The following is a 115,343-nucleotide window of genomic DNA, read 5'->3' on the forward strand; positions in this document are numbered from 1 at the left end:
AACCACATTAAAAATAAATCCAACTCCATCTTGCTTTATGCTCAAAATAGGATTATACATGGTATAACGATCAGACGGAGGGGTGAAAACGATTGGAGAAGTTGACCGATCTTGAAAGCTTAACAAAGGAATTTATATTTGCCATAAAGTCAGTGAAAAATACAGACAAGTCAGGAGAGTCGAGTTCGAAGGAGATTCAGAGGGCAATGATTATTTTTATCGACGATACCATGCTATATGTTACTGAACATCTCAAAAAGGGTTATTGGTATGATTGGGTTTCAAAAGACGGAAGATTGCTGTTTCATCACGATCCTGAAAGTACAACTCAAAACTTCTACCATCGGGATCTGTATTCAATAGTAAGGGGAATTGTTACTTTTCATCTCTTGATAGGTGAAAGCCATGAGTAGTGATTCAAATCAGTATTGGATAAATTTGGTGAACTGCACTGGTTAACCACTCTTTGAAGGTTGCATAAAAGTCTTTTCGCAAATGCTTTTTATTGAACCCTATATCTTTAGAGTCTAATTGCATAATACTTATCAGATGAACGCCTTGAACAACCCTATAGTTGCGTGCAATGCAACCATAGCGTAGGCTCGTTTCAAAATTAGAATGAGTTCACCATAACTTTATAGATGATCGGAACCCTTTGATGAACACGCAACTTACTTCCGAAGATGACATGCGTAAAACCCATAGAAGAACTTTTTGTCCCTATATATAGGTTTATTGTATTCCGAAAGTTGTTTTGCCTCATAATTGACGGCTTTCGCCTCGTCTGTTGGAATTCCAGCATTATCGATCTTCGTATGAAATATCATTTCCAAAATAAGCTATGCAAATAAAAATAAGCCTTGGGATTAACCCTCAACCTCTTCAATTGGAAGCCCAGTGATCTCAGCAACTTTATCTGGATCAAGGTCATTCAGCATTTTTTGGGCAAAATCATATGTCTGTTCTTTTTAGGCTTGCTCTTTTTCCTGTAAGTAGATCTTCTCAAGCTTTGTCATTCTTATCCGCTCCCTTACATTCTTCAAATATCCCTCTCCCAAATAGGTTCGCTAATACTTCAACCGCTTTTTCAAGAATAGCCTTTTCCCGTACAATCATAAATTGGGTTGAATAATCATCGCAAATTATTTCCGAGCTGTTCATTACTTCTAATGCTTTATCAAATGTCATCCATTCAACTATCATTCCAAACTGTGCTCCACTTTCAGTAAGCATCGCGTCACTTACGCGGCTGTGTGCTTTTGCTACAAAACAGTAGGAATGTTGCATAAAATTATTTTTTTTCTTATGCTCCTCGACGTAACCCAATTCATATATAATCTCAGCTTCATAGCCTGTCTCTTCCTTTATTTCACGTAGAAACGCATCTCTGATCTCTTCACCTTGATCAATTCCTCCGCCAGGCAACTTATAAAGGTTAATTTTTGACATGTACATCATAGCAACATGAAGCTTGTCGTCCACTAATACACCTCTTGAGGCATAACGTGATGCGGTATCCATGAATTCAAGAGCGCCACCAATGAAATCACTGTCGGTTATTCTTCTTATCAATTGCATGAATTCACTCCTGTCGTTTGCTTCACAAGCCTAATCATTTTGATTATAGTTACACAAACATTCCACGCTGAGAAGCCCTGAAACGCCTTACAAAAGCCTCTGATGTATGGATTCGAGTAAAACTCTGAATTCTCCTGCCTGCCTGAATTTCCTACCTCCTGCCCCAAAAAAAAGCCGAGCAGATTCAGAATTATTACCTGACATTTGCTCGACTCTGATATGACTTTTTATTTCTCAATACGAGTTTAGAATGCTCGTGAACAACTTTACTTGCGTCTAAATATTTAATCGATAACCCGTCCTTCACAATTATTTGCTTACCCCACTTCACTCCTGCAACCATAAAACTTGTTACTTTGTAGAAAACTAAAAATAACTGTCCCCACCTCCAAATCCCCCAATCCCTTACCCCACAAGGCTTCATCGCTATTTCCGAGATAAAAATTCGTGTCCCAAAAACGCTGAGAAAAAGCCCTCAAAACTGGAAAGAAACTGGTTCAATTGTGAACAAAAACGACTAATAATTCGTGTCCTGAAAGGATAGAGATATGCCTGAGAAAAGAAAGAATTAGCATTGAAAAAGACTGGGAAAGAACCTGGGAAATGCCTGAGTAAAACCGTCTCTGCTTTCCTCATAAACCTTGAGGAGCCTGGGTTTCTGCTTGATTACCTATTCGGGATTTGCTTGAGAAATCCCTGCTGTGATGCTTTAAGAGGAGAGAAAAAGACTGGAGAAATGGTTGGGTCAATCGTCAACCAGTCTCCAGTCTTTGGTGGTTTGGGGACAGTTAATTTTAGTTAGGGACGTTAAAAATAAAATTGGACATGAATTTTTTATTTGTTAAACATCCGCTGTCTCATCGCCTCAAACAACAGAATCGTCGCTGCCATAGCCGCATTAAGCGACTCTGCCTGTCCCTGCATCGGGATCGTAATCGCATCATCCACCAAACGTGCCGTAGCGTCTGAGATACCTTTACCTTCATTGCCAATTACGAGCCATACCGACTGCGTAAAATCATAACTATAACATGAATGCTCTGCCTGCAAAGAAGTACTTACCAGCTTCACGCCCGCAGCCTTCGCTTCGGGAAGCAAGGATTCCAACTGGCCCTCCACAATGGGCAAATGAAACAATGACCCCATCGTCGAACGAATCGTCTTTGGGTTATACACATCAGCACAGCCCGCTCCAAGTACAACCCCCGCTGCTCCAGCTGCGTCCGCACTACGGATGATCGTCCCCACATTACCCGGGTCTTGAACTCCATCCAACACAACAACAAGCCCACGCGCTCCTGCGATCAGGCTTTCCAGTGGCTCACTGCCTTTACGCACAATCGCGAATACAGGCTGTGGTGTCATCGTATCCGTACATTTGGCGATAACCGCAGGAGTTACACTAACCCACTCCACACGCTGTAGCGGATTCTCAAGCCCGGCGAGTTCGCTAGGTACGCCCTGCTCTCCGTCGTACACAATGCACTCCAGATCTGCTCCGGCACGCAGTGCTTCCTGTACCAGATGAATGCCCTCAATGATATATTTATGTTGACGGGTACGATGCTTTTTCTCCAGCAGCTGTGCCCATTCTTTTACACGTGTATTTTGCGGTGATACAATATCCATCTTTCCATCCTTCCCATCTGCATCCATCACTTCGGATACGCAAGCTCCATTTTCGTCAAATGATCCTTGTGACCCACAATGATTAGCACATCTCCAGCCTCGATCCGGTCCTCAGCGTACGGCGAAATGTTCATCGAATTCCCACTGCGGATCGCCATCACGTTACACCCAAAACGTGCCCGGATGTTTAATTCCATCAGATTCTTGCCGATCATCTGCTCGGAAGCTCTCATCTCCAGAATGCTGTAATCCTCAGACAATTCGATATAATCCAGTATATTAGGCGAGGTCAGATGATGGGCTACGCGCAGTCCCATATCCCGCTCAGGATAGATGACTTTATCCGCCCCAATCTTCTGCAATACCTTACCATGAAGCTCATTTTGGGCTTTTACGATCAGAACGGGTACACCCATATCTTTTAATATCAGGGTTGTCAGAATGCTCGCCTGAATATCTTCACCAATCGCCACAACGACAACGTCGAAATTCCGTATGCCCAGCGCACGCAGCGCTTCTTCATCTGTTGAATCTGCCGATACCGCATGGGTCACCACATTGGACATTTCCTGAGTCCGCTGCTCGTCCGCATCAATTGCCAGCACGTCAAATCCCATGCCACTCAGTGCATTGGCAACACTTGATCCGAACCGTCCCATGCCAATTACGGCATACTGTTTCTTGGCCATTAGGGTCTTAACCTCCCGCTGCTCTTCAGCATGACGCATCATTACGGATACCCATGCTAACGTAAATAATCCTTCGTAGTATACCACAAAGCCTGATAAACTTGAATGCGCTCGCGCTTCCCAGGGAACAGTATTAGAGCAGCCGAATATACGAGGAGGGAATTGCGATGCCCATTACATTAAGCCTGCGTGAAGCGATTGTTCATAAAGTTCATGACAAGAGTGATGATCAGCTCCGGGAGATGATTGAAGGTTCAGTAGATGGACCAGAAGCTGCATTACCTGGACTTGGCGCCATTTTCGAGATGATCTGGAAGAACACAGAACCTGCCAAGCAGGAAGAACTCATTCAAATCGCGCAGGAGCATCTGCACACCATTCCCGTTCAACCGCTTCGTTAATCGAAGCATTGGAGGGTAAGGTAACCATCATTACGTTTGTTCTGTCTGCAAAAGAAAGCTTTCCCTTATTCGGCTGGATCATACCCGCCTCCAGGTAAGGTGTATAGCAATAGATCCCTCCGCCAATCGGCGGAGGGATCTTATTTTTAACAAGCTCTGTCTCATCACATGAACTTGTCACGTTTAACTAACCTTTTAACAATCCCACGAAATACTTTTGTCTTTACTTAAGGCGCAGTCTCCAGGAATTGAGCTGTAGGATTTTTATCCATAGCCGTTCTCATTGCGTACTCATTTTCGAAGAGCACCACATAATTCCCTTTTTTATCTTTTACAAGTGCAGAGTTGATCCGGAATTTGCTTGGGTCCAGATTCTCGTCCACGATCCAGCGAGCGAACTGATAAGGCATACGCTGCAATTGCACATCTACCCCATACTCGCCTTTCATCCGATATTCAAATACCTCGAACTGAAGTTGACCAATTACGCCGAGGATTGTCTCGTCGAAACTTGCCGTCTGGAATACCTGAATGGTTCCTTCCTCCGTCAACTGATCAATTCCTTTTTGGTACTGTTTATGTTTCAATGCATTTTTCACGGTAACTTTGGCGAAAATCTCTGGTGAGAACGTTGGCAATTCCTCAAAAATAACTTCGCTGCCTTGGCTCAGTGAATCGCCAATCCGGAAAATACCCGGATCGAACAAACCGATAATATCGCCAGCATACGCCTCTTCTACAATATCCCGGTCTTGTGCCAGGAATTGCTGTGGCTGTGACAGCTTGATTTCTTTGCCCACACGAGTATGCTTCACACTCATTCCACGTTGGAACTTGCCTGACACAATACGCAGGAACGCAATACGATCCCGGTGTGCCGGGTTCATGTTTGCCTGAATCTTGAACACATAACCGCTGAATTTCTCATTTGTTGGCTGAATCTCTCCTGCCGTACTGCGACGTGGTTCAGGCTTCGGTGCCAGTTCCAGGAAGTTCTCCAGGAAAGTCTGTACGCCGAAATTGTTGATCGCACTACCGAAGAAAATAGGGGTCAATTCGCCGCGTTGAACTTTCTCCATGTCGAATTGGTCGCCCGCGATATCCAGCAACTCCAGATCCTGACACAATTGATCATGCAGATATTCCCCTGCCATCTCACGGATAATCGGATCTTTGTAACCATCTACCTTTTGTACTTTAATCGTCGAGTGATCGTCCCCTTGGAACAACTCCACCTGATTTTTCATCCGGTCATAGACACCGCACAGCTCGCGACCTGTACCAATAGGCCAGTTCATCGGAACCGAACGAATACCCAGTACATTTTCAAGTTCTTCCATCAGGTCAAACGGGCTTTTACCCTCACGGTCGAGTTTGTTGATAAACGTAAAGATTGGAATCCCACGCTTCGCACATACCTGGAACAACTTGATCGTTTGTGCCTCGACACCTTTTGCCACGTCAATCAACATTACCGCGCTATCGGCAGCCGTCAGTGTACGATACGTATCTTCACTGAAGTCCTGGTGACCCGGTGTATCCAGAATGTTGACACGATGATCCAGATAATCAAATTGCATTACGGAAGAGGTAACCGAGATCCCCCGTTGTTTCTCAATTTCCATCCAGTCACTTGTTGCGTGTTTGCTGGCTTTCCGAGCTTTTACCGTTCCCGCAAGGCGAATCGCGCCCCCGAACAGCAACAGTTTCTCGGTCAATGTAGTTTTACCCGCATCCGGGTGAGAGATAATGGCAAACGTCCGGCGTTTGTCCACTTCCTGTTGAAGAATTTCATTTGCAGCTTTGCTCATAGGTTTAATCCCTTTCGTCCGTTCATTCACGTTAATCCGGCATGGCCGGTCCATCATTCAATCTTTATGCAATCCGGCGAGGCCGGTTGATTGTACACTTGGTCATTTTGCATACGAGGTATTTACACACTAGATTAATTTTACACATTTACAATGGAGTTCATCCTCCTCAAATCTGTGCTTTCATGTATACCGTGAACTGCTTCTTAACCCAACTCTCCTATTGTACCATAATCTGTACCGAAAATAACCGATTACTACAGCAGATTCTTCTCTTTTCACTTGCAAAAAAAAGCACCCTTCAGCCATAATCATGGCATCCAGGCACTCCTCAATTCATTTTTATTTATCGGATTTAGAAAATCAATGCATCCAGCGCGTATTGTCCGCCACCTGTCAGGGCCAGCGCTACACCAATCACCAGAATCGCCAGATTATATTCGAATCCGTTCTGTGTGGACCAGTAACCGTTCGCACCATGGACTTTCACAATCGCAATAACCATCGTCAATGCAATCAGAATGCCACCTACCGGTGTGAGCAGACCCAGAGCCAGCAACAGTCCACCACCGAACTCAGCGAGTCCAGCCAGTAACGCCACCAATGCACCGGGCTTCATGCCCATCGACTCAAACCAGCCACCTGTACCCTTGATCCCGTAACCTCCGAACCAACCAAACAGCTTCTGAGCCCCATGCGCCATGAACGACAATCCAATCACCAAACGAATCAACAACAACCCTACATCCAACATCATTTTCTTTTTCCTCCATTCGATATATACAAAATAGTATTCTTAGATTAAAGATATTATGCACATTTTTTCTTCATGATTCTCTGTGACGCAAACCCCTTCAACTGGTTTACATTTTATCTCATGAATGATAACTTATCCGAAACGTTTGCCCGAATGAAGTTTGTCATTTGCGTAACTCTTTATCTCATGTGTTGAGTATAAGTTACATACTTACTTTTTGTCAACAACTTAATTTAAATTACTTATTTCCTTAGGATGGGTACCTGCCTTTCCCCGCCAAAAAGCCTGGGTACACCGCAAAATTTGCGATGTCCCCAGGCTCAGTCATGTTGTGTATGTTCTTATTACCATTGTTAATGCCCTTACCCTAACCATTCACTTGCCAGATCACGCTGTCCTCGTCCTGACCATTCACCGGCCACCAGTGAAATCCGTCCTGCTCCAGCAGTTTGTCTGTCGCTTCTGGCCCCCATGTTCCAGCAGGGTACGTATGAAGCTCCCCCTGATTCTGTCCCCAGGCTGCTGCAATCCGATCCACAAAGGACCAGGCTGTTGCCACTTCATCCCAACGGGTAAAGTACGTAGAATCCCCCTCTGCGGCGTCGTGCAGCAGACGTTCATACGCTTCAGGCGAGTTAATTCCAATCATGCAGCTCTGACAGAAATCCATTGCGAGTGGCTGAATCTCGGAATCCGAGCCTGGTTTCTTGGCATTGATTTTGATATATATGCCTTCCATCGGATTCACCCGAATAACTAGCAGGTTCGGTTCCAATTTATACTTTTTCCCAAGGTACACGTTGTTTGGCATCGACTTGAACTCAACTACGATCTCGGTCGTTTTCACCGGAAGACGCTTGCCTGTCCGAATGTAGAATGGAACTCCCGCCCAGCGGAAATTATCCACGAATACACGTGCTGCAAAATAAGTTTCCGTATTCGACTGCGGATCAACCTTATCTTCCTGACGATAACCGGGAAGCTGCTTGCCACGGTACTCCCCTTCGGCATACTGTCCCCGCACAACGTTGTTGCTCACTTCCTCATCCGATGTGAACGCCCGCAACGAACGCAATACCTTAACCTTTTCATCCCGAATGTCCTCCGGGAATAGGCGACTCGGCGGTTCCATCGCAATCATCGTCAGCATCTGAAGCATATGGTTTTGCCCCATATCACGGAGTGCTCCGGAGTGATCATAATAACCACCACGTTCTTCCACGCCTACCGTCTCACCCAGCGTAATCTGAACGTTGGCAATATGTTTGTTGTTCCAGAGCGGTTCAAAAAAAGCATTTCCGAAACGGATCACTTCGATATTTTGCACCATTTCCTTGCCCAGATAATGATCAATCCGATAGATTTCCTCTTCACGGAATACCTCACGAATCTGCTCATTCAGATGTTCGGCCGATTGCAGATCATAACCAAATGGTTTTTCGATCACCAAACGGTTCCACCCCTGACTTTCCAACATACCACCGTCCCGCAAACTGTAAGAGACACTGCCAAACAGCTCAGGTGCCAGTGCCAGATAGAACAGCCGATTCCCCGGCGTGTTAAACTTTGATTCCAGATGCTCCGTCTGCGCACGCAGCTCTTTGAATCCTTCCACATTATTGATATCCAGTGCTTTGTATTCAAAATGATCGACAAAAGCGTTCCACTCATCAGGTTCCCCCGCTGGATAACGGCAGAACTCTTTAATGGATTCATAGATGTCTTCCCGGAATTCTTCTGGGGACCTCGGACGACGTGCTACGCCAATAACCGCAAAGTCTTCGGCAAGTTTGCCTTCACGGTAAAGACTGTAGATAGCCGGAAACAGCTTCCGGCGGGCCAAATCACCCGTTGCTCCAAAAATGAAAAATACTGCGCCTGGTGTCTGTACTTCATCTTGCAATTGTTTTTCAACCATGGGCTCCTCTTTCTTCCGGGAAGATAACCTTCATGCTCTCCCCGAGCTATGTAATGGTGTTATATATGCACGACATACAACTGTCAATTACCAGCAAGTTCCTTCTTGGATGTGATGCCATTTTAGCATATCAACTGAATGGATGCACTATTTCAAACTCATTTTTCTGATAAAGATTCTCAATATTGGGTCCCAATTCATGAAAAATTCATCCCTTAATATTCAATCGTAATCACCGGAAACCCCACTGTAATTCGATTATCGACCTCTTCCCCAACTTGGTGAACTGCGAGTTGCATATTCAACATATGCGAGCCACTCTTGATCGACAATGGCAGCTCAGCCGCCTTATAAGAGACACTTGCAGTGCCTGCATCTGTATAACGTTCAACGGAGGCGATATCCACATTAGCAGACAAGTGTTTCTCGATCAATGCCAACTGCTGACTCGCATCACGTTTAATAGCGTTAGCTGCCGTTCCTTGTACAGACATATTCCAGGTTGCCTTCATGCCTGAATCTACAAGCAGTTGGCCGATCTGTTCATGTACTGTCATTAATGCCTTCCGATCCGTGTGGGCATCCCCTGAAAGTTGTACGATGGCGTAGTAGCCGTTATCTCCTGTCTCGACGACATTAACCAACATCCCTGCTGCTCCAGTAGCCTCATTGACAACCATCTCACTGCGATACACATCATGGCCCGTCTGGCGTACCCGCACAGGTGGTTCAAGCCCCAAGTGACTTGCCAGTAACACGGCCTGCGCTTGTGCATCTCCCTTGCCTTCTCCTTGCCATTTAATAACCAGACGATCAACATTATCAATCATGCTGTCAGCAGTATCGATTAACTGTTCCAGTTGGGCTGCTTTGGATTCGTTCTTCTCTGCGTATACCTGTGTCACACCGATAAGAATAATGATTGCTATTGCCAATATACCTGCTGTCATCCAACGATTTAACATTTGAATCCCCCGCTTCTTTCTTGCATTCTATGAATCTATCAACAGCATGCCCCTTTCCCACATTAGCTATACTTCTTCTGAACACAGCAAAAAAGCCCCACCCACCACATGCATGGCAGATCGGAGCTTTCCATTCATCCTTTTCTAGATAAATTGAACTAATCAATATCTACACTCGCACTCCGCTGACAGAACAACCTTCTGATCGCTGTTATCCCCAGATTTTTTGATTCCCTTTTTCAAGGTAAAAATCCGGGGATAAAGGCGAAGTTTATGCTTCCGAAGTAGCTTTCTTTCAGAAAGCTTTTAGCTTCGCTTCTTCAGGTTCCTTCTGTCCTCTCCGTTTTGTGTAAATCTTTAATTCAATTTATATAAATCATCTCTTATCTATAACTTCCGCACATTAATGCACGGTTCTTTGGCTTAATGATGTTATTGCATATAGTTCTTGTTATTACTCTGCAAGTCCGTTTTTATAAGCATAGATCGCAGCCTGTGTACGGTCGTCTACGCCCAATTTTGCCAGTAGGTTGGTAACATGGAATTTGACCGTCTTGATACCAATGATCAGATCATCAGCGATGTCCTGATTCGATTTACCTTTGGCGAGCAACCGGAGCACATCCATTTCACGGTCTGTCAACTCATCATGCAAAGGAGCTGCTGCCTGTGGCTGCCGGAACCGATTCATCATTTTCGAAGCCACCTGTGACTCCAGAACGGATTGTCCGCGAGCGGCTGCGCGAATCGCATCTGCCACTTCATTGGCTCTTGATGTTTTCAACAGATAACTGAATGCGCCTGCTTCAATGACAGGATACATTTTTTCATCATCCAGGTAACTGGTCAATACAATGACTTTGCACTCCGGATACATTTTAAGTACCTGACGAGTAGCCTCAATGCCATCCATGCCTTCCATAACCAGGTCCATCAGAACAACATCAGGCTTATATTCCTGTGCGAGCCGAATGCCTTCCTCTCCACTACCTGCTTCACCAACAACTTCAATTCCATCTTCGGTATCCAGTACCGCTGCAAGACCAATACGTACCATCTCATGATCATCCACGAGCAATACTTTGATCGACGTTTCCGTCTCCGTTTCGACTTCCGGTTCCATTGACATGTTCTTCCTCGCTTTCATCGTTCATCAAAGGTATCGTAATCTCAATCCGCGTTCCCTTACCAGGCGCTGTTACAAAATGTATGGCTCCGCCAATCTCCGTAACACGTTCACGCATGTTAGCCAGACCGTAGGAAGCCTGTTTATTCTCATCCAGATCGAAGCCTTGCCCATCATCACGAATCAATACCCGAATCGCGTCAGTACGGCGCTGGATCCGTATCTCCATTTTTTCCGCTTTTGCATGCCGTAACGTATTGGACATAGCCTCCTGAACGATCCGGAACAGATGATTCTCGATGCCTTTGATCAGATCAATGTCTTCGTCCATTTCGAGCACAATGTCCATGGGTACTTTTGTTTTCAGTTCCATCACCAGATCACGCAGACCTTGTTCGAGATGTTTACCCTCCAGATAGACTGGCCGCAGATGTAACAGTAACGCACGCATCTCGGACTGGGCTACCGAAGCCATCTCCTCAATCAAAGCCACCTGCCTCTGAGCACGTTCAAAATCTTTTTCCATCTTCCGTCCAACGGCTGTTGCTGTCATGGATATCGCGAACAATTGCTGCGATACCGCATCATGCAGTTCCCGTGCCAAACGCTGCCGCTCTTCCACAATAGCCGTAATTCTGGATTGTTCAGCAAGCTGTGCATTATGAGTAGACAATCGCTGGAGCGAAGATACCTGATCTTCCCACTTTTTGCCGATTCGTCCGAGTTGCTCACTTAAACGGCCCACATCATCATCGCCTAGATCAGGTACAGTGCGTGATAGAGAGCCCTTCTCCCACAGTAGAAGTGTTTCCCGAAGCAGTTCGAGCCGACGTTTAACCCGGTAACTCTGATAGAACCCAAAGACCGCACCAATCCCAATCAGAAGCAGCAATAAGGCCAGACCCGATTGAATCAGATGCCGCCAGCCTGTAAACGGAGCAAGATAACCATATGTATACAATACATACAAAATAACAGCAAGCACAATGAAAACCAGGAGGATCCCTTCACCCATACTTCGGGTTACCATGTCGGTATGTCGTTTTGTCTTCATCGGGGTCTCCTCCTTCTCTTCATCTATTTTACTACGGATTACTGATGTTTAGGTCGCCAACAATATAAGAAATGACAAATTTTGCTTTATGTTCACTGGATTCATATCCAGGCGTTCTCCATACTAATTTGTTCATCATGCCGCTATCTTGTTCTCCAAGAAGATTAATCCGGCCGAAAAGAACCGATGCTTCAATCTCCACACCATAATCTTCTGGTAGTGTGAGGCGAACATTACCCATAACTCCTTGCAGCAGCACAATTGTTTGTTTCTCCTCCGGAATCGAAAGAGATAGATCGGCGTTAACCTCACCTATGGCATGCCACAGACTCATACTACGTAACGTCCAGGATGATTGATCCCAGTAGTACCGAGCCATGAAATTCTGTTTCTTCATAACACCTTCGTCTAGATGAATCTTTTTGTTTTTCGAATAAAAGTAAGCTAAAGAAGCCAGTACAATCAAAAATACAATCATTAAATTATCCAGCAATAACAGTGCCGCACCAATGCCAAGATACCGATGACCTTTGCGGGTATCCCCATTGCGGACTTGAAGCATTCCAACCGTTAACAGAATCAGTGCGGCAGCGGTCAGGAAGTTAATATTGTCATTCAATAACATCATTGTGCCAATAATCATAATGACAACTGCAAGCCATTTACTCTTTTGATTCATCCCTGCCGCACCCCCTCTGTAAGTTAATCTCTCTTTATTCAACGGAAAAGCCATACCAGGCAATGAAGTCCTGTATGGCTTAACTTTTGTTCTACCAACCGTACATTATACACGATTTATAGAATATCATATTGTCCACTAAGCGAACAGTTATTCTTTTGAAGTTCCGTTCGCTTCATTCTTGGAACCATTGCCCATTTTATTTTTGAGGGCTTGTAATTGCTGATCCACTTTGAACTGTTTTTCCACATCTACAGGATTCGTGTACGTGGATGATGTGTTGCGATAAGGTGCACGAGCTACGTCAGCTTCAGCTTCCAGCTGCATGATTTTCTCTTCCATGCGGTGGAATCCAAGTGATGCGCCGCCACTTTCGATCGAATGCAAGCTGTTGATGGAAGACATTTGTTTTTTGGCTTTTGCCATTTGTGCACGGGATACAAGTTCATTACGTTTGTTACGCATTTTGTAGAACTCATCTTTCATATCATGCAACTGTTGCAACAGATCTTTTGCTTGTGCTTCGGACTGTGCATGCAGTTCGCTGTACTCCGTAATTTTTTGATCAAAGTAGATTTTCTCTTCCAACAATTTGCGTGCCACTTCTTCCTGACCGTTAGACAGAGCAGCTTCTGCTTGGGACTCACGTTGTACCGAAGTACGCTCCGCTTCATCCAAACGTTGTTTCATGCGACGCTCATTTGCCATTTGTTTGGCAACAGTTACCTCTGCCTCATGAATCTCAGCCTCCATATCACGCAAGTACTGGTTCAACATTACAATCGGGTCCTCAACTTTATCCAACATATCATTTACCGATGCTTTCGTCATATCCTTAATCCGTTTAAATACTCCCATTTTACTTTTCTCCCTTCTCGTAACGAGATAATTTTTGGCGAAGCTCTTCAACTTCTTTTTTCAGTGCTTTTTTCTCGATATCTTTCATCATGGAATCAAGTTCACTTTCTTGCGGTGATCCTGCTCCGTAGGCGTTGTTATCATAAGAACGGGGACCAGATTGGGGTCTGCCGTTGAATCCAGGGCCGGGACCGAAGTTACCAGGACCTTGTTGGTTGTGATTATTTTGAAAAGGACCTCTTGGTGGCTGGTGATCATAGTTGTTGTATCCTCTGCCAGGACCAGGGCCTGGGCCCGGACCGTAGCCATATGGATCATAAGGCGGATACGGTTCTTTTGGTACCACCAGTGCTGCAATAAAGTATATTAACAACGACGTGCCGCCAGTTACGAAGATACTGATAACAAAGATGATACGCAGCAGGGTGGAATCCATTCCGATGGTTTCGGATATTCCGCCGCACAAGCCGGTTAACATCCGGTCACGCGTTGAGCGGTATAATTTGCTCATGTGCTTGCTCCTTTCGTTTACTTGTATCCTCTTACGTTGGAATCATAAGCATATGGATCAACGTGGTTGGATTCCTTTGGTACCACCAATGCAGCGATGAAGTAGATCAACAATGATGTACCTCCCGTAGCGAAAATACTGATGAAGAAAATGATACGTAGCAGCGTGGTACTCAATCCGAGATTTTCAGAAATGCCACCGATCAAACCTGTTAGCATTCGATTACGCGCCGAGCGGTATAATTTACTCATTGTGACTACTCCTTTCTGTCATTGTTCAATTTTTGTCTTAAGCGTTCCAGTTCCTTATCCAACGTAGAGGATGACATGCTGCCAGTCACTCCTGAACCATCTTGATTCATCCGCCGGATATCGCGGAGACTTTGTGCTTCATATTCGAGATCAGAGACTTGATCATCCAGTCGGTTAAACATACGGGGTACATTCTGACCGTTGTGATTGCCTCTCTGGTTCATACGTTGCTGTAACTGAATCGTCTGCATACGAGCGTAGTAATATTGACGTTTGCTGTATACATTCTGATATTCAACCTTCAGCTGGTCGATCTGTTCATCCAGCTCCTGTAATGCCGCATAACTTTGTGCATACAATTCATTGTACTGTTCCATTTTTTCCTCGTGGAGGATTTTCTCCTGCAAGGCCAGCTTAGCGAGATGTTCTTCCCCTGCTTTCAGAGCCATGGAAGCCTGTTCTTCCCGTTTGTTCACCATACCTGCTGCCTGATCGGCTTGTTGTTTCATTTGTCTGGTATGGCTTGCATATTGATGACGAAGTTTCTCGGCTTCACCGATGTCTTGGCGGGTCGAGACCAGGAACTGATCAATCAGTTTGACTGGGTCCTGACTTTGCTCCAAATGTTCGTTCAGATTGGCTACGGTAATATCCCGCATTCGACGAAATACACTCATTATGTTCTGTCCTCCTTTTCATAATCGTGAAAGCTTAGTACCGACCACGACGACTGCGGTTATTGCTTAGCATTGAGATACCAAAGATGATTAACCCGATCGCGATGATCGGTCCGATCAACCATGCCAGTTTACCCATCAGTGAGATGATACCGATGATGAGAACAATCCAGCCAAGCATCACATTCCCTCGTTTAACTCCGTAATATCCCAGTGCAATCATCAGGACCGGAATCAGATAACCCATTAAGTGTCCAAGAAGTGGAGTTAACTTTCCGAAGAGGAGTAGTGCACCCAGCGCAATCAATACAATCGCCCAGCCATTTCCCTTATTCAATCTCATAATTGTTGTTCACCGCCCTTTCCATTCGTTCCTTTTAATGTGTTGAGTCATTTGTTCGTTTGTTTCTTGTTTTTTTGCTTCTGTGTTTCTTGTTTAACCTTATGTCCTTATTCTAGGGGATTCTGCGACTTTTCAAAACAGACCGTGGACGGTTTTTCATCCTAGACTCAGGTCGGGGATCTAGTTGGACCTTTGACTGTCCCTATATAAGACCAACGTTCCACCTAAGCTGAACAGCACTCCAGATACCTTCTATTCCCCGTATTCAGGCTCTACTTCACCCGATATCACCAGGTAGCAAGAATGATGTCCATGTCTCTATTTACGTTTACCCTTCACTTTCGTTTCCCCTTATTCCGTATTCCACAATCTATCGAAGTTGTATCCCAGGTTTTCATTACAAAAGGAGTACACATCAATAATCCAATGCCAATCTCTTTTGCCTCAAATAAAATTACTTATTTATCCAAATAAACAAAATTTAGATTGTTCTATATGTAAGCGTTTACTAAAATAGAAAGTGTTACTATTTCTAATGTCAGGGGTGGAACTGAAACTGTGCGACCAATCAGCTATCTCCATAAAATGATCATCTTCGGAATCCTGTTAAGCACCCTGCCCATTTTGTTAACGGGAATTGCCGCATTTATCTATTCATCAAACCAAACTGAGCTGCATCGTATGCAGGCCAACAGACAGTTGCTGGAACAAATGCAATCCAACGTAGAACACAAACTCGCTACAGTCAGTTATATGCTTGATCAGGCCGTTCGCTCTCCAGTAACCCTTCGTTCCCTGTCTGCTTCTTCTTCACTAGAAGGGAAAGGACCTTTGCTTGCCGACAAGCTGCAGAGCGAATTTCAGAATATGAGGTCATGGGAACCTTTGCTGGATATTACCCTGGTGAATCAATCTCAGAATTGGCTTATTGATCATGCCGGATTATATCGTAATACGGATTTCCCACTGGCTCTTCCCATGAAGGAATTGATTTCGGATACGCTAACCTCTGGATGGCAGCTCTCCCCTTCATCGGTGTTCAGCAATGATGAGCGTTCACCCGGTACAGGCTGTATTTATCATATTGCCCTTGCGAGATCTATTCCGAATCTGAATACGTCTTCCGATGCTGCCCTGATTGCGGGAATTCCTGCATGTTCTTTGCAAAATACACTAGGCGAAGCTTCCTTAGGCAATGCTGCCTCAGGACTGATCATTTTGAATCGGGAACAACGTATCTTGGTCCATCCCGATCCTGTATACATTGGACAACCATTGTCTGCCATTGGATTACAGGATCGGGATACGGAAGCTAACATAAACAAACTATCACCCATCACATTTTCAACAGGCTTTGAAAACCAAGAAGTTAAGATCGACGATACACATTACTCCCTGACGTATAGCCCTTCTACCTTAAAAGGATGGACTTATGTTCTAATTTCACCTACCAATATTCTGACACAAGAATATATCAATATCGGATTACACACCTTGTATATCAGTATCTTCTTACTTTTACTTTCATTACTACTCGCCTGGCTCGGTTCCAAGCGAATGCATGTCCCGATTCGTAAACTTTTAACTCAACTTGGTGACAACCACCTGTCCAAAGAAGGAAACACGGTAGCGCAGCAATCACCACCATTTTCTGATGAGTTCGAACAGATCAGAGCAGGGGTCTCACAATTATCTGCCTCTCGCTCCCAATTAGAGAACACACTTAATATGCATCTGCTGCAGATTCGCAATCATTTTATGATGAATCTGTTCCAGGTTAAGATCCCTGTTCATACTCTTCATGACACCCTGAATGAATATGGCTACACACATCAGGTTCGGGAATGGCAACAAATTGCTGTTATTACATTACAGGCCGATCTCGTTAATCATACAAAATATAGTGCTAGTGATCGTGACCTCTTATTATTTGCTATTCAAAATATATTGGAGGAAACGGTTGTGCATAACCAACAATTGCTTCCCATTGTGCTGGAACATACGGTAGTCACGGTGATTGGCACCGTGGAACAGGATCATTTTATTTTTTCACAGCAGCTATATGTATTGACAGACCAGTTACAACAACAGATTGATAAGATTCTGGCTCTTCAAGTCAGTATAGGATTCAGCCAGCCGCACAGCTCTCTAGATCACATCCCTCAAGCTTACACAGAAGCCATGGAAGCACTGAGGCATCGGATGAAGCTGGGAACAGGCATTATTTTTCAATATGAGAACATAGATCATTACGCTCCCACTTGGTCCATGACCTACCCGGAATCATTGGAGTATTCGTTGATCCAAGCTATTCAAAGTGCGGACGAAGTTCAGGCCTCTGCTCTTCTGCAACAACTGCTTGAAGTGATCTTTGGTATGGAGGTTACACCCGAGGAGTATGAGGTGGCTCTTACGAGGCTACTCACGCATATTTTGCAAATGACTCAGGAATCCGGCATACGACTCGGACAGGTCTCCCAAGGTCGTGGCTCGATGTTTCATGAACTTCATGGTTTGCAGTACGCCTCTGAGGTGGAGAATTGGTTTAAACATCAAGTCATCTTGCCCATCATCCAGGTTTTTAAAGCAAGACAGTATGCCCAGTATCAGCATATATCTGAGAAGATGATTGCCATGATTCATCAAGATTATGATAAGGATCTGACGCTTGAGGAATGTGCCTTGAAGCTTCACTACAATGCCAACTACTTAAGTAGTGTCTTCCGCAAAGAGACAGGCTGTGCATTTAGTGAATATCTGACCAAGTACCGATTTAATATCGCTAAAAAATGGCTGGACGAAAGTGATCTAACCGTTAAAGATATCGCAGCACGACTTCGGTACAACAATCCGCAAAACTTTATCCGATCATTCCGTAAATGGGAAGGAATCACCCCCGGTCAGTATCGGGAGCGTAAGCAAAAAGCAGAAGTGTCGAACAGAAATTAGAAAAAGGAGCACGATTGTAAGTCGTACTCCTTCGGCCAGCTCGGACACCTCTCCATATGGTTCCCCGAACAAGGCTCGGACCTGTGACAACTCGATTAACCGTCGAGTGCTCTACCAACTGAAATATCATGGAATATGCTTCAGAGATCATTCTCTGAAAACTAGGTCTGTGTTTTGCTTTTCGTTGTCTCGATGTTTGAATAAAGATTGGCTTTAGCCATGTGCAGTCTCATGAAGCAGCTTAACATCTTCAAGTAACCGAAGATGTTGTTTAGTATAGTCAATTAATTATTCGCTTCAAAAAAAGAGGGAGCACATATCTGCTCCCTTCACTTACAATTTCATTTCTATAATCTTAACTTCATATGTTTCACACGTGCATCTTCTTGTGGTGGCGGTGCAATGCTTGCTAGCGTTACCTCAGACGTAAGACTAAGTTGCCACGTCTCTATTCCTGATCCTCAGACCGTACGCAGCTTATACGATTTATCGTTTATCCTTAGTGCAAACTGTTTTCATATTGGGCTGCTCAAGTTGAATTAGAATTTTACCAAACCTTGCTCCGTGTGAGAAGGTCACCGTACTATCCTTGTATGTATCTCGGATATACTTCTCAGCCAATCTGAGAGAATCTTCATCCGATGGTAACTCATACGTATTAAGCCATTCTGGCAGCTTCTCTACAACATCTTCCACCGGTACTTCAAATGAGTTAACTTCTCTCGTAATGATCATGGTGTATGAATACCCCTTCAAATACAACAATTGTTGAATATAACCCATATCACCGGCCTTATATGAAGAAGTTACCCCCAGTATATCCTTAAGTTCATCCATTAGTGTGTGTTCCTTCTGTCCCGCCATAGTACTTATATACACATACTTCCGGGCACAATTGATCGCCTGCTCGATCGTTTCCCAATCCGACATCGCCGGACACATGGATGCAAATGCAAAGTCATATTTCTTCTCCCAGCCTTTATCCTGAATAGAGATTTCCTCATATCGTTCGTTTACGATTTCGATTTTGGATTCCAGAGCTGAAGGTATCGTCTCTTTCATAAGGGAGACAAGCAACTCAGAAGGCTCAACTGCGGTCACACTTGCACCCTTCTCCGCAAAAGGAATGGTAAATATGCCTGAAGCGGCTCCAATGTCCAAAATGGATAACCCTGCGAATTCCACACCCTGATTCTCAATCCAGCCCATAATGCGCTCAGAACGCTGCTTTCCTTCTTCAGTGAACGACTGTGCATGATAATCCCTGGCCCAGCGCTCAAAAACTTCTTCTGTATTAACGGGGGTACTATTCTTCTTATATTTTGAATTTCTCGGACGATTCTTCCATGCCTCTTCCCATACAGAAAGATCAAATAAGAGATCGGTATCCGATACATTTTTTCCATTAGTCACTCTACTTCACTCCTTTATATTAAAGACTTTACTTATCTACAATATACTGAATATAATCATACGTCAATCTTTATTAACGTCCAACTATCCTTACAATACAAAAAAGCAATTTATATAAAATAAAAATAGCCCTACACATTGCATAAGCAACATGTAGGGCTATTCAATATACCGGCGAGAGGACTCGAACCTCCACGGTTTCCCACTCGATTTTGAGTCGAGCGCGTCTGCCATTCCGCCACGCCGGCATATGCTGGAGGCGCCACCCAGATTCGAACTGGGGATAAAGCTTTTGCAGAGCTGTGCCTTACCACTTGGCTATGGCGCCATATTTTGGAGCGGACGACGGGAATCGAACCCGCGACCCTCGCCTTGGCAAGGCGATGCTCTACCGCTGAGCCACGTCCGCATAATGGCTGGGGATATAGGATTTGAACCTATGCATGACGGAGTCAAAGTCCGTTGCCTTACCGCTTGGCTAATCCCCAATAAAAAATAAAAAAACAAAGGGGCGATCGAGGGGAATTGAACCCCCGAATGCCGGATCCACAAACCGGTGCGTTAACCACTTCGCCACGATCGCCACAAAAGGTTATTTTCTAAAAAGTTAATTGGCAGGGGCAGCAGGAATTGAACCCACACCAACGGTTTTGGAGACCGTTGTTCTACCTTTAAACTATGCCCCTAAAAACTGGTGGAGGATGATGGATTCGAACCACCGAACCCGTACGGGAGCAGATTTACAGTCTGATGCGTTTGGCCACTTCGCTAATCCTCCAGGATTACATGGTGCCGGCGAGAGGACTTGAACCCCCAACCTACTGATTACAAGTCAGTTGCTCTACCAGTTGAGCTACACCGGCATATTAAATTGTTTTAAAAATGGTGGCTCGGGACGGAATCGAACCGCCGACACGAGGATTTTCAGTCCTCTGCTCTACCGACTGAGCTACCGAGCCATAATAAAGTCTAATCTTAATTCCTTACACTTTATATAGGGCATCAGTGCCATACAGCAGATGTAGTGAACAGTTTGCCTCATGTAAAGATTAAATGGCGGAACCGACGGGATTCGAACCCGCGATCTCCTGCGTGACAGGCAGGCATGTTAGGCCAACTACACCACGGTTCCAGATCACTTTCTCAAAGGAAAGTATAATTGCGGGGGCAGGATTTGAACCTGCGGCCTTCGGGTTATGAGCCCGACGAGCTACCGGGCTGCTCCACCCCGCGTCGTTATAAAGTTTATATGGTGGAGGCTGAGGGGATCGAACCCCCGACCCTCTGCTTGTAAGGCAGATGCTCTCCCAGCTGAGCTAAGCCTCCGAACAACACATTTATGATCATATCATAATCTTGTTGTAAAAATCAACTTCTTTTTTTGAAGTTATTATGACCCGTAGGGGATTCGAACCCCTGTTACCTCCGTGAAAGGGAGGTGTCTTAACCCCTTGACCAACGGGCCTTAATATTATGGCGGAGAGAGAGGGATTCGAACCCTCGAGACGCTTGTGACGCCTACACGATTTCCAATCGTGCTCCTTCGGCCAGCTCGGACACCTCTCCATATGGCTCCCCGAACAGGGCTCGAACCTGTGACAACTCGATTAACAGTCGAGTGCTCTACCAACTGAGCTATCAGGGAATATGCTTCAGAGATCGTTCTCTGAAAACTAGATTCGAAACGAAACATGCGAATTATCACTTGCTATTGGATAAGCCCTCGACCGATTAGTACTGGTCAGCTCCATGCATTGCTGCACTTCCACCCCCAGCCTATCTACCTCGTCGTCTTCAAGGGGTCTTACATACTGGGAAATCTCATCTTGAGGGGGGCTTCACGCTTAGATGCTTTCAGCGTTTATCCCGTCCGTACATAGCTACCCAGCGGTGCTCCTGGCGGAACAACTGGTACACCAGCGGTACGTCCATCCCGGTCCTCTCGTACTAAGGACAGCTCCTCTCAAATTTCCTACGCCCACGACAGATAGGGACCGAACTGTCTCACGACGTTCTGAACCCAGCTCGCGTACCGCTTTAATGGGCGAACAGCCCAACCCTTGGGACCTACTTCAGCCCCAGGATGCGATGAGCCGACATCGAGGTGCCAAACCTCCCCGTCGATGTGGACTCTTGGGGGAGATAAGCCTGTTATCCCCAGGGTAGCTTTTATCCGTTGAGCGATGGCCCTTCCATGCGGTACCACCGGATCACTAAGCCCGACTTTCGTCCCTGCTCGACTTGTAGGTCTCGCAGTCAAGCTCCCTTATGCCTTTGCACTCTTCGAATGATTTCCAACCATTCTGAGGGAACCTTTGGGCGCCTCCGTTACTCTTTAGGAGGCGACCGCCCCAGTCAAACTGCCCACCTGACACTGTCCCCGCACCGGATTACGGTACCAGGTTAGAACCTAGATACGATCAGGGTGGTATCCCAACGTTGCCTCCATGCAAGCTGGCGCTCACACTTCAAAGGCTCCCACCTATCCTGTACAGATCGTACCCAAATTCAATATCAAGCTGCAGTAAAGCTCCATGGGGTCTTTCCGTCTTGTCGCGGGTAACCTGCATCTTCACAGGTATTAAAATTTCACCGGATCTCTCGTTGAGACAGCGCCCAAGTCGTTACGCCATTCGTGCGGGTCAGAATTTACCTGACAAGGAATTTCGCTACCTTAGGACCGTTATAGTTACGGCCGCCGTTTACTGGGGCTTCGGTTCACAGCTTCGGGATTACTCCCTAACCACTCCCCTTAACCTTCCAGCACCGGGCAGGCGTCAGCCCGTATACTTCGCCTTACGGCTTCGCACAGACCTGTGTTTTTGCTAAACAGTCGCTTGGGCCTTTTCACTGCGGCCCCCTCGTGCTATTCACACTACCGGGGCACCCCTTCTCCCGAAGTTACGGGGTCATTTTGCCGAGTTCCTTAACGAGAGTTCTTCCGCGCGCCTTAGAATACTCTTCTCGCCTACCTGTGTCGGTTTGCGGTACGGGCACCATCACCTGGCTAGAGGCTTTTCTTGGCAGTGTGAGATCATGACCTTCGCTACTACAATTTTCGCTCCCCATCACAGCTCAGCCTTACAATGTGCGGATTTGCCTACACATCAGCCTCACTGCTTAGACGGACATCCATCAGTCCGCGTCACTACCCTACTGCGTCCCCCCATTGCTCATAACGGCTTACGGTGGTACAGGAATTTCGACCTGTTGTCCTTCGACTACGCCTTTCGGCCTCGCCTTAGGTCCCGACTTACCCTGAGCGGACGAGCCTTCCTCAGGAACCCTTAGGCTTTCGGCGGATCAGATTCTCACTGATCTTTTCGTTACTCATACCGGCATTCTCACTTGTATAATGTCCAGCGCTCCTTACGGTACACCTTCAACCCTTATACAACGCTCCCCTACCCCTGATGCAAAGCATCAAGCCATAGCTTCGGTGGTGTGTTTAGCCCCGTTACATTTTCGGCGCAGAGTCACTCGACCAGTGAGCTATTACGCACTCTTTCAATGATGGCTGCTTCTAAGCCAACATCCTGGTTGTCTGTGCAACTCCACATCCTTTCCCACTTAACACACACTTGGGGACCTTAGCTGATGGTCTGGGCTGTTTCCCTTTTGACAATGGATCTTAGCACTCACTGTCTGACTCCCGGAAGTAAGTCTATGGCATTCGGAGTTTGACTGAGCTTGGTAACCCTTGCGGGCCCCGCACCCAATCAGTGCTCTACCTCCACGACTCTGTTTTCCGAGGCTAGCCCTAAAGCTATTTCGGGGAGAACCAGCTATCTCCGAGTTCGATTGGAATTTCTCCGCTACCCCCACCTCATCCCCGCATTTTTCAACATGCGTGGGTTCGGGCCTCCAGTGCGTGTTACCGCACCTTCACCCTGGACAGGGGTAGATCACCCGGTTTCGGGTCTACGTCCACGTACTAAGTCGCCCTATTCAGACTCGCTTTCGCTGCGGCTCCGGCTCTTCACCTTAACCTTGCACGGGAACGTAACTCGCCGGTTCATTCTACAAAAGGCACGCCATCACCCCTAAAACGGGCTCTGACTTTTTGTAAGCACACGGTTTCAGGTTCTATTTCACTCCCCTTCCGGGGTGCTTTTCACCTTTCCCTCACGGTACTGCTTCACTATCGGTCGCTAGGAAGTATTTAGCCTTGGCAGATGGTCCTGCCGGATTCATACGGGGTTTCACGTGCCCCGCACTACTCGGGATCCGTCTCGGAGGGAACCAACTTTCAACTACAGGGCTTTTACCTTCTTTGGCGGGCCTTTCCAGACCTCTTCGCTTAACCGGTTCCTTTGTAACTCCATGTGAGACGTCCCACAACCCCAAAGAGCAAGCTCTCTGGTTTGGGCTTCTCCGCGTTCGCTCGCCGCTACTGACGGAATCACTATTGTTTTCTCTTCCTCAGGGTACTTAGATGTTTCAGTTCCCCTGGTATGCCTCACACTAACCTATGTATTCAGTTAGGTGTAACTGGAAATTACCCCAGCTGGGTTTCCCCATTCGGACACCCCCGGATCAAAGCTTGCTTACAGCTCCCCGAGGCAGTTTCGTTGTTCGCCACGTCCTTCATCGGCTCCTAGCGCCTAGGCATCCTCCGTGTGCTCTTAGTAGCTTAACCATTGCGCTCGTGTTCGAGCTGTCGCTCCGCTTGGTTTGGACTACGTCCAAATCCAAAAGTCGCTCCATTTCGATCACTCGCTCCAGCAATCTACCGTTTTTATTTAAACTTGTTTAACACAAGTTCAGCTAAAAAGGAATGTTCTAATTCGCGTTTGTTTCGTTTCGATATCTAGTTTTCAAAGAACAAGCTCCATGCAAAAGCAAGCTGTTTGAGAGTTTGAGCTCTCAAAACCGAACAACGAGTGAGTGTTTTGCAGCTAAGCTGCAGTTTTGAATGTTTCCGTTGCAGGAAACGATTCTCCATAGAAAGGAGGTGATCCAGCCGCACCTTCCGATACGGCTACCTTGTTACGACTTCACCCCAATCATCTATCCCACCTTCGGCGGCTGGCTCCTTGCGGTTACCCCACCGACTTCGGGTGTTATAAACTCTCGTGGTGTGACGGGCGGTGTGTACAAGACCCGGGAACGTATTCACCGCGGCATGCTGATCCGCGATTACTAGCAATTCCGACTTCATGCAGGCGAGTTGCAGCCTGCAATCCGAACTGAGACCGGCTTTGTTGGGATTGGCTCCATCTCGCGATTTCGCAGCCCGTTGTACCGGCCATTGTAGTACGTGTGTAGCCCAGGTCATAAGGGGCATGATGATTTGACGTCATCCCCACCTTCCTCCGGTTTGTCACCGGCAGTCTATCTAGAGTGCCCACCCGAAGTGCTGGCAACTAAATATAAGGGTTGCGCTCGTTGCGGGACTTAACCCAACATCTCACGACACGAGCTGACGACAACCATGCACCACCTGTCTTGAATGTTCCGAAGAAAAGGTACATCTCTGCACCGGTCATTCAGATGTCAAGACCTGGTAAGGTTCTTCGCGTTGCTTCGAATTAAACCACATACTCCACTGCTTGTGCGGGTCCCCGTCAATTCCTTTGAGTTTCAGTCTTGCGACCGTACTCCCCAGGCGGAGTGCTTAATGTGTTAACTTCGGCACCAAGGGTATCGAAACCCCTAACACCTAGCACTCATCGTTTACGGCGTGGACTACCAGGGTATCTAATCCTGTTTGCTCCCCACGCTTTCGCGCCTCAGCGTCAGTTACAGCCCAGAGAGTCGCCTTCGCCACTGGTGTTCCTCCACATATCTACGCATTTCACCGCTACACGTGGAATTCCACTCTCCTCTTCTGCACTCAAGTCACCCAGTTTCCAGTGCGATCCGGGGTTGAGCCCCGGGATTAAACACCAGACTTAAATGACCGCCTGCGCGCGCTTTACGCCCAATAATTCCGGACAACGCTTGCCCCCTACGTATTACCGCGGCTGCTGGCACGTAGTTAGCCGGGGCTTTCTTCTCAGGTACCGTCACCTTGAGAGCAGTTACTCTCCCAAGCGTTCTTCCCTGGCAACAGAGCTTTACGATCCGAAAACCTTCATCACTCACGCGGCATTGCTCCGTCAGGCTTTCGCCCATTGCGGAAGATTCCCTACTGCTGCCTCCCGTAGGAGTCTGGGCCGTGTCTCAGTCCCAGTGTGGCCGATCACCCTCTCAGGTCGGCTACGCATCGTCGCCTTGGTGAGCCGTTACCCCACCAACTAGCTAATGCGCCGCAGGCCCATCCCCAAGTGACAGATTGCTCCGTCTTTCCAGTTTCCTTCAGGCGAAGAAAACAACTATTCGGTATTAGCTACCGTTTCCGGTAGTTGTCCCAAACTTGAGGGCAGGTTGCCTACGTGTTACTCACCCGTCCGCCGCTAACCATCAGAGAAGCAAGCTTCTCATCAAGTCCGCTCGACTTGCATGTATTAGGCATGCCGCCAGCGTTCGTCCTGAGCCAGGATCAAACTCTCCAATAAAGTATTGAAAAGAGCGATAAGCTCATTTTGAATCTGACGAGATTAAAAATCTCATTTGTGCTCCAGTCGATTCAAGCCAAGGCTTGTCTCTAACTTTCGCGTTCATTCTGCAAGCAGAATGTTTACTCACTCGTTGTTCAGTTTTCAAAGATCAAACACGATTTGTTTTACTTCTTTTTCGTCTCAACCAAGTTTCGGCGGCGACTTAAATAATGTAACACATTTCGTTTGTTTTCGTCAAGAACTTTTTTTAATTTCTTTTTTTGAAGCTTTAGTTCTTCACTTTCCTCTGAAGAAATTATCATTTGTTGGCGATAATCTCGTTTGGGGAACGAAATATAATGTATCATATATCGTGAATGAGAGTCAACATCTTTTTATAAATTATTAAACAAACAAAAAAGGAAGGTTTCCCCTCCCTTATGTGATCAATATATTGTCAGGCTTCTGGAGAAGGTTATGCCTCAATCCAATACCGAATCTCCCGGCCCTCTCCTCCGATCGATGGCCATCCTGCCGATTCTTTTACAATAGAACGAAAGACCAGCTTACGTATCACCAAAGGCAGATCTTCTCGAACAAATCTTAACTGCGGATGATGAACAAGTTCATTCATGCTCCACGGCTCCTTGCGACTTCTTAACACACGCAACAGCAGTTCTGAGCATTCACTCATTTTGGACATTACCGAAAACTCACAGGCAAGCAGGACAAGCTCTACTCGCTGCTCCAGCGTCTCCGAGCTTACGGTAAGCTCTTGATATAGTTTCCATAAAGCGCGATCCAGATTCTGCACATGTGTCCAGACGGCATGATCCGGGTATATCCCCTGTTCAATCAATACAATTCTTGCCCAGTTCCCCAGAGCCTCTAATACATTGTAATAGGCGTCTACAACATGACCTTCCTGAATATGACGTTTGGCCTCCACGTACATTCTCAAGAAACTGGTGAATTCATGAAGCAACTTCTGCTCACGCAATTCTGCCCCAAAGGTAGACAGTTCTTCTCGCAAATCACTTAAGGCGCTGTCCGCTTCCCAGATAATCTCACCTTCAATCAGACACTGGGTGAGATTATTATGATTCCCGGTAACTACACTACTCTTTAATTCATGACGGCTCGCATAGATCATCTGATAACGAAGATCACCATATCTGTAATGTCCCACTGCCGACTTCAATTGATCATCATTATGAACAACAAGTACTAATAATTCGAAATCTTGAATTAGGGAGCCGTGGAATCGCTCTCCCGGGTGGGAATAAGCGATAGCCCCAACTGCCCCTGTCTCTTCCGACTGTTCGGACAAAAAAGCAAGGTTCTTTAATTCCACGATTCCCTCCATACATTTCATGGCAGATAAGCGCCAAGTCAGTTATAATGTAATTCTACATCCAGACTGAAGTTTCCTTCTTTTCCAGGTCCGATACTACTCATACGATAGGAGCATTTTTCATGATTTTTAAATCAGCAAAAATTAATGCTTTTCGCACTTGGGGATTACTACTGACCATGCTAGGTATGGGCCTAATGATACTGGGAACAGCCGGGATAGTTTTCTGGGGACATGCAGGCAAGGTCTTCGCAGCTGTAGGGCTCGTCATCGGACTGATTGCCATGATGGCCAGTCTAGCCATTTATTTCTGGGCGGGTATGCTCTCCACCAGTGCAGTACAAGTCGACTGTCCGGAATGCGGGAAGTTAACCAAAATGCTTGGCAAAACAGATCGTTGTATGTTCTGTCATACCATCCTCACCCTGGACCCTAATAAAGCCAATATGACCAGTCAACAACTGAAAGCGCCTTCTACACAAGTCCCCCCCACCGATGGTTAGCATGAAATGATCTCCAACCGCTAAATTTCTTTTCCCTTAATTTCATTGAAGAACAAAAAAAAGGCCCGGTATGTTTACCGGACCTTTTTGGACTTGGCTTATAAGTGAGTCCTTATTGCTGTTATCAATAGCTAAAATATGAAGTTAAATTATAAGTTCTACGACCAATAAAACGGTAGACTGCACGTATGATGGTACCCAAGGAGAAACTTTGAGCTTAGCGAAAATAAATTAAAGCAATCAGACACTCTGAGTTCGAGTAAATTATTTCTGGTAACCGGCCTGCTTTAATACCTCCCATGCAGAGGCATTAGCAAAACTCCGATTCCACGCAGCTACTCCGCCCAGCTTCAACGAAGCAATCAAATCCACCCGCGCCTGAAGGGACACGGCATCTTCGATCCATATTTTCTTGGTAGCTCCGTCTTCCTTATATTCCACATAGTTCTGTCCACTTGCCTGATCCAGTTCAGATTTGAGTTTCTTCTCTTGGATCAGCTCCACAATGGCATTCATGCCCACCGCTTTGGAAGACACTTTAACCTCACCCTGATCATTCGTCTCTTCCGTCCATATCCGGGTATAGAGTGGAACCGCCATGATTAACTTGTTAGAAGGGACTTCATCCTCCTCAAGTATGCGTCTCATGGAAGCCTCGGTCCAAGGCAGAGACGCTACCGAACCTGCCTTGGGACTGGCCGCCCAATGTTCATCATAAGCCATCACAATAACATAGTCTGCAAAAGAACCTAATGCACGGCGATCCAGAAAAGCGGACCACATCTCACTATTTGATTTTGGTGTTACATCGATCGATAACATCAATCCATGTATACGTGCCATCGCCTTGATCTCGCGCACAAATTGCGTAATGTTCGGCCCGTCATCGGTATACACGTTCTCAAAGTCGATGTTGATACCGTCCAGTTGATACATCTGTGCATACTCCAACATCTGCTCAATAATATGAGTGCGTGTCTCGTAAGAAGCTACAGCTTCTTTTGTAACGTCCGGATCAAAGCTGTTATCCATGAGTCCCCATACTTCCATACCCGAACGGTGAGCCCAGTTCACATAAGCTTGGTTTCCCTTGCTTTTCACAGTGCCCTGTCCATCCGTAATATGAAACCATGTGGGGCTGACCACATTCACACCTGGCATTTTACCGATAGAGCCCACATCAGGCTGACGATTGTACACGGCTTCCCAAACCAGATTTACCGGTTTATTCTGCCACTTCTTCTCTGCTGCAGTCAGCGTATACTTGGGCAAGTCCACCTTCTTTTTCTCGGTGAGGACAATATAATCATTATCTACATATCCGGCATATCCATTATCGAGTTGAACAAAACTCTGTTTATCACCCGTCTGCCATACACGTACCCTTGCATCCTTTTCCATATCGGCAATGATTGGTGAGGATTCTCCCCCACGTTTATATAACGGCACCGTCTTGTCCGCTTTGGATGATAACGTATCAATCTCTGCATACTGAATCATGTCCCCTCCACGCATCAGCAGCACAGCACCTGTTACTGAATCTTCCTGTACGGTTATGCCATATACTTCTTTCAAAGGTTTGAGCGGAATATAGGCTTCTCCGTCCTTAACCTCAGGCTTAACTGTCATGGGATAATCTTTGTGATTAAGTTCTGCTTGTGTGCTTCCATCTTTCATATGAAGGACTCGCTGAGGAGAGGCAATAATGATATCTCCCGATTCTGATTCATAACGTATGCCTGCATCAATTGCTTCTTGCAGCACATCTACAGGCAACTTGAGTTGATCTCCTGTACCCAGAGCGTCTCCATCCATCAGTTGCCCATCTACAAAAATAGGCTGGCTTCTTCCTACCCAGTCGGGGTCTTCATGGGTCTGGTTCAACCATACATTTGTTATAAGCCAGTAAGCCCCCCCTGCGATCAGACAAGCCCCGAGAAAACCGGGCCAAAATGAACGTCGCTTCTGACGTGTATATCTGCTTTTTCTACCCAAACGTCTACCTCCGTTAATTATGCTGATCATAAGGATGTGCGCATAAGTTGTTATAAAGATGAGCATTTTGCATAAATGCTAAAAAAAAAACGTGAAGAATCCATACTGAATTCTGCACGTTAATATTGTAATTCAACTCTCTTAATCCCTGCAACTTTTGCAAACGCCATATACTTCCAATCGGTGACCGTGTACTTCGAATCCTGTACTAGACTCCGCCTGAAGCTCTACACTTTTGAGTGAAGGATAGCTGAAGTCTTCAATCTTGCCGCATTGATCACAGATAACATGATAATGATCCGTCACATTGGCATCGAAGCGACTTGAATTATCTCCGTATGTCAATTCCCGGACCATGCCAGCTTCCAGAAACATCTTCAAATTATTATATACCGTTGCCACGCTCATACTGGGAAATTGGGGTTCAAGGGCTCGGTAAATTTCATCGGCTGTCGGATGCCCCATGGATTCCATCAGATAGTTCAATATGGCATGACGCTGGGGTGTAATACGGACACCGGTCGTTTTCAGATGCTCCAACGCATGTTGGACACGTGTTGCCATAAAACCCACCGCCTTACCTTTCATTCTCTGGTGAAGAGTAAGTTACTGTCTCCTCGCTCAGAGTTGATTCCCGGCCATTAAAAACGACAATCCATCTTTCATGCCGTGTAATCTTGCCAGTGTATATTTATTGTACGGCGATTACAAGTTTATTGTCAACGCGGCAGTCAAGGAACCTCTGTAGAATCCTCCTGGGAATTTGGTCCGTCCTCGGTAGTCTGTTCCAGATTCTCAGCCGTATCTTCAGAATCAGGTGTAACTGTTTCAGGCGTAGATACAGCCGGGTTACTCTGAATGGTAAGATCACTGTTGCCTTCGATTTTCACCCTGTACTCACCCTCACCGAGCTGGCCTTCTATCGTTTTATTCTGTACTTTGAAAGGCAGATCCGTACTTAGATCTCCATAACTGCTGGAACCCGCAAGACTGTAGTCTCCACGATCAGGAAGTAATACGTTAATGGCTCCCACAGCACTGTACACATCCCAGTCCCCTCCGACTTTGGTAGATACGATGTTAATACTGCCATTAAGCGATTGGGCTTTGATTCCCAGATTGGCTCCATCCAGCGTAATATTGCCGTTGCGTGTCTCTGCGGTGAATTCACCAACGGAGTCCGCAATACTGATACTTCCCACTTGTGTAGCAAGATCTACATCGCCGGAAATACCGCGAGCCTTCATGTCTCCACGGTTACTGTCCAGATCGACATTACCAATGGCATTGGCTACAATGACATCCCCATTCAACGTTTTCCCGGAGATATCTCCAACAGCATTGGTAATCCGGATACGTCCATTACCCGTTTCGGCCAGTATGGTACTAATGGCTTCCGGACGGTTTAATAATATGGCTCCATTGGAAGTTCGAATATCCAGATTAAAACGACGATCATCCGGGATCGTAATGGTAAGATTCATCCGTGGCTGCGTTTTTTCATTGTCTCCATACGTCTTGCCTGTAGCTTTGATATAAATTACTTTTGTACCATCGGTCTCTACAAAAGAGGCTGCTGCAACGGCCTTTGCCTGTACTTCCGTCGTCTGATCTACCCAGATCACCGTACGTACTTCAATCTCATCTGTATCTCCGCGTTGTACCGAGATATCTCCGTTGACACCTTCGACCACCAGATCTGACGTATCCATGCGAACAGGTACACGAATCGTGCCCTTATCCTCCATATATCCTGCCGCTTGACTGTAGTCCATGGATGCCGCTCCGAGATTTAGACTCACTCTATTCCATAAGTGCATGTAGTGATCCTGCTCGGTGACGATAAATACGGAAGCCGCCAAAATCAGTGAGGTTAGAATGCCTTTGGCATCGGGTCTGAAACGTACTTTGATTTGCTCATCAGGATTGCTCGGGTTATCCGATTGCACCTTGTTTCTTCTGCGTGTCCACAGGAACAGCGCAATATATTCAACACCTAAAACAACGAGCGAAAATGGCCACCAGTCCACCATCTCATATACATAGTCAGTTCCCCACCGTTTATCCAAAATCAACAGCACACCGACCGCTATGATTAAGGCGGCAGCCGTATAGCGGCCAACCCGGACTTTACGGTTCATCACGTTCCCTCCTCGTATCATTTCCACTACATTTTTTTCTTGTTCAACATCACCCAGAACTCACGACCAAACAGAAGCAAACCGCCTACGATCATGAGAATCGCAAATGAATATCCACCGTACATGGCGAGAATCTCTTGAAACCAACGTGGTTTGCGGAAAAACAGCACCATCAAAGACCCTCCCACAATCAGAAGTAATCCAAACGATATGCCTCTCTCCCAGACCATCATTGCATCTCCTGTAGAACGTTCATTGGTTATCGGCTTGTCCGAAGTTGCCTGGGTCACTGCTCTACGTCTGCGCATCATGACCCAATCTGCAGATTGCAACACATCATATACATTGTAAAAGTAAATAACCGGGATACACAAAGCCAGCAAGATGAGCAATGGCACATTGATCTGTATTCCAATGGATGAGAAGTACAACACTGCTGACAGATCAAGCAAAACAAGCAGCATAAAGGTCAAACCCCTCATGTACAATCTCAGATAAATATGACCCAGGCCAGGAATAATGGCACTCAGTAATCCCGCAATAAACTTGTGAGCCCGATTTCTGACCGGTTTGGTCTGAACTATACGGGTTTTTTTGTTCAATTGACGTCTCCGTTTCATAACATACTCCTCTCTTCTGATCTGACCTTCCGCTCTTCATGCATTTGGTTAGATAGTACCCTAAAGAGCAAGGAGAGTAACTGGAAGAAATATGGATATGACCAAAAACCCTCCGGCACTACTGGCCTGTGGAGGGTTGTAATTCATTTATTCGATCGACACCTTGGTAACGTGTTCCCATTGTCGTAACTTGGATACCAAGCCTACCGTTTGGAAATCATGCGGTACCTGGACATGTAATACAATCTCAATTTTACGTTCAACCGACACCATCTCTGCATATGCCAGGTCTTGTTCATTCACAGTAATTTTACGGATCTTGATCTTCTCCTGCTCCATACATGAAGACAGTTGTTCCAGAAAACCGGGTTCTGACAACGTATGAAGTGTAACGACATGCATCTTGTTCCCTCGTAAATACCTCAGCTCCAGTTTGTTAAATACCCAGAGATTAAGCAATACCAGGACAGTGGATACGATCGATGCAAAAAAGAATCCCGCACCTGCTGCGAGCCCAATGGCTGCAACAACCCAGATTGAAGCAGCTGTAGTCAGTCCGGTAATGGATTTTCCCGTAAAGAGAATTGTCCCTGCTCCCAGGAATCCGACACCAGTAATTACAGCAGTAGCCAGACGCGCTGGATCGATCCTTACATTTAATTCATTAGCAAAATCTTTAAAGCCATAAACAGACAACATCATAATCAGTGCAGAGCCAAGACATACCAGGATATGGGTACGCAAACCGGCAGCATGATTGGACCGTTCCCGCTCCAGGCCTACGAGCCCTCCAAGCAGCATAGCCAGCAATAATCGTAATAAAATGTGCCACTCATCAATGAACCAGGGATCGCCCAAAGTCGGTATTCCTCCTCAAGTTGTTAATATTATTAAAGTTTATTCTTGTGAAAAGTCGTTAATTCCACTCCAGGTGCAATCTGTGTGACTTCCACAGGATTAAAACCAAATTTGGTGTACAGATTCACTGCGGGTTGATTCAGCATTCCTGTGGAGACGATATAACGCGGAAGATCCGCATGCTGTTCCAACACATACGTCATCAAAGATGCCGCAATTCCCTTGCGAAAGTGATCCGGGTGCACCATCATTCGTGTAATGGTCAGTGTATTCTCCTCTTCCTCCGCTACAGCGACAGCCCCGATAAGCTCTCCGTCATCATGGATACAACCATAAAAACTCTCTCCACAATCCCGAAGTGTCTCCATCGTATCCATCAAAGGAGGAATCTCCTGAAATCCGATGATTTCGGCTTCCAATCGATAAGCTACATGTTGTAGTCTCCATAACTGTCCCAACGTCTCCAGATCACGCAGTGACAATGGTTGAATGTTCATATCCTTTCCCCCGTCCGAAATACATTTGTATCTATCAATACCAAAAAGAGGCTGTCACAGGGACGAGCCTCTTTCTGTCCGGCCTCACCGGAAGGATTAGCGGTTCAGTACATCTGCAAGCAGTTGGTTGGCTAGAGCGGGATTCGCCTTGCCTTTACTTTCTTTCATAACCTGACCAACAAGGAAGCCAATGGCTTTTTGTTTACCAGCTTTATAGTCTTCCACGGATTGTGGGTTATTCGCTACAACCTGCTCAACGATGGCAAGAATGGCACCTTCATCACTAATCTGCACAAGACCTTTCTCTTCAACGATCTGCTGTGGAAGCTTGCCGCTCTCCAGCATTTCCTTGAATACCGTTTTGGCGATTTTGCTGTTAATAGTGCCCTTCTCCAGCAGTCCGATCATCTCACCCAAGCCTTGACCTGTCAGTGGGACCTGAGTCACCTCAAGATTGCTCGTATTCAGGTAACCCAGCAAGTCGCCCATGATCCAGTTGGATACGGATTTGGCATCCTGAGTGAATTTCAAGCTATCTTCGAAAAGATCAGCTATAGCCTTGGATGAAGTAATAACCTCTGCATCATAGCTAGGCAATCCGTAATCAGCCGTATAACGAGCTTTACGTTCGTCTGGGAGCTCAGGTATGGTAGCCTTGATGCGCTCTTTCCAGGCTGCATCAATATGCAGCTTCACGAGATCCGGGTCCGGGAAATAACGGTAGTCATGCGCCTGTTCCTTACCACGCATCGACAGTGTTTTCCCTTGAGCTTCGTCCCAACGACGTGTCTCTTGAACCACTTCACCACCATCATCCAGAATTTCAGCTTGGCGATATTGTTCATATTCGAGACCACGCTGAACACCACGGAAGGAGTTCATGTTTTTCAGTTCGGCTCTTGTTCCCAGCTTCTCCTGTCCATGTGGACGCAAACTGATGTTGGCGTCACAACGCAGTGAACCTTCTTCCATCTTCACGTCCGATACATCACAGTACTGCATGATTGCACGCAATTTTTCAAGATACGCACGCGCTTCTTCCGGAGAAGAAATCTCAGGTTCGGATACAATCTCCACCAGTGGTGTACCGACACGGTTGAAGTCCACCAAAGACGCGTATCCGCCATCGATATGTGTAAGCTTCCCTGCATCTTCTTCCAAGTGAAGACGTGTGATGCCAATTCGTTTCGTTTCACCATTCACTTCGATATCAATCCAGCCGTTCTCACCGATTGGTTGATCAAATTGCGAGATCTGATAAGCTTTTGGTGAATCGGGATAAAAGTAGTTTTTACGGTCAAACTTGCTGACATCAGCAATCGTACAATTCAGGGCCATCGCTGCCTTCATAGCGTAGTCTACCGCCTGACGATTCAGTACAGGCAGTACGCCCGGATGTCCGAGACAGACCGGGCAGGTATGTGTATTCGGCGGAGCTCCAAAAGCTGTGGAGCAGCCGCAGAAAATTTTGGAGTTGGTATGCAACTCCACGTGGACTTCAAGTCCAACGACCGTTTCATATTTAGATGCGGACATTTCTATATTCCTCCGTTCCGGGCAGTCTACAGCTGCGGACGCTGCTTGTGGAATTCTGTATTTTGTTCAAACGCATGCGCTACACGCAATACGGTTGTTTCATCAAAGGCTTTACCGATAATTTGCAGCCCAACAGGCAATCCATCCGAGAATCCACATGGAATGCTAACAGCAGGTACACCAGCAAGGTTAACCGGAATCGTCAAAATATCGTTCAGATACATCGTAAGTGGATCATCCACCTGTGAACCCAGTTTGAACGCCGTAGTTGGCGCAGTTGGTCCGATAATCACATCATATTTGGCAAATACATTGTCGAAATCCTGTTTGATCAATGTACGTACCTTCTGTGCTTTCAGATAATAGGCATCATAGTAACCCGAGCTGAGTGCATACGTTCCGAGCATGATACGTCGTTTCACTTCCGGACCAAAGCCTTGACTGCGGGACTGATGATACAGATCCAGCAAGTTATCCGGATTGTCAGCACGTACGCCATAACGCACACCATCAAATCGTGCCAAGTTGGAAGAAGCCTCTGAAGATGCCAGCAGGTAATACGTAGCTACCGCATATTCGGTATGCGGAAGGGATACTTCTTCCCATGTTGCCCCGAGCCCTTCAAGAACTTTCAATGCAGACAAAACTGTCTCTTTCACTTGTGGATCTACGCCTTCACCGATGTATTCTTTCGGAACGGCAATGCGAAGCCCTTTAACATCACCTGTCAGTCCACTCAAATAATCCGGGATCTCTACTTTTGCAGATGTCGAATCTTTGGCGTCATAACCAGCAATGGCCTGCAATACATAAGCAGAATCTTCAACATTTTTCGTCAAAGGACCAATCTGATCCAGGGATGATGCAAATGCAACCAATCCAAAGCGGGAAACAAGTCCGTACGTTGGCTTCAATCCAACAACACCACAATACGAAGCAGGCTGTCTGATGGAGCCACCTGTATCTGATCCAAGCGTGAAGTACGCTTCTCCCGCAGCCACAGCTGCTGCTGAACCACCGCTGGAACCTCCTGGAACACGATCCAGTGCCCATGGATTACGTACAGGGGAGAAACTTGAATTCTCATTGGAGCCGCCCATGGCGAATTCGTCCATGTTAAGTTTACCAATAGTTACGGTGTCCGCAGCTTTCAATTTCTCGACAACTGTCGCGTCATACACCGGGTCGAAATTACGAAGGAATTGGCTACCACACGTCGTGCGCAGTCCGTTCGTAACGATGTTATCCTTAATACCTACAGGCAGACCAAAAAGCAAACCTTTCTCCTCGCCGCTAACCAGACGGTCGTCCAGTTGACGTGCACGAGCGCGTGCTTGTTCTTCATCCAGAGCCAAATATGCCTTAACTTTATCATCATGCGCGCCAATGTTCTGATACGCCTGATCCACCAGATCGCTGACCGACAGTTCTTTGGCATGCAGCTTGTTATGTAACTCAGGCAACGATTGTTCAAATAAACTCACAGTGTTTGTCCTCCTTCCGGTTATCCGTTATTCCATTACAGCAGGCACTTTAAACTGCCCGTCTTCTTCTTCCGGTGCATTGCGCATCACCTGTTCAATCGACAGGCTTTCTTTGGTCTCATCTTCACGCATAACATTGCTTACGTGCAGAACGTGAGTGGTGGGTTCGATGTCTTCCGTATCCAGCTCATTCAGCTTTTCTGCATATTTTAAAATCGCGTTCAGCTGACCTGTCAGGGTCTGTTCTTCTTCAGCAGTCAAGTTGAGCCGGGCCAGCTTGGCCACATGCTGAACGTCATTATTCGAAATACTCATTAGCGGATGCCTCCTTCATTCGTTCTGATTCCCGAAACGACCTGAAACGAATCGCTCGTTTAACGGGCTAAAGTCTCAAGATAACTTTTTTCATTATAGGTGAGATAGTTCGACAATTCAATGCAAATGACCTGACGGGCTTCCGGGAAGCTAAAATCAAACTTATAAAATAAAAAAGAGCCGGCATCAGCCGACTCTTAAAATTCTAGATCCATGCACGCAGATTAACCTGCTTTATAAAATCCGCCTGTGACATAACATCGTTCGCGGTTTCCTCTTCCTCTTCCACAGCTTGAAAATCTCCGTTCATCAGATGATGAAACAGCTTCTCATTGTGTGTCGCAAGGGCGTAATCTATCAACGCTTCTCGCTCGACCCGCTCAGCTTCCTGCTTCAGCAGAACCTCTTCCAGATCGACGTCGCCGGATGGAACAAAAAAGTTCCGGTTTACCTGCGGCACTCGAAGCACGTAATCGAACGCATTGTCCGGATTCCGGTCATAAGCGATGATGAAACCATATTCCCCCACAGGAAGATTCTGCTCAAACGCATCCGCGACGATGACAACCTTCTCTCCTAATCGCAGCATCGTCTAACCTCCTGGTAGTCTATCATTAATATTTATCTGTATAGTCTACTAGAAAAGAATAACGATGTCTAGGAATACTAGAATTAAACAACATATTTGTGCAAAATCTTTTTTCCATTTTTAAAATGATGTTATTTCAGATTACGTGCACCTGGCTTGCGCTGTGATCGAATCACGACAAACCAGTATATAATGAGCGGCGTGGGAAATCCGGTGATTCCCCATAATCCCCATAACCAAGGGAAACGTCCACGTCTGCGTGCGTCCTGAAAAATCCATGTGCCCTGAACCAGGAGAAAAATGCCAAGCAATGTAAGCCATAGTGGAGAAATCTCATCCAATGAATAATGCATTTTATTCATGACGAACCTCCTTCCGGCGCCGTCCAGCCCAAATCACAACCAAAATCACCGCAACAGCTGTACCAAGAGCCTGGATTCCCAGGTATAGAGCTGGAGCAGATGCAAAAAATAATGCCCCGAAGGTAATGGCAAGCAATCCAACCAACCAGAAACATATCATCTCGATCCAATTGGCTCGACGTCTAATCTGTCTCCGTTCCCTGACTTGGGCTTCAAGTGCACCCAAAGAAGGAATACTTGTCGGCTCAAATGCATCATCCAGCACTTTCATGTGTTGCTGCAATCGTTCTACAACTTCTTGTTCTTGTGCATCATCTGATCTGCCCATCCTTATTCCAGCTCCTTTCTTAACTGACGGAGACCATAAGCTGTGCGTGACTTCACCGTTCCGGCAGGAATACCCAGCATTTCCCCGATCTCGTCATACCCGTATCCATAATAATGCTTCAGTAGCACTGCAACACGATGTTCGGGTGTCAGTCTTGTCATCGCATCCATGACATCTGTCCATTCTTCATTCCGAGTCTCAAGCTGCCAGCGGAATCGACGTACAGCCTGATCCCGGATGAGAGCAAGCCAGTTCTGTTCTCTCTTCTTACGTCTTGTCTTATCGATATAGATGCGGGTCGCAATGGTGATCATCCATGATGAAAAGGCAGACGTGCCGTCATATCGATGAATATTTTCCATACAACGAATCATCGTATCCTGCACCGTCTCTTCTGCGAGGTTAGCGTCCATCGTAACTTTGACAAGATACTTATACACAAACGTGTAGTGACGTTGCAACAACGCTGCGAGTGCGCTATCGTCTCCCGATACTGCTCTGCGTACCTCTTCCAGCTCAGCTGCCTTTATCATGAAATCACCTGCTTCCCGTTCAATCTGGAGTTAATACGACAGGCTCCACAAAAACGTTCAATGAAACCAAAAAAAATTAAACCCGACAATTTCCCGGGCAATCAGACTTGATTCCGGTAATCCTGCAGCTTGTCGAACCACGGTTGGTTGCGGGCTCCGTTTCTTAAAACACGGCTTGTCCATATATTCTGCTGAGACTTCATCACTTTATTGGGCAAGCTAGGGTTATGTATTAAAGCTCGCTCAGTACCCGTTTCTCTTTTCCCACTTTCCAATATACGACGGTTTTCTTCAACGATCGGATACTCGACACGCTGTCCCAACGGAATAACTCTTGGTTTCTCCACTTTGATATTCCCCACTCTCATGATCTACTATTTCTTAAATTTATTATTTCTAAATCAATCTGTATTTGCTGCTAACTTGCTATTGGTCTCAAACTGGCTTGTGATGAATCGCATCTTGCATCTCTATGTAGCGTAAAAAAGGCTAATTCTGCGATAAAAAGGGGCTGAAAACAAAAAAAGAACGCAAACCGGGTATAGACCACAGTCTGCGTGCTTCGCGAGGTTGGGTGTTTCTTGGTAATGCTTCAGTTAGATGATGCCTTAACGCTTGTAACAACTAATTGCTATTCTAATGAAAAAGTTGTCACTTGTCCAGACTTTCTTCACATATCATGTCGGATTATCTTGCGGACACGTAAGGATTGTTCTGCTTCTCATAACCAATGGTCGTTTTGGGACCATGACCTGGATATACTTTAACCTCATCAGCAAAGGTGTAAAGCTTGTTCTGGATTGAATCAATCAGATCCCGTTCACGCCCTCCTGTCAGGTCCGTTCTGCCCACACCCATGCGGAACAGCACATCACCCGCAAACAGGTCGTTATCACAAAGCAAACTTACACTGCCTGGGGAATGTCCAGGTGTATGGAACACTTTAAACGTATGACCAATCAGATTCAGCTTCTGCCCTTCGTCCATGGCATATTCAGCAGGATCTGTCGAAAGCGGTGGTGTCGCCTGCGGCCAATTCAAAGATCCATTTAATTTCGGGGTAGTGAGCCAGTCACTCTCCAAATCATGAAGATAAACGGGACATCCCTTCAATTTACGGATCTCATCTACCCCGCCCATATGATCAAAATGAGCATGAGTGAGGAGAATGGCTTCAATCTCCAAGTCTTGGATCGCCTTAAGCAGCGGCCCTGGATTCATGCCTGGATCGATAATGACGGCTTTGCCCGGATCATCTCCTTGTAGGAGATACGCATTGGTCTGAAGCGGGCCTAGTGTAAACGTACGAATGTTAAGCATATCGGCTTAGTAACCCGAAATCAGTTCACGCAGCTCACGGATAATGGCCGCATGTGACTCCGTTCCTTCCCCATAACGTTTACCAATCTCTTGACGCGCTACTGCCAGATTTTCTTGATAATCTGCTGCTTCACGATCTGGATTAAGGCGTTTAAATTCAATCATGACTTCCTGTACATGCTGCGGACGAGGTCCCCACTGACCTAACACATGACCACCTGTATCTGCAAAAATAACGACTGGCACAGAACGGCCACCCATCGTCAGGAACTCATCCATCACTTCCGGATGGTTCTCCATAATCAGAACTTCTGTTGGGATTCCTGAGATTTCAAGCGCCTGGAACACAACCGGAATATTACGGACAACATCCCCGCACCAGTCCGCAGCCAGAATTAACACACGCAGATCATCGCGATGATTCAGACTCTCAAAAAACTCACGATCCTCTTCGTTCGACCAAGTAAAGCTATCATAATTGGCCTGGAATTCACTTTGGTTCTTGGTCATACTCTCGATAAAATCTTTCGGTGGCAGACCTTTACCGAATTTGTGAGACAAGTTGGGTTTACCCATGACTAGACACTTCCTTTCTTTTTACGAACATTCATCCATTTAATAAGTACATAAACGATCATAAGGGCGAGAGCGACAAGCAAAATAGGCATAACATATGGTGCCGCTTTCTCATCAATATGCTTCCATTGATCTCCAAGAATCATCCCTAAATATATAAACAATGCAGTCCAAGGTATAACAGCGAGTGTAGTAAGCAAGATGAATTTGCCTGTGTGCATTTTCGTGATGCCAGCCGGGATGGAGATTGCATGTCTTACCACCGGAACAAAACGCGCTGTGAAAATGACACCTGTACCATACTTGCGGAACCACTCCTCGGAATGGTCGATGTGTTTTTTCTGGATGAGTATGTATTTACCGTAGCGTTCAAGTACAGGTCTGCCGCCATAACGGCCAATCCAGTAAATAAATAACTGGGCAATCACACCGCCCACCGTACCAAAAATCATAGCACCGAAGAAGTTGATATTACCTTGTGAAACGAGAAAACCTCCATACGCCAGCACAATTTCGCTTGGGATAACTTCCAACATTAATCCAAGCATGATTCCAAAGTACCCAAGACTTTGAATCCAATCGAACAATTGGCCAACAAGGTTATGAATAAAGTCCATCTCAACCCTCTTTCTCCATCCTGATTGGCGGTGCCCCTCCGCACCATGGATGTTCGTCCCTATTTTATCACAGGGCTGTGGACGTTGCTACTTCACGAGATTGGGATAGTGTCCCGTTCGCAGCAGTGCGCATATGGTATGGGGAGAGGAGCGTGAGAAGATGTCACACAAATCAATACCCGGTTCTCCGCCGGTCAAACATACGCAATCTGGTCAAAACCTTCCTTCCGCAAGAGGAATTCGAAGAGCATGCAGCAAGGAATTGTACCGGACAGCCAAAAGGCTAAAAGTATATGTCTCTCCCGAACGGATGAAGCAGGCGGAAGAATATTATTACGGTAAGGTGATCACAAATCTGCTCTGGATTGGGGAGAATCGCGACAACCGCAAGAAATTATGTGAGTGGTGGAACACGGATGTCAGTGCAGAGATCGCCGTGATGTGGGAAGTTGAGGTTGAACCATTAAAAGATGCATTTCAGCATGCATTTGGCGGGTATCGTCTGTAGGAATGCAGCAGTGAGGCAGGTAGCTGTGTCTTCAAACCTACTGAAAGACGCAGCCAAGCTGAAGCGAATCTGAACATGCTAGGAATAGCCAAGGAGGGCACTGTGTCCTTAACGTGTGATGTTAATGCCTCCTTCCCGTACGAGCAAGCGATAGAGACAACAAAAATGCGAATTCCTCCCTTCCGATGTAAAGCTTCGCTCCAGGTGGAATTCAGGGTCGTCCTCTGGCTTGCGGATTGAGCAGAGCATGGAGCCGACCACCACAGGGAGCATGAATATAAGCTGGGAGTATGAATATGAGCTGGAAAGTATGAACATAAACACCGAGTAATTTTTCATACTCAAGCCCACGAGCGGTAACGAATCTGAGGCGTCTTATTCAAGGATTTAGGTAAACGTCAAGATCCAGCAGTGATTCAAGGGCTCCGTTTGGTCAACTCTGGAGTAAAGAGAGGAGAAGAAGCCGAAGCAAGCCTGCGCAGGTTCTCTCCATAGCCTAGAGCATGTTTTTCCATTACAAAACGACGATCATTACGAACGTCTCCTCCTTCCACTTCCTCAGCCAGCAGTTGATACCGTTCATACATCCGGACACCAGCGGCGGCAGTCTGTCGGGCTCGATCTCTATATCCTGCCTTCCATTCCCGCCGCGCTGCCTGCTCCATCCAATACAAAGCCGTGGATTGGCTAATGCCATCATACCGATTCAATGCGATCGCTTGTTCAAAATATTCTCCAGCCTGCTGTCCTTCGCCGAATTGGGCTGCCAATCGTCCCAGTTCGATGTAAATCTGAGGGTGCATCGGGAAATGGGACAGGCTGCTCATAAGGAGTGACTCTGCTTCTCGTCCCAGTAGAGATCGTGCAAAGGATATCACGATATCCGGTCGATTCGGATTCGATTGAAAAGCAGCCATAAGATGCACCTTCTGTGCTGGAGTGCAATCCGGTTCAGACATCGCCTGACGGTACTGCACTTCTGCTACAGCGTATCGGGAGGTCAGCCAGACTGTTCCAACAAGCCAAAAAAGGATGATCATCACTGTGGATACCCTTATTAGCCGAGCAGTTACTCGCTGAAGAATATGAAAGAAGGAACGCATCGGGACGGATAATGGACGGGATTGGGTTGGTAAATATCGCAAGAAAAGAGAACTGGATCTGGATTTAGATCTGATGGGAGTGTATTTCACAGTTACGCCGGATCGCTGGACCCCCTCTGTTTCCGTCTTCAATGCGACTGCCCATGCACCGAGCCAGATGAAGAGCATCCAAAATAATGTAAAGCTCCAGTCAAAGTCCATCACCCCATGCAGGCCAAAAACAAGCACGGATGGCATGAGCTGCGGTGCAAAATGAAAGATGCTTCGCAGGGTGAGGAGAAACCACCCTGCGACAAGCAGGATGCCGATCATGCCCGTGTCCAGGGCGAGATCGAGCAGGCCGTTGTGAACCTCGCCTCCGACATAAGGCGAGGATTGAATGGCGCGGAACATGTTGCGCCATGTGTCTCCACCGTGGCCGAGCCATGCGGCCTCGGTCCACAGCTGGAGGGCGTCCCGCCACATCTGTAGGCGGGACACCCCAGTGCCGACACCCGCCGCGAGGCGATCGGCGGTGGAGGCCACGGCCATCAGTGCGGCGGCGGCTCCCGCCAGCACGATGGCCGTCAGGGCAGCGGCGCGCGGAGCCTTGGCGGCGCCGCTGTGCCATAGACGGCACAGCAGCAGCGTGCCGAGCAGCGCAGCTGCCCATGCCCCGGCCAGTGCCAGCAGGCCGGGCACGGGTGCAGGCGCCAGCTGGGCAGCAGCCAGCTGGCGGTACAGCCAGGCCGCGCACGCCAGTGGCGCGGCCGTGGCCAGCAGCAGCGGCAAGCGGGCACCGCGCCGCTGCAAAGCAAAGGCGGCGACCGCGGCGCAGCCGGTCGCCAGCCAAGCGCCGCGCGACTCGCTCAGCAGGAGCGCGGCTTGCGCGGGCATGAGCGGCAGCACTGCCGGGATGAGTCGCCCGGCCGGCATAGGCCGGGCTATGACTCGCGCGGCGGCTATCAGCCGCTCCAATGCGTACATGCCAACAACGGCACCGTACGCATTTGGGTACTGCAATAATCCGCCGAGCCTTGCTCCGGCGGAGCTGATCTCGGGGTCAGCAGTCCGCATCACCCCGAAGGGCAGTGGCAATATCCCGCACACGGCAAGGATGCCGCTTAGCACAAGCAAGCCGCCTGCCATCTGCCAACCGCAGGCTAACCAACGCGCACCATCCGTGCGCGCAGCCAGTAATGCGGTGAGCAGAGTAAATAGCGCAAGCAGGCTCCACCGCAGCATCTCATCCATGCTGCCCTGTTTACTCACCGAGCCTGCCCACGCATGTACCCCAAAACATGTCATCATCCCCAGCGGCCACAATACCCACCACATCCCCGGGATTCGAATCATTCGCCAAACCATTCGTTCATTGTTCCCTAGCCAATGTACCGGTGACAGAGGTACTTGTTTTCTTCCTTGCTCCTGCTCTTGCTCTTTCTCTAGACGAATACCGACAAGAAATAGCACAATCATGATCAATATGCTTCCTGCTGCGATCAAAAGGACAGGATACAGATCAGCCGAATAGTACAGTCCCCGACTCAGACATCCTGCAAGCAGCAAGACAATGGAGAGTATGCCTAACCCAACAGTCCACCCCGATCCTGAATAACGTTTACACCTCAAACTTTGAGAAAAACTCCCTGACGCATCGGTCTGGATAGCTCCACTTGAATTATTTTTATCATCCTTTTTATACGTATCATCTTTTTTATACATATGATCTTTGTTGTATGTATCTTCCCTATTATATGTACTGTCTCTACTGCCCCTACTGTCCCCATTACATAAGTCCCTGTTATCTACATATTCTGTATTCCTTACAACTCCCTTATCCATTGTCCTATTCTTCATCTCCACCCTCCTTCCTTCCACCGCTCCGTATGCATAACAAAAAGACAGAAGATCCCGATAACGGGTCCTTCTGCCTGATATACATCTGACAGTTATGGTGTGGCTTGCTACGAAGTATGTGCATTGAATATCATTTTACATTCAGAGACCCTAGTTGCAGTATGTCCCTGGATTGTCATTGGCACACTCAGCAAAGGTCGCAATTTGCGGAATCTTGAACGGTTTCTTTGCTCGATTTTGATTTCACGCCGGCCTGCTTGCCATCGCCAGGAAGCAAATCCGCACAAGCCCGCTCCAAATATGGATCGGCATGAATGAAATCACGGAAAGCCGTATATTCATTCCACATCTCCGTCACTTCGCCGGCCTGACCGCGAACAGCACGAATCAATATGTTTTTAGGCGTATTCTCCATATCGATGAATTCAAGCAATTGTGTCTTGTATCCCATCAGATCAAGCAACTTGGCACGAATCCCATCCGTAGCCAGTGCGGAAAAACGTTCCTTGAGAATACCATGGGACAATAACGGATTCATCACGGAAGCCTCTACTTGGTCAAACAGTTCATGCTGACAGCAAGGAACAGACAGAATAACAGAAGCCCCCCAACGAACTGCCTTCTCCAAAGCAGCATCGGTGGCTGTATCACAGGCATGCAGCGTGACAACCATATCCACTTCATTCAATTCATCGTAGTCCGCGATGTCTCCAACCAGAAACTTCAGATCGCCATAATGCAATCGATTAGCCAGATCATTACAGTGTTCAATGACATCTGCCTTCAAGTCCAACCCAATAATCTTGAGTGAACGACGTTGTTGTACAGACAGATAATGATATAACGCAAATGTCAGATAAGACTTGCCGCAACCAAAGTCAACGATGGTCAGTGGACGTCCTTCCGGCAGATGTGGAATGACATCCTGCACCATTTCGAGGAAACGGTTGATCTGTCTGAACTTGTCATATTTACGGGCCAGCACACGACCTTCTTCGTTCATAATGCCAAGTTCAACGAGGAACGATACGGGTACTCCCTCTTCCAATACATATTGCTTCTTGCGATTATGCGACAGATCCACCGCAGTTTTGGAAGCAGATTTGGTCAGAATGGATACTTTATATTTTTTGCTGATCAAAATTTGATAGTCTGCCTCGGTCGTACAGAGCAGCCCTTGACGAAACGTCTCTTCACATAACAAAGTCATGCGCTCTGCCGCTTCAGCCGGAGTCAAATTCTCGTGCAGCACTTTGTTGTTATAATGGAATGCAAACTGATAATGCAGCTGATTCTTCAGTGTCACCGGCTTGACTTGCACTTTGGTATACGAGACATTGTCCCGTCTGCGCAGCTGGCTCCAGGTCGCTGTAATCAGCGAATTCTGTTCAAAGATGTCTTGTATAAGCTTTCGCAATGAATCCACGGGGTACATCTCACTTTCGGTTTGGTTTGGTCAACCGTTACCATACCACAATTACGTTCCCTCTCCAAGTAAAGGCATGTAACAGGCCTTGATCCTATCCATATTTAGGAGTTCATCTCTTGACGACTTAGTTCAGCTAACCCCTCTTCAACTTCGGTACGCGGCAAACCACCATGCTCCAGCTGTTCATCTGTGAGTTGGCTCAACCTTTCATAGAATGCCTGTACATCATCTCGGTAGCTTACCGGGAATTCATCACCAAGCTGGAGCAATCTGTACCAACTGTTCTCTGCTTGGTCGTAACGTCCTTGTTGTTCACGATAGAGGGCAAGCTGTCTTTCAGTCCGGGCAGGAAGTACATATTCTTTCGTGAGCCCCAATACACCCTCCACCCGTTCCGGTGCATTCAATAACTGGGGATTGGCGCCATGATTCAATGCATACAGGTAAAAATGAAGTGATCTCATCAATCGAATGACAGCCTCATCCTCTGCGTCCATTCTCTCCTGATCATCTATGCCTTCCACTTTGGCCTTCTCTTGATAAATGTAAGCCTCTTCTTCAATCAGCCTCGCGGCCTGCTGCAGATTGTCTACCTCAATCATTCCGCGAAAACGGAACATTTCAATAACATCCTCCGCTGGCAATGAATTCAGTAGAGATAAGTTCAACCCAAACTGCCTGCGCATCAGCTCATCCAACTCAGACAATGCCTCGGTATGCTTACGCTGCTGTTTGAGCGTGAACACTTTGCCAATTGCTTCAGTCATTTCCTCCATCATGCGGAGCAGATAATCTTTTCTGAACATGCTGTATGCCCCCTCATCCTTCGACCCTATACATCCAATCGTTCTCATATCGTTCCTTTATATTTATTTTAATTCATGCCATGACAAAAAGCCAAAAACAAGACACGCGTGTCTTTGCTCTGGCCATGAACACACTAAACCCCTGCCTATCCCAAAGGGACGTGGCAGGGGCTCGGTTGAAATGGAACTGGTTACTCCTCCTCCACAAGAGGTAGAATCATCCAGAAACCAAACTATGATTCTAGGACGTGTCTCAAAACTCGCTGAAGTGCATCTTTTACCGCCTTTTCGCCCCATGCTACGTCACTTCCCCTTGACGTGCCCCGGCACGCCTGCGGAAAACTTCCTTGCTTGGAACGAAAATTCAGTAAAATCTACTTCCTTCGGAGTTTTCAGACACGCCCTAATGATATCAACATAAATCACTTCATCAATTATTTCGATAATCCAGCCATAAATTGTTTAATGACCTGAATTAACTCTTCAGGAGCTTCATACATGCTCATATGACCCGCACCCGCAATCACGGCTTGCACGATATGTGGCTTGTCACTTGTAAATGTACGTTCTGGCGGGATAACAGCATCCTTCTCTCCTGCAACCAGCAATACAGGTAAAGGTGTAGCCGATAACACATCGCGGCGATCCGGCCGTTCCCGCATAGCAAGTGCAGCGCCGACAGCACCTTGGGGTGCAGTCTGGTAACCAATTTCCTTCACACGTGTTACTTGCGTAGATAATGTCTCCACATGTTCTGGTGCGAATAGGCCGGGAACGAGTCCATCTACAAAATTCACGATACCTTCGGTCTGAATGGTGGATACAGCGCGAAGGCGTTTCTCCTTGGCTTCTTCACTGTCCGGATAGGCTGTGGAATGAATCAGACCAAATGCATTCAGGCGTTCTGGATGGCGCTGTGCGATCGAGAGCGCAATGTATCCCCCCATCGAGTGTCCCAGAAGGACCGCTTTTTCCACATTCAACTCGTCCATCAACTGTAATACATCGTTGCCCATCTGTTCGATGGTATAACTTCCTACAGGTGCATCTGTTTTTCCGTGTCCACGCAGATCAGGTACGATACAGCGATAGCTGCGTGCCAGTTCAGGTACGACCTCATCCCAATACGATGAACTGCCACAGTATCCGTGGAGCAAAATGAGTGCTTCTCCCTTACCTTGTTCGGCATAACAAATCGTCGTTCCATCACACATCACTTTTTCCATATAAATCCCTCTCTCTGCGCGAATGATATAATTCAGGTTGTATATTATTAAGCCTACATATCATGAATGAAACGTTTGTCTCCATTTCCATGCTTCAATTGCGGCGTCTGCAATCGTTCGGGACATCCCCATGACCAAGTGAAGCGAGGTCATCTGCAAAATGGAATAGGGCCTTGGTCCATTTGCATTAACCACAGCTGCTACACTGTATTGTCCAACAGGGGGTAGCTTGCCTCCGACCGATTGGGCGGGAATGAGTGGGTTATTCGAGAGATAGTATGTACCTACCGCATGCTTTGGACCCAGACATGCATCAATCGCTATGATGGCATGGTGTGCAGGAATAATTGCCAATTTCTTTTCCAACGTATCTGCATCACAAGGGGAAGTCAGCGTGCCAATCACGTTCTCCATTCCACTCTCTTGCAGTAAACTTCCTGTCAGTGGACCCAGAGCATCCCCGGTGGAACGATCCGTACCAATGCAGACAAACGTGATTTCAGCTGGAGAATGAAGTTGAATGATGTTTTTGAAAAATAAGACCAGATTCCCTGCAGGCACGCCTTTGCGGACTTCCCTTCCTTGATGGCGAACCATTTCTCGCTTATACGCTGCCAAGCTGTATTCCCTCCAGTACACTCAAGTTTCCATGAAACCCTGTTGTTGTATCCATCATTGTAACCGATGCTTGGTTTCCCCGCAAAAGCATTAGCCTGAGCGCTTCCAATCATGATACAATAACAAGAGTTTCCGATACGGAAGGGATGAACTTAACGATGGATTTAACACAAGCAACAGCAGCCAATATGGAATATATGATTGAAGCGATCAAAACCAAACTTCGTATGGCAAGCGGTGCCGCCATGCAAGCTTCTTCATTCCCACTTGAGAAATACGAAGATCTGTTTGACCTGTATGAAATGATTCTGAGCAAGGAACATCTCAGTATCTCTGAAGTGGAAGCTGTCGCTTCAGAACTGGGTAACCTTCGTAAATCTTAGCAAAGTGTTGCTTTTGATCATTTGCGACTTCTATGAAGTCCTTTCAAAAGCAAGCCTAAAAAGGACCTGTTTCCACATCACCGTGGGAACAGGTCCTTTTTCACATATTCATATTTGAAGGCTATCTTCTACGGAATATATCTCATCCTTAGGGCAGGTCAACCAAAACAAATTCGGCAGGTTCACTGTCTGTGCTTGTGATTTGCAGATCACAGCTTTTGCGAATTCGTGCGGCATCCCCCGGCTTGAGGTTGAAGTTGCCATCTGAACAATGAATCTCTACATGTCCACTGATCAGAAAAAGATGTGTCCGTCGATCTTCGTGTTGCGGGTACATCAACTTTTTCCCGGACTCCAAATGGGACAGGTAACAGGTTACATCCTGAGAAATAGGCAATGCGCCTTCACTTCCCTCGCCCCCTTGCCCGGATACAATCGGACATAGACGATTCAAATGCTCCTGCGGCTCTATTCTCCGATTCGTATAGGAAGGTTTCAGCATACGCTCCGATGGCAAAAACCACATCTGGAGGAAACGTACCGGTTCATCCGCTGACGGATTGGTCTCGGAGTGTTCAACACCCGTACCCGCACTCATCACCTGGACCGTACCTGGTTCAAGCAATTGTTCTGTTCCCATACTATCCGTATGTTTGAGTGTACCTGATATGACATAACTGACAAGTTCAAGATCATGATGTGGATGTTTCTTAAAGCCTTCTTGCGGCATCAGCGTGTTTTCATTATGAGCCAACAGACAGCCAAAATGGGCGTTGCTTGGATCATCATAATCCGCAAAGGAAAAGCTGAATTCACTGTGTATCCAACCTCGATCCGACGTGTGCCTTTCTTCCGATGTCACCACTTTAATCATGTTCATCCACCTCCAAGGGTTTAGAGCTGCCACATTACCGCGGCAGTCCATGCGTGTATATGAATTGTATAGATGAATACCAGTTGGTATGCATCTTTACCCGGGGTCCGGCAACTCTAATCACGCCCCTTCTTAAGGTTATACGCTATCTTCAAGTGAGTGGAGAATGAACTCACTATCTGCATGACCTACAAGGGTACCCGCATCATTTCGGATGTCCGAAGGGAACACTTCAGCCAATCGTTCAATGGTTCTCTCATTGGAATAACCAATCTGTTTCAGGATGGATTGGGTAATGAACGCCCACTCTTCCTCGGAACCATCAAGCACCTTGAAGGTGATTCCCAGTCTTTCTTTTTTCAGACCAAATCCGAATACCCCCTTGAATCCACCCTTCGCTACAATGTTATCGTCTTCCAGCAGCACTGAATCTACACGCTCCGTGCCACCTACCATCAACGGATGTTCATTCATAGCTGATGTTATGGTCTCTACAGCTGTTCTTGTGGAAGGATCAGCAATAAGATCCGGACAAGCGAGCTTCAGATAAGCATTCGACAATGCCAACAACGGCAAAGAAAATACCGGAAAGCCGCAGCCATCCGTCCCAAGCTCAATCTCTTTTTCCTCAATACCTGCCAGGTCGGCAAAGGTTTCAAGAATTTCACGTTGTACCGGATGATCCGGTTCAGCGTAACTGCCCAGATCAACCTGCTTCATCTGACTGTACCCCAGAATTCCCAGATGTTTTCCGGAGCAGTTGTGCAAGATGCGCCGTTTCTCTCCTTGTGCACGTAACCATTGATTACGGCTTTCTTCATTAAGCGGATAGCTTGGTGCACAGATCAGGCATTCTTCTCCCAATCCGATCTTACCGGATAACTGCTCCAGCACCCGAATGTGTTCCGGTTCCGAACGATGCGAGGAGGACATAATGGCAATCTCCTGTGCTGATAGGCCATAGTGACTGGCAATTCCTGCCCGAATACCTGGAATGGCTTGAAAAGGTTTGGCAGATGAGCGAGTGAACGCTCTAAAATGAGGGTCACCAGCCGAGTATACGATTCGGCCATACTCATCCGTAATACTTATGTGTCCGTAATGGGCGCATTCCATAACGCCTGCACGGTATTCTTTAATTAACAAGGCACTCTCCATGCGAGTTCTCTCCTTTGTGCTCCCGATTTCATCTCTGCTTTGCGTCACGACGCCGCATGGGATATCTTAAATAGTATAGTACAAAAGCGACGTTTTTACAGTTTTTTCGACAGGCATTTCGGGTATAGCTTTATCATCTATGTTCATCTACTACCATAACTGAAGGAGAAACTCATTATGCCGCGCAAAACGTATTCATCAGCCTCATTCAGTTCAACTTCCGGTACGTTATTACGTCCACTCCTCAACTGGGGTTTGGCTGGTCTGGCCCTCAGCGCATCGGTCGTATTCATTCTGGCAGGTCTGGGTGCCTGGTTGGGTGCTGATGTTATTATTCGTCTGGATGATCAAATTCAGCAATTATTTTATCTGAATTCAGATTCACGTCTTCATCTGTTCCCTTACACTGCATTCATAACCTCACTGGGCTCATTCAAAATCTCTGCTGTGGCTGCAGGAGGTTTTGCTCTTCTTTTCTTCATACAACGCAGTCCAAGGTTTGTTATATATGGATATGCGCTCACAGGGAGTTTTGCCATGATGTGGGTTCTGAACACGTTATTGAAGGAATTTTTCAGACGAAGCAGACCGGAACTGGATCATCTGCTGGTCGTTCACGGGTACAGCTTTCCCAGCGGACATGCCATGATCTCCATGGGCTTCTACGGCATGCTCTTTGTAATCTGGGCCATTGAACGACAGCGACATAACTCTTCTAGTGTGTGGCTTCCTGTTCTATGTGGTATCAGTTTTATTTTCTTGATTGGTCTCAGCCGGATCATGTTGGGCGTTCATTATCCTACCGATGTATTTACTGGATTTACTGCTGGATTGGCATGGATCTTCTGCATGGTTAAAGGCATTAAACAAAGCCGCTAAAGAATGAATTCCTCTGATTTCCAGTTCATTCATCCTGATCTTTATTGTTTCACAGGGTTGCACGGGGTTTATATACGAAGTAAGCAAACGCGAACAGACAACATCCTACATCAAGTTTAAAGGAGGCGGTTGTTATGTGGGGCATCATTATCAGCATTGTGATGGCTGTCATCATCGGTTTGATCGGAGATGCACTTGCCGGTCACAACATGCCTGGAGGCATAATCGGTGCAATGATTGCCGGATTTGCCGGAGCCTGGCTGGGAGCACTTTTGCTTGGTAACTGGGGACCAGTTATCGGTAACTTTGCCATCATCCCTGCCATCATTGGTACAGCGCTCTTTGTTTTCTTGCTGGGGCTTGTGTCCAGACTGCTAAGACAGGCTGCCTGATTCGGGCAACAAGGTGTTCGTTGTTTCGTATTTGTTTCTTAAATTGAAGAAGGAGTGATTAGACATGAATAAAGCAGAAGAGCAATATCCTGTACAGACGGGTTCAACTTTCGCAAAAGGTATTTTCATCGGGGGTTTGCTGGGAGCTGCAGCAGCACTACTCTTTGCGCCTAAACCGGGACGTGAATTGCGTGGTGACCTTTCCGAGAAAGTGGGCATCGTTACTGACCGCACTAAAGAAGTGGCAACTGTTGTAAGTGACAAAGCAACTGAACTGGCTAAAACGGTCTCTTCCAAAACTTCCGACATTGCAAAAACGGTAAATCAAGGCCGCAATGATGTAATGGACTCTGTGAGAAAAGCGTCCGCTGATGTGGCTAACGAAGCATCCCGTGCATCTGATGAAGTGGCTGCCGCTTCCGTTGAAGCGAAGGAAGATGCACGTAAAGAACTTAACTCGACCAGCCTGTAAGGCGATACAGATCGAGAGACCAATAGCCAGCTGCACTTCAGCTGGCTATTTTTTATCCAATGCGAGTTGAGGAGGACGAATAATATGAGTAAAGTTACAATCAATGGTAATACTCCAATTGCGGGAGGAACACCGACACAGCAGTATGATACAAGCGAGCATCCTTTTGAATTGCGTCATGAGGTAAAACGATTGAACACCCGTCTGGACCAGATTGCGGACAGTCTGGAGAGAGCACAGATCAAGGATATTATTGAGAATTACAGCAGTCCCAAGAAGCGGATCATTACTAACTTTACAGCAGGAATGGCAAGAGGACTCGGCCTAACTGTAGGTACCTTTGTTGTTCTGGGTTTGCTGGCGTTCATTCTCAGTCAATTCGTCAATATGCCGATTGTTGGACAATATATTGCTGATTTACTTGGTTACATTGAAGATTACAAAAACTAAGAGGACTAGCCAATAGGCTATCCCCTACGCGTTTCAGTTGCTCCTTTTTTCTCGATCTCTTCAGCTGAAGGCTGTGAAGACTTCACTTTGAGCAGGTCTCCTGTCCATCCTTTCATCATCAGCCATACATACATGCTGATCATGCTTAAGATAATAACGACAAGGACCAGTACAACTCCCCATGATTTGTCGATAAAGGGCAGGTTCTCAAAGTTCATCCCCCATATCGCGCCAGCTGCCGTGGCAGGTATGAACACAGCGGTAACTATGGTTAGCGTCTTCATAATCTCATTCCCACGAACTCCTGAGATCGCATTATCAATGGAAATTAACGTATCGATCTCTTTCTCGTAATGATTGAACAGACGCTCCATACGTTCCACACGATATTGAAGCTGTAGAAAGAAACGATTGTCTTTCATCTCACTCAGGTAGGCTTCATGGGCAGCGGCCATGAGTTCCGAGTACGGGATAAACAGATTGCTCCAGTATAACAATTCAAATCGGGCTGCGAGAATCTGGTCCATCAAGGTACGTGCATTACGAGACTCCATCTTCCGTTCCAGATCACGCAGGTTCACCTCAAAGTGATCCATACCCACATGATAGTAATGCAGTATTGCTCGAAAAAGTACGAACATGCCATCCCTCGCCACTGTACATTGTTGCAACATATTCGCACGTTCATCTGTCTTCATAATACCTCTTGTATTTTCATCCATATTCAAGGTAACCAGGTTGGTGCGATCGACATAAAAGAACATCTGATTATCTTTTCTTTTGTCATCTCTCTCATTTTTAATCGCGTACAACAAGGAGCCAAATATGACGGGCTCAGTACCATTCACGAAACGGACGGATAGATAATTCGATTCCACTTCCGGAATTTTATGAAGCCAATACTGCATATCGGGAAATGACTCTGCCAGCTCCTCCAAGGCATTTTTCATGCTATCCGTATCAGGTGCAACCCAATCCCACCATTGCCAATGGTCTGAGCAAGATAACTTGTCGCGACGGGCTTCCAGCTTGATTTGGTTCACAATCACAATATCCACTCCTGCACATATGTTTATTGCATACAACCTTTTTAATCCCAAAAAGGACACGTATGTATTCCAATGGAATTACGTGTCCTTCTCTATGCCGTACTCAACAACATCAGGGATTCATCTTTCATAACATTGAAGCATTGGACATGATCTGTTTCAATTTCTCTGTAGCTCGCTTCTGAATCCGAGATACACTCATCTGTGAAACACCAAGCTTCTGGGCAATTGCCCGCTGAGATTGGCCATCCTGGAATGCTAGAATAAGTACCTGCTGCTCTTGTTCCTTCAATTGTCCCAATGCCTGTTGCAAGTCCATCCGTTTTTCGACCGAATCATAGTCATTAACATCTGCACTGATCAGTTCTCCCAATGTTGCTGCACTGTCATCCTGAGATAAAGGAGAATCGAGTGATACATAATGGTAACATTCCCGACCAGCCAGAACTTCAATCGTCTCTTCTGCAGTCAAATCAAGGTATTCAGCAATTTCGTTCACACCGGGTGAGCGCTCCAACTTGACGGTTAACTCATCAATGGCATGTTGCACAAGGGCTCCCTTTTCCTTAATCCTCCGGGGCACCTGAATATACCAGGATTTGTCACGCAAGTAGTTCTTCATATGACCGATCATACTCTTCATGGCATAAGGTTCAAACGGAATACCTAGGTTGATATCGTATTGCTTAAGCAATCGAATCAAGGCCATCTGCCCGGTCTGATACAAATCTTCGTATAGATCGGGGCGATTCCGAGCGATTTTACCTGCTGCCATCTTAACCATTGGTTCATATTTACGGATGAGAACTGTTGCAATTTCATTATCTTGGGTCTGCTGGTATTCCCAGATCAAACCTATAGCTTCAGACATGGACTCTGGGGGAGTCACTTTTTCATTCATACTTTCTCCTCACTTCTTGCAAGACGTTTTACGAGTACTACTTTCGTACCTTTGCCCGTCTCACTTTCCACACTGACATCGTCCATCAAGGCTTGCATCAGGTAGAACCCAAGTCCGCCAATCTGTGCTTCTGTCAGTTCTTTGTCGTGAAGACCAGCACGTGACACAGCAGGATTCATGTTCTCGAAGCTGGCACCTTCGTCCTTGACAGTAATGGACAATGTTTCGCCTTCCACTTCGAATACAACTTCAACCATGCCACCTTCGTGTGAGTAGGCATACAGTACAGAGTTATTACAGGCCTCGGATACAGCAACTTTCATATCCTCAATGTCTTCATAAGAAAATCCCATTTTGGATGCTACTCCATAAAGATTAAGTCTTACAATATCAACGTAATCAGCTGTCGCCGGTAAATTAAGGGTGACTCTTTGAACTTCTGCATTCATTCCTTTTTCGATCCTTTCCTATTGGGAATTCTTCTGTGTGACAAAGAATTTGGCGATGCCCGTCATGTCAAAAAGTTTCTGAATCTGCGCAGGAACTTCCTGTACTTCAAAGCGAGCTTCCATTCCATGTCTTGCCTTCAGAACAGATAACAGGATACCAATCCCTGTACTATCGATATACTTCAATTCTTTCATGTTAATCACAAGATCCTGTTCCTTGTTATCCACGAGCGGCTCCATCACCAAGCGGAAGTCAGGAGCAACCGACAAATCCAGTTCGCCAGTCAGATACACCGTGCACACGCCGTCCTGAGTTTCAGTTCTTGCATTGAATTTTTCATTTTTATTTGTATTCATTAGACATCTCTCTCCTGATCAATGGTTTCCTTACCTAATAACCCAACTTCAGCACAAGTGAAACAGAAAGGAGTTTGGAAAATGTTTCAATTGGCCTGATTCATGGCTGAGGGACCTGGGTCTAACATTTGTCGTTGTTTCTGAAACTGGGCTATTTTTTGTTTTACATTGCCCATTTTTACCGGTTTACTAATATAATCATCCATGCCGGCAGCAATACAGCGTTGCTGAATACCTTCCATCACGTTAGCAGTCATCGCTATAATGATTGGCTGATTGGACTGGGACAGGCTCTCTCGAATCCGTCGTGTACATTCCAAACCGTCCATAACAGGCATCTGCAGATCCATAAACACATAGTCATAGGGATAACGGCTGCCGTTTACCATATCGAGTGCGGTCTGCCCATCTTCAGCAATGTCTGAGAGCAACCCAAGTTTACCGAGCATAATCGCCATCAACTTCTGGTTAATAGGATGATCATCCACGATTAATACCGTAGGATATTTATTCTCATTTTTCACATCCGTTGGTTTCTCTTCCCCGTTCCTCTGGACCAGTTCAGTTTCTACATAACGTTTCGCCTGAATTGTGAATACAAACGTTGCTCCCCGTTGCTCTGTTGTATCCAGGTAGATCTGTCCACCCATCATTTCAACCAGAGTCTTGCATATTGCCAGTCCTAAGCCAGTTCCACCGTATTTACGTGTCATGGATGTATCCAACTGGGAAAACGGCTGGAACAGGCGATCCACTTTGTCTGAAGCGATACCTATCCCAGTGTCTTTAACGGCAAACTCCAATGCCATTTGCCCATCCTTTTCTTCCTTAACCGACACGATCAAATACACTCCACCCTGATCGGTAAATTTGATCGCATTTGCAATAAGATTCAAGAGAACCTGGCGGAGCCTTGCCATGTCTCCATAGATTAATTCAGGGACAGAATCTTCCAGGAAATAATCCAGTTCCAGGTTCTTTTTGCCTGCTTCTGCAGCAAACAATCCCAGCACTTCCCGAATACAGGAGACAATTTCAAAAGGATGCTCTTCAAGTTCCATTTTGCCGGATTCCATCTTGGTAAAATCAAGAATGTCGTTGATGACCGTGACAAGTGCATCTGCGCTGCGACGAACGATATCTGCATATTCCTTCTGGTCTTCCCTCAGTTCCGTTTCCATCAGCAGATCAACCATGCCGATAACTCCGTTCATCGGTGTACGAATCTCATGACTCATCATTGCCAGGAACTCGGTCTTTGCATTGGCTGCAATTTCTGCTTCTTCCTTGGCCTGAATGAGTTGTTGGTTCATTTTCTCCAGTTCCTGTGTCTTCTGGTGAAGAAGCATGGTCTGTGTCTTCAAACGTTTATTGGTGATAAACATCTCCACAAAGCCCTCGATTTTGGATTTCAAAATCTGAGGAATAAATGGTTTAACCATGTAATCAATGGCCCCGGCTGAATATCCGGCAAACAAGTGCTCCGCTTCTCTGCTATTGGCAGAGATGAATATAATCGGCACATCCTTGGACTTGTCCCGTGCCTTAATTAACTTTGCTGTCTCAATTCCGTCCATTCCAGGCATCTGCACATCGAGAACGATAACCGCAAATTCGTCTTTTAGCAGACAGCGGAGTGCCTCTTCTCCGGAAGTTGCCTTAACGAGTTTATATTGTTCCGATTCCAGAACTGCTTCAAGAGCAAGCAAGTTCTCAGGGCGGTCATCTACCAATAATATGTGGATTGGTTCATTGAGCCCCATGGCTAACCCTAACCCCCTATTTGATCTTCCGGTATATTTTTTCGGTCCGGTCTAACGGCTCATAGGTATCACTGAACTCTGTAAAATGTATCGATTCTTTCGACCCCAGAACCAGAATACCAAAGTGGCTCAAGCTCTCATGAAACAGCCCATGCACATGGTTCCGCAGTTCATCATTAAAATAAATCATGACATTACGGCAAAAGATAACATTGAACTCGTTAAATGACCGATCTGTTGCCAGGTTGTGCTCGGCGAAAATGATGTTCTTCCGTAGAAAAGGATGAAATATCACCGAATTGTATTTCGCTGTATAGTACTCGGAGAAGGCTCTGGTACCCCCTGCCTCCAAATAATTTGTAGTAAATAGTTTCATTTTTTCAATACCGTATACGCCTTCTTTGGCCTGTTGCAAAGAGCGATCATTCATATCCGTTGCGTAGATTCTCGCCTTGTCATACAGTCCTTCCTCATGCAACATGATGGCCATGGAATAAACTTCCTCTCCCGTAGAGCATCCCGCATGCCATATTCGGATATACGGATAGGTTCTCAGGATAGGAATAATCTGCTCCCGAAACATTCGGAAAAGCGAAGGATCTCGAAACATTTCCGTTACAGGGATGGATAAGTTCTGTACAAAACGGTCAAACGCGGAACGGTCATGAAGAACACGTTCCTGTAAGCCGGATATGCTCTTAACACCTTCAGCATGTGCATGATGCCAGATTCTTCGTTTCAGGGATGGCAGTGCATAGTTTCTAAAATCATATCCATATAAACGGTGCATGCCTTCCAGCAGCAACTCAATCTCGATCAGCTCGCGCTCTTCATCTTGCGGCATACGGACCAAATCTGCCCCCGTCTCGGTAGGTTCCCACGGTGTCATAAGTTCTCTCCACTTCTTCATTTGTTACTTGCGTATTCGTTGTATTGTCTTTCATTACCCAAACAATGAACATACGAATAATGAACTTACGAATACAGCCAAACGCGCATTAAGGATAACAATTGATCTGTCTGGATCGGTTTTTTCACATAATCAGATGCTCCGGCCTCAATACATTTGCCGCGATCCTCTTTCATGGCTTTGGCCGTAAGCGCAATAATCGGCAACTTTTCAAACTGCGGGATCTGTCTGATTCGTGTCATCGCTTCATAACCGTCCATCTCTGGCATCATCATATCCATCAGTACCAGATCAAACTCCGGATTTTTGTCCAAAATCTCCAAAGCCTCTCGTCCGTTCTCAGCAAACGTCACATCCATCCGATAGCCTTCAAGAACACTTGAAAGGGCAAATACATTACGAATATCGTCATCTACAAGCAATATTTTCTTGCCTTCAAACAACGTTTCCTTGTTGTGTAGTTTCTGCAAGATTCGACGCTTGTCTTCCGGCAAATTGGCTTCTACCCGATGCAGGAACAATGTAGTTTCATCCAGCAAACGTTCCGGTGACTTCACATCTTTGATAATGATGGATTCCGCATATTTGCGCAGCTTCATTTCTTCCTTGGAATCCAGTTCTTTGCCTGTATAAATTATAATCGGCAGATCGTTCAGATATTCATCATCGCGAATCTGGTCAAGCAACTCAAACCCGGTCATATCCGTTAACATCAGATCAAGTACCATACAGTCATAACGCTGGCTGTGTAATTCATTCAAAGCCTCACTACCTGTCGATACAGCGGTGATTGCAACATCATCATGACCAATCAATTCAATAATGGCTTTACGCTGAATTTCATCATCTTCGACGATCAACAGTCGTTTCAATTGATTCTCGGTGTATGATTTGATATGCGAGAATGCTTTATCCAGTGAATCCTTGCTCGAAGGTTTTTTCAGATACGCAATGGCGCCCATCATCAGACCTTGCTTCATATCATCAATGACTGAAATCACATGAACCGGAATGTGGCGTGTTGCCGAACTGCTCTTCAGCTCGCCCAGAATGGTCCAACCATCCATCACCGGCAATTGAATATCCAGGATAATGGCATCCGGCAGATATTGACGTGCCATTTCAAGTCCTTTATCACCTTGAAGGGCAACAAGTGCTTTGAAGCCTCTTCCTCTCGCCATATCCATCAAAATATGTGCAAAGTTCACATCATCCTCAATGATGAGGAGGATTTTGTCACTCTCCATGATATTCTCCCGATCATCTTCGATCTGTGTGACATCTGGAGTATGGGTAGGAGACAGATCTGTACCCACGCTACGCTCCGGATCAGGAGAGAGAATGGACTGATGACTTGAAAACATGGTCCGTGCTTCGATGGACTGTTCATAAAGATCCTCTGAGGAAACAGCCGCTTCTCTTGAAGCACCTTCCTCTGCCAAGGCTTCCTCTTCATGATTATCCGGCAGGTACAAGGTAAAGCAGCTACCTTCCCCTTCGGATGATTCCACCTGGATTGCGCCACCAAGCAAACGTGCCAGTTCCCTGCTAATGGACAATCCCAGGCCAGTTCCACCGTATTTCCGACTTGTGGTCCCGTCTACTTGCTGGAACGCTTCAAAGATCAGATCCGTCTTGTCCGATGGAATGCCAATGCCCGTATCTTTCACACTGAATCCGAGATATTCCTGATTGGTGTTCATATAACCCGGCAGCTCTTCCGGTTTCATCCGTCGTCCAATCAGACTAACCGAACCTCGATTGGTAAACTTAAATGCGTTTGACAACAAATTCCGTAAAATCTGTTTCACGCGATGACTGTCAGTGTATACCCATTCCGGTAGATCGCTGTCGAACTCAATATTCAAGTTCAGTTCCTTTTTATTCGCCATCGGTCCAAAGTTCTGCTGAACAAAGCTGGTCAGTTCTTCCATTCGAACTGTCTCATAATTGATATCCATCTTGCCTGCGTCCACCTTGGACAGATCCAGAATCTCATCAATCATCTTCAGCAGATCCGCGCCCGACATGTAGATGGTTTGCGCATATTCCTGCTGTTTGTCAGTCAGATTTCCACCCTTGTTCTCCGACAATAACTGGGACAAAATGAGTAGACTGTTCAATGGTGTACGGAGTTCATGTGACATATTCGCTAAAAATTCGGACTTGTACTTACTTGTCATCGACAGCTGTGTAGCTTGCTGTTCCAACTGTGTCTTCGTTTTCTCAATTTCGTCATTCTTCTCTTCAACTTCACGTACCTGCTCTTCAAGCGCCCGCGTCTTGGCAATGAGCTCCGTATTGAAATGCTCCAGTTCTTCCTGCTGACGCTGCAGCAATTCCTCGGAACGTTTAAGTGCCTCTGTCTGCTCCTCCAGATTCTCATTGGAACGACGAAGTTCTTCTTGCTGTGTCTGCAATTCTTCCGATTGAACCTGCAGTTCCTCAGTCAGTGCCTGGGATTCACGGAGCAGCTCCTCCACACGCAAACGACGTCGAACGTTGTTCAAAATTACGCCCAGGTTCATAATCAGTTGTGTGAACAACTGCTTGTGAAGTTCATTGAAACCTTCAAAGGAAGCCACTTCAACTACACCAATCAGTTCATCTTCAAACACGACAGGATAGATCATGATACCCGCAGCACGTGTTGAGCCTGAAGCTGAACCAATATGCACGTAATCTTCAGGCGTATTTTCCAGAATAATCGGTGTCATATCCAGCGCGGCTTGACCAATCAGGCCTTCACCGATGCGATACATTTCTTTACCAACATCTTCGTTCTCTTCAAATGCGTATGCACCGTAACGTCTCAATTCGTCGGGATGTTTCTCCTCATCGATCAGATAGACGACACCCAACTGAGCGCCAAGCACAGGTGTGAACTCACTGATAAACATCTGTGAAATTTGGCGAATGGAGCCAATCCCCCGAAGCAGCTCCGGGACTCTTGCGATGTTTGAACTCATCCAGTTTTGATCCTGCTGAGCCTGTACATAAGCCTTCTCGATTTCCAGTTTTTCTTCCAGATCATTGGATACATCTTTGAACACACTGGCAATCTGACCAATTTCATCCTTGGATTTGACCTGAATGCGCCGAATGGTTCGGTAACGCCCTTTACCAAAGCTGGTAATCATCATAGATACAGTGTTCAGACCCCGTGTAATACTCGGCAGCACCCACATAATGACACCCAATGCAAGCAACAACCCTGCAATCATGATACTTATCGTGATCTGTACAGCTCTCGTATACGCTGCATTAGCGTTCTTGATCTCGGCATCAATCTCTTGGTCCTGATAACGGGACAGAGCATTCAAACTATCCACAGCTTCTTTTTGCACCGCAAGTCCTGTTGAATTGCGGTAGTTATTCGCATCTTCTACCCTGCTTTGGGACATCAGGTTGATCTGTCTCGTTGCATAGGAGGTATAAGCCGTCCACGCAGTATTCACACGATCCACCAGTTGATGTTCAGGTGCACTGTCTGCTCGGTCTCTTACTTCAACGAGGTTGCGATCGCCTCGATCCTTCATCTCCTTCAGGTCAGCGTCTGCTGCTGCAGTCGAGTTGTTTGGATTCAATAACAAGTTAGCCAGCACTTTAGCGATGTCATTAACCTCTCCGCGTGCAGCAGAAGTGAATCTTACTTTGAGATAACGTTCCTGATACATCTGATCTATCTGTTGATTACTGCTGTTCAGCCGTTCATAACTCACAAACGTGAGCACGATCAAAATGGCCATCAGAGCGGTAAAACCAATCAGCAGTTTATTCCTGATCTTCATTCATCCCCCGCCCCTTTATCCAAAGTAATCCAGACCAGACATTTATCATCATCCCGCTCCTGGGGAATTTCGTCATCAAAAAACATGGCCTGCATGGCAGCTTCATTCCACTGATGTGACCCGGTCAGTTTTTCAATCAGGAATTCATGTTGTTCTTCCTGCCCGCCCTGAACAGCTTCCAATAATCCATCCGTATAGAGTGCAATATGCCCGTCACCCTCGTAATGGATCGTTTGTGGTTCAATATCCATTTTGTCAAATAAACCAACAGGACAGCAGACACTGTCAAATGTGGTGACACTGCCGTCGTTTCGGAAAAATAAAGCAGGTGGATGCCCTGCATTAACATAATCAATGCGCTTCATCCGTGTATCAACGACCAGATAAATGGCCGTGAAATAATACTGCACCAATTGTTTTTCCAGATGGAGCTGGTTAAAACGACGGTTCAACTCCTGAATGACCTTCTCTGGATCCACATAAGTGGTAACCGTATCTTTCAACACAGAAGCGATAAACATGGTAAACAGGGATGAAGATATCCCGTGTCCCATCATGTCGAGCAGCAGTACTCCGTAACGGCCTTCCCCAAGGGGGTACCAAGAATACAGATCACCCGCAAGCTCAAAGGATGGTTTATAGATGGCATGCACTTGGAACAGCGGGTCCCTAATTGCCGGACTTAAAACAGCATTTTGGACCATCGCTGCCAACTTGAGCTCATCCTGAATACGTTGATCACGCTCTTTATGCCAATCCTTCTCCTGTTTCAGACGAAGTGCGAGTCGAATTCTGGCCATCAGTTCGACTTTATTAATCGGTTTGGTCACATAGTCAGATGCACCTGCATCCAATGCTTCGGCAAGTTTCTTGGAGTCCCCGATGGCAGTCACCATAATAATCGGTATATCCTTCAGATTCTCAAATTTCTGCACAATACTGCAGGCTTCGATGCCGTCCATCTCGGGCATCATCATATCTAGCAAAATCAGGTCAATATCCGACGGTTTTGGACGAAGTTCGTTGCTTTCCTCCCCAATTCCCAACACTTCAAACATTTCCATGGCGGAACTCGCCGTTGCAATGTCACGATAGTTTTCTTTTTTCAGAATTTCTCGAATGATAATGACATTCGTCGGATTGTCGTCAACAATAAGTATTCTCATTGATATCTCCTTATCTGTGGCGTCCGGGTTTGTCGATTCTTATTAAGTTAAAACGAACGTTGATTATACAAATTTTGCATACAAAACGGCAGTAGACATAATAATTCCTAGTATAACTATAATCGTAAAAACAAAAAACTTCTATTAATACGTGTTCAAAAAGACCTGTTTTCAGTACCGAGAAGATGGGATAAAGCTAGAAATGGAGTAGCGGAGCGTAGGGAAAACTACGTGAGCAACGGACATTTCGGCTGAATTCCATATTCGATGCTGATGATGCCGATAGGCATCCTTCGTAATCAAAAGCGGACTTTATGAACATCCTTTATCAGTAAATGGCACCATCGCAGGGGAAAACCCCCGCTCGTTACCCTGTTTTTGCAGCGTCCTGATCCCGCTTCCAAACTTGCAAAAACATAGATAAGGAATGGGGAAAGCCCCATTCCTTATCTATGTTTTTGATTAAGCATTTTACATAAATGATTCAGAAGCTTGTCCATGTTCAGCAAACTTCAACTTGCAAGTATATCGGGTTAATCTTTCTTTTTAGCAATAACGAGTACTTTACCTTTGTCGAGTTCACTCTCATAGAAGTCCGCTTCGGCTTCGGTAAAGCCCATCGAAACAATTTTGGCCCGGAGTTCATCACCACGTGAGCGGAACAGATTCGCCAAGGAATCAAATACTCCTTCTTCCTTAATGCCAATTTCTTTGGCATCTGCTGTATCGGCAATTCGATCTGTACGATCCTTCTCATGGGCGAGAACAAAGATTTGATCAGGAAGGTATCCGGTAATCTGCAATTCTTTCACCGCTTCTACCGCCTGGACTCCGTTTTCTACCACTTTTGCATAAGCTTGCTCATTGGTTGAATTCATCGTTTCCACTCTCCTCTGATTTAATCTTCTGTATCGCGCTACTTAGTATATAACCATACTATATGGGGTTGAAACGATTCGGTAATAACCAATCCTAGGAAACTGTATCATCAAAAAGATCAATGCCTTCAATCTGCTGAGATCCTGACTTCATATATACTTTCAGAGCCTGGTCTCCACGGAGAAACACTTCTCCGTCCTCTGCCACATAATAAGGTTTCCCAAGAGCATGATGGAACGCTTCAATATTCATCTCAATTCTCTTTCCGTTTAACATGATGTGATTCTCAGATGCATCGATATGCACATATTGAATGACATCCGTATCTTCACACAAGCCAACCTTCACATCATGAAAGTGATATTCAGGACACCCCAGATAAGGATCTTCCTGTTTATGCCCCGGTTGGCCCTTCTTGGCCAACAAATCATCCATAGTGTCATCCAAAGAAATACCATTCAGAGTCCGAAAATGCTGGAAAGTCTCGGATCGATTAACAGCCAGAGTTACCTCTGACGCCTTCTCTTCCATTGCCGTCCATTGCATATCGTGAGCAGCGGGTACCGCTGCCGGTTGAACGGAAAAGGGAGAAATTACGCTAAACATCACAAGCAGTAGTTTCATCATGATTCTCACCCTTTCATCAGGTTCATCACCGCTCTGAAGGCTTCTTCATGGGTTACAAAGCGGTCATGTTACTTGCGCATCCGTTGCCATACATTCGCTGCAAGATCAATATACTTCATCCAGTTTTTCCCGCCCTTAGCTTCACCATTATATGTAGCTTCATAGGATTGCAGGGTACGATCCGTTGATGTAGCAGGCGGTGCAGTTACATGAACCGATTCAGCATGCTTGGTCTGTTCAGCGTTGTTACGTTTGGTCTGAAATTTCGCCATCAGTGTTGTGGAGACTTGTTTGGCTGCTGCCGTCACTTCATTCAACACTTCACCCAGATTCTCAACAGATTCCATAACAGGATCAATTTTTTTCATTTTGTGCTGTACATCCACCGTAATATCATTGGCATGTCTTACCGTCTGCTTCACTTCATAACTAAGTTCATCAATGGTTTTCTGTACCTCCTGCAATGTTTGTGAGACATTGTCCAGAGAACCCTGAGCGGATTTCAAGGTACGAATTAAAAAGAATACCAGTACTGCAAATGCCACTGCAATCAGGGCCACGCTAATTTGATAGATCATAGAAGAACCTCTCTTTCCATATGTGCATCAGTTTGTTATTGCTATAGTTACCCGGCGATTTCCCGGACGAAACAATATTATATATCCCTTCATATATGCCTTCGCTTGGAAAAAAAACCAATGTTTCAAGCGGTTAGCACTCGGTTAAAGTTAGACTACACAAGGCGGTGAGGTGAACACAACTCACTGCACAATCAAGTAACGAAAGGATGAATACTTATGTTGAAATGGTCTGTATTATTTCTAATTATTGCACTGGTAGCAGGTATTTTTGGATTCTTCGGTATTGTTGAAGCAGCTGCTTCAATCGCGAAAGTACTCTTCTTCATCTTTGTTGTACTGTTCGTAATCTCCCTGATTACGGGACGCAGCCGAATGCGATAACCTCAGGCTCTGATATGACTGAGTGTTTACTAAACGAATACATACAAAAGCCGATCGTGCTACCAAGCCGATTGGCTTTTGTGCGTTCAGGCATAGTTCAACTTTTCTATACTATGTATTGCACTCCCTTCTGCTTTATTCCAATCCGCTCTCGTATGAATCCCAAAAAAATCAGGACCTTTTTGAGATAGCCAACCCGGTTTTATCCCACCGAAGTATGATATTTACAGGCTTGCTATATACCCACATATGAGCCAGTTGACACTGGAGAATGCAAGAAAATATTGTTATAATTTGTGATTCATAAGGGTGCTTGCTTGGTTACTTGTAATCAGGACAACATTTTACATACCTACCGAGGAGGAAAAACAAAATGAAAAAAATCGTAAGTTTTGCCGCTGCTTTAACGTTGATGGGTTCGATGGCTGCTGCTGCGGGTGCTGAGGAAGCGGTTACTGGAACGGTGAATCCGGAAAAAGGAACAGAAGCTACAACAACGACAACGACCACAACAACTCCAGCTGTTGAAGTGAACAAACCTGCTGTAGAAACAGTAGAAGGTACTGCTGAGACTGTAACAGGTACAACAACAGACACTACAGGTGCAGAAGGTACTTCAACTACAACTGAAACGCCAGCTACAACTACAGATGACAAAATGTTTGAAGAGCCACTCGTCAAACCAGGCGATGAAGTACTGGCACCAACGATGTTGCTGAACCTTCTGGAGCGCACTTGGTTCTATGATGCTCCTAACGGTAAACCAATCGGTGCATTAGGCTCCCAAGTCATCGATACAACAGGTGAAGTTGTTGATGGATTCGATGGCGGCGAGTGGGTACAAGTATACACGTGGAAAGGCAAAGCGTGGATCCACGTTGCCATTCAATAACATCGTATAATCGTTCTAATGATAAGTAAAGAGGACAGCACGCACAATCGCGGCTGTCCTCTTTTGATTTTCCAAGATGTTCACTCCCTGTTCATGAGTTCCTTGTGACTTCTTCCGTCTTTGGTTCCACATGAACATGTACATGCATGATGTTATGCGATCGCTTCAACCGCTCTTCAACACGGTCACAGATCTGATGGCCTTCAATCAAGCTTAGGCCTCCGTCCACTTCAATGACTACATCCACAAGTACATGACTGCCATGCACACGTGCCTTCACATCCTTGATCATCTCAACACCGGGAACGCGTGCTACGGAGGATCTGAGATCCGTCAGTTCCTTCTGGTCAAATCCATCCGTAAGACGATGTGTAGAATCCCGGAAAATCTCCCAAGCCGTCTTGCAGATCAACAGACCTACAGCAATGGCAGCTACTTTATCCAGCCATGGAAGTCCGAACTGCGCACCTATAATTCCAATTGCAGCACCTATGCTGACCCAGGCATCCGATCGATTATCTTTCGCCGCAGCCATCAGAGCCTGACTATTAATTTGTTTAGCCAGACGGTTATTGTAACGATATACACCTAACATCACAACGGCACAGACTACAGCCACCGCTGCCGCCCACAGATTTGGAGCAACAAAGGCTCCTTCATACCAGGAGCGAACGGCTTCAACCAATACTTGCAGCCCAACCATAGCCATAATAAACGAAGCCACCAAGGCAGCAACCGTCTCCGCTCTAAAATGACCATAGGCATGATCCGAATCAGGTGGTTTCTGGGAGATCCGAAGCCCGATCAATACAGCAACGGATGCCACAATATCCGTAAGGTTATTAAAACCATCGGCCAGCAAGGCGCTGGAAGCAAATAAATATCCACAGATCAGCTTAAAAGCGGACAAGACGAGATAGGCTGCAATACTAACCCAAGCCCCTCGCTCCCCTTTTCGAATTTCTTCATAAGCGTTCAAACCGGGCGACACCCCTTTAACGTTTCGTATTACGGTTTTTCCATGTTAACAAATGTGGAGCGTGTGGGTCTACAGAAACAGTGTTGCCAAGCTGCATTGCTGTAGGCAAGCCGAAAAAAAGTTGCCAGACGGCAGGGCTGTAGTTAATGAGAAAAAATGTTGGCCCGGGTAAAACCAAAGGTTTTGAGCATTTTATCAGGTTGCCCTTGTAGGGCTTTTGTAAAACGTATAAAATAGGTACATCCCGTCCAATTTGGACGGCTCACTGTAAGACCGGGAGGGAAATAACGATGAGCGAAAATAACGAACCGAAAAAGGTCAGTTTGCAGGATGCTATACGCCAAAAGCTGGCGCAAAAGAAAGAACAAGCAAATTCCGGTAACCAATCCAGCGCCTACTTTGAAGGCGGACCTAAAGCGATGAAGAGTCAAAACAACAAGAAGCCTAACAACCAACGTCGCCGTACTGGTGGATCTTAGGTCTTAAAGCCGAAGAGAAACCCATTGAATTACAAAAAGAACCGCAAGCCTTCTTCACAGAGGCTTGCGGTTCTTTGGTGTTCCTATAATAATGTGCCGTAGATGATGCTTGGTTTAAGCTTCTACCGGATACATTTTATTGCGCAGTTCTTTGATTTCATCACTTTCCAGATATTCGTCATAGCTCATTTGGCGATCAATGATGCCATTCGGCGTAATTTCGATAATCCGGTTAGCAATGGTTTGAATGAACTGATGGTCATGGGAAGTGAACAGCATGGTGCCGTCAAAATCAATCATACCATTGTTCAGCGCTGTAATGGATTCGAGATCCAAGTGGTTCGTAGGCTCATCCAGAATCAATGCGTTAGCACCAGTCTGCATCATTTTCGCCAGCATACAACGAACTTTCTCGCCCCCGGAGAGTACACTTGCCTTTTTCAAGGATTCCTCACCTGAGAACAACATACGTCCCAAGAATCCACGCAGATACGTTTCATCCTGATCTTTGGAATATTGACGGAGCCAATCCACAAGAGTCATGTCTACACCGTCAAAATATTTGGAGTTGTCTTTCGGGAAATAAGCTTGAGTTGTAGTTACCCCCCAAGTATATTCGCCGCTATCCAACTCCGTTTCACCCATAAGAATATCAAACAAGAGTGACTTGGCATTCCCGTTCGGGCCAACAAATGCGATTTTATCCCCTTTGTTCACGACAAAGCTGATATCATTCAGCATGTTCACACCATCAATGGATTTGCTGATACGATCTACGGTCAACAATTGTTTACCAGCTTCACGCTCAGGTTTGAAGTTGATAAACGGATATTTACGGTTCGATGGACGAAGGTCATCCAGCGTGATTTTGTCGAGTTGTTTCTTCCGAGAAGTTGCCTGTTTCGATTTCGAGGCGTTCGCCGAGAAACGTTGAATAAAGGCTTGAAGCTCTTTAATCTTCTCTTCTTTTTTCTTGTTGGCATCACGTTGCAACGCAAGTGCCAATTGGCTGGATTCGTACCAGAAGTCATAGTTACCTACGTACAGCTGGATTTTACCAAAGTCGATATCCGCAATGTGTGTACATACTTTGTTCAGGAAGTGACGGTCATGGGATACCACAATAACAGTACCTTCATAGTCCATCAAGAAGTTCTCAAGCCATTGAATGGATTCGAGATCCAAGTGGTTGGTAGGCTCATCGAGCAACAGGTTGTTTGGACGACCAAACAATGCTTGTGCAAGCAGGACACGAACTTTTTCGTTACCACTTAGTTCATTCATTTTTTTATCGTGCATGTCACGGTCGATACCCAGACCGATCAGGAGTGCCGCTGCATCCGGCTCAGCATCCCAGCCATTCAACTCGGCAAATTCACCTTCAAGCTCACCTGCACGCAGGCCGTCTTCTTCCGTGAAGTCCGCTTTGGCATACAGCGTATCTTTTTCTTTCATAATGGCATAGAGACGACTATGACCCATAATTACCGTTTCAAGAACCGGATACTCATCATATTCAAAGTGGTTTTGCTTCAAAACGGCCATACGTTCGCCCGGGGTGATGTGCACCTCTCCCGAGTTTGATTCAATTTCACCGGACAAAATTTTCAAGAATGTTGATTTACCGGCTCCATTGGCACCGATGAGGCCGTAACAGTTTCCTGGTGTGAATTTGATATTTACATCTTCAAAAAGTGCACGTTTTCCGTAGCGGAGCGTGATGCCGCTTGTACTGATCATTAAGCATACCATCCTTTATTGGTTAATCTGCATACTGCATGAATAGCAAGTTGCGTAAATCATGGATTCAATATCCCGATGCCTATTCTGGCACCATATTATAACACAAAAAAGCGGCAAATTCGAAAATTGGCCGCTTTTTACTTATTAAAGATTTGGTAAATACACTGTTCATGCAGGCATATCCCTACATTAACATATTTGACTCTTTTTTGTTAGCCCTGTTTGCCTTCCTCGTGGTGAATGCGGAGTGTCTCGCCATGACCAAGCACCCGAATCCGCTCTTTGCCAATGCCTAGCCGTTCACGTTCAACTTCCAGCCGATCCAGCGCTTCCTTGGGCGTATCATCCGCCAGCTTGAATGTGCCGTAATGCATGGGCACCATGAGCTGTGAACCGGATTCAACGAACCCCTGCAGCGCTTCTTCGGGTGTCACATGTTGAGAAGTCATGAACCACTCCGGATCGTAGGCACCGATGGGCATGAGGGTAACACCAATGTCAAAGCGTTCTCCAATCGTTTTGAAACCCTGGAAGTAACCTGTATCACCCACAAAATACAACACAGGCGGACCGTCTGATGTTTTGGATGTTTCGTTCTTCCCTGATTCCGTGGATGATTCATCCTGATTGCTCGTTGTTGCAGCACTTTCCGCTGCTGAAGTCGTTGCCGGATGGTTCAATTCCAATACATAACCGCCCCAATGGGACGTATTGGTATCAAACAATGTTCGGCGCGTCCAGTGCTGTGCAGGGACAAAAGTTATTTTGACTCCGCCAAGTGTCATATGATCCCACCACTTCATCTCCTGGCATCGATGGAATCCTTTGCGAATCATCTTGCGTTTCAGACCATCGGGTACGATCAGCAATGTCTTGGCTGTAATCAGCTTACGCAAGGAAGCGAGATGCAGATGATCATAGTGGGAATGAGATATCAGAATGACATCCAACGGTGGAATATCCTGAATCGGAATGCCGGGGGCACCGAGCCTTCGTTGAAATCCCATTTTTTCGGCCCACACCGGGTCAGTCACGATGTTCAATCCATAATATTGAATGAAAAACGTGGAGTGACCAATCCAGGTAATACTTGTGTCATCCCGGTTGGCATGCAGATAATCCAGTTCAGGCGGGTGTTTGGGCACGGTGTAGGAGTAGTCCTTCACTTTGCTCCGCCGCTGCTCCCTCCATTGTTTGAATTCCTTCAGCGTTTTGTCCGTACTTACATTATCGATATTGTTATAACGGATTTTCGGCATGAAAGGGCCCTCCTCCCTTCCTCATTTCTTAACAAGAGATTACCCCAAACGGGAATGGACGTACCAATCAATCCTTTGGGTTCTTATATACGGCCAGATATACAAACAGAAAGACAATAGCAGCCGCTATGATCAGTGGAGGGGCGTACATAATGGTGAATGTCTCAAAAAAGCTCAATCCGGTTATACCGGGTATCCCCGTGACTCCCTCAGTAGATAGTGGATTCAGCAAGGGAGTCATGAGTAAGAACATGTTTGGGTGCATGGACAGACTCATCCTTTCTTTTTACCAGAATTACCGCGCACATAATTCGCATTAAACAAGAACAACTTCATAATCAGCACAAGCGAAGGAATGAGCACGAGTAGCCCCAGACTAAACGCTGTAATAAGTGCAATCCCCATCGTCCGATTCGTAAAGCTGTCGTAAATATTGATGTAAGGATACAGAATGTACGGAAGGTGGGATCGCCCGTAACCATACCAGGCAAAGGCAAACTGAAGCATGACAGCGACAAAACACCAACCCAGATATTTACTTTTCCACACCAGCGACACGGCAATGACAAAACAAATAAACGAAGCGATAAACATCCACGAAATATTCACCATCTGCTCAAAGTGTGCGGGATTCTGTTTGTTAATCTGCAGAAAAGCCAGAAAACTTGCAAAAATGGTAGGCAAACTCCATAGGAGCGCGTACTCTCGAAGCACCTCATATGCCGGCTCATCCCCTGCCCGCTTCGCATAATAAGATAGAAACATCGCCGAGATGTACAGCACACTGACCAGTGCAAGCAAAACAACCGACCAGGTATAGGGATTCGTCAAAAATTCACGCCAGCGAAAAAACACCTGATCGCCCACCTGCTCAATGATCCCGCCTTCGGATATCGCCAAAATGGTGGAAAATACCGCCGGAATCAGCAATCCCGTCGCCCCGTACAATGCCATGTAGATCCGGCTGTTCTGCCCATGGTTACCATAGGTATTGTAGGCGTAATATACGCCCCGGATTGCAAGTAGTACAATGGCCAAGGAACCCGGCACCAGCAGAGCTGTCCCGTAATAAAAGGCGCTATCCGGATAAAATCCGACCAGTCCAACCACAAAAAAGATCAAAAACACATTCGTCACTTCCCACACGGGAGACAGATAGCGCTGAATGATGTTATGAATTTTGTTCTCGTGTCCGGTCAATATGCTGTAAAAGCTGAAAAACCCGGCGCCAAAATCAATTGAAGCAACGATCAGGTAACCGAACAAAAACGTCCACAATATTGCGATGCCTGCAATTTCGAAACTCAATGCACGATCCCTCCTTCAAGCCCCAGAGACTCCAGTTCCTTCTCTGCTTCCTTGTTGCGGAACAGCTTGCTGAGTACCCGAATGCACGAGAAACACAGGATCAGATACAGCAAGATGAACAACACTAACATCCATCCAACCGAAGTTGACGTCGTGGCTGCTTCCGCCACCTTCATATATCCGCGTAAGATCCAAGGCTGCCTGCCAACTTCGGCGAACATCCACCCCAGCTCGATGGCAATCATGGCCAGAGGCCCCAGCAAGACAATGCCGAGCAGCAGCCATTTGGGATATGGCTTGCGCCCTGGTAACCACCGACGCAGTACATATAACACAGGAATCATCAGGATGATCACTCCGGTTGTGACCTTCAGGTCGAACATATAGTGAATAGACAATGGTGGCCTCAGATCCGCAGGATACTCTTCGAGACCTTTCACTTCCGTATCGGGACGATTACCTGCCAAAATGCTAAGCGCATAGGGAATCTCAATCGCATATTTCACCTCATTGTTCTCATCCAAAATCCCCCCATAGACGAGCGGTGCCTCTTTCATCGTCTTGAAATGCCATTCTGCGGCAGCCAGCTTCTCCGGCTGATATTTCGCCAGGAATTTACCGGAGGAATCACCGATCATGACGGTACTGATGGCAAATACGAGTGCAGATACCGTCGTGAGTTTCAGTGCTTTTTTGTAATACACATGATCCCGTCCCCGAAGCAAACTGAAGGCGGCTATCCCCGCCAGGATACCTGCACTCAAGGTGTAGGATGAGGCGAGTACATGGGACACTTTGGTTGGCGTTGCCGGATTCAACATGGCAGCAATCGGATGAATGTCCTTCATAATGCCATTAATCAGGGTGAATCCCTGAGGCTGGTTCATGAAGGAGTTCACCGTTGTAATGAAGATCGCAGATGCAGATGAGCCGAGAGCTACCGGAATCAACAGCAGCATATGCGTATATTTCTTTTTGAAACGATCCCACGTATAGAGGTAAATTCCAAGAAAGATCGCCTCTATAAAAAAGGCAAACGTCTCCATGAACAGCGGCAGGGCGATTGCCTGACCCGCTACCCGCATAAACATCGGCCACAACAGACTGAGCTGTAATCCGATCGAGGTGCCTGTAACGACACCAACAGCAACGGTGATGACAAAACCTCGCGCCCACCGGCGTGCCAGCAAGGTGTAATGCATATCATTGGTTCGTAGTCCTCGCCACTCGGCCAAGGCAATCATAAGTGGCACGCCTACACCAATAGAGGCAAAAATAATGTGCACAAACAGGGTAAGACCGGTTAGTATCCGGCTGAGCAAAACAGGGTCCAGGGATGACATGGTTACACTCCTCTTTCACATAATCGTTATGTACGACAGCAGTTATTCTGCTTGAACGTGTATCTCAATAACTCATGATTCGGATGATGCTCTTCACAACGGCATACAGCACAACCACAGCTGCAACCAGACAGACGATAATGAGTGTTTTCTCTTGTTTACGGAACATATACCTGCCGTCCTCCTTTTGCATGGGATGCAAATTATGGCTCTATAGACAGTTTGCAAAAGAAGTTGTTTTTTTATCCGGGGAAATTGAAAAACAAAAAAAGCCTTTCCCCTTATCACGCTCACGCGTTGAAGGGTAAAGGCTCTATCCGTAGTTCTCGTACATAAACATTATTCATAAAAAAGTGAAATACATTTCTTCATCCTTCATTAAATTCACACCAATACGTCCTGTTTGGGCAGTCGAACCTTGAACGTACTTCCTTTGTCCGGTGCAGATATAAAGGTCAGCGTACCCTTGTGATCCTCTACAATTTTACGGGAAATGTACAACCCGATTCCTGTTCCACCAATCTGCCGATGATCCGAATTATCAACCCGATAGAATTTGTTGAACAGCATGTCCTTCTCTTGCTCCGCAATACCTATTCCGTAGTCACGCACATCAAGACATAACCATTCCTCTTCTTCCCATAACGTAACATCAATACGATCGGCTCCCGGAGAATACTTGACTGCATTGCCCACCAGATTATGCAGAACCTGAACCATCCTGTTCTGGTCAGCATAAGCAAAGAAGTCTCCATTAAACGTATGCACGTAGATCCGTTGGGCAGACTTCATATTCCACTGTTCGGCAACCCCTTCTACCAACTCAACCAGCGGTACATATGTCATGTGGTAAGTCATACCTTCGTTGTCGAGGCGCTGAATATCGAGTACATCATCGAGCAAACTGCTCAGCCGCTTGCCCTCCGAAGAGATGGTTTGCATGAATTCCCGCTGTTGAGCTGCCGGAAGGTCATACATCATCATGAGTTCCACATATCCCATAATGGTGGCTACAGGCGTCCGAAGCTCATGAGATACCACACTGATGAGCTCATTTTTCATCCGATCCAGCCGTTCTTCTCCTGTTCGGTCACGGAACACCAGCAGAAACCCATGGTTTTTACCCGGGACATCCATCTGCTTCATGTACAAGGAAAATACACTTTTATCCACATTATTGAATATAAATTCAGTCTCGATAAACGCCGTTTCTCCATTCAGGAATGCTCTCGTCTGTTCCATCAGATTGAAGTTGTCCGTTAATACCATCGTATCAATCGCCTGCGCCAAATCTTCAATGGATCTGCCCATAAAATCACCCAAACCAAACATCTCTTCTATTCTTCGGTTGACGATGGTTATGGTCCCTGATCGATCAGACATCACGAGCCCTTCCCGTACGGATTCAATGAATTGCTCACTGATATCTCGCTGTTCTTGAATGGCAATCTTCTCATTGAACAACTCCGAGTTCAGCTTCTCCAGCGCAAGGGCATGACGTACACGATCTTCTTCTGCTCTGGTCCGCTCGGTAATATCCTTAATGAATAGATTATATAATGTCTCATTTTTGCCCAACTGGATCTCAACAATTTTGTACTCGATCGGAAATACGGAACCATCCCGTCGGATACCTGAAATTTCTTCAACAATGGTGTATCTTTTACCTTCAACATATTCAAATCGCTCCAGCAAATTCTTGATCTCACTGCAGCTGGCCCCTTGAAAAAGAGATGGTGCTTCCTTGTGCAGGATCACTTCTTCCCGAAGCAATCCAAACATTCTTTCGGCCTCCGGATTAAACTCAACGATGATTCCATTCGAGTCTACAGCGATAATCGCATCTATTGACGATTCAATAATTGCACGTTTGACTTCTTCACTATTCTTGAGTTCCTTGGTCCGCTCTATGACCCTGTCCTCCAGAGTTAACTTATCGTGACGAATCTGTTCGAATTGTTCCAGCAGTACATCAGCCATTTTACGCAAATTACCAATAAGAATCTGTACTTCAGTTACATGGCTCGTTGGCCACTCCATCTTCCCATTTCGAAACAGCAACCTCGGAAGAGAACCTGTCATTCTGGTTAGTCTTAAGAGTGGACTAACGACCTTACTGCTCAGAGGAGCCGCTACAATCATGGAAGCCACGATGATGAGGAACAGGTATTGCAATGTGGTAAGATAGATCGATTCTATTCGAGGATAATACTTGGTTGAGCTGGTCTCAATGAATACCCGATAAGGTGTTACAGCTGTCATCTCCGCTTCATAGATGAAAGATGCCTGTTTCCAGTGATTCAATACAGCACTGTAATGAATATTCTCAGAGCTTAATAGCATAAGGTTATCTTTCGACTTAAGGAGACTGTATCTATCCATGTCCAGATACTCACCAGCCTGTAGTGTATTCAAACCAGAAGTAACGACTGTATCATTCCGATTCAGCAGAATCACATTCACACCCAATAAATGATGATACCGTGCCATGTTCTGATCCATATTCTCCGAGGTAACATACTGTTCGTCCAGATCCTGAACAACAGCACTTGCTGCATGTTTCATATCAAGTATAATGGCATCATTCATTTGACTTAATTGTCTGCGGCTATCTGCGGATAACAATAGGAGAGAAACAAACACCACAAAGGCGACTACGTATTTAAATGCGATTCTGGTGATAGGAATAGTTCCTGTACGTTTTGATTTGTGCTCACCCGTAGTAATCCAGAAGTCCACCACAATACCCGCGATCAACGCATTCACCATACCAATCACGGCAATATACATATACTCATACTTCAAATCTTCTATATTCAGTCCCAATAAATAATGTCCGCAATAGATGACGGGAAGCAGCATCACTACCCAAAAGACAGCATTAGCCTTGATTAGGCTGCCATTCTTCCAACGCAATTGCCAACCGATCATCCAGATCAGCTCAATGAAATGCGCAATCATTACCGTTAAGTTCCGCGGCTCGAAGCCGACAACGGTGGTATTTAACAGATAGATGAATGTAATGGTGACAAATCCATAGATAGTCCCATGCAAACGAAGAGCGATGAGTGCTGCTGCGCTGCCAACCATAAACTGCACGCCATAGAATAAGGTAAGTGGAAAAATAGTACTTAGTGAGCCAAGAATGATCAGTATGCTGGTTCCAAACCATGGTATCCTTAGCTTCAGCACGACCCACTCCAGCAGCTGTTTTGCCTTTATAAGATCCATAAGCAATTGCCCTCATGGATCATTTTTTCTTCTGTTTTCAACAACAACGTTGGTTCCCCCTATAAACTTAAGCGGATACAATCTTACTTTTTTCCCCTCAAATCGTTCTGATCCATTATACTGTAATTAGTACTTGGTGTAGCTTTGGGAAATTTTGATTGATCGGCAACCAAACTGCATTCATGCTAGAATATTGAAGTTCATTTCAAAAACTTATTTTTTTCTCTACATATACATCCTATATTTTGGGATAGAAACATTAAAAAATTTGCGGCATTTATTCGCAATTCACCTTGTTTTTTTAGCATTTTCTTAACATATTATTTTCACCAGGAGTGTGACCCTATGACTATCAAAGTACTTCTTATAGAAGATGAGAAAAATCTGGCCGACATGATTGCTTTCTTTCTTGAGGAGGAAGGATACATCACTGAACGGGTTCATCATGCCCGCGAGGCACTTCAACTGTTTCCACAATTCCAGCCGGATATTGTTGTAACGGATCTCATGCTTCCTGAAATGGATGGAAATGATCTCGTAGAAGCCTTTCGTCAGCACTCCACCGTGCCCATTCTGATGATCTCGGCAAGCACCATGCTGAATGATCGACTTCGCGCATTGCATAATGGTGCGGATGACTTTCTGTGCAAACCATTTAGTTTGAAAGAGTTGGATGCCCGGATTAAAGCACTGCTGCGAAGATCAATCATTTCCTATAAAGATAAACCGGTAAAAGAAGACAAGCAGGCAGAGGTTACTGGACATGTGAATGTGAATGAGTACAGAAGAACCCTATTTGTGGATGGCGTTGAGATCGAGGTCACTCATATTGAGTTTGAGATTATGAAGGAATTGTACCGAAATCCGGGTAAAGTGTTCACCCGCAATGAACTGATGGATCGGATCAAAGGCTCCGAACGCGCCTATCTGGATCGTACCATTGATGTTCACATCTCAAGTCTGCGTAAAAAAATAGAGCCTGACCCCAAGAACCCACGTTATATTAAGACGGTTTGGGGAACAGGCTATAAATATGTGATCTAATAGGACCGTAACGCTTGAAGTTAAAAACCCTCTGCCATATCCCTCTTTTATCTCATGGATAAGATGGGCGGTATGGCTATTTCTGATTTATGGACAGACGACAAACGTAACCAATTTTCCATATCCTTGATTAGTTGATCCGGCTCTTGCTCATTCCAGAGAATCATCTTCATCTCACCTGTACCTGTAATCTGTTGAAGATGGCGCTTCCGAATAAGGGATTTGAAATCCGTAATGACCAGTAATGGAAGTTGTGGCATAAAAGCCCGAATGGCATTTGCTGCTGACACCGCTTCTTCGGCAACCTGATAATCAACAATACAGTAACGGGCATTTTCCCAACTTCCACGATGTGTTTCTATCGCAGAACCAGATGCTGAGTCCTCAAACCAGTTCCTGAACACTTGAATAATATTCTCATATGCAATACGACGTTTTCCATCCGAGAGCACGGTAATGGGTTCCATAGGTATAACCTCCAGTTGATTCTTATCTTTATTGTGCCAATTTTCGTTTAAAAATGTTTGTGCGTGAACATGAAAGAAGTGTTAACAAATTTCGTACTTCTTCACATTAAGTGTTAGAAAGGTCCCCTTCACTTCTGGATGATTTCGCAGATTCCTCACATTGATGTAAAATAGAGAAATACCCGTGTGATTTAATTTACGGGAAGTTATAGATGAATCTGGTACTATAGGAGGTTACATTGATGAATATTGTTTCCATTGAACCAACACCGAGTCCAAATACGATGATGTTACATCTCGATGAACGTCTGGAGGACGGAATTCGCAAAACATATACACTGGACAACGAACGATCTGCACCGGCGTTCATTCGCCAGATGCTTCATATTCCCGGTGTAAAGAGTGTGTTCCACACAACAGACTTTGTAGCACTTGATCGTAAAGGGAATGCCGACTGGTCCGTTATCTTGGGTGAAGTCCAAAATCGCCTTGGACAGCAAGGTATCGATCTGGACTGGATAGAATCTGAAGATGGTTCAGGCGAGCACTTCGGAGAAGCACAGGTATTTGTACAATTCTTCCGAGGCGTACCGATGCAAATTAGGGTCAAGGCCGGGGTCAAGGAAGAACGAATCTCGTTGTCAGATCGTTTTGTCAAAGCCGTAACAGAAGTCGCCAGTGCAACGATGATCAAAGAACGCAAACTGAGTGATTATGGTGTTCGATATGGTGAATTGCCTGATATTGCACGTGAAGTCGAGCAGGAATTGGAAGCCGCTTACCCGCCGGAACGATTGGAGCAGGTCATCAAACAGGCCATTGAACATGGTACCAAATCCGAAGAGTTCGTCGAGCGCCGCCGTGAATTGGATGGAGCCGAACTTGAAGAGGCTCTGCGAAACGAGGACTGGAATGTTCGCTATGCGGCATTTGACGGCATGGAGCCTACGGCAGAAAGACTGCCTCTCGTAGCCCATGCCTTGCATGACAACAAAATGCAGATTCGCCGCTTGGCTGTCGTATACCTGGGTGACATTCGTACACCGGAAGCGATGGAATTGCTGTATGAAGCGCTTCAGGACAGTTCTCCTGCGGTACGCCGGACTGCCGGGGATACCTTGTCTGATATCGGTGACCCTGCCGCAACCCCAGCCATGACAGCCACGTTATCCGATAAAAGTAAACTTGTACGCTGGCGTGCAGCACGTTTTCTCTATGAGGTCGGAACCGAAGAAGCAGAGCAAGCGTTGCGAGTGGCAGCCGATGATCCTGAATTTGAAGTCAGCCTGCAGGCCAAGATGGCTCTGGAGCGGATCGAATCGGGCGAACAGGCCGCTGGAACGGTATGGCAGCAGATGGCTGGTCGTAACAAAAAAGAGGAATAGTCGTCTCTCAGACCTCACATCCAACAATTGTTATTGCACTGGAAAACCATGCGCGTTATACTGATTGTCTGTTTACTAAACAGGACACACGGTGTTAAGTTGTGTTGTTCATAATTTCATAGACAATAGATACACCTCATCCATTGATGGTGAGGTAGAGGTCGCGGGTGCGATCAGTACGCTGATGGAGGCGCTAAGGAGCCGCTTATGAGATCAGCCGAAAGGTGTACCCGCCGAAGCTTGCTGGACGTTCCTTATACGGTCCGGTGAGCTGGGGCTGCTGTCGAAAGGCGCAGAACTGTCACGGAAGCACATTTCCTTTATATAAAGGTATGAATTCTTCTGTGTTGAGCTATCTTAATCATCTGGGACATGGTGCGGACATTGAAATATTAAAGACCGCAGGCTGATGCCTGTGGTCTTTTTGTTTATGAATTCAAGTATCGCAAACATCAGTATATCGAATGAAGGAGTGTTTCCATGCAAGACCGCAGTAACCCAACCACAACTGGACCTTCCCTGAAAAAAGGATTACGCGCACGCCATATGACGATGATCGCCCTCGGTGGCTCGATTGGTACCGGGCTGTTTCTCGCAAGTGGTACCGCCATCTCAACCGCAGGCCCTGGTGGAGCATTAATTGCCTATGCGGCCGTTGGCATCATGGTTTATTTCCTAATGACCAGCCTTGGTGAGCTTGCTACCTTTATGCCGGACTCCGGTTCATTTAATACGTATGCCGCACGTTTTGTCGATCCTGCTCTCGGGTTCGCCATGGGCTGGAACTTCTGGTACAACTGGGCGGTAACCATTGCAGCAGAGCTTGCTGCCGCTACAGTACTCATTAAATACTGGTTCCCTGACAGTTCGTCCATGTTATGGAGCTTATTATTCCTCGTGCTGATCTTTGCCTTGAACGTGTTGTCCGTTAAAGGTTATGGAGAGTCCGAGTACTGGTTCGCCATTATCAAAGTCGCTACTGTCATCATCTTCCTCGCCGTTGGTGTGCTCATGATCTTTGGTATTATGGGCGGAGAAGCGGTTGGTTTCAGCAACTTCACCATCGGTGATGCGCCCATCCATGGCGGATTCTTCGCTGTGCTTGGTGTGTTCATGGCTGCGGGATTCTCATTCCAAGGTACCGAGCTTATCGGGGTAGCCGCCGGTGAAAGTGAAAACCCGCGCGAAAATGTCCCTCGTGCAATTCGTCAGGTATTCTGGCGCATACTGATTTTTTACATTTTGGCAATTACCGTGATCAGTCTGATCATCCCGTATACGCATCCAAATCTGCTCAAGGGTGATCTGGAAAATATCGGTGTTAGCCCGTTCACACTGGTGTTTGAGAAAGCAGGACTCGCCATTGCGGCTTCCGTCATGAATGCCGTTATTTTAACCTCTGTACTCTCAGCCGGTAACTCAGGCATGTACGCTTCGAGCCGGGTTCTCTATGCCCTAGCCCGAGACGGTAAAGCCCCTCGTTTCCTAGGCAAGTTGAACAAAAAGGGGATTCCCATGAATGCCTTGCTGCTTACAACAGCTGTTGGCATGTTGGCGTTCCTTGCCTCCCTGTTCGGCGATGGGATTGTGTATACCTGGTTGTTGAATGCATCCGGTATGTGTGGTTTTATCACTTGGCTGGGTATCGCTATCAGTCATTATCGCTTCCGTCGTGCATACGTTGCACAAGGCAGGGATCTGAGCGATCTGCCTTACCGTGCACGCTGGTTCCCGTTTGGGCCCATCTTTGCTTTTGTCCTGTGTATCATCGTGATCATCGGGCAGAACTACCAGGCATTCACGGGTGATCAGATCGACTGGAGTGGAGCCATCGTTGCCTACCTGAGCGTACCCCTGTTCTTGGTATTATGGCTTGGTTACAAATGGATCAAAAAGACCAAAGTGGTGCCACTGCAGGAATGTGATTTCACACCTACTGATTCACCAAGTGACAAGCACTAACGAAGAATCACGCTATTTCTGTCCTCTACGTTCTCATGTAAATGGTTAGTTCAACTTATACAACGATACAATCTGACACCATATAATAAAACCTCCCCGTGGCGTTGCAGTCTTCCTACTGTAGCGAAACGGGGAGGTTTTGTGTTGGATCGGCTCCCCCTTCGAACATTTCTGTACGTCCTTTCGTCCCTGTCCATATTTTGTATAGATCCGTAAGTAGAATAGAGAAGGGTATACTATTTTTCTTGGACAACGGGAGTTGATGTATAATGAAAAAATTCTCTATTCTGCTCGTTCTACTGGGCATCCTGATCATCAGCTTTCCTTTCCTGCGGGAAACGTATTATGACTGGCAGCAAACCCGTGTCATGAACGATCTGGAGCAATTGCAAAACGGCTTGTCTAAGCTTAATCACTCCTTCGAACAAGGCAGGCAGGATGCAGCTTCCGCCGAGCCGACTACGGATAGTACAGATACAGTGCAAGACGCCTCTTCGGATACGTTGGGGGTACTCTCGATTGACAAGATTGATGTCCGCTTACCGATTCTGGAAGGTGCAACGGAGGACAACATGAAGGTAGCTGCAACCCATCTTGTCGAAACCACTAGTATCGGTAAAAAAGGTAATGCCGCCATAGCCGCTCATCGCGCCCACAAAAAAGGTCGACTGTTCAATCGTCTGGGAGAACTCCAGATTGGTGATTCAATGGAAGTCACCTTGGCAGATCGAACGATTATCCAATATAAGGTAGATCAGATATCCGTTGTGGAGCCAAATGACTTATCTGTGTTGGAGGATCCCGGACTTGGACAGGTCCTTACCTTGATTACCTGTGATCCACTCGTCAATCCAACACATCGCCTAATTGTAAGAGCTATTGAAGTGAAACCGAATGTTGCGGGGACCTGATTCTCCCTAAATATCACCAAAAAATACCCTCTAGCATATTCACACGTCGACGCTAAGTCTTCGTAGTGAATGCTAGAGGGTATTTCTATCTACACACGATAAATTTTAGATACTGCGTGTTTTGATCTAGCGATGAAGCTGTTGTCTGCGGCGGAAGTACATGAATCCCGCGCTACCTAGCGCCATCAGCATCATGCCCACAGCAGTGTAAGCCATTGTGCTCTCTTCACCTGTTTGTGGCAGCATTCCCTGAGATCCAGAATTTCCGTTTGGCTGTGATGCAGAATTTCCATTGCCCTGGGATCCATCTGTATCCGTTCCAGCAGGAGGTGCAAGTGCACCATCCCCATCCGGTGCGTCTGTATCCCCTACTGGAGATGCAATGTCGTCACCGTTGGAAACGCCTGGTGAAGGAGGAGCTACTCCGTTATCTTCATCTGTTGGAATTTCGGTTCCGCCTCCAGGTTCTGTAGGTTCAGTAGGTTCAGTAGGTTCAGTAACAACAGTGCCTGGGATAGACGTTCCTGGTGTTTCCGGTTCCGGTGTTGTTGGTTTATCCGGATCTGGCGGCGTTACCCCCGTATTAGGTGTTCCCGGATTATAAGGTCCACTAGACCCACCACCCGATACCGGGATAGCCTGATTTGTTTTTTCCACAACTACGGCTTCGGTTTGTATGTTCGTAATTTCAAATAGTACCGGTGTTGTTTCCAACATGTATCCGTTGGGCGCTTTTATTTCAACCAACTGATATTTATTGATATCCAAGCCTTCAAGTACAATTTCACCTTGTTGATTGGTTGTCAGTGTAGCTTCATCTAGACCTGTTACCTTGTGGAACTCCCAATTTCCATTTGCATCCATTAATGCAGTTTGGGCCCGTAATTCAAACACAGCTCCTTGCAGGTGCTGTGTTCTACCCGCATTGGTTTTAATCAATTTCACGGAACGATCATTTTCTTTATTTGCAATGGTCAATTGGGTTTCCGGTTTGGTAATAGATACAACCGTCTCGGGCTGTTCAATCACAAAGCCTTCTGCCTTGGTTTCTACCAATGTATATGAACCATAGGCCAAGTTATCAAATTCAATAACCCCGTTTATATCCGTAACCCGTGTGTCAACCACCGCATTTGTACTGTCATGCAGTTCGAATTCAATTCCAGCTAACACGGATTGATCCTTAGCGTTCACTTTAGTTACCAACAGCTTAGCATTCGTACCCTGCGTATTGGTTTGTGTGAGCGTAACAATCTGTGTTTGATTGGCTACAATTGTAAGAGGAATAGGCGTTGAATCCAGTTGATAGAATTCAGGTGCTTTGATCTCTTCCAACTCATAATCTCCTGGCTCCAGATCGGTTGCTCCGATCTTTCCATCCTCACCCGAAGTTATCGTATCTTTCAACTTTCTGGTTTGCCCTGTTTTCAGATACAATTCAAATGTTGCACCTTTTAGTGTTTTTGTGTTGTCCACAGCATCCACCTTGGTTAATTGGAAACCTTGACGAATTTTTTGGTTCATCACTTCAAATGGTTCCCTGGCATCTCTGAATTGGATCGTTTGTCCTGTAGAAGCACCGTAGTCAGCATCAACCAAATAACCCGTTGGTGCAGATACTTCTTTCAACCTATAAGGAATCCCAGTTTGGTTGTTTAATCTGTATTTTCGGGAGGTTACAGCTTCGCCCTTCTCATCTGTCGGTTTCAACGTTTCCAGAAGTGTGGTTCCAGAAGCGTTATAAATGGTGAAAATCGCTCCCTCAAGTGGTAGACCTTCATCATCTACTTTGTGGATTGTAATTTGGCCGCTACCAGTAGATGCTCCACCTCCAGCTCCTGCCATGTAAACACGAATCCCGTCCTGCTGGTCTGACCCCTTAACCGAGTCAGATTTACCCGCAAATTCAACTTTATTTTCGATTCTATCCCCACTATTGGCATCAATAAAGGATTGATACTCCAATATGTAGGCAGTTCTTATCTCATTCTTAAAGTTGAATGTAAATGTATTGCCTTGCACAACCAGTTCATACTCATCAGGATTAACCAATCCAGCCTTAACGGATACGTTCCCTGAATTGTCCTCAGGTAGATTAGTCGCATATAACTTCAGCGTATCTACAAGCAAAATCTGGTTATCTGATAACGTGTCGGTTAAGATAGAGCTGGTGCTACATAAGATTGACTTGGGTTGATATTTACCGTCCAGGAAGCCTTATCTGTTGAACCGATTTGCCGACCTGTTTTTTGAACGTATTTTCCACCGTGGGCCGGTGTGATTTGCGCTATTTTATTAAATCGTTCTATACCACCCTCACCATCAGTCAGGATCGCATGATTAGAGTACGTACCATTAACAGCGAATTCTCCATCCAAACTTGTCTTATACACGACACGGTAGGCCTCTTTTCCGATGTTGCCAAGGTTTAAGATGAAGCCTTTTCCGTCCGAGTTCAATTGGAATTGCCCTGTTTCCAGTGTAACCGGTGCACCAATCCCCGTGATATTGTTATCTCCCTCTAATAAGAGTTTGTTTACTTGCAGAGAACCTTCTACAAAAGATTGATTACCCTCATAATTATCCTTAAGAATTGCATTCTGGATATCATACAAATTATAATTCATATCAATCGTCCAGGTGATCATTTTGTCCTTGGCGCTATATTCACCGTTCTTATTACCATTATCTATTGTATAATTTTTGTGGTTTGACCACAGCTGACTTGGTAATCGGAGTCTGTTCTCCATTCGCTTCGTTCCAATTCAAAGTCGCCGTATTACGGTATTCATCGTTAATTGGCATACCCGCCGTTGGGTCAAAGCTGGTTTTATAGGTAATCACATGCTCTGTGTTGATCATACCGTTAGGCACCATTTGAACAGTAAACCCTTTTTCAAAGCTCGTATCACTTGGATCAGCAACTGGTACAAGTTCAAACTGATCCTGCTGAAGGCCACTAATTTGAAGACTGCCTGGAATCAACTTCATATTTCTTTCTTCGTAATTGTCCGTAATGACGATGTTCGTCATTCGCTTCGAGTCACGATTCAGTACAATCTGCCACTCGATTTCCTTACTGTTGAAATTTTCACTTTTAGCGCTCTTCGCAAATATGACTTCCTGTATGCCCTTACTGCCCTCTTTTGTTGTTCCATCATACATACTTACTGTATTCGTTATTGTATCGTTCTCATAGACACGAGCTATCGACTTCGTTTCATATTCAATCTCATATGCCATGTTGATGTCATTGATGAATTGTAATCTGAAACCATCCCCTGTAACCAACTGTGTAAGTGCATACTCATTGGAGTTTACTTGATTCGCCCTTGTAGCGTTCCCGCTATCATTGATGTTTACCTGATAGACTTTTACCGATCCAGGAACCAATTCCTGTTTGGCTGTGTCAAAACGGTCTTCTATCCAGGCATTCGCCTGTGTAATCTCTTGTTGATTATAATTTATATTGCACTTTCCAGGTGATCGTCTGGGTCACCGGATTATATCCGCTATCTTGCCCTGACTTGTTCAAAGGCTCATTAAAACTGACATTTACTCTACCTATATCGGTTTCTTTATAATTCTGATCACCAGTAAGTTCCACAGTATTTTCATAAGGAACGTTCGTAAAAGGTTCTTTCGTTGGCGCTTTAATACTTGTTGTGTACGTCACCCGGTATGCCTTATCAATATCTCCCAGTATAATCGGGAATTCGAGTTTTGTATCAGATAGAACTCCCAATTTTAGAGATCCGTCTAATTGAACCTCCAATTCATGAATCTCAATAGTCCCTTTCAGAGGTCCTGCCGAGAGCGTATCCGTCAGTACGGCATTAGTGATCTGCTTTTCACCTTGATTGAAATCCACTGTCCAATTAATTTCATCCGAGTTGAAATTTCTTTTATTCGCAACTCCTGATTTCGTGAGTTCATCCTTGGCTGTATTCGCAAAATGCACGTTAAATGTAACATCACCATCCCGAATGAAATCAAATACTATCGGTTGTTTCAACCCACCGTCCATTTTGCTCTCATCGTAGTTAATCCACACATAGAAGTTACCTGTTAATTGGGAACCAACGATCTGATCGTTGAACGTAAAGGTAACCTGACCATCGGGATTCACAATGTATTCGCCAACTCCACCATCCAGATTACCTGTTAATGGTGACTCAATCTTGAGTTTATCTGGAAGGTCAAATGTATACGTAGAACCCGCTCCATAAGAATGAGTATCATCTTGGAAAGCCCAAGAAAAGATAACGGCTACCTCATCCTTGATGCTCGGCCTAGTATCCTCGACTGGATCACCTTTCGTTATGATCGCTCCAGTTACTTCATCATATTCTGGCTCCTGATTGTACATCTGCACACTGGTAATCAATTGATCTGTAATTACCGGACCTGCAGCTGCCACTGCTAAACTGCTCTGGTTGAGGTTTCCCTCCCCCTCTTCTTCCGGAGTGGCAGCAACATCAACGTTGTTGACCTCTTCCGAACCTGCCAAACCTTCTTCTGATGCTGTATCGCTGATTGCACTGGCTGGCAAATTAGTTAATTCATCCTGAGCATGCATTGTTGGTGTAAATATCCAACCCTGCATCATTTGCGTGACCAGTAACAGAGCAATGATCACTATGCTCACTTTTTTCCTCATTGTTTGCATATCCTCCTCGTACGTAGTGTTGGCATACGCCGAAGATTAGAATAGCAAAGCGACATATACAAAAAATAGACAACACTAAAATCCTCGCTATTGAACACAAAATTGAACACAAAAAAGGATACTCCTCAATCGGAGCATCCTGTTCAAACGGTTGTTATAGTGTCCAGTTAATTTTGACGCGCAGATCCGTAGTACCTTCCATTTTGGACACATAATAAGATATCGATTTCATGCCAAGCTGGTACAAATCCTGCAAATCTTCAATCAGACCAGCCTCCGTACCCTTGTACCTGAATGTCAGCGAGGTTCCGCCTTCCTTCAGCTTACTCTGAACTTTGGTCCTCAGCGCAGCATGGCCTTTGACGGCATCCTGTTCATCATACAGGGAATAGTCCAGAGCGTGGTACAGCTTCTGATATGCGGCTTTTTTGCTATCTCCGGCCTTCACCAGCTTTAATAAAGCTTCTCGATATGGGGCTGGCGCAGCGGGGTACTTGCTTTTGCCTGTCCAGATATGGTCACGTGCCATCTCATCATCACTCAGCAAATAATAGCTGTGGCTCACCTTACCTTTGCGGTCAGGGGTAGGATCATCCCAGGTGGTGTCCATGTGATACCACTTGCCGTCCAGGTTCACAATATTCCAGGCATGAAGCTGCCCGCCCGCTGTACCTTCCACAATCCGGTTATCGATACCTACTCGCTCCAGCATCCGATATGCCAACAGTGAATATCCCTGACAGACGGTACTGCCTGTAACAAGCCCGTCATAGGCCGTATATTTCTTCAGAGAGGTATCGTAGGAAAGGTTAAGCACAATCCAGTCATGAATGACCTTGACCTTCTCATGATCCGTCATGCCGGGTTTGATGATTTCTTTCAACACGTTTGTGACTTTACGATTCACATAATCGGTCTGCTCCTTGGTCTCCCGATAGGAGAGCGTCACATGCACCTCGGCCGACACATTGGAGCCTTTATAATTGAATGCATAACTTTTAACGGTATATTGGATATAAGGGTCACTCTTCATTGCCTCATCGATGGAGGTTTGTAATTGTTTTTTGAGGCCTTTCACATTGCCTTTGTATGTAAAAACAAGTTCCTCCGTTCGCTGTGACATTGCGGTAAGCAAGGTCTGGCGCAAATCTGTTGCCGTGGATATATCTGATGTTCCTGATGCAGCGTATAGTTGATCCAGATCAACCGTACGTGGTAATGCTACAGCAATCAGACAGCCTGCCAGCAGTATGGTGATAATTCGTTTCCCGTTCTTACCCATGAAAGGAACCCACCCTTCTTTGCAAAGTTCTCACGCCCTATTGTATCACAAAAGGCTCTGTCGTCATTCTTCTATATCATTTCAACTAAAGAATATTTACACTAACACTCCGAGGTCAGAACAACTTTCCGATCGCTGTTATCCCCAGATTTTTTTGATCCTTTGTTCAAAAGGAAAAATCCGGTGATAAAGGCGCACGCTTCGCTTCCTCAAGTTATTTCTGACCTCTCCGTTATCGTGTAAATGTTAGTTAAAATGATATAATTTTTGTAAAAATTAAATCAAAAGAGACCTTCTATGGAAGGTCCCTTTGATCTTCAGTTCAATCAATCACGATTACCCGTTATTTTCATCCTATGATCCGCTTGGGCACGATATGAGTAATTCCTCGTCTAATACAGGCGATTACCACTCATAAACGTATCTGTTTTACCTTGAAGCTTCGCCAGCCGTTCCAATACCTGTGACGCTTCAGCTACCGTCACTTTTCGTGCAGGCATGAATCGTCCTTCAATCGAAGGAAGCAATCCCAGCTTCAGACTCAGGGAAACCGCTCCCTTACTCGTAATGGCACTGGCATCCGCAATGTTGGGAAGATCTGATGGCAACGTATAGAATCCGGCCAGCTTCTCATAGCGTAAAATACGTACAAGCAGCACTGCCAATTCTTCACGTGTCATCTCTTCCTGCGGATTCAAATTCTGTTCAGGGTCCGCTCCGGCAAGCCAGCGCTGATCGATTAATGCCCGAACTGCCTTATAATACGGGCTGTCAGGTGTCACATCAGCGTATAACTTGTCATCTCCGTCACCACTGTAGTACAGATCCATATTTGGATTAATCGCTCTTGCCAGATAGTTAAACCAATCTCCCCGGGTGATCACACGATCCGGGAATACGCGTCCCTGTTCATCCGCAAGCAATACGCCATGCTGTGTCATATTGCGTAGAGCTGCTTCGGCGACATGACCGGAAATATCCGTAGGATCCGCCTTGGTTGCAGAGCTTGTATCCCCGTATAACAACATCCATTTTCCTGTGTTAGCATCCAGCACTTCATAGTTGCCATAGATCGAATTTTCATCTCGTGTAGGCATATAAGCTAGGTTAACTCCCACCGGGATGACTTCACCGCTGTTCATACCCCATCCACCGTAACGAGAGTACGCCAGAACCAGCTTGAACTCTTTCAGATAGATTGCCCTTGCCTCTTCGTAACTAATGGCTGGCTCTTTCTCTGCTGGCAGTTGTTCAGGCGTTGCGGCAATACGCGTATAGAATTCGTTAATCGTTCCGTTGTTCAGCACCTGTACTTGTGCCGTATCATCCTTAACCGGAATTCCGTTCAGATAACGCTGGAACATAAAGGTACGCGCATCATCTACCTCAATAACGTTAGATAGGTGGAACTGTTCCGTTGCATCTGGAACTAACGCAATGACCGTGTCCATCGCCAGTTTCTCAGCCTGCTTTCGGGTTACCCCTTTGCCTGCCTTCTCTTCAGTTGTCTTCTCCTGCTCCATCTGTGGTCCCATTCGTTGCATCATCGTATAACTGTAGATCTGTCCAGTAACTGCATCTACCTGTGCTGAGATATCCCGCATGAACATATAGGACATATTGGCACTTCGATCGCTCCAGCTAAGACTCCATACCTGATTGTTCGGGCTTGCATATAATCCCTTGCTTAACTGGCTGTGCTCCAGCTTGTAACCCTTGGGAATATCAAAGTTCGTAGCCACCCGATTGGCGGCCTGCTGTACATTTAACCTCGTACCATTGGCCGGGACAAACGGAGTTACATCGCCTTTCAGCTTCGTATCCTGCTGCAAAGAATCTTCATCTACAGCTTTACCGGTTAATGTATTAATCCGTTCCAACGTATTGGCTTCAATCGGAACGATACTGATAGTCTTTGGTGTGTAGCCAAGATAATACTGCTGACCTTGTTTGGAAGACAGACGATCTTTGGAGATATAGGCCAGCTCCACATCGAACTGTTCTTCAAACTGCTGTCTCGCCTTCTCTTCCGAAGCTGCCGGTTTCGATGAAGGATACTTAGCTGAGGTAGTACCTCGTGAGTAACCTGTCACCAAACCACTTTCATCCACATTTATGTAGACTGTCTCTGCGTCAGATAATAACCCGTCATGCTTCAACTGGTAACCGTATCGATACTCTGTTCTGCCGAATAATGACTGTTGTTCAATAGAAGAATACAGATCTCCAAGCGGAGCATACTCTGTATCTTTCAGACCTGGAATGGCTTGGTACAACAGGTTCACGGCCTTCTCTTCGGCTTCAGCTTTGGTTAGCTTAACATCCGATGCCGTGACATATTTATCCATGACATCCGACGGCAAATGTACACTTAACACTTCCCCTGTGCCTGCATGTACGGTTGCATTGAATCCTGACGTATGATTGCCTTGCGTAATCTGGAACCCGATCTCCCATGCCTTGTAGTCTGGCGGTGGATAAGAATTAGGTGAATCGAATCGTGCAGATGAGATCGTTGCTTTCTTTAACAAAGGAAATAGCTTCAGTATATTTTCACTGGCTTGCCTGGATGAGATTTTTGCTCCCTCGGGCACGTCATTGCTCGTTGCGTCTAGTTGTTCATTTTCCCCCGTTGTCGCTTCAGTCAACTGTTCTGCTTGCGCGGCTGATGCACTGCCTGCAAAACCTGGTGTTTGCGAAGCAAGTAACAGTGTTGCCATCGCTGCCGTTGCAGCTTTCGCTGTGAACATTTTGAAACGTACATTAAACTTCCAATTCAAACTCAAATCTGGACCTCTCCCTTCAATTTCATACAAAGATGCATAGCAAATAACCTCGCATGAATATTGCCAGTCTATCCTATGATACCATAAGCTTCCTTTTTAATGGTCGTTTTCGGGGCAATTTTACAAATGTGAATTTCTGCATATTGCTCATAACAGCAAAAAAACGCCAACCACGTTGGCGTTCTCTTTGTTAGCCTGCACTCTTATGTAGGCCTGATTCTACCTGGTTTAACTGCTCGCAATAGTGGAATCGTTTGACTTTGACCGACCTTGGACATGGGTTTTCAAAAAGGGAATAACGTTGTCCCAGAAGGCGGGATCTTCCTCGGAACAACTGTGTCCTCCGCTGTTGACCCATAGATGTTCAACAGGCGGATCGGCTTTGGACATAAAATATTCAAGCTCACTCGGGGGAATGAAATTATCCCCCTTGGAGTGCACCATAAGCATTGGCAGTTGCATCCCCCTGCGCCGTTCGTTCAGCATCATCACCGGATCACGCTGACGATAAGATTTCAGAGATTCACCCAGTCGCCAGAACCAGATTCTCGGAATTAACTGGGCCAGTGGAAACAAGGGCAGACGTCGGCGTCTCAACTCTGAACTGACGATTACTTCAAATTGCGATGGCATCGAGTCCGTAATCACTGCTGATACAGGAATGCCTTCCGTCACCGCAAGAATCGTGCCCAGTCCGCCCAAAGAATGTCCAAGCACACCGATGGCATCCGGATCGATCTCCGGTCGTGCGGTCGTATACTGCAATGCCGCCAGCAGATCATCCCGGAACAAATAGGCAGATGCAGCACGAACCGGATCACTGGCTCCGTGGCTGCGGACATCATACATAAACAGGGCATATCCTGCTTCCCAGATCGGCCGTGCATAACGAAGAACACGGGAGCGATTGGAGCCCCAGCCATGTGCAATAATAACGAGCGGCCATGGCTTCGGAATGTCCGCTCTGGCCGGAATGAACCAGCCATGCACGCGACCACCCCCACTGTCAAAGGTCACATCCTCAAATGGCATTGGGGGTGTTAGTGTGATTGGAATCTTCTTAGGTGTCTGGCTCTTTACCGCTGCCTTCCATAATCCACCTGCCGTTACTGCGGCCACGGCGAGCATGCCGCCTATCATTGTTTTAGCTTTCACAGGGCATCTCTCCTCTCCGAATTCTGGCATACATCCATCATAAAACAATAGAGTGAACGGCACGTTAAACGACATGGGTTTTTATGATAAAGATTGATCCAACAACTAATTTAAAGGAACCATCATATATATACCCAAATATACATATCCTTCATCTGACGTTAAAATTCTAGGCTTTAGCTGCTTCCACAAATCTTCGTGCACATGCTGCAAGCTGCTCATGATCTCCTGCTACAAGAGCTTCTCGTGGTAAAAGTGCACTTCCCAGACCCACTGCAGCAGCGCCTGCTGCATAGTAGTCAGCAATATTCTCCAGTGTGGCACCACCTGTTGCCAGCAGTGGAATATGATTCAGTGGAGCTTTTATCTCCCGCAGATACGGTATGCCCAGACTCGCCATCGGAAACAGCTTTACAACTCGTGCTCCCGCTTCATGGGCAGCGACAATCTCCGTAGGTGTCATGGCTCCAGGCCAGATCTCGACACCATGTTCTACAGCATATTCAACGACAGACAGATCGACATTGGGAGACACCAGAAATTGTGCTCCTGCAGCAACTGCTTCCTTCGCCATCTGCACATTTAGTACCGTACCCGCTCCAACAAAAGCTTTTCCTTCATGCCGCCCACGCCAGTCTGCAATAATATCATGTGCTCCAGGTGTATTCAGTGTGACTTCCATCAGTCGGATTCCACCACCTGTCATACCTTGTCCAGCTGTTACTGCCGCTTCACGGCTTATACCGCGTACAATCGCGACCAGCCTCGACTCCAATAGAACTTCTGTCAGATTCATATCCAGTTCCCCTTGCTTCATCAATTCGGCAGCCGAAGACAGGCAATCATGGTCACCGCTTTTCCGTTATTCATTATTGTAAAGCATATCCTCCCCTGGATGAAATACATTAATCCATTTTTCAATGTGAATGCGTCTGTCACCAACTCTATGATGTACTTTTATCACAATGCAAAAAACCTCTCCATGGAACATGGGCTGATTCACCCATTAACTCCACGAAAGAGGCAGATTTCGGCCGAAAATACTAGGCATTTTCCAACACGTTATCCTTCTCCAAATCTTTAAAGTATCGATCGTTATATAACATGCTCGGATGTGTTGGATGATAGGCGAGTGCGATATCATTATGTTCCCGGGCCTTGGCACGGTTACCCATCCGGTCATAACACACACATAGTTGCAGATGCGGCATCCAGGTCCAGGCTGCTTCATTCAGCACTACCATAGGATCATCAGGACGTACAGCACAAGTCGCCTGTTCATACCAGAACAAGGCCTTGCGATAATCTTCACGGTCGGCAAAATAACCACCCAATCGACAGCAAATCTCGGCTCTTGGCAAATCATAGGCAAATGATCGGAACAACGCCGTGACTTCCTGCTCCGGACGTTCAAGTGCAGCTTCACAATCCGCAATTTTCTGGCAAGCAGCAATCTGATCTTCCACCCAGCCCAGTCCGGTATCCAGAAACTTCTCATAGTACTTCACCGCATCCTCATGCTGTCCATGGTCCTTCAGCTCATTACCGAAATAGTACAAGTCACGCGGCCCGAATTCCTCTCCGGCCTGTTCCCTTTTGCGATAAATCCGCAGATTACGATCGGTATACACCTTATCTTTCTTGTGGGTAACCGCTATATCACTATGCAGCAGATTGCCCGCTACAGCCAGATATTCATGGACCGCGCCAATCCAGCGAAATTGCCGATCCCGACGGACCAGACGATTCCGGCGCAGGCTGTAGGCTACCTTGCCATCTGCTGTGAATGACAGATTATAATCCATTGTGACACTATCAACATCCGGGTCGAGCGAACGTTTCAAGGCGATCAGTTTCGCCCGATCTTCCGGTTCGAACACATCGTCGGCATCCAGCCACAGAATATATTCACTCTTCGCCTGATCGAAGGCAAAGTTTCGTGCTGCTGCAAAGTCATCCACCCATTCAAAATCAACGATACGATCCGTATATCTGGAAGCGATCTGACGAGTACGATCCGTCGAACCGGTATCCACGATTACAATCTCATCGGCAATGCCGTTGACCGAGTCCAGACATCTGGCGAGGGAAGCTTCTTCATTTTTCACAATCATACACAAGGTAATACTGATCGTCTCCTCCCCTCGTCTGGCCCTGCGATTAAATGCAGATACCCCCGGCAGTTCGGACAAACGATAGATGTGGTACGCCGGGAGATGAGTATCGACGAATAAACGAAAACCCAGTGCCTGAGCACGGATGCAGAAATGACGATCTTCGCCCCAGAAGGATACATTGGGAATCTGGTCATATGAAACTCCAGCTGCCAGAACATTTTTGCGAATAAGGGTACATGCCCCCAGCCCTCCAACTTCATAACAACCCGGGATCCGTAGCTGAGTTAGAAAAGCAGTCGTTTGCGTGCCCTCGTCCTCCGTCTCGGTTCCGTCTAATGTTTTGCCACCGCGGCGAAACAAAGCATACTCATCTTGCAGCCATACCTGCGGCATTTCCCTGGCATCCGGCTGCCAGCGGGTCCAAAAGATATTGGATACAATGTCTTTGCCACTCGATACAAGTTGCTCCAGCGTCCGCGGATGCAGCACCAAGTCAGAATCAATCAGGAAAACCGCATCGTAGTGATTGTCGCGTGCATATTGCAATATGCGATTTTTCAAACCGGCTACACGCCAAATCTGCTCATCCTGCCAATAGTGTCCCCCCTCATCTTTGCTGTACACCCCTTTGTTGTCAGAACTACCACTGCCCTGTTCATCTGCTTGAATAACCGTCCCTTCATGCTGAAGCACAAATTCACGCAATATATTCGATGCGGCTTCTTCCACGTTATCGTCAACAAACAGATAATCCGTCTTCACTGTGGTTCGTTCCAGTGCATGCAGTGAATCCAGAAATTCACGGAGCACCGGAGTGGTCTGGCGAACCGGGCTGGCGATCAGTATTCTTTCCTGGCTAAGCTCTTCAAGCTTTTCCGATTGATGGGTTTCCTGCGATTGATCAGAACGTCTGGGCGGTCGATGATTACTCTGGCTCTCTTTCTGGCTCTCAGGTTGCTCCTCTCTTTGATTCTCTTTCTGATTATCTTTCTCATGTGAATTCGGCTCTATTTGAGGTTGGGATTCTTCTTGCGATTTGCGTAAAGGGTCTTTCTTCAATGTACTCACTCCCCCTCTCCTTATTCGAACCATGCCAACAGTCGTGGCTCTTGATCCAATATCGATTCGTACTGTTCCTTCCAACCGTATCTTGCTTCAGGGTCCAGTGCTTGATAGCGTTCATACTTACGTATACGGTCTTCTTCCCGCGCCCAACCAAAGTGCTTCACCCGGGGAGCATGACATCCATAGGACCAATGCTGGATCGTTAACGGAAAACGACCACAGTGCTGGGGTGTCTCCTTCCATTCATAGCTCATCCCCGGGTGATATCGAATCAGAAATGGCCGATAATAGGCATGCGCCTGCCAGAACTCATCTTCCCGGTAATGCGTCTCACTCCACATATCAAACAATCTGAAATAGATCGCATCTTCATTGCCACTGAGCAGCAGATCCCGTACCACCCCAAAGTCACTGGTTAGAATCTCATCTGCATCCAAATTCAAAATCCACTCCGGATCGGTTCCCACCGTCTCTTCCCATTGTTGTTTTCTTAGGCTTACCTCGTCTGCAAAACGTGAAGCAGCGTTCTCCACTAATACGAGTGGAATACCGTCCAGAAGTTCCCTGCACAGCGCGACCGTTCCATCCGTGCTTCCGTCATCAATGATTACTGCGCGATCAATCCAGGGACGATGTCTCTCCAGTGCCTGCCTGAGATAACGATTCTCTTCATTACGAACGATCATCGACAAGGTAATATGTGGTCTTCCATGTTCCTCATGTCCATCCAAAACTTCACCCCCATGCTCAAGCTTCTACCTATTAAAATGTCGGACACACGATGCCTGGACGAATCACAATCCTCTATTTCCAATCTATGCAGAGCCGGAATGCGGATATGCAGGCCAAAGAAACCTTTCATGGGGTTAATCTTGATGAACGACAAAAAAGCACCCGCCTTCGCGGATGCTTGTAAATGTAATCATAAGATTAATGTAGTGAAATAAATGAATTAACGGTATTCAGCCAAACGATCATTGAGACTACGAGTCTGTCCATAGACTTCCTGGTACAGTGCGAACAGTCCATCATAGACGGCAACCGTTTCCGGGTTCGGCTCATAGGACTTCGCTGGACGAATAAACGCTGTTGCACATTCTTGCAAGGACGGGAACCAGCCACAGCCATAGGCAGCCAGCATCGCTGCACCCATCGCAGGACCCTGTTCGCTCTCCAGCTTCACAATCGTGGCGTTAAAGACATCAGCCTGCATTTGCAACCAGGCTTCGTTCTTAGCACCACCACCAATGGAGATGACTTCATTGACGGTTTTGCCTGCACCACGCAGAATATCAATGGACTCGCGCAGCGAGAAGGTAATGCCCTCCATCACCGCATGTCCAAAGTGCTCCAGCTTATGTCCTGCATCCATACCGATGAAGCTGCCACGGATATTCGCATCCGGATGAGGTGTACGCTCCCCAACGATATATGGTGTGAACAACAATCCGTTGCTGCCCGCCGGAATCTGATCAATGCCCTGCAAGAGCACATCAAACGATTTGTCCGCTGCAAACGTATCCTTGAACCAGGACAAGCTGTATCCTGCGGCAAGTGTTACACCCATAATATAGAAGGCATCTTTCTCCCCGTGATTAAAAAAGTGTACTTTGCCTTCGAAGTCGAGATCTTTACGCTCTTCGTAGGAAAGCACAACCCCGGAAGTTCCGATGCTGCACATCGTCTGTCCTTCACTCAGAATACCTGCGCCAATCGCACCGCAAGCATTATCCGCACCACCTGCGTATACTTTCGTCGCAGCCGCCAGACCCGTTTGATCCGCAATCTCAGGTAGCAACGTGCCCACTTCCTCAAACGATTCCACAAGACGTGGACATAGGGAGATTGGCAGGTCGAATGCATCTGCAATCTCGTTGCTCCACTGCTTGCCTGCAACGTCCAGCAGCAAAGTTCCCGCTGCATCGGAATAATCCATAGCATAATCACCCGTCAGGCGATAACGCACATAGTCTTTTGGCAGCAGGAACAAGGATGCTTGCTGTAACAATTCAGGCTCGTTCTCCTGAACCCACAGAATTTTCGGCAAGGTAAAGCCTTCCAGTGCACGGTTCCGGGCAATGCTTAACAGCTTGCCGTCCAGTACTTTTTCGATCCGGCGGCACTGCGCCGTTGTGCGTGTATCGTTCCACAGGATTGCATTTCGCAGCGGTTTACCTTCTGCATCCACCAACACCAGTCCGTGCATCTGACCGGAGAAGCTCAACCCCTCGATTTCCGAAGGCTGCACGCCAGACACTTCCAGCAACTTGCGCAAGGAAACAATCGTCTGCTCTACCCAATCTTCGGGATTTTGTTCGCTGTATCCAGCCTTGGGCTGGTACAACGGGTATGCCTCGGATGCTTCAAATGCCACTTTACCTTCACGATTGACCAACACGGTTTTGACCGCACTGGTTCCAAGATCGACGCCGATTACGTAACTCATAGGTTAACTCCTCTCGTTTGTAACAGGACTGTATAAATGAAACCCTTGATGCTTATGTGGTCACTTCGTGATCAGAAAACCCTTGGATCGCCGTTACCCCCGGATTTCCTTTATACCCTTTAGCAAGGGTGAAATCCGGGGATAAATGCGACCGCTTTGCTTCCTCGGGTCCTTTCTGCTCACTTCGTTCTGCATTTACCATCTCAGAGAAACATTTATATCAAAACAGTAAAAACGTACTCGTTTTTGTAGCGAAAAGATTGATCCAATGACCTTGATTCGTCATTGGTTATAAATGAAATCCTTGATGCTCATATGGTCACTTCGTGATCAGAAAACCCTCAGATCGCCGTTACCCCCGGATTTCCTTTATACCCTTTAGCAAGGGAGAAATCCGGTGATAAATGCGCACGCTCCGCTTCCTCGGGTCCTTTCTGCTCACTTCGTTCTGCATGCACCATCTTAAAGAAACATTTATATCAAAAATCTTAAAAATCGTGTTGTTTGTTTAACCAAAAAACCGCCCCCGTCTTCCCAAGGGAAAGTCGGGGACGGTCCGAATGTCATGCTTGTTCAGGCGTTCCATGGTACAAGCTAATCTTGTGCATAGGCAAGCTTGGATACTAATGTCCAACACATATGAGTTGAATAACCATCGGTGGCCGACGTGCACCAACCCTGCCTTATGCGCTATTAGTCAGCCAGGATGTACTGGTTAAGTTGTGCTCTCAGCAATTCCTGACGTCCGGATTGATTTTTGCGTGGGCTTTCGTTGTTGAGTGCATACTCAGCAAGGGAAGCCAGTGTCGCTTTACCTGCAACCACATCTGCGCCAATACCTTCGCTGAAGCTGCTGTAACGTTTTTCGATGAAGTCATCGAATACACGATCTTCAATCAACTTCGCTGCTACTTTCAGACCTTTTGCATACGTGTCCATACCTGCGATGTGTGCCAGGAACAGATCGTCTGCTTCGAAGGAACCACGACGTACTTTCGCGTCAAAGTTCACACCACCACGGCCGATACCGCCGTTTTTCAATACTTCATACATTGTCAACGTAGCATCGTACATATCAACCGGGAACTCATCCGTATCCCAACCGATCAACATGTCGCCTTGGTTCGCATCGAGGGAACCGAGCATGCCGTTTGTACGAGCAACGCGGATTTCGTGATCGAATGTATGACCAGCCAGTGTAGCATGGTTCGCTTCCAGGTTAAGTTTGAAGTGTTTGTCCAAACCGTATTTTTGCAAGAAAGCAATGGAAGTTGCTGCATCATAATCATATTGGTGTTTTGTTGGCTCTTTTGGTTTAGGCTCGATCAGGAATTGTGCGTCAAAGCCAATTTCCTTCGCGTAGTCTACAGCCATGTGGAACATGCGAGCAATGTTGTCTTGCTCCAGTTGCATGTCTGTGTTCAGCAATGTGTCGTAACCTTCACGACCGCCCCAGAATACATAGTTTTCAGCGCCCAGGCGTTTACCCACTTCCAGACCTTTTTTGATCTGTGCTGCAGCGTGAGCATACACGTCTGCGTTGCAAGTGGATGCTGCACCAAACATGAAGCGTGGGTTCGAGAACATGTTTGCCGTGTTCCAGAGCAGTTTTTTGCCGCTGGATTTCATATGATCTTCAATCAGATCAACGATTGTATCAATGTTGCTGTAGAACTCACGCAGGTTGTTGCCTTCTGGTGCAATGTCCACATCGTGGAAACAGAAGAACGGGAGATTCATTTTTTCCAAAAATTCAAATGCCGCTTCCACGCGTACTTTCGCGAGGTCCAGACCCGAGTATTTATCCCACGAACGAACAGCTGTCTCCGCACCGAACGGGTCACTGCCGCCTGCAGTTAATGTATGCCAGTAAGCCATGCCAAAACGGAAATGTTCTTCCATCGATTTGCCGGCTACCACTTCTTCCGGATTATAATGTTTAAAAGCAAAAGGATTCTTGGAATCTTTACCTTCAAATGCAATTTTATTAACGGATTCAAAATAGGCCATGTGTAAAATGCCTCCTCAATAGTTTTAAGAAATCGTTTACACCGTTATCCTATCACATCGAATTTACTTTGTCTATTGGTTAAACAAAGTAAAATAAAATTGTTTTTTACATGTTTGTTTACGCTATAATAGTCGAATAACTTGTTTCGGATGTGGGTCAGAACCCTTTTATCAGAAGAATAGGAGTGCCTTAACCATATGAAAATTACCGGAGACCAGATGCTGGTCAAAAAAATAAACAAGTCGATCGTTCTGGATACGATCCGGCGCCATGCCCCTCTTTCTCGTGCGCGAGTGTCCGAGGTTACGGGGCTGAACAAAGCAACGGTATCCAATCTGGTTGCTGATCTGATCAGTGATGACCTGGTGCAGGAGATTGGCCCTGGTGAATCCAGCGGCGGACGTAAACCACTCATGCTGCTGTTTCGAGGGACATCAGGCTATGCAGTCGGTCTGGAACTCAGTGTGACTCATTTGAAAGGCGTGCTAACAGATCTGGAAGGACACATCATGACAGAGTACGCAATGACCTTGGAACATCATGACGTGTCCTCTGTACTGGAGCAATTGAAATTGGCAGCAAAACAGCTCATTGAAGCAGCTCCTCCTTCGCCTCACGGTGTCATTGGCATTGGCATCGGAGTACCCGGCATGGTCGATGAGGCAGGGACGGTCCTGTTTGCACCCAATCTGGGGTGGGAGAAGGTAGCTCTTCGCTCCACTCTTGAAGAAGAATTTAGACTACCAGTAACCATCGATAATGAAGCCAATGCTGGTGCCCATGGAGAGTTGAATTTTGGGGCAGGTATCGGTGTCCGTCACATGATCTACATCAGTGCAGGCATGGGGATTGGTTCAGGCATCATGGTAGATGGTGAATTATACAAAGGCGCGTGGGGCTACGCAGGAGAAACAGGCCATATGTCCATTGAAGCGGAAGGTCTGCCCTGCTCCTGTGGTAATCGTGGTTGCTGGGAGTTATACGCATCGGAAAAAGCTTACGAGCACCCGGATCATCAGCTAAAATTACCTGCTCATACTACACGCGATCTTATTCATTATGCCGAGCAAGGCCACGAGGCTGTTCAGGAATTATACAACACGATTGGGCGCAAACTGGGGATTGGCATTACCAATATCGTTAACAGTTTCAACCCGGAACGTATTATCATTGGCGGTCCGCTCTCTGAAGCAGGTCCCTGGATTGAAACAGCGTTAAAACAAGTTGTCGAGGAACGTACATTACCTTATCACCGCCGCAGTTTGCAGATTGAATGGGCAGCTCTGGGCAGCCGTTCCACCCGCGTTGGTGCCGCTTACTCTGCGATATCCCAGTTTTTAGGAAAAATTAGGGTGTCTGTCTAATAACAGATGAAAATTGACATCATTTCGCCCCATTTCCTCCCTTTTTGTTAAAGAAATCCAGATGTATAATGGGGTTATGTGATTTTTGTCATGGCTGTGTGAATCAAGCTGTGTTAATTCCGATAACGAAACGGAGTGAAAAAAAGCGTGACCTACGTGGATACTTCAGATATCTCGGCGCAAATGTTTGTCACCGTACTCCTGTTCCTGATTGTGCTTGCGCCCTTGTTCAGCCTTGGCATACTCCGATTGTTCCAGAGCAAAAAGAAGGCTGGTTTCATGTACATGCTGTCAGGATTGCTGGTGTATGTTGTATTTCAGACTTTCATGAGTATTTTTTTCTAGATCATATTCTGCGTTTGCACAAAAAACCGTACCCTTCCGGGTACGGTTCTTTCTATATCCTAACGGCTCGCGAAAACCGGAATTGCATATGAATCGAAAATTTCTTTCAACACATGATGATTCAGATAATCAGCCTGATTTAAGCGTCCAATGCTTTGGCAAATTGGGTTTTGTTCATACCCAGAATGCGATGTTCACCAATGACAGTCAATGGCACGGCGCGTACGCCCATATCCCATACTTGTTGTGCATATTCATCGCTAGTTTCGATGTTGCGCTCTTCATAAGAGATACCTTTGTCAGCCAGGAACGTTTTTACGGATTTGCAGTTCGGGCAGTTCGTTGATGTATATACAATTACGTTTTCCATGTTTAATTCACCTCATATGGTTTTATATTAATCTATAGTTTGGTTGGGATCAGCTCATTCTATTACAGAACAACTGCGCTGTGCTCCAAGCTCTCAATGTATTTCTCTGTGTCCATGGCAGCCATACATCCGCTACCTGCAGCTGTAATCGCTTGTTTGTAACGTGTATCCTGTACGTCACCACATGCGAACACGCCTGGGATGTTTGTCTCGGATGTACCTGGTGTAGTCAGGATATAACCGTGTTCGTCCGTAGTGATCTGTCCGCCAAGGAAACCAGTGTTTGGTGTGTGACCGATCGCTACGAATACGCCGCTTGCCGGAATCACTTCTTCTTCACCTGTTTCATTGTTCAACACTTTCAGTCCGGTTACGCCGTTGTCGCCAGCAAGTACTTCGAGTGGTGTACGGTTCAAAGCCATTTCTACTTTTTCGTTGCTGCGTGCACGATCCTGCATGATTTTGGAGCCACGCAGTTCTTCACGACGGTGTACCAACGTTACTTTGGAACCGAAACGGGACAGGAAGCTTGCTTCCTCAAGAGCAGAGTCACCACCGCCGATGACGATGATTTCTTTGTTACGGAAGAAGAATCCATCACATGTTGCACATGTGCTGACACCGCGGCCTACATTTGTTTCTTCGCCAGGGATACCGAGGTATTTAGCAGATGCGCCTGTAGACAGGATCAATGTTTCCGATACGAGTTCACCCATACCTTCAACTTGAATCTTGAATGGACGCTCGCTCATGTCGATGTTGTTCACCCAGCCTGTGCGGAATTCAGCACCGAAGCGCTCAGCTTGTTTACGCATGTTGTCCATCAGTTCAGGACCCATAATCCCATCAGGGAAACCTGGGAAGTTCTCCACTTCAGTCGTTGTTGTCAGTTGGCCACCAGGTTGTGGTCCTTCAATAACGAGTGGGTTCAAGTTGGCACGTGCCAGATAGATTGCTGCTGTCAGCCCTGCAGGGCCTGTTCCAATAATAATTGATTTATACATGTATAGTTCCTCCCCCGGGTTCTGCAAAAAGGTTAGGCCCTCGAGCATCAAAAGCTTAGGCTTTTGCATACACTAGAACGAAAAGCCCATATCATGTCCACAAGTCCTGCCTGCGAAATGAGAATTATCCTATGCAGAAACGGAATTCTAATTTATAATCATTCTAATCTGTTGTTCATTATGATCTCTTTTATGTACGGTGTCAATGCTCGGCAGCGATTATGAAGAAGTCTTCATCAGGAGGGAAAATGGAAGCATGAACGATGCACTCATTGGCAGTTTTATATCAGCCATGTCTACCGGCCTAGGGGCCGTACCGATTTTATTTATGCGCAAAATATCACACCGTCTGCGTGATATCTTGCTGGCCTACGCTGCAGGTATTATGACCTCGGCTTCAGTGTATAACCTCATTCCGGAAGCACTTGGCCAATCAAATCTTTTTGTACTCGCATTTGGTATTTTGCTTGGTAGCCTGGTTCTACTGGTGCTGGAGATGAAGATTCCACACGTCGATCTGGAGAATCCCGAGAAAATGCCTTTTAAAATTGAAACCAAAGCCTTCATGATTATTGCAGCCATCACCATGCATAACCTGCCGGAAGGGTTATCCGTTGGTGTCAGCTATGCAAGCTCAGATGAGAGCCTGGGCAATCTCATTGCCTTTTCCATCGGATTGCAGAATGCACCGGAAGGATTCTTGGTGGCCCTCTTTCTCGTGAACCAGAACATTGGCCGCTTCAAAGCGCTGGGTATTGCCACCCTGACCGGAGCGGTAGAGATTATTACAGCTATGATTGGTTACACCTTGAGCAGTCTCGTAGCTGGGCTTGTGCCTTATGGTCTGGCCTTTGCAGCCGGTGCGATGATGTTCATTGTTTATAAGGAACTTATCCCTGAGAGTCACGGTGATGGTAATGCACGTGTGGCGACGATGTCTTTTTTGCTCGGGCTCATCACGATGATTGGTCTGACCGAACTGTTTTAACTGAAGACTAAAGAACCCGAGCGAACAGTCCAAGACTGTCGACCGGGTTCTTTGTTTAGCCACAAATGAAGATTCCATGAAATTACTGGGATCGTCTGTCAGAGGCAATATGCCTTTTCCTGATCAGGATTGGATGAAACGAATCAGTTCCGATTTGAATTTTTCCAATTCATCATAGAATGCACCATGACCGCTCTCTTCAAAAGCAATCAGTTGAGACGAAGCGATGCCTTGGTGCATCTGCTCGGCGAACTCAAACGGACAGATCTCACCTTTTTTCCCGTGCAAAATGGCAGTTGGCATCTGGATTGAACTCAGGTCACCTCGCAAGTCCTCGTCCCGCAGCGCAATTGCACTGCGAATGGTACCATAAGATGAAGCTTCCATGCCGAGGGCGTGGAACCAACCCATGAATGGCTGGCTGTGTTTCTTCGCAAAGAACATGCCGCCAAACGTCTCCAGTAACTTCGGACGATCTGCAAAGATCGGCTCAATGATCTGCTCGTTCAGCTGCTCTGGAGTCAATCCATACGGATAACCTTCACGCTGTGTGAACACAGGTGCTGCCGCAGATAACAAGGCCAGCTTGGAGACACCATGCCCCTTATGGGGGGCCATGTAATGTACTGCGATCGCTCCACCCGTAGATAATCCTGCGAGTACCGCGTCTTTCAGCTCCAGATCATCAATAACGGCACGAACATCGTCTGCCATGCGATCATAATCTTATCCTGTTGAAGGCTTATCCGATAAGCCATATCCTCTAAAATCTATCGCGATGGCACGAATGCCATGGTTCGGCAGTACGTTCAATTGGTATTCAAACATTTTATAATTAACAGGCCAGCCACGCAAAAAGACAACCGGGGTGCCTTCGCCAATATCTTCAACATATACTTTTACATTTGGTTCCACTTGTACATAACGTCCCATATTTCACAGCTCTCTTTATCCTCGAATCGTCCCTTCGAATCATTGCCCACTGACCCAAGGTTCAAACGTAAGCTGTTAAACCAGCCGCATACTACCTGCGAAACCAATTACTCATTTTCCTCTTCAAATCTCATTACCGTAGCAGCCTAAGCCCATTCAGAATAACCAGAATTGTACTTCCTTCATGACCTACCACACCCAGAGGCAATGCGACGTCTTGGAGGAAGTTCCCAGCAATTAAGGCCAGAATAACGGTGATGGCAAAACACATATTCTGTTTCACCGTACGCTGAGCTCGCCGGGCTTGCCCAATCACCCAAGCGATCTCTTCAATGTTATCGTTCATGAGTACCGCATCAGCGACCTCCAGTGCAGTTCCGCTGCCGGACAATCCCATCCCCATACCCACAGTAGCTGCTGCAAGTGCCGGTGCATCATTGACACCATCCCCTACCATTAACACTGGACCATACTGTTTGCGGAGCGCTTGGACCTGCTTCACTTTATCTCCAGGCAGCAAGTCTGCATAGACCATGCTTACTCCAGTTTCACGCGCAATTACAGAAGCTGATCTGGCTCGATCTCCTGTTAACATGGCAACTTTTACACCCATCGCTTCAAGCTTTTTCACTGCAGCTGCTGCCTGTGGCCGTACCGTGTCCCGCATCGCGATCAGCCCGACTAATTCACTATCAGCCATAACAGCGGATACGGTTTTCCCCTCCCCTTCAAGACGGGAGCATACATCGTCCCACTTAGAAGATACCTTCATATGGTTAGCACCATGTCCATCTGGATCATCAACGTTGCTATCTTTCATCTCCTCTGGCTGCATTGATCCCAGTACATCTGTTTTACCAATGCTCCAGACCACATCGTTCACAGTTCCTTCGATGCCCCAGCCTGTTAGAGCCTGTACGTGTTCCGCTTCCTGAAGTGTAATATTCTCCTTGTTCGCCTGATCTACGATGGCACGAGCCAAAGGATGCATGGAGAGGTTCTCAATCGCCGCTACCGCAGCTAAGAGCTGAGCACGATCTACATGTTCAGCCGTAATAATATCGGTCACTTGTGGGGTGCCCATGGTCAATGTACCTGTTTTGTCAAAAGCCACGACCCGCGTGCGAGCCATATTCTCCATATGGGCACCACCCTTGAAGAGAATGCCACGACGGGCGCTACTGGACATCGCGGACAGCATGACAGGCATGATCGAAGACACCAATGCACAAGGCGAAGCAACAACCAGAAACACCATCGCTTTATAAAATGCCTCATTCCATGTCCAGCCAAGCAGTAGTGGAGTTCCTGCAATCACAAGTAAAGTCACCCCTACAACAATGCGTGCGTATATTCCTTCAAACCGCTCCATGAAACGCTGGGAATCCGGCACTTCTGCCTGTGCTTCTTCCACCATTTTAATGATTTTGCCAAACAGTGACCCTTCAGCCGATTTTGTGACCTCTACATATAAGGCACCCTCCCCGTTTACCGTACCTGCGTAGACCTCATCCCCCACAACTTTGTCCACAGGCAGGGATTCTCCCGTGATGGACGACTGATTGATAAAAGAACTCCCCCGGTACACGACACCATCTGCTGGGATAAGTTCTCCCGGTTTGACCAACAGCAGATCACCCGGCTGCAGATCATCAATAGCCACAAGGTTCATCTGTCCGTCCTCAATACGCATTGCAGTCTCTGGCTTGAGCGCCAGCAACGATGAGATATCCTTATGACTGCGCTCTGTCGCATAACTTTCCAACGCACCACTGAGTGCAAAAATAAAGATCAGCATCGCTCCTTCATTCCAGTAACCGATGGCTGCTGCCCCAAGGGATGCGGCAATCATCAGCAGGTTTACATCCAGATCACGGTCCTTGACCAGTGTCTCGATGCCTTCCTTCGCTTTGGTCCAACCGCCAACGGCATACGCCACAATGTAGAGCATGATGGATAAGGTAGCAAAATACGGTGCAGTTCCCCAGGCAATCAGCATCAACAGCCCGCTGCCCAATGCTGATTGCATCTCTTTATTCTGTATCATGGCTCGAAAATCAGGCTTCTTGCCCCGATTGGGACCTGGTGTTTGGGATGAGCATTGTTCTGCTTGTTTCTGTCTGTGTAAAGGTTGATGTATCGCTTGCATATGAATCACGTTCCTTTCGATGGTAGGTTTGCGGATAGTGAATGTGCTCAGTTCCGCTTCCAGAGATGAAGTTGTATTGAGAATGAGAGCCATTGTTAATGCCCTAAAAATGACACATGCTGCTGCGGGAGTCCCGCAGCAGCATGGTTTTGTGAATGATTTTGCAATAATCTCGAATGAGAATGATAATCATTTTTGTGCTTATGCAATTATTTTTACCCAATACAACTTTTAATCAGTATATGCCTGTGATCCACATTTGTAAATGGGCTTTTTTCAATGGATAGTCATACATGCGTGTTCAAAAAGATAAAAAGCCGCTGTCCCGGAGGACAACGGCTTTAACCATCTATTGATATTCATATAACCTGTTTATGGCATATCCGCTTAAGTGATTGTTACACATCCACCCAATGCCATTTATGCGCCTACACTTGCTCCCTGACTTGCTTTGATGGCTTGCTCCAGATCATAGATAATGTCTTGAATGTTCTCAGTACCTACAGACAGACGAATCAATTCCGGATTAACCCCTGCTGCGGTCTGTTCATCTTCAGTCAACTGCGCATGAGTTGTGCTTGCCGGGTGAATGATTAGAGACTTGGAGTCACCAACATTCGCAAGGTGAGAGAACAATTTGACACTTTCAATCAATTTGCGACCTGCGTCCGCACCACCTTTAATTCCAAAGGTCAGAATCGCACCTTGCCCTCTTGGCAGATATTTCTTTGCAAGCTCATAAGAACCGTGGCTCGGCAGACCTGCATAACTTACCCAAGACACATCCTCATGTTTCTCAAGGAATTCCGCAACCGCAAGGGCATTGCTACTATGACGCTCTACGCGCAGATGTAATGTCTCCAGTCCTTGCAGCAACAACCATGAGTTGAATGGAGAAATCGTTGCACCCAAGTCACGCAGAAGTTGTACACGAGCTTTGATAATATAAGCAATCGGTCCAACCGCTTCCGTATATACAACACCGTTATAACTGGAGTCCGGCTCCGTCAATCCCGGGAACTTGCCACTTGCTTTCCAGTCAAATTTTCCGCTATCCACGATAACGCCACCAATGGATGTACCATGACCCCCAATAAATTTCGTTGCAGAGTGAACGACAATATCTGCGCCATGTTCGATTGGACGAAGCAGGTACGGACTCGGGAACGTATTATCCACGATCAAAGGAATTCCATGTTCATGGGCGATGGCTGCCACCGCTTCAATATCCAGTACATTCCCCTTTGGATTACCGATCGTTTCGGCATACAATGCTTTGGTTTTCTCCGTAATCGCAGCTCTGAAATTCTCAGGATCACTGGAATCCACAAATTTCACATCCAGACCCAGTTTCGGCAAAGTCGTCGAGAACAGATTGTATGTACCTCCATACAAACTTGCCGAAGACACGATCTCATCGCCTGCACCAGCAATATTCAGAAGTGAAAACGTAATGGCTGCCTGACCAGAAGCTGTAGCCAGCGCTCCAGCTCCGCCTTCCAACGCCGCAATCCGCTGCTCAAACACGTCGGTTGTTGGATTCATCAGGCGGGTATAGATGTTGCCAAACTCTTTCAAACCAAACAAGTTAGCTGCATGCTCGGTGTCCTTGAATCCATATGATGTTGTCTGATACAAGGGTACAGCTCGTGCGTTGGTGGTTGGATCAATCTCCTGGCCTGCATGAATTGCCAATGTTTCAAATGAAAGCTCACGTTCGTTTGACATAAATCTGAATCCTCCCTCGATATATACGTTCTTGAAGTTCCTGATGTCTTCGCATGGTGGCATATGTTTTCCATATTCTCTCACAAGATGTCGTATTTGAAAAGACTTATTTCCGATTGTTCCGATAAGAAAAATTAAATATGTGCTTTATCGATTTCTGTACCAAAAAAACCTTTGCACTCGCAAAGGTTTTTCAGCTACTTTGGCTTCGGTATGCATTACCTCATCCTGGGTTTGGTTAGACCCGAACTGCACTCCATACTTCACGCAAATGTTTGGCTGCAGGTACAGCTTCCTCCGCAGTTACGCCTTCAAGTGAAATATCAATATGCGGCTTATACGTTTTTAACAATTCAAAAAATAACGGGTAATCCAGTATACCTGCCCCAGGTACCGGATTGTACTTCTCTCCCTGTGCATCAAAGGCTACATCTTTGGCATGGATCACAATCATGCGCTGATACAGTGATTCCATCACCTCGCGCAAGAAAGCCCCTTGATCTGCAGCATGTGGTTGCTTGATCAGATTACACGGGTCGAACAGCATCCCCAGATTCGATGAAGGAATCTCTTCAAACAAACGTGTCATATGTTCATGGGTATGAAGAGTATGTGTGGACACAGGCTCAATCGCCGCATGCACGCCCCATTTCTCCGCTTCCTCAGCCAACTCCTCAACCGTTTCTTTCAGTACACTCCACGCCTTCTCTTCATATCCATCCGGATGTGTATCCTGATAGGTGTCCAAGCCCCCAGTCTCCGTTGCTACCATGCTGCAACCAAAATCCCGGGCATAACGCAGATGCTCCTTGAATCGATCAATGTCCGCACGTCTTGTTACCGGATCAGGGTCAATCGGATTAATATAACAGCCCAGTACCGCAATCTTCACCCCGCGCTGTGCAAATTGATCTCCAATCTCATTCGCCAGTCCAGGGCTCAGCTTGCCATTCGATGAGTCCACATCTGATAATGCTTTGGCCAGCGCCAGCTGTACGGAATTAAATCCGTTATCCGCAATCGTCTGCGCAAGCTGTGCTGTAGGCTGTTTGCCAAATGTATGCGCCAGAATACCAAGTTTCATCTCACTGCCTCCTTATGCTAATCCGATTATCAAACGATTAACGTGCCATCCAACCGCCATCGACATTCAGCACATGACCATTCAGATAATCCGAAGCGGCAGATGCCAGAAAGACAACCGGGCCTTTCAGATCTTCAGGTGTTCCCCAGCGCCCCGCAGGAATACGGGCTGTAATATCCCGGTAACGATTCTCGTCCGCACGGATCTGGGTAGTATTATCGGTTTCCATATAACCAGGTGCGATACCGTTAATCTGGATTCCCTTTCCTGCCCATTCATTGGCAAGTGCTTTGGTTAAACCGGCAACGCCATGTTTACTGGCTGTATACCCTGGCACATTGATCCCACCTTGATAGGACAACATGGATGCAATATTAATGATTTTGCCACTTCCGCGTTCAATCATATGTCTGCCTGCCAATTGGCTTAGGAAAAATACAGTGTTCAGGTTCAGACCAATTACATCATGCCAGTCCTGCCCTGCATGATCAACCGCAGGTGTGCGACGAATGATTCCGGCATTGTTGACGAGAATGTCGATTCTGCCCTGGAACGCAAGCGCCTGTTCGAACACTGCAGACAACTCATCTTCACGACTTAAATCCGCTTCAATCACATAAGCTTTGCGTCCGAGTGCTTCAATGGCAATTGCCGTTGCCGCAGGCTTGGAATAAGAGACCAGCACCACATCAGCACCTGCTTCTGCCAAACCAATGGCCATCCCTTGTCCAAGTCCTCCCGAGGTACCTGTTACCAGTGCAACTTGTCCGCTTAAATCAAATGGGTTCATGAATGATTCCTCCGCATGGTTTTGATATGCAATCCGTAGAGCCGTCCGTTCTTTAATCCCATGAATAATGAATGAGGTTAACTTTGATAATCCACTGTGACACCGCTCAGCTCGTATAAGGCAACCGTCTCTTCATCCAAACGACTATCGCTGATAATGTAGTCCAGTTCCGAACACTGGGCGAAAGTTCGCAGTGCAAATTGTCCGAATTTATAATGATCCACAACGCCGTATACTTGCTGCGAGGCAGATATCATTGCTTTTTTCAAAGGAACCAGATCTCCCGTGTATATGGATAATCCGAATTCCGGATGAAGGGCTGTCGTGGATATAAAGGCTTTGTGAATGTTAAGACTGGATATAAACGAAGCCGTATCATCCCCAACCAACATATTCCGTACACGAGCCCCGCCAGGCACAACCAGTCGCACTTGCTCCTTCTTGGTCAGCTCCGCAATAATGAACAGGTCATTGGTCACCACCGTCAGCGGTTGATTATCGAGACGTTTGGCCATCTCCAGCGTGGTGCTACCACCATCGAGAGCAACGATATCTCCAGGTCGAATGTAAGCAAGGGCACGTTCAGCAATCTCCGTCTTCTCCGGATGATGTTTCTCGGTAACTCCACGGCTATTCAAGATGCCATACTGGTCATTCTGAGCCAGCATAGCACCACCATGGACACGTACGAGCAGTCCCATACTCTCCAACTTGTCGAGATCCTCTCGCACTGTTTTCCCAGTCACCTGCAACAACTCACTCAGATCACTGACGGTTACTTCCTGGCGTCCCAGCAGAGCCTCCATAATTTTTTCATGTCTTTTCAATGGATTCATCACAATCAACTTCCTATACTATCTGAGTCAAAATGAATGAGTCATAGTGTCTACCCTGTCAATTTAACTCAGAAAACTGTAATTTATTATTTCAGGTCTTTCATTGCTACGCCGTCCATATCTTCGAACGTCTGGTTCTCACCAGCCATCGCCCAACAGAAGGTGTAATTGCTTGTACCCACACCACTGTGAATGGACCAGCTTGGGGAAATGATCGCCTGGCGATCACGTACAACCAGATGACGTGTTTCGTTTGGCTCACCCATCATATGGAATACAACACCGTCTTCAGGCAAGTTCCAGTACAAGTATACTTCGGAACGGCGGTTATGGGTATGTGCAGGCATCGTGTTCCACATGTTACCCTTGTCGAGTTCGGTAATGCCCATCACCAACTGACAACTCTGAATTCCACCTTCTCCTTGGTGAATGTAACGATAGATCGTACGCTCATTGGAAGTTTCGATGCTGCCCAGATGATTCGGCTGAGCTTGTTCTTGTGTTGCTTTTACTGTTGGATAGGTGTGGTGAGCCGGTGTGGATACAAAATAGAATTGGGCAGGTTGAGCCTTGTCACTGCTCGTGAACACAACTTCCTTCACCCCTCTACCGATGTAGAGACATTCCTTCGCTCCAATCTCATAACCTTGTCCATCCGCTGTCACTGTTCCGTGACCACCGACATTAATGATACCGATTTCACGACGCTCCAGGAAAAAGTTCGTTCCGATATCTTTCAGGTTCACTTCAAGGGTAATGTCCTTACTCTCGGGTACAGCCGTTCCCACAATATAACGATCCACATGAGAATACACCGTTACCAATTCATCAGTTGCAAACAGTTGCTCCATCAAAAATTCCTCACGCAGGCGAGATGTATCATACGTTTTCACTTCATTGGGATGTGCAGCATAGCGATTTTCCATTATTCATCCATTCCCTTCGTCATTTAAATTGGTTGAGATTGATATTATTAATGTTCATATAAGTTCATTTTAGTTCATTATGTATCTTTTGTGTACCTTTATTTTCAAAAAAAGAATTTTCTGCGATAAAACATTTATGATTCTAACTGTCTATGGATTACCAGTCGTGGATCGGAGTATCTACTCCTCCCAAGAAAATGGTAGTGGAACCGGCGGTAACAGTCCAAGTACTGCAATAACGGCTGCCATAATCGCAGTAAACATCATATCTTTAATCTTCACAACAAGGCCCCCAATATGAATTAGTTGTTAATTACGCATTCTTTATGCTGAGTTTTTTCCAAGTCTTATGTACTACTGTAATAAGAGAACCTTCCCCTCGATACCCGATTCAGCCGCTGCAATAGCCTGTTGTACATTCGTTAGGTCATACGTCGCCCCAATGTTTGCCATGACAAGCCTCCCTGCTCTGACCAGCTCCATTACCTCATGAAATACCTGTTCCCAGCGTTCTTGCGAACAGCGTTCCACCCAATGTTTTAACCAGAAAAGTTTCACATGAACTTGTGTTCCCCGAGTTGCTTCATGCCATAACGGTGTGATCCCCGAAAGTAGCCCTACACTGATGACCGTCCCATTTGGTTTAAGGCAACTCACCAGCTGTTCCCCGTCTGTCCCTCCAATACAATCCACGGCTGCATCAGCACCGTATCCCTCTGTTAATTCCGCCATTCTAGCCTGTAGCAACTCTTTTGTTGTATTGATAACAGAAACTGCTCCAAGACGATACAGTTCAGCAGTGTGACGATCATCTCTCGTAAGCACAATCAATTTGAATCCATTGATTTTTGAGATCTGTGCAAAGATTCGTCCGAGCGCAGATCCCCCTGCATTCACAATCAGGGTATCACCATACGTAAGCTTAAGCACCTCTGTACAGATCAACCAAGCCGTAACCGGATTAATATAGAGCTGGCTGGCTGAGTGATCATCGATATCATTTGGCACAATAATTGTATGTCGCTCCAAAGTCTTCACGACGTCCTGCCAAGTATTCTCGCCTTTTAGTGGCAAGACACGACGCCCCAACATTTGATTGGATACTCCCAATCCTACTGCTTCTACTATCCCCACACCCTCAAACCCGGGAACAGCTGGTAATTGGGTACGATGTGGGTAAGCTCCTCGAACCGGAATAATATCGGAGGGATTAATAGGCCGAGCATACATCCTCACTGCTAATTCACCGGGGTCAGGGGGTATCACATCTTTTTCTTCCATACATAACACTTCACTTGGTTCGCCAAAACGATAATAACGGATTACCCTTGCTTTCATTGGTACATCTCCTAAAATAATTTTGCTAAAATTGCTCTAACTAAAATATTGAATATATTTACAGAGTGAATAACAATAATATCACTGGAAAATTATTTCATAAACAACTTATTAAGATATAATACAACTTTTTTTCATTAAAATATGCGATAACTTCAGCTTAGAAAAAAAAGAGCCCCACAACCTTGAATACCAAGGTCGTGAAGCTCTTTCATCATATCAATTAATGTGCAACAGCATTGTT

The 115,343-nt window shown here is 46.3% G+C and carries 102 protein-coding genes, 15 tRNA genes, 2 rRNA genes, 1 pseudogene and 1 riboswitch (1 of these 121 cut by a window edge); of the genes and pseudogenes, 20 read left to right on the top strand and 100 right to left on the bottom strand.

What is annotated here, in order from left to right; all coding sequences use genetic code 11:
- The first annotated feature begins 92 nt into the window (after positions 1-92).
- A complete protein-coding gene (locus MKZ13_RS25980; RefSeq protein ID WP_339179343.1) occupies positions 93-413 on the top strand; it encodes a hypothetical protein in 321 nt (106 codons plus the stop codon).
- Between the two features lie 589 nt (positions 414-1,002).
- Here the strand turns inward: MKZ13_RS25980 and MKZ13_RS25985 are convergent.
- The 3 genes from MKZ13_RS25985 to MKZ13_RS25995 all read right to left on the bottom strand — a co-directional run bounded on the left by MKZ13_RS25985 (position 1,003) and on the right by MKZ13_RS25995 (position 3,935).
- Complete coding sequence (locus tag MKZ13_RS25985; protein WP_339179344.1) at positions 1,003-1,578, bottom strand: NUDIX domain-containing protein; 576 nt, start codon at positions 1,576-1,578, stop codon at positions 1,003-1,005.
- A gap of 834 nt (positions 1,579-2,412) precedes the next feature.
- Positions 2,413-3,207, bottom strand: a complete 795-nt coding sequence (locus MKZ13_RS25990; RefSeq protein ID WP_339179346.1) for an RNA methyltransferase — start codon at positions 3,205-3,207, stop codon at positions 2,413-2,415.
- 26 nt (positions 3,208-3,233) lie between these two features.
- Positions 3,234-3,935 (bottom strand): TrkA family potassium uptake protein, encoded by a 702-nt coding sequence (locus MKZ13_RS25995; RefSeq protein WP_076254620.1) that lies wholly within the window; start codon positions 3,933-3,935, stop codon positions 3,234-3,236.
- Positions 3,936-4,063: 128 nt separating this feature from the next.
- On the opposite strand from MKZ13_RS25995, the gene sspI reads away from it, so the two are divergent.
- Positions 4,064-4,297: a small acid-soluble spore protein SspI gene (gene sspI, locus MKZ13_RS26000; RefSeq protein ID WP_036673259.1), complete on the top strand. Its 234-nt coding sequence runs from the start codon at positions 4,064-4,066 to the stop codon at positions 4,295-4,297.
- Positions 4,298-4,524: 227 nt separating this feature from the next.
- Here the strand turns inward: sspI and MKZ13_RS26005 are convergent, their stop codons facing one another.
- The 12 genes from MKZ13_RS26005 to MKZ13_RS26060 form a co-directional block, all read right to left on the bottom strand.
- The gene (locus tag MKZ13_RS26005) at positions 4,525-6,108 is read right to left on the bottom strand and encodes a peptide chain release factor 3 (protein ID WP_127548121.1); all 1,584 of its coding nucleotides are present in this window, start codon (positions 6,106-6,108) and stop codon (positions 4,525-4,527) included.
- A gap of 355 nt (positions 6,109-6,463) precedes the next feature.
- A complete protein-coding gene (locus MKZ13_RS26010) occupies positions 6,464-6,862 on the bottom strand; it encodes a DoxX family protein (RefSeq protein WP_024634146.1) in 399 nt (132 codons plus the stop codon).
- Between the two features lie 370 nt (positions 6,863-7,232).
- Positions 7,233-8,783, bottom strand: coding sequence for a glucose-6-phosphate dehydrogenase (gene zwf / locus MKZ13_RS26015; RefSeq protein ID WP_036605690.1), 1,551 nt, complete (start codon positions 8,781-8,783; stop codon positions 7,233-7,235).
- 215 nt (positions 8,784-8,998) lie between these two features.
- Positions 8,999-9,733, bottom strand: coding sequence for a YwmB family TATA-box binding protein (locus tag MKZ13_RS26020; RefSeq protein ID WP_339179349.1), 735 nt, complete (start codon positions 9,731-9,733; stop codon positions 8,999-9,001).
- A gap of 469 nt (positions 9,734-10,202) precedes the next feature.
- The gene (locus tag MKZ13_RS26025) at positions 10,203-10,871 is read right to left on the bottom strand and encodes a response regulator transcription factor (protein WP_091020933.1); all 669 of its coding nucleotides are present in this window, start codon (positions 10,869-10,871) and stop codon (positions 10,203-10,205) included.
- On the bottom strand, positions 10,813-11,928 hold the full coding sequence (locus MKZ13_RS26030) for a sensor histidine kinase (protein ID WP_237178504.1): 1,116 nt from the start codon (positions 11,926-11,928) through the stop codon (positions 10,813-10,815). The genes MKZ13_RS26025 and MKZ13_RS26030 overlap by 59 nt, the downstream gene beginning before the upstream one ends.
- Before the next feature lie 31 nt (positions 11,929-11,959).
- The gene (liaF, locus tag MKZ13_RS26035; RefSeq protein WP_036605686.1) at positions 11,960-12,607 is read right to left on the bottom strand and encodes a cell wall-active antibiotics response protein LiaF; all 648 of its coding nucleotides are present in this window, start codon (positions 12,605-12,607) and stop codon (positions 11,960-11,962) included.
- A 150-nt stretch (positions 12,608-12,757) separates the two neighbouring features.
- On the bottom strand, positions 12,758-13,465 hold the full coding sequence (locus MKZ13_RS26040) for a PspA/IM30 family protein (protein WP_017692315.1): 708 nt from the start codon (positions 13,463-13,465) through the stop codon (positions 12,758-12,760).
- Position 13,466: 1 nt separating this feature from the next.
- Entirely contained in the window at positions 13,467-13,976 is a 510-nt protein-coding gene (locus MKZ13_RS26045) for a PspC domain-containing protein (protein ID WP_339179355.1), read from the bottom strand.
- Positions 13,977-13,993: 17 nt separating this feature from the next.
- Positions 13,994-14,227 carry a PspC domain-containing protein gene (locus MKZ13_RS26050; protein WP_017692313.1) on the bottom strand — a complete coding sequence of 78 codons (234 nt, stop codon included), beginning with the start codon at positions 14,225-14,227 and terminating at the stop codon, positions 13,994-13,996.
- A gap of 5 nt (positions 14,228-14,232) precedes the next feature.
- Positions 14,233-14,904 carry a PspA/IM30 family protein gene (locus MKZ13_RS26055; RefSeq protein WP_017692312.1) on the bottom strand — a complete coding sequence of 224 codons (672 nt, stop codon included), beginning with the start codon at positions 14,902-14,904 and terminating at the stop codon, positions 14,233-14,235.
- A 34-nt stretch (positions 14,905-14,938) separates the two neighbouring features.
- Entirely contained in the window at positions 14,939-15,247 is a 309-nt protein-coding gene (locus MKZ13_RS26060) for a hypothetical protein (protein WP_017692311.1), read from the bottom strand.
- 558 nt (positions 15,248-15,805) lie between these two features.
- On the opposite strand from MKZ13_RS26060, the gene MKZ13_RS26065 reads away from it, so the two are divergent.
- Complete coding sequence (locus MKZ13_RS26065) at positions 15,806-18,196, top strand: helix-turn-helix domain-containing protein (RefSeq protein WP_339179359.1); 2,391 nt, start codon at positions 15,806-15,808, stop codon at positions 18,194-18,196.
- A gap of 486 nt (positions 18,197-18,682) precedes the next feature.
- Here MKZ13_RS26065 and MKZ13_RS26070 read toward each other — a convergent pair whose 3' ends face one another.
- From MKZ13_RS26070 to MKZ13_RS26160, 19 genes are all read right to left on the bottom strand, one after another.
- Positions 18,683-19,609: a class I SAM-dependent methyltransferase gene (locus MKZ13_RS26070; protein ID WP_221823665.1), complete on the bottom strand. Its 927-nt coding sequence runs from the start codon at positions 19,607-19,609 to the stop codon at positions 18,683-18,685.
- Between the two features lie 169 nt (positions 19,610-19,778).
- Positions 19,779-19,857 (bottom strand) — tRNA-Leu (locus tag MKZ13_RS26075).
- A gap of 6 nt (positions 19,858-19,863) precedes the next feature.
- Positions 19,864-19,937: transfer RNA gene (locus MKZ13_RS26080), tRNA-Cys, on the bottom strand.
- Between the two features lie 6 nt (positions 19,938-19,943).
- Positions 19,944-20,018: transfer RNA gene (locus MKZ13_RS26085), tRNA-Gly, on the bottom strand.
- 4 nt (positions 20,019-20,022) lie between these two features.
- A tRNA-Gln gene (locus tag MKZ13_RS26090) sits at positions 20,023-20,097 on the bottom strand.
- A 22-nt stretch (positions 20,098-20,119) separates the two neighbouring features.
- Positions 20,120-20,192: transfer RNA gene (locus MKZ13_RS26095), tRNA-His, on the bottom strand.
- A gap of 29 nt (positions 20,193-20,221) precedes the next feature.
- Positions 20,222-20,295 (bottom strand) — tRNA-Trp (locus MKZ13_RS26100).
- Positions 20,296-20,301: 6 nt separating this feature from the next.
- Positions 20,302-20,387: transfer RNA gene (locus tag MKZ13_RS26105), tRNA-Tyr, on the bottom strand.
- A gap of 9 nt (positions 20,388-20,396) precedes the next feature.
- Positions 20,397-20,472 (bottom strand) — tRNA-Thr (locus tag MKZ13_RS26110).
- A 20-nt stretch (positions 20,473-20,492) separates the two neighbouring features.
- Positions 20,493-20,568, bottom strand: a tRNA-Phe gene (locus MKZ13_RS26115).
- A 95-nt stretch (positions 20,569-20,663) separates the two neighbouring features.
- Positions 20,664-20,741 (bottom strand) — tRNA-Asp (locus MKZ13_RS26120).
- Positions 20,742-20,768: 27 nt separating this feature from the next.
- A tRNA-Met gene (locus MKZ13_RS26125) sits at positions 20,769-20,842 on the bottom strand.
- A 17-nt stretch (positions 20,843-20,859) separates the two neighbouring features.
- A tRNA-Val gene (locus MKZ13_RS26130) sits at positions 20,860-20,935 on the bottom strand.
- 67 nt (positions 20,936-21,002) lie between these two features.
- Positions 21,003-21,074 (bottom strand) — tRNA-Glu (locus MKZ13_RS26135).
- 9 nt (positions 21,075-21,083) lie between these two features.
- A tRNA-Ser gene (locus tag MKZ13_RS26140) sits at positions 21,084-21,175 on the bottom strand.
- Positions 21,176-21,178: 3 nt separating this feature from the next.
- Positions 21,179-21,254, bottom strand: a tRNA-Asn gene (locus tag MKZ13_RS26145).
- 66 nt (positions 21,255-21,320) lie between these two features.
- A 23S ribosomal RNA gene (locus tag MKZ13_RS26150) occupies positions 21,321-24,248 on the bottom strand.
- 308 nt (positions 24,249-24,556) lie between these two features.
- Positions 24,557-26,109 (bottom strand): 16S ribosomal RNA (locus tag MKZ13_RS26155).
- Together the 16S and 23S rRNA genes with 15 tRNA genes alongside form the textbook arrangement of a ribosomal RNA operon.
- Positions 26,110-26,566: 457 nt before the next feature.
- The gene (locus MKZ13_RS26160; protein WP_036607052.1) at positions 26,567-27,445 is read right to left on the bottom strand and encodes a nucleotidyltransferase-like protein; all 879 of its coding nucleotides are present in this window, start codon (positions 27,443-27,445) and stop codon (positions 26,567-26,569) included.
- 122 nt (positions 27,446-27,567) lie between these two features.
- Here MKZ13_RS26160 and MKZ13_RS26165 point away from each other — a divergent pair, with 122 nt between their 5' ends.
- Positions 27,568-27,948, top strand: a complete 381-nt coding sequence (locus MKZ13_RS26165; protein ID WP_221820841.1) for a DUF2614 family zinc ribbon-containing protein — start codon at positions 27,568-27,570, stop codon at positions 27,946-27,948.
- Positions 27,949-28,212: 264 nt separating this feature from the next.
- Here MKZ13_RS26165 and MKZ13_RS26170 read toward each other — a convergent pair whose 3' ends face one another.
- The 17 genes from MKZ13_RS26170 to MKZ13_RS26250 form a co-directional block, all read right to left on the bottom strand.
- A complete protein-coding gene (locus tag MKZ13_RS26170; protein ID WP_339179365.1) occupies positions 28,213-29,943 on the bottom strand; it encodes a glycosyl hydrolase family 18 protein in 1,731 nt (576 codons plus the stop codon).
- A gap of 141 nt (positions 29,944-30,084) precedes the next feature.
- Positions 30,085-30,507 (bottom strand): peroxide-responsive transcriptional repressor PerR, encoded by a 423-nt coding sequence (gene perR, locus MKZ13_RS26175; protein ID WP_026081471.1) that lies wholly within the window; start codon positions 30,505-30,507, stop codon positions 30,085-30,087.
- Positions 30,508-30,674: 167 nt separating this feature from the next.
- Entirely contained in the window at positions 30,675-32,084 is a 1,410-nt protein-coding gene (locus tag MKZ13_RS26180) for a DUF4097 family beta strand repeat-containing protein (protein ID WP_339179367.1), read from the bottom strand.
- Between the two features lie 26 nt (positions 32,085-32,110).
- Positions 32,111-32,704, bottom strand: coding sequence for a hypothetical protein (locus MKZ13_RS26185; protein WP_339179369.1), 594 nt, complete (start codon positions 32,702-32,704; stop codon positions 32,111-32,113).
- Between the two features lie 147 nt (positions 32,705-32,851).
- A complete protein-coding gene (locus MKZ13_RS26190; RefSeq protein ID WP_211084372.1) occupies positions 32,852-33,562 on the bottom strand; it encodes an MgtC/SapB family protein in 711 nt (236 codons plus the stop codon).
- Between the two features lie 32 nt (positions 33,563-33,594).
- Positions 33,595-34,059 carry a GNAT family N-acetyltransferase gene (locus tag MKZ13_RS26195; protein ID WP_339179376.1) on the bottom strand — a complete coding sequence of 155 codons (465 nt, stop codon included), beginning with the start codon at positions 34,057-34,059 and terminating at the stop codon, positions 33,595-33,597.
- Between the two features lie 96 nt (positions 34,060-34,155).
- Positions 34,156-35,595 carry an Asp-tRNA(Asn)/Glu-tRNA(Gln) amidotransferase subunit GatB gene (gene gatB, locus MKZ13_RS26200; protein WP_062836483.1) on the bottom strand — a complete coding sequence of 480 codons (1,440 nt, stop codon included), beginning with the start codon at positions 35,593-35,595 and terminating at the stop codon, positions 34,156-34,158.
- 26 nt (positions 35,596-35,621) lie between these two features.
- Entirely contained in the window at positions 35,622-37,079 is a 1,458-nt protein-coding gene (gene gatA, locus MKZ13_RS26205; RefSeq protein WP_036667997.1) for an Asp-tRNA(Asn)/Glu-tRNA(Gln) amidotransferase subunit GatA, read from the bottom strand.
- A 27-nt stretch (positions 37,080-37,106) separates the two neighbouring features.
- A complete protein-coding gene (gene gatC / locus MKZ13_RS26210) occupies positions 37,107-37,394 on the bottom strand; it encodes an Asp-tRNA(Asn)/Glu-tRNA(Gln) amidotransferase subunit GatC (RefSeq protein ID WP_036607033.1) in 288 nt (95 codons plus the stop codon).
- Between the two features lie 205 nt (positions 37,395-37,599).
- Positions 37,600-37,983, bottom strand: coding sequence for a hypothetical protein (locus MKZ13_RS26215; protein ID WP_024631336.1), 384 nt, complete (start codon positions 37,981-37,983; stop codon positions 37,600-37,602).
- A gap of 131 nt (positions 37,984-38,114) precedes the next feature.
- Entirely contained in the window at positions 38,115-38,345 is a 231-nt protein-coding gene (locus MKZ13_RS26220; protein WP_339179380.1) for a sigmaY antisigma factor component, read from the bottom strand.
- Positions 38,338-38,673, bottom strand: coding sequence for a YxlC family protein (locus MKZ13_RS26225; protein ID WP_237178258.1), 336 nt, complete (start codon positions 38,671-38,673; stop codon positions 38,338-38,340). The genes MKZ13_RS26220 and MKZ13_RS26225 overlap by 8 nt, the downstream gene beginning before the upstream one ends.
- A gap of 2 nt (positions 38,674-38,675) precedes the next feature.
- On the bottom strand, positions 38,676-39,206 hold the full coding sequence (sigY, locus tag MKZ13_RS26230) for an RNA polymerase sigma factor SigY (protein WP_076212623.1): 531 nt from the start codon (positions 39,204-39,206) through the stop codon (positions 38,676-38,678).
- A 101-nt stretch (positions 39,207-39,307) separates the two neighbouring features.
- Positions 39,308-39,553, bottom strand: coding sequence for a hypothetical protein (locus tag MKZ13_RS26235; protein WP_339179387.1), 246 nt, complete (start codon positions 39,551-39,553; stop codon positions 39,308-39,310).
- 340 nt (positions 39,554-39,893) lie between these two features.
- Positions 39,894-40,526 (bottom strand): MBL fold metallo-hydrolase, encoded by a 633-nt coding sequence (locus tag MKZ13_RS26240; RefSeq protein WP_036607016.1) that lies wholly within the window; start codon positions 40,524-40,526, stop codon positions 39,894-39,896.
- Between the two features lie 6 nt (positions 40,527-40,532).
- Positions 40,533-41,102: a thioredoxin family protein gene (locus MKZ13_RS26245; protein ID WP_017692292.1), complete on the bottom strand. Its 570-nt coding sequence runs from the start codon at positions 41,100-41,102 to the stop codon at positions 40,533-40,535.
- A 2-nt stretch (positions 41,103-41,104) separates the two neighbouring features.
- Positions 41,105-41,719 (bottom strand): DedA family protein, encoded by a 615-nt coding sequence (locus tag MKZ13_RS26250; RefSeq protein ID WP_036607012.1) that lies wholly within the window; start codon positions 41,717-41,719, stop codon positions 41,105-41,107.
- Between the two features lie 160 nt (positions 41,720-41,879).
- Between MKZ13_RS26250 and MKZ13_RS26255 the strand changes: the two genes are divergently transcribed.
- A complete protein-coding gene (locus tag MKZ13_RS26255) occupies positions 41,880-42,227 on the top strand; it encodes a dehydrogenase (protein ID WP_076212629.1) in 348 nt (115 codons plus the stop codon).
- Between the two features lie 416 nt (positions 42,228-42,643).
- Here MKZ13_RS26255 and MKZ13_RS26260 read toward each other — a convergent pair whose 3' ends face one another.
- The 5 genes from MKZ13_RS26260 to yyaC all read right to left on the bottom strand — a co-directional run bounded on the left by MKZ13_RS26260 (position 42,644) and on the right by yyaC (position 49,248).
- Positions 42,644-45,034, bottom strand: coding sequence for an O-antigen ligase family protein (locus tag MKZ13_RS26260; RefSeq protein ID WP_339179392.1), 2,391 nt, complete (start codon positions 45,032-45,034; stop codon positions 42,644-42,646).
- A gap of 322 nt (positions 45,035-45,356) precedes the next feature.
- Positions 45,357-46,604, bottom strand: coding sequence for an SAM-dependent methyltransferase (locus MKZ13_RS26265; protein ID WP_237178254.1), 1,248 nt, complete (start codon positions 46,602-46,604; stop codon positions 45,357-45,359).
- A gap of 95 nt (positions 46,605-46,699) precedes the next feature.
- Positions 46,700-47,404, bottom strand: coding sequence for a DUF6483 family protein (locus tag MKZ13_RS26270; RefSeq protein WP_339179396.1), 705 nt, complete (start codon positions 47,402-47,404; stop codon positions 46,700-46,702).
- A 434-nt stretch (positions 47,405-47,838) separates the two neighbouring features.
- Positions 47,839-48,630 carry an alpha/beta hydrolase gene (locus MKZ13_RS26275; protein WP_339179400.1) on the bottom strand — a complete coding sequence of 264 codons (792 nt, stop codon included), beginning with the start codon at positions 48,628-48,630 and terminating at the stop codon, positions 47,839-47,841.
- Between the two features lie 60 nt (positions 48,631-48,690).
- Positions 48,691-49,248, bottom strand: a complete 558-nt coding sequence (gene yyaC / locus MKZ13_RS26280; RefSeq protein WP_339179403.1) for a spore protease YyaC — start codon at positions 49,246-49,248, stop codon at positions 48,691-48,693.
- 158 nt (positions 49,249-49,406) lie between these two features.
- Between yyaC and MKZ13_RS26285 the strand changes: the two genes are divergently transcribed.
- Positions 49,407-49,631 carry a DUF1128 domain-containing protein gene (locus tag MKZ13_RS26285; RefSeq protein WP_017692283.1) on the top strand — a complete coding sequence of 75 codons (225 nt, stop codon included), beginning with the start codon at positions 49,407-49,409 and terminating at the stop codon, positions 49,629-49,631.
- A gap of 148 nt (positions 49,632-49,779) precedes the next feature.
- Here MKZ13_RS26285 and MKZ13_RS26290 read toward each other — a convergent pair whose 3' ends face one another.
- On the bottom strand, positions 49,780-50,505 hold the full coding sequence (locus MKZ13_RS26290) for a pirin family protein (protein ID WP_036607001.1): 726 nt from the start codon (positions 50,503-50,505) through the stop codon (positions 49,780-49,782).
- 138 nt (positions 50,506-50,643) lie between these two features.
- Positions 50,644-51,663, bottom strand: a complete 1,020-nt coding sequence (locus MKZ13_RS26295) for an asparaginase (RefSeq protein WP_339179405.1) — start codon at positions 51,661-51,663, stop codon at positions 50,644-50,646.
- 177 nt (positions 51,664-51,840) lie between these two features.
- Here MKZ13_RS26295 and MKZ13_RS26300 point away from each other — a divergent pair, with 177 nt between their 5' ends.
- From MKZ13_RS26300 to MKZ13_RS26315, 4 genes are all read left to right on the top strand, one after another.
- On the top strand, positions 51,841-52,542 hold the full coding sequence (locus MKZ13_RS26300) for a phosphatase PAP2 family protein (RefSeq protein ID WP_221820809.1): 702 nt from the start codon (positions 51,841-51,843) through the stop codon (positions 52,540-52,542).
- Positions 52,543-52,676: 134 nt separating this feature from the next.
- Positions 52,677-52,934, top strand: a complete 258-nt coding sequence (locus MKZ13_RS26305) for a GlsB/YeaQ/YmgE family stress response membrane protein (protein ID WP_017692278.1) — start codon at positions 52,677-52,679, stop codon at positions 52,932-52,934.
- A gap of 64 nt (positions 52,935-52,998) precedes the next feature.
- Positions 52,999-53,406, top strand: coding sequence for a YtxH domain-containing protein (locus MKZ13_RS26310; RefSeq protein WP_076212649.1), 408 nt, complete (start codon positions 52,999-53,001; stop codon positions 53,404-53,406).
- Positions 53,407-53,490: 84 nt separating this feature from the next.
- A complete protein-coding gene (locus MKZ13_RS26315; protein WP_221820807.1) occupies positions 53,491-53,856 on the top strand; it encodes a DUF5665 domain-containing protein in 366 nt (121 codons plus the stop codon).
- Positions 53,857-53,873: 17 nt separating this feature from the next.
- On the opposite strand, the gene MKZ13_RS26320 is transcribed toward MKZ13_RS26315, so the two are convergent.
- The 11 genes from MKZ13_RS26320 to MKZ13_RS26370 all read right to left on the bottom strand — a co-directional run bounded on the left by MKZ13_RS26320 (position 53,874) and on the right by MKZ13_RS26370 (position 66,326).
- The gene (locus tag MKZ13_RS26320) at positions 53,874-54,914 is read right to left on the bottom strand and encodes a magnesium transporter CorA family protein (protein ID WP_339179407.1); all 1,041 of its coding nucleotides are present in this window, start codon (positions 54,912-54,914) and stop codon (positions 53,874-53,876) included.
- A gap of 118 nt (positions 54,915-55,032) precedes the next feature.
- A complete protein-coding gene (locus MKZ13_RS26325) occupies positions 55,033-55,806 on the bottom strand; it encodes a sigma-70 family RNA polymerase sigma factor (protein WP_047841571.1) in 774 nt (257 codons plus the stop codon).
- The gene (gene rsbW / locus MKZ13_RS26330) at positions 55,803-56,255 is read right to left on the bottom strand and encodes an anti-sigma B factor RsbW (protein ID WP_076212654.1); all 453 of its coding nucleotides are present in this window, start codon (positions 56,253-56,255) and stop codon (positions 55,803-55,805) included. Before rsbW ends, MKZ13_RS26325 begins: the two co-directional genes overlap by 4 nt.
- Before the next feature lie 18 nt (positions 56,256-56,273).
- The gene (locus tag MKZ13_RS26335; RefSeq protein WP_036606989.1) at positions 56,274-56,612 is read right to left on the bottom strand and encodes an STAS domain-containing protein; all 339 of its coding nucleotides are present in this window, start codon (positions 56,610-56,612) and stop codon (positions 56,274-56,276) included.
- A gap of 86 nt (positions 56,613-56,698) precedes the next feature.
- Positions 56,699-58,375, bottom strand: coding sequence for a response regulator (locus tag MKZ13_RS26340; RefSeq protein ID WP_339179410.1), 1,677 nt, complete (start codon positions 58,373-58,375; stop codon positions 56,699-56,701).
- 16 nt (positions 58,376-58,391) lie between these two features.
- Positions 58,392-59,264, bottom strand: a complete 873-nt coding sequence (locus MKZ13_RS26345) for a protein-glutamate O-methyltransferase CheR (RefSeq protein WP_074096446.1) — start codon at positions 59,262-59,264, stop codon at positions 58,392-58,394.
- A gap of 86 nt (positions 59,265-59,350) precedes the next feature.
- Positions 59,351-63,076, bottom strand: a complete 3,726-nt coding sequence (locus tag MKZ13_RS26350; protein ID WP_339179413.1) for a response regulator — start codon at positions 63,074-63,076, stop codon at positions 59,351-59,353.
- Positions 63,073-64,242 carry a fused response regulator/phosphatase gene (locus tag MKZ13_RS26355; protein WP_221820800.1) on the bottom strand — a complete coding sequence of 390 codons (1,170 nt, stop codon included), beginning with the start codon at positions 64,240-64,242 and terminating at the stop codon, positions 63,073-63,075. Before MKZ13_RS26355 ends, MKZ13_RS26350 begins: the two co-directional genes overlap by 4 nt.
- A 533-nt stretch (positions 64,243-64,775) precedes the next feature.
- Positions 64,776-65,120 (bottom strand): general stress protein, encoded by a 345-nt coding sequence (locus MKZ13_RS26360; RefSeq protein WP_076212661.1) that lies wholly within the window; start codon positions 65,118-65,120, stop codon positions 64,776-64,778.
- 94 nt (positions 65,121-65,214) lie between these two features.
- Complete coding sequence (locus tag MKZ13_RS26365; protein WP_221820798.1) at positions 65,215-65,748, bottom strand: hypothetical protein; 534 nt, start codon at positions 65,746-65,748, stop codon at positions 65,215-65,217.
- A 68-nt stretch (positions 65,749-65,816) separates the two neighbouring features.
- On the bottom strand, positions 65,817-66,326 hold the full coding sequence (locus MKZ13_RS26370; protein WP_076212664.1) for a DUF948 domain-containing protein: 510 nt from the start codon (positions 66,324-66,326) through the stop codon (positions 65,817-65,819).
- Between the two features lie 219 nt (positions 66,327-66,545).
- On the opposite strand from MKZ13_RS26370, the gene MKZ13_RS26375 reads away from it, so the two are divergent.
- Positions 66,546-66,710, top strand: a complete 165-nt coding sequence (locus MKZ13_RS26375; protein ID WP_017692264.1) for a DUF1328 domain-containing protein — start codon at positions 66,546-66,548, stop codon at positions 66,708-66,710.
- A gap of 373 nt (positions 66,711-67,083) precedes the next feature.
- Positions 67,084-67,602 (top strand): hypothetical protein, encoded by a 519-nt coding sequence (locus MKZ13_RS26380; protein WP_339179422.1) that lies wholly within the window; start codon positions 67,084-67,086, stop codon positions 67,600-67,602.
- A gap of 91 nt (positions 67,603-67,693) precedes the next feature.
- Here the strand turns inward: MKZ13_RS26380 and MKZ13_RS26385 are convergent, their stop codons facing one another.
- Positions 67,694-68,581: a cation diffusion facilitator family transporter gene (locus tag MKZ13_RS26385; protein ID WP_076212666.1), complete on the bottom strand. Its 888-nt coding sequence runs from the start codon at positions 68,579-68,581 to the stop codon at positions 67,694-67,696.
- Positions 68,582-68,871: 290 nt separating this feature from the next.
- On the opposite strand from MKZ13_RS26385, the gene MKZ13_RS26390 reads away from it, so the two are divergent.
- Entirely contained in the window at positions 68,872-69,060 is a 189-nt protein-coding gene (locus MKZ13_RS26390) for a hypothetical protein (RefSeq protein ID WP_017692261.1), read from the top strand.
- 114 nt (positions 69,061-69,174) lie between these two features.
- Here MKZ13_RS26390 and MKZ13_RS26395 read toward each other — a convergent pair whose 3' ends face one another.
- From MKZ13_RS26395 to MKZ13_RS26420, 6 genes are all read right to left on the bottom strand, one after another.
- Positions 69,175-70,800 (bottom strand): ATP-binding cassette domain-containing protein, encoded by a 1,626-nt coding sequence (locus MKZ13_RS26395; RefSeq protein ID WP_062836460.1) that lies wholly within the window; start codon positions 70,798-70,800, stop codon positions 69,175-69,177.
- Positions 70,801-71,015: 215 nt separating this feature from the next.
- A complete protein-coding gene (locus MKZ13_RS26400) occupies positions 71,016-72,062 on the bottom strand; it encodes an MBL fold metallo-hydrolase (RefSeq protein ID WP_221820792.1) in 1,047 nt (348 codons plus the stop codon).
- Positions 72,063-72,129: 67 nt separating this feature from the next.
- On the bottom strand, positions 72,130-72,327 hold the full coding sequence (locus MKZ13_RS26405) for a hypothetical protein (protein WP_339179426.1): 198 nt from the start codon (positions 72,325-72,327) through the stop codon (positions 72,130-72,132).
- Positions 72,328-72,335: 8 nt separating this feature from the next.
- Positions 72,336-73,370 (bottom strand): cytochrome d ubiquinol oxidase subunit II, encoded by a 1,035-nt coding sequence (locus tag MKZ13_RS26410; protein WP_339179429.1) that lies wholly within the window; start codon positions 73,368-73,370, stop codon positions 72,336-72,338.
- Positions 73,367-74,713 carry a cytochrome ubiquinol oxidase subunit I gene (locus tag MKZ13_RS26415; RefSeq protein ID WP_124118119.1) on the bottom strand — a complete coding sequence of 449 codons (1,347 nt, stop codon included), beginning with the start codon at positions 74,711-74,713 and terminating at the stop codon, positions 73,367-73,369. The genes MKZ13_RS26410 and MKZ13_RS26415 overlap by 4 nt, the downstream gene beginning before the upstream one ends.
- Before the next feature lie 384 nt (positions 74,714-75,097).
- Positions 75,098-77,944 carry an ATP-binding protein gene (locus tag MKZ13_RS26420; RefSeq protein ID WP_339179432.1) on the bottom strand — a complete coding sequence of 949 codons (2,847 nt, stop codon included), beginning with the start codon at positions 77,942-77,944 and terminating at the stop codon, positions 75,098-75,100.
- 345 nt (positions 77,945-78,289) lie between these two features.
- Between MKZ13_RS26420 and MKZ13_RS26425 the strand changes: the two genes are divergently transcribed.
- Positions 78,290-78,988, top strand: coding sequence for a response regulator transcription factor (locus tag MKZ13_RS26425; protein ID WP_036668013.1), 699 nt, complete (start codon positions 78,290-78,292; stop codon positions 78,986-78,988).
- A gap of 47 nt (positions 78,989-79,035) precedes the next feature.
- Here MKZ13_RS26425 and MKZ13_RS26430 read toward each other — a convergent pair whose 3' ends face one another.
- Positions 79,036-79,455: a hypothetical protein gene (locus tag MKZ13_RS26430; protein ID WP_339179435.1), complete on the bottom strand. Its 420-nt coding sequence runs from the start codon at positions 79,453-79,455 to the stop codon at positions 79,036-79,038.
- Between the two features lie 242 nt (positions 79,456-79,697).
- Between MKZ13_RS26430 and MKZ13_RS26435 the strand changes: the two genes are divergently transcribed.
- The 3 genes from MKZ13_RS26435 (at position 79,698) to MKZ13_RS26445 (ending at position 83,713) form a co-directional block, all read left to right on the top strand.
- Entirely contained in the window at positions 79,698-80,840 is a 1,143-nt protein-coding gene (locus MKZ13_RS26435; RefSeq protein ID WP_047841582.1) for a virulence factor, read from the top strand.
- Between the two features lie 147 nt (positions 80,841-80,987).
- Positions 80,988-81,203: riboswitch (Lysine riboswitch) on the top strand.
- A 117-nt stretch (positions 81,204-81,320) separates the two neighbouring features.
- Positions 81,321-82,802 (top strand): amino acid permease, encoded by a 1,482-nt coding sequence (locus tag MKZ13_RS26440; RefSeq protein WP_192135801.1) that lies wholly within the window; start codon positions 81,321-81,323, stop codon positions 82,800-82,802.
- 269 nt (positions 82,803-83,071) lie between these two features.
- Entirely contained in the window at positions 83,072-83,713 is a 642-nt protein-coding gene (locus tag MKZ13_RS26445; RefSeq protein ID WP_339179439.1) for a class D sortase, read from the top strand.
- A 126-nt stretch (positions 83,714-83,839) separates the two neighbouring features.
- Here MKZ13_RS26445 and MKZ13_RS26450 read toward each other — a convergent pair whose 3' ends face one another.
- The 12 genes from MKZ13_RS26450 to xylA form a co-directional block, all read right to left on the bottom strand.
- Positions 83,840-85,843, bottom strand: a complete 2,004-nt coding sequence (locus MKZ13_RS26450; RefSeq protein WP_339179441.1) for a SpaA isopeptide-forming pilin-related protein — start codon at positions 85,841-85,843, stop codon at positions 83,840-83,842.
- A 26-nt stretch (positions 85,844-85,869) separates the two neighbouring features.
- Complete coding sequence (locus tag MKZ13_RS26455; RefSeq protein WP_339179443.1) at positions 85,870-86,463, bottom strand: collagen binding domain-containing protein; 594 nt, start codon at positions 86,461-86,463, stop codon at positions 85,870-85,872.
- Positions 86,399-87,181: a collagen binding domain-containing protein gene (locus tag MKZ13_RS26460; protein WP_339185454.1), complete on the bottom strand. Its 783-nt coding sequence runs from the start codon at positions 87,179-87,181 to the stop codon at positions 86,399-86,401. Before MKZ13_RS26460 ends, MKZ13_RS26455 begins: the two co-directional genes overlap by 65 nt.
- On the bottom strand, positions 87,171-88,373 hold the full coding sequence (locus MKZ13_RS26465; RefSeq protein WP_339179445.1) for a collagen binding domain-containing protein: 1,203 nt from the start codon (positions 88,371-88,373) through the stop codon (positions 87,171-87,173). Before MKZ13_RS26465 ends, MKZ13_RS26460 begins: the two co-directional genes overlap by 11 nt.
- Before the next feature lie 163 nt (positions 88,374-88,536).
- Positions 88,537-89,664, bottom strand: coding sequence for a transglutaminase domain-containing protein (locus MKZ13_RS26470; protein WP_339179448.1), 1,128 nt, complete (start codon positions 89,662-89,664; stop codon positions 88,537-88,539).
- Positions 89,665-90,056: 392 nt separating this feature from the next.
- On the bottom strand, positions 90,057-92,450 hold the full coding sequence (locus MKZ13_RS26475) for an S-layer homology domain-containing protein (protein ID WP_339179450.1): 2,394 nt from the start codon (positions 92,448-92,450) through the stop codon (positions 90,057-90,059).
- 228 nt (positions 92,451-92,678) lie between these two features.
- On the bottom strand, positions 92,679-93,605 hold the full coding sequence (locus MKZ13_RS26480; protein ID WP_339179452.1) for an alpha/beta fold hydrolase: 927 nt from the start codon (positions 93,603-93,605) through the stop codon (positions 92,679-92,681).
- Positions 93,606-93,774: 169 nt separating this feature from the next.
- Positions 93,775-94,401: a bifunctional 4-hydroxy-2-oxoglutarate aldolase/2-dehydro-3-deoxy-phosphogluconate aldolase gene (locus MKZ13_RS26485; protein ID WP_339185455.1), complete on the bottom strand. Its 627-nt coding sequence runs from the start codon at positions 94,399-94,401 to the stop codon at positions 93,775-93,777.
- A gap of 247 nt (positions 94,402-94,648) precedes the next feature.
- A complete protein-coding gene (locus MKZ13_RS26490) occupies positions 94,649-96,790 on the bottom strand; it encodes a glycosyltransferase (RefSeq protein ID WP_339179455.1) in 2,142 nt (713 codons plus the stop codon).
- An 11-nt stretch (positions 96,791-96,801) separates the two neighbouring features.
- A complete protein-coding gene (locus MKZ13_RS26495) occupies positions 96,802-97,518 on the bottom strand; it encodes a glycosyltransferase family 2 protein (protein ID WP_339179457.1) in 717 nt (238 codons plus the stop codon).
- A 221-nt stretch (positions 97,519-97,739) separates the two neighbouring features.
- A complete protein-coding gene (gene xylB / locus MKZ13_RS26500) occupies positions 97,740-99,233 on the bottom strand; it encodes a xylulokinase (RefSeq protein WP_339179459.1) in 1,494 nt (497 codons plus the stop codon).
- A gap of 693 nt (positions 99,234-99,926) precedes the next feature.
- The gene (gene xylA, locus MKZ13_RS26505; RefSeq protein WP_036606941.1) at positions 99,927-101,243 is read right to left on the bottom strand and encodes a xylose isomerase; all 1,317 of its coding nucleotides are present in this window, start codon (positions 101,241-101,243) and stop codon (positions 99,927-99,929) included.
- Positions 101,244-101,441: 198 nt separating this feature from the next.
- On the opposite strand from xylA, the gene MKZ13_RS26510 reads away from it, so the two are divergent.
- Both MKZ13_RS26510 and MKZ13_RS26515 read left to right on the top strand, forming a co-directional pair.
- A complete protein-coding gene (locus MKZ13_RS26510; protein WP_339179462.1) occupies positions 101,442-102,608 on the top strand; it encodes an ROK family protein in 1,167 nt (388 codons plus the stop codon).
- Positions 102,609-102,755: 147 nt separating this feature from the next.
- On the top strand, positions 102,756-102,953 hold the full coding sequence (locus MKZ13_RS26515; protein WP_017692236.1) for a hypothetical protein: 198 nt from the start codon (positions 102,756-102,758) through the stop codon (positions 102,951-102,953).
- A gap of 139 nt (positions 102,954-103,092) precedes the next feature.
- Here the strand turns inward: MKZ13_RS26515 and MKZ13_RS26520 are convergent, their stop codons facing one another.
- Positions 103,093-103,323 carry a glutaredoxin family protein gene (locus MKZ13_RS26520; RefSeq protein WP_076212704.1) on the bottom strand — a complete coding sequence of 77 codons (231 nt, stop codon included), beginning with the start codon at positions 103,321-103,323 and terminating at the stop codon, positions 103,093-103,095.
- A 62-nt stretch (positions 103,324-103,385) separates the two neighbouring features.
- Positions 103,386-104,327 carry a thioredoxin-disulfide reductase gene (trxB, locus tag MKZ13_RS26525; protein ID WP_036668032.1) on the bottom strand — a complete coding sequence of 314 codons (942 nt, stop codon included), beginning with the start codon at positions 104,325-104,327 and terminating at the stop codon, positions 103,386-103,388.
- Between the two features lie 256 nt (positions 104,328-104,583).
- Here trxB and MKZ13_RS26530 point away from each other — a divergent pair, with 256 nt between their 5' ends.
- Positions 104,584-105,315, top strand: coding sequence for a ZIP family metal transporter (locus tag MKZ13_RS26530; RefSeq protein WP_221820769.1), 732 nt, complete (start codon positions 104,584-104,586; stop codon positions 105,313-105,315).
- A gap of 123 nt (positions 105,316-105,438) precedes the next feature.
- Here the strand turns inward: MKZ13_RS26530 and MKZ13_RS26535 are convergent.
- The 9 genes and pseudogenes from MKZ13_RS26535 to cyoD all read right to left on the bottom strand — a co-directional run.
- Positions 105,439-106,248: pseudogene (locus tag MKZ13_RS26535) on the bottom strand (alpha/beta hydrolase).
- Between the two features lie 133 nt (positions 106,249-106,381).
- Entirely contained in the window at positions 106,382-108,295 is a 1,914-nt protein-coding gene (locus MKZ13_RS26540; protein ID WP_339179468.1) for a heavy metal translocating P-type ATPase, read from the bottom strand.
- A gap of 522 nt (positions 108,296-108,817) precedes the next feature.
- Entirely contained in the window at positions 108,818-110,125 is a 1,308-nt protein-coding gene (locus MKZ13_RS26545; protein ID WP_339179470.1) for a homocysteine synthase, read from the bottom strand.
- Positions 110,126-110,363: 238 nt separating this feature from the next.
- Positions 110,364-111,209 carry a sugar phosphate isomerase/epimerase gene (locus MKZ13_RS26550; protein WP_221820764.1) on the bottom strand — a complete coding sequence of 282 codons (846 nt, stop codon included), beginning with the start codon at positions 111,207-111,209 and terminating at the stop codon, positions 110,364-110,366.
- Between the two features lie 37 nt (positions 111,210-111,246).
- Positions 111,247-111,999 (bottom strand): 2-dehydro-3-deoxy-D-gluconate 5-dehydrogenase KduD, encoded by a 753-nt coding sequence (gene kduD / locus MKZ13_RS26555; protein WP_221820762.1) that lies wholly within the window; start codon positions 111,997-111,999, stop codon positions 111,247-111,249.
- Between the two features lie 77 nt (positions 112,000-112,076).
- Complete coding sequence (locus MKZ13_RS26560; protein WP_221820760.1) at positions 112,077-112,835, bottom strand: DeoR/GlpR family DNA-binding transcription regulator; 759 nt, start codon at positions 112,833-112,835, stop codon at positions 112,077-112,079.
- A gap of 86 nt (positions 112,836-112,921) precedes the next feature.
- Positions 112,922-113,761 carry a 5-dehydro-4-deoxy-D-glucuronate isomerase gene (kduI, locus tag MKZ13_RS26565; protein ID WP_036606918.1) on the bottom strand — a complete coding sequence of 280 codons (840 nt, stop codon included), beginning with the start codon at positions 113,759-113,761 and terminating at the stop codon, positions 112,922-112,924.
- A 354-nt stretch (positions 113,762-114,115) separates the two neighbouring features.
- Positions 114,116-115,099: a zinc-dependent alcohol dehydrogenase family protein gene (locus tag MKZ13_RS26570; protein WP_339179476.1), complete on the bottom strand. Its 984-nt coding sequence runs from the start codon at positions 115,097-115,099 to the stop codon at positions 114,116-114,118.
- Between the two features lie 223 nt (positions 115,100-115,322).
- Positions 115,323-115,343: the 3' end of a cytochrome o ubiquinol oxidase subunit IV gene (gene cyoD, locus MKZ13_RS26575; protein ID WP_036606914.1), read on the bottom strand. The gene runs 309 nt beyond the window's last position; 21 of the gene's 330 nt are visible here — the last part of the coding sequence; its start codon lies off the right edge, out of view; it ends in the stop codon at positions 115,323-115,325.

It is taken from the genome of Paenibacillus sp. FSL R5-0701 (genome assembly GCF_037973995.1).
In the GTDB taxonomy this organism is placed as follows: Bacteria; Bacillota; Bacilli; order Paenibacillales; family Paenibacillaceae; genus Paenibacillus.

Coding starts and splice junctions, on each gene's coding strand:
- MKZ13_RS26425 (WP_036668013.1), top strand. CDS start 78,290: ATGACTATCAAAGTACTTCTTATAGAAGATGAGAAAAATCTGGCCGAC.
- trxB (WP_036668032.1), bottom strand. CDS start 104,327: ATGTATAAATCAATTATTATTGGAACAGGCCCTGCAGGGCTGACAGCA.
- MKZ13_RS26435 (WP_047841582.1), top strand. CDS start 79,698: ATGAATATTGTTTCCATTGAACCAACACCGAGTCCAAATACGATGATG.
- MKZ13_RS26265 (WP_237178254.1), bottom strand. CDS start 46,604: ATGTACCCCGTGGATTCATTGCGAAAGCTTATACAAGACATCTTTGAA.
- MKZ13_RS26180 (WP_339179367.1), bottom strand. CDS start 32,084: ATGAACCGTAAAGTCCGGGTTGGCCGCTATACGGCTGCCGCCTTAATC.
- MKZ13_RS25985 (WP_339179344.1), bottom strand. CDS start 1,578: ATGCAATTGATAAGAAGAATAACCGACAGTGATTTCATTGGTGGCGCT.
- MKZ13_RS26375 (WP_017692264.1), top strand. CDS start 66,546: ATGTTGAAATGGTCTGTATTATTTCTAATTATTGCACTGGTAGCAGGT.
- MKZ13_RS26415 (WP_124118119.1), bottom strand. CDS start 74,713: ATGTCATCCCTGGACCCTGTTTTGCTCAGCCGGATACTAACCGGTCTT.
- MKZ13_RS26020 (WP_339179349.1), bottom strand. CDS start 9,733: ATGACAGCAGGTATATTGGCAATAGCAATCATTATTCTTATCGGTGTG.
- MKZ13_RS26325 (WP_047841571.1), bottom strand. CDS start 55,806: ATGAATGAAAAAGTGACTCCCCCAGAGTCCATGTCTGAAGCTATAGGT.
- MKZ13_RS26560 (WP_221820760.1), bottom strand. CDS start 112,835: ATGAATCCATTGAAAAGACATGAAAAAATTATGGAGGCTCTGCTGGGA.
- sspI (WP_036673259.1), top strand. CDS start 4,064: ATGCCCATTACATTAAGCCTGCGTGAAGCGATTGTTCATAAAGTTCAT.
- MKZ13_RS26395 (WP_062836460.1), bottom strand. CDS start 70,800: ATGATCAGTACAAGCGGCATCACGCTCCGCTACGGAAAACGTGCACTT.
- MKZ13_RS26365 (WP_221820798.1), bottom strand. CDS start 65,748: ATGATGAAACTACTGCTTGTGATGTTTAGCGTAATTTCTCCCTTTTCC.
- MKZ13_RS26300 (WP_221820809.1), top strand. CDS start 51,841: ATGCCGCGCAAAACGTATTCATCAGCCTCATTCAGTTCAACTTCCGGT.
- MKZ13_RS26050 (WP_017692313.1), bottom strand. CDS start 14,227: ATGAGTAAATTATACCGCTCGGCGCGTAATCGAATGCTAACAGGTTTG.
- MKZ13_RS26295 (WP_339179405.1), bottom strand. CDS start 51,663: ATGGAGAGTGCCTTGTTAATTAAAGAATACCGTGCAGGCGTTATGGAA.
- MKZ13_RS26540 (WP_339179468.1), bottom strand. CDS start 108,295: ATGATACAGAATAAAGAGATGCAATCAGCATTGGGCAGCGGGCTGTTG.
- kduD (WP_221820762.1), bottom strand. CDS start 111,999: ATGAACCCATTTGATTTAAGCGGACAAGTTGCACTGGTAACAGGTACC.
- MKZ13_RS26255 (WP_076212629.1), top strand. CDS start 41,880: ATGTCACACAAATCAATACCCGGTTCTCCGCCGGTCAAACATACGCAA.
- MKZ13_RS26030 (WP_237178504.1), bottom strand. CDS start 11,928: ATGAAGACAAAACGACATACCGACATGGTAACCCGAAGTATGGGTGAA.
- MKZ13_RS26250 (WP_036607012.1), bottom strand. CDS start 41,719: ATGGACTTTATTCATAACCTTGTTGGCCAATTGTTCGATTGGATTCAA.
- MKZ13_RS26530 (WP_221820769.1), top strand. CDS start 104,584: ATGAACGATGCACTCATTGGCAGTTTTATATCAGCCATGTCTACCGGC.
- MKZ13_RS26465 (WP_339179445.1), bottom strand. CDS start 88,373: ATGAGGAAAAAAGTGAGCATAGTGATCATTGCTCTGTTACTGGTCACG.
- MKZ13_RS26440 (WP_192135801.1), top strand. CDS start 81,321: ATGCAAGACCGCAGTAACCCAACCACAACTGGACCTTCCCTGAAAAAA.
- MKZ13_RS26485 (WP_339185455.1), bottom strand. CDS start 94,401: ATGAATCTGACAGAAGTTCTATTGGAGTCGAGGCTGGTCGCGATTGTA.
- MKZ13_RS26370 (WP_076212664.1), bottom strand. CDS start 66,326: ATGATCTATCAAATTAGCGTGGCCCTGATTGCAGTGGCATTTGCAGTA.
- liaF (WP_036605686.1), bottom strand. CDS start 12,607: ATGAATCAAAAGAGTAAATGGCTTGCAGTTGTCATTATGATTATTGGC.
- MKZ13_RS26335 (WP_036606989.1), bottom strand. CDS start 56,612: ATGAATACAAATAAAAATGAAAAATTCAATGCAAGAACTGAAACTCAG.
- MKZ13_RS26215 (WP_024631336.1), bottom strand. CDS start 37,983: ATGCTGCGATTAGGAGAGAAGGTTGTCATCGTCGCGGATGCGTTTGAG.
- MKZ13_RS26545 (WP_339179470.1), bottom strand. CDS start 110,125: ATGTCAAACGAACGTGAGCTTTCATTTGAAACATTGGCAATTCATGCA.
- perR (WP_026081471.1), bottom strand. CDS start 30,507: ATGGCAACACGTGTCCAACATGCGTTGGAGCATCTGAAAACGACCGGT.
- MKZ13_RS26220 (WP_339179380.1), bottom strand. CDS start 38,345: ATGAATAAAATGCATTATTCATTGGATGAGATTTCTCCACTATGGCTT.
- zwf (WP_036605690.1), bottom strand. CDS start 8,783: ATGGTTGAAAAACAATTGCAAGATGAAGTACAGACACCAGGCGCAGTA.
- MKZ13_RS26040 (WP_017692315.1), bottom strand. CDS start 13,465: ATGGGAGTATTTAAACGGATTAAGGATATGACGAAAGCATCGGTAAAT.
- MKZ13_RS26310 (WP_076212649.1), top strand. CDS start 52,999: ATGAATAAAGCAGAAGAGCAATATCCTGTACAGACGGGTTCAACTTTC.
- MKZ13_RS26455 (WP_339179443.1), bottom strand. CDS start 86,463: ATGGAGAACAGACTCCGATTACCAAGTCAGCTGTGGTCAAACCACAAA.
- MKZ13_RS26430 (WP_339179435.1), bottom strand. CDS start 79,455: ATGGAACCCATTACCGTGCTCTCGGATGGAAAACGTCGTATTGCATAT.
- MKZ13_RS26195 (WP_339179376.1), bottom strand. CDS start 34,059: ATGAACATTCAACCATTGTCACTGCGTGATCTGGAGACGTTGGGACAG.
- MKZ13_RS26260 (WP_339179392.1), bottom strand. CDS start 45,034: ATGTATAAAAAAGATGATACGTATAAAAAGGATGATAAAAATAATTCA.
- MKZ13_RS26315 (WP_221820807.1), top strand. CDS start 53,491: ATGAGTAAAGTTACAATCAATGGTAATACTCCAATTGCGGGAGGAACA.
- MKZ13_RS26390 (WP_017692261.1), top strand. CDS start 68,872: ATGAGCGAAAATAACGAACCGAAAAAGGTCAGTTTGCAGGATGCTATA.
- MKZ13_RS26285 (WP_017692283.1), top strand. CDS start 49,407: ATGGATTTAACACAAGCAACAGCAGCCAATATGGAATATATGATTGAA.
- MKZ13_RS26510 (WP_339179462.1), top strand. CDS start 101,442: ATGAAAATTACCGGAGACCAGATGCTGGTCAAAAAAATAAACAAGTCG.
- MKZ13_RS26185 (WP_339179369.1), bottom strand. CDS start 32,704: ATGAAACGGAGACGTCAATTGAACAAAAAAACCCGTATAGTTCAGACC.
- MKZ13_RS26275 (WP_339179400.1), bottom strand. CDS start 48,630: ATGGAAAAAGTGATGTGTGATGGAACGACGATTTGTTATGCCGAACAA.
- sigY (WP_076212623.1), bottom strand. CDS start 39,206: ATGATAAAGGCAGCTGAGCTGGAAGAGGTACGCAGAGCAGTATCGGGA.
- MKZ13_RS26245 (WP_017692292.1), bottom strand. CDS start 41,102: ATGGGTAAACCCAACTTGTCTCACAAATTCGGTAAAGGTCTGCCACCG.
- MKZ13_RS26350 (WP_339179413.1), bottom strand. CDS start 63,076: ATGAAGATCAGGAATAAACTGCTGATTGGTTTTACCGCTCTGATGGCC.
- MKZ13_RS25995 (WP_076254620.1), bottom strand. CDS start 3,935: ATGCGTCATGCTGAAGAGCAGCGGGAGGTTAAGACCCTAATGGCCAAG.
- rsbW (WP_076212654.1), bottom strand. CDS start 56,255: ATGAATGCAGAAGTTCAAAGAGTCACCCTTAATTTACCGGCGACAGCT.
- MKZ13_RS26305 (WP_017692278.1), top strand. CDS start 52,677: ATGTGGGGCATCATTATCAGCATTGTGATGGCTGTCATCATCGGTTTG.
- MKZ13_RS26405 (WP_339179426.1), bottom strand. CDS start 72,327: ATGCACCCAAACATGTTCTTACTCATGACTCCCTTGCTGAATCCACTA.
- MKZ13_RS26520 (WP_076212704.1), bottom strand. CDS start 103,323: ATGGAAAACGTAATTGTATATACATCAACGAACTGCCCGAACTGCAAA.
- MKZ13_RS26340 (WP_339179410.1), bottom strand. CDS start 58,375: ATGGGGCTCAATGAACCAATCCACATATTATTGGTAGATGACCGCCCT.
- MKZ13_RS26045 (WP_339179355.1), bottom strand. CDS start 13,976: ATGAGCAAATTATACCGCTCAACGCGTGACCGGATGTTAACCGGCTTG.
- xylB (WP_339179459.1), bottom strand. CDS start 99,233: ATGAGTTACGTAATCGGCGTCGATCTTGGAACCAGTGCGGTCAAAACC.
- MKZ13_RS26550 (WP_221820764.1), bottom strand. CDS start 111,209: ATGAAACTTGGTATTCTGGCGCATACATTTGGCAAACAGCCTACAGCA.
- MKZ13_RS26240 (WP_036607016.1), bottom strand. CDS start 40,526: ATGCTTAACATTCGTACGTTTACACTAGGCCCGCTTCAGACCAATGCG.
- MKZ13_RS26165 (WP_221820841.1), top strand. CDS start 27,568: ATGATTTTTAAATCAGCAAAAATTAATGCTTTTCGCACTTGGGGATTA.
- MKZ13_RS26570 (WP_339179476.1), bottom strand. CDS start 115,099: ATGAAAGCAAGGGTAATCCGTTATTATCGTTTTGGCGAACCAAGTGAA.
- MKZ13_RS26355 (WP_221820800.1), bottom strand. CDS start 64,242: ATGAGAATACTTATTGTTGACGACAATCCGACGAATGTCATTATCATT.
- MKZ13_RS26225 (WP_237178258.1), bottom strand. CDS start 38,673: ATGGGCAGATCAGATGATGCACAAGAACAAGAAGTTGTAGAACGATTG.
- MKZ13_RS26345 (WP_074096446.1), bottom strand. CDS start 59,264: ATGACACCGTGGGAACCTACCGAGACGGGGGCAGATTTGGTCCGTATG.
- xylA (WP_036606941.1), bottom strand. CDS start 101,243: ATGGCCTATTTTGAATCCGTTAATAAAATTGCATTTGAAGGTAAAGAT.
- MKZ13_RS26400 (WP_221820792.1), bottom strand. CDS start 72,062: ATGCCGAAAATCCGTTATAACAATATCGATAATGTAAGTACGGACAAA.
- MKZ13_RS26290 (WP_036607001.1), bottom strand. CDS start 50,505: ATGATTAAAGTGGTGACATCGGAAGAAAGGCACACGTCGGATCGAGGT.
- MKZ13_RS26380 (WP_339179422.1), top strand. CDS start 67,084: ATGAAAAAAATCGTAAGTTTTGCCGCTGCTTTAACGTTGATGGGTTCG.
- MKZ13_RS26005 (WP_127548121.1), bottom strand. CDS start 6,108: ATGAGCAAAGCTGCAAATGAAATTCTTCAACAGGAAGTGGACAAACGC.
- MKZ13_RS26060 (WP_017692311.1), bottom strand. CDS start 15,247: ATGAGATTGAATAAGGGAAATGGCTGGGCGATTGTATTGATTGCGCTG.
- MKZ13_RS26025 (WP_091020933.1), bottom strand. CDS start 10,871: ATGGAACCGGAAGTCGAAACGGAGACGGAAACGTCGATCAAAGTATTG.
- MKZ13_RS26445 (WP_339179439.1), top strand. CDS start 83,072: ATGAAAAAATTCTCTATTCTGCTCGTTCTACTGGGCATCCTGATCATC.
- MKZ13_RS26055 (WP_017692312.1), bottom strand. CDS start 14,904: ATGAGTGTATTTCGTCGAATGCGGGATATTACCGTAGCCAATCTGAAC.
- MKZ13_RS25990 (WP_339179346.1), bottom strand. CDS start 3,207: ATGGATATTGTATCACCGCAAAATACACGTGTAAAAGAATGGGCACAG.
- MKZ13_RS26010 (WP_024634146.1), bottom strand. CDS start 6,862: ATGTTGGATGTAGGGTTGTTGTTGATTCGTTTGGTGATTGGATTGTCG.
- gatB (WP_062836483.1), bottom strand. CDS start 35,595: ATGTCCGCATCTAAATATGAAACGGTCGTTGGACTTGAAGTCCACGTG.
- MKZ13_RS26360 (WP_076212661.1), bottom strand. CDS start 65,120: ATGAATTCAACCAATGAGCAAGCTTATGCAAAAGTGGTAGAAAACGGA.
- MKZ13_RS26420 (WP_339179432.1), bottom strand. CDS start 77,944: ATGGATCTTATAAAGGCAAAACAGCTGCTGGAGTGGGTCGTGCTGAAG.
- gatC (WP_036607033.1), bottom strand. CDS start 37,394: ATGAGTATTTCGAATAATGACGTTCAGCATGTGGCCAAGCTGGCCCGG.
- MKZ13_RS26270 (WP_339179396.1), bottom strand. CDS start 47,404: ATGTTCAGAAAAGATTATCTGCTCCGCATGATGGAGGAAATGACTGAA.
- kduI (WP_036606918.1), bottom strand. CDS start 113,761: ATGGAAAATCGCTATGCTGCACATCCCAATGAAGTGAAAACGTATGAT.
- MKZ13_RS26470 (WP_339179448.1), bottom strand. CDS start 89,664: ATGGGTAAGAACGGGAAACGAATTATCACCATACTGCTGGCAGGCTGT.